General features: G+C 66.8%; 110 protein-coding genes, 2 tRNA genes and 8 pseudogenes (2 of these 120 running past the window's edge). 73 read left to right on the top strand and 47 right to left on the bottom strand.

Features of this window, described 5'->3' with window-relative positions; translation table 11 throughout:
• The 3 genes from G6N13_RS06185 to G6N13_RS06175 form a co-directional block, all read left to right on the top strand.
• On the top strand, window positions 1-174 hold the 3' portion of the coding sequence (locus G6N13_RS06185; protein ID WP_163701779.1) for a YbaB/EbfC family nucleoid-associated protein. 159 nt of this gene lie to the left of the window's left edge; only the last 174 of its 333 coding nucleotides appear in the window; its start codon lies off the left edge, out of view; it ends in the stop codon at window positions 172-174.
• A 5-nt stretch (window positions 175-179) separates the two neighbouring features.
• Window positions 180-791: a recombination mediator RecR gene (gene recR / locus G6N13_RS06180; protein WP_163695275.1), complete on the top strand. Its 612-nt coding sequence runs from the start codon at window positions 180-182 to the stop codon at window positions 789-791.
• 347 nt (window positions 792-1,138) lie between these two features.
• Window positions 1,139-1,990: a putative endonuclease domain-containing protein gene (locus G6N13_RS06175; protein WP_163695273.1), complete on the top strand. Its 852-nt coding sequence runs from the start codon at window positions 1,139-1,141 to the stop codon at window positions 1,988-1,990.
• A gap of 61 nt (window positions 1,991-2,051) precedes the next feature.
• Here G6N13_RS06175 and G6N13_RS06170 read toward each other — a convergent pair whose 3' ends face one another.
• The gene (locus tag G6N13_RS06170) at window positions 2,052-2,762 is read right to left on the bottom strand and encodes a type 1 glutamine amidotransferase (protein ID WP_407663878.1); all 711 of its coding nucleotides are present in this window, start codon (window positions 2,760-2,762) and stop codon (window positions 2,052-2,054) included.
• Entirely contained in the window at window positions 2,755-4,038 is a 1,284-nt protein-coding gene (locus G6N13_RS06165) for a Mur ligase family protein (RefSeq protein WP_179965091.1), read from the bottom strand. Before G6N13_RS06165 ends, G6N13_RS06170 begins: the two co-directional genes overlap by 8 nt.
• Window positions 4,039-4,127: 89 nt before the next feature.
• Between G6N13_RS06165 and G6N13_RS06160 the strand changes: the two genes are divergently transcribed.
• Window positions 4,128-5,117, top strand: coding sequence for a DEDDh family exonuclease (locus tag G6N13_RS06160; protein WP_163695269.1), 990 nt, complete (start codon window positions 4,128-4,130; stop codon window positions 5,115-5,117).
• A 12-nt stretch (window positions 5,118-5,129) separates the two neighbouring features.
• Here the strand turns inward: G6N13_RS06160 and G6N13_RS25835 are convergent, their stop codons facing one another.
• Window positions 5,130-5,336 carry a hypothetical protein gene (locus tag G6N13_RS25835; protein WP_163694275.1) on the bottom strand — a complete coding sequence of 69 codons (207 nt, stop codon included), beginning with the start codon at window positions 5,334-5,336 and terminating at the stop codon, window positions 5,130-5,132.
• Window positions 5,337-5,342: 6 nt separating this feature from the next.
• Between G6N13_RS25835 and G6N13_RS06150 the strand changes: the two are divergent.
• The 3 genes and pseudogenes from G6N13_RS06150 (at window position 5,343) to G6N13_RS06140 (ending at window position 6,479) form a co-directional block, all read left to right on the top strand.
• Window positions 5,343-5,864, top strand: a pseudogene (locus G6N13_RS06150) (EAL domain-containing protein).
• An 82-nt stretch (window positions 5,865-5,946) separates the two neighbouring features.
• Entirely contained in the window at window positions 5,947-6,168 is a 222-nt protein-coding gene (locus G6N13_RS06145) for a hypothetical protein (RefSeq protein WP_163695267.1), read from the top strand.
• 134 nt (window positions 6,169-6,302) lie between these two features.
• The gene (locus G6N13_RS06140) at window positions 6,303-6,479 is read left to right on the top strand and encodes a hypothetical protein (RefSeq protein ID WP_163695265.1); all 177 of its coding nucleotides are present in this window, start codon (window positions 6,303-6,305) and stop codon (window positions 6,477-6,479) included.
• A gap of 35 nt (window positions 6,480-6,514) precedes the next feature.
• Here the strand turns inward: G6N13_RS06140 and G6N13_RS06135 are convergent, their stop codons facing one another.
• Complete coding sequence (locus tag G6N13_RS06135; RefSeq protein WP_163695263.1) at window positions 6,515-6,901, bottom strand: SHOCT domain-containing protein; 387 nt, start codon at window positions 6,899-6,901, stop codon at window positions 6,515-6,517.
• 10 nt (window positions 6,902-6,911) lie between these two features.
• Window positions 6,912-8,747, bottom strand: coding sequence for a 2-isopropylmalate synthase (gene leuA / locus G6N13_RS06130; RefSeq protein WP_407663877.1), 1,836 nt, complete (start codon window positions 8,745-8,747; stop codon window positions 6,912-6,914).
• Between the two features lie 752 nt (window positions 8,748-9,499).
• Here leuA and G6N13_RS06125 point away from each other — a divergent pair.
• Together G6N13_RS06125 and G6N13_RS06120 are read left to right on the top strand one after the other, a co-directional pair.
• Window positions 9,500-10,238 (top strand): annotated as a pseudogene (locus G6N13_RS06125) (transposase).
• Window positions 10,239-10,539: 301 nt separating this feature from the next.
• The gene (locus tag G6N13_RS06120; RefSeq protein ID WP_163695261.1) at window positions 10,540-10,983 is read left to right on the top strand and encodes a hypothetical protein; all 444 of its coding nucleotides are present in this window, start codon (window positions 10,540-10,542) and stop codon (window positions 10,981-10,983) included.
• Here the strand turns inward: G6N13_RS06120 and G6N13_RS06115 are convergent.
• Window positions 10,927-11,571: a nitroreductase family protein gene (locus G6N13_RS06115; protein ID WP_163695259.1), complete on the bottom strand. Its 645-nt coding sequence runs from the start codon at window positions 11,569-11,571 to the stop codon at window positions 10,927-10,929. The two genes, G6N13_RS06120 and G6N13_RS06115, sit on opposite strands and share 57 nt — an antisense overlap.
• A gap of 89 nt (window positions 11,572-11,660) precedes the next feature.
• On the opposite strand from G6N13_RS06115, the gene G6N13_RS06110 reads away from it, so the two are divergent.
• Genes G6N13_RS06110 through G6N13_RS06100 form a run of 3 tightly spaced genes read left to right on the top strand, consistent with a single transcriptional unit; the run spans window position 11,661 to window position 15,142 of the window.
• Window positions 11,661-12,926 carry an aspartate kinase gene (locus tag G6N13_RS06110; RefSeq protein ID WP_163695257.1) on the top strand — a complete coding sequence of 422 codons (1,266 nt, stop codon included), beginning with the start codon at window positions 11,661-11,663 and terminating at the stop codon, window positions 12,924-12,926.
• A 2-nt stretch (window positions 12,927-12,928) separates the two neighbouring features.
• Window positions 12,929-13,975, top strand: coding sequence for an aspartate-semialdehyde dehydrogenase (locus tag G6N13_RS06105; protein WP_163695255.1), 1,047 nt, complete (start codon window positions 12,929-12,931; stop codon window positions 13,973-13,975).
• Between the two features lie 51 nt (window positions 13,976-14,026).
• Window positions 14,027-15,142, top strand: a complete 1,116-nt coding sequence (locus tag G6N13_RS06100; RefSeq protein WP_163695253.1) for a DUF4185 domain-containing protein — start codon at window positions 14,027-14,029, stop codon at window positions 15,140-15,142.
• Here the strand turns inward: G6N13_RS06100 and G6N13_RS06095 are convergent.
• The gene (locus tag G6N13_RS06095) at window positions 15,129-15,347 is read right to left on the bottom strand and encodes a hypothetical protein (protein ID WP_163695252.1); all 219 of its coding nucleotides are present in this window, start codon (window positions 15,345-15,347) and stop codon (window positions 15,129-15,131) included. The genes G6N13_RS06100 and G6N13_RS06095 overlap by 14 nt on opposite strands.
• Before the next feature lie 773 nt (window positions 15,348-16,120).
• On the opposite strand from G6N13_RS06095, the gene G6N13_RS06090 reads away from it, so the two are divergent.
• The 8 genes from G6N13_RS06090 to egtE all read left to right on the top strand — a co-directional run bounded on the left by G6N13_RS06090 (window position 16,121) and on the right by egtE (window position 23,903).
• Window positions 16,121-17,569, top strand: a complete 1,449-nt coding sequence (locus G6N13_RS06090; protein WP_163695251.1) for a catalase — start codon at window positions 16,121-16,123, stop codon at window positions 17,567-17,569.
• Between the two features lie 105 nt (window positions 17,570-17,674).
• Window positions 17,675-17,842: an OsmC family protein gene (locus G6N13_RS24900; protein WP_407663876.1), complete on the top strand. Its 168-nt coding sequence runs from the start codon at window positions 17,675-17,677 to the stop codon at window positions 17,840-17,842.
• 4 nt (window positions 17,843-17,846) lie between these two features.
• Complete coding sequence (locus G6N13_RS06080) at window positions 17,847-18,497, top strand: sensor domain-containing protein (protein WP_163695249.1); 651 nt, start codon at window positions 17,847-17,849, stop codon at window positions 18,495-18,497.
• Between the two features lie 67 nt (window positions 18,498-18,564).
• A complete protein-coding gene (gene egtA / locus G6N13_RS06075; RefSeq protein WP_179965090.1) occupies window positions 18,565-19,854 on the top strand; it encodes an ergothioneine biosynthesis glutamate--cysteine ligase EgtA in 1,290 nt (429 codons plus the stop codon).
• Window positions 19,851-21,137 (top strand): ergothioneine biosynthesis protein EgtB, encoded by a 1,287-nt coding sequence (gene egtB, locus G6N13_RS06070; RefSeq protein ID WP_163695248.1) that lies wholly within the window; start codon window positions 19,851-19,853, stop codon window positions 21,135-21,137. Before egtA ends, egtB begins: the two co-directional genes overlap by 4 nt.
• Window positions 21,137-21,829, top strand: a complete 693-nt coding sequence (egtC, locus tag G6N13_RS06065; RefSeq protein ID WP_163695247.1) for an ergothioneine biosynthesis protein EgtC — start codon at window positions 21,137-21,139, stop codon at window positions 21,827-21,829. The genes egtB and egtC overlap by 1 nt, the downstream gene beginning before the upstream one ends.
• Window positions 21,826-22,791: an L-histidine N(alpha)-methyltransferase gene (egtD, locus tag G6N13_RS06060; RefSeq protein WP_163695246.1), complete on the top strand. Its 966-nt coding sequence runs from the start codon at window positions 21,826-21,828 to the stop codon at window positions 22,789-22,791. The genes egtC and egtD overlap by 4 nt, the downstream gene beginning before the upstream one ends.
• Entirely contained in the window at window positions 22,788-23,903 is a 1,116-nt protein-coding gene (gene egtE / locus G6N13_RS06055) for an ergothioneine biosynthesis PLP-dependent enzyme EgtE (RefSeq protein ID WP_163695244.1), read from the top strand. Before egtD ends, egtE begins: the two co-directional genes overlap by 4 nt.
• Before the next feature lie 270 nt (window positions 23,904-24,173).
• On the opposite strand, the gene G6N13_RS06050 is transcribed toward egtE, so the two are convergent.
• The 6 genes and pseudogenes from G6N13_RS06050 to G6N13_RS06025 form a co-directional block, all read right to left on the bottom strand.
• Window positions 24,174-24,851 carry a class I SAM-dependent methyltransferase gene (locus G6N13_RS06050; RefSeq protein WP_163695242.1) on the bottom strand — a complete coding sequence of 226 codons (678 nt, stop codon included), beginning with the start codon at window positions 24,849-24,851 and terminating at the stop codon, window positions 24,174-24,176.
• 10 nt (window positions 24,852-24,861) lie between these two features.
• Window positions 24,862-25,258, bottom strand: a pseudogene (locus tag G6N13_RS06045) (glutamate--cysteine ligase); the annotation flags it as partial.
• Window position 25,259: 1 nt separating this feature from the next.
• Window positions 25,260-25,409: pseudogene (locus G6N13_RS06040) on the bottom strand (SAM-dependent methyltransferase); the annotation flags it as partial.
• Window positions 25,406-26,122 (bottom strand): hypothetical protein, encoded by a 717-nt coding sequence (locus G6N13_RS06035; protein ID WP_163695240.1) that lies wholly within the window; start codon window positions 26,120-26,122, stop codon window positions 25,406-25,408. The gene G6N13_RS06035 and the pseudogene G6N13_RS06040, both read right to left, overlap by 4 nt.
• A gap of 343 nt (window positions 26,123-26,465) precedes the next feature.
• On the bottom strand, window positions 26,466-28,610 hold the full coding sequence (locus G6N13_RS06030; protein ID WP_163695239.1) for a TPR repeat domain-containing protein: 2,145 nt from the start codon (window positions 28,608-28,610) through the stop codon (window positions 26,466-26,468).
• A 6-nt stretch (window positions 28,611-28,616) separates the two neighbouring features.
• The gene (locus tag G6N13_RS06025) at window positions 28,617-28,922 is read right to left on the bottom strand and encodes a WXG100 family type VII secretion target (protein WP_163695237.1); all 306 of its coding nucleotides are present in this window, start codon (window positions 28,920-28,922) and stop codon (window positions 28,617-28,619) included.
• Window positions 28,923-29,059: 137 nt separating this feature from the next.
• Here G6N13_RS06025 and glpK point away from each other — a divergent pair, with 137 nt between their 5' ends.
• Window positions 29,060-30,574 (top strand): glycerol kinase GlpK, encoded by a 1,515-nt coding sequence (glpK, locus tag G6N13_RS06020; RefSeq protein ID WP_163695236.1) that lies wholly within the window; start codon window positions 29,060-29,062, stop codon window positions 30,572-30,574.
• Between the two features lie 59 nt (window positions 30,575-30,633).
• On the opposite strand, the gene G6N13_RS06015 is transcribed toward glpK, so the two are convergent.
• Both G6N13_RS06015 and G6N13_RS06010 read right to left on the bottom strand, forming a co-directional pair.
• A complete protein-coding gene (locus G6N13_RS06015; RefSeq protein ID WP_163695235.1) occupies window positions 30,634-31,407 on the bottom strand; it encodes a PadR family transcriptional regulator in 774 nt (257 codons plus the stop codon).
• An 83-nt stretch (window positions 31,408-31,490) separates the two neighbouring features.
• Window positions 31,491-32,015, bottom strand: a complete 525-nt coding sequence (locus tag G6N13_RS06010; RefSeq protein WP_163695234.1) for a PadR family transcriptional regulator — start codon at window positions 32,013-32,015, stop codon at window positions 31,491-31,493.
• Between the two features lie 104 nt (window positions 32,016-32,119).
• On the opposite strand from G6N13_RS06010, the gene G6N13_RS06005 reads away from it, so the two are divergent.
• Genes G6N13_RS06005 through G6N13_RS05980 form a run of 6 tightly spaced genes read left to right on the top strand, consistent with a single transcriptional unit; the run spans window position 32,120 to window position 36,669 of the window.
• Complete coding sequence (locus G6N13_RS06005; RefSeq protein ID WP_163695233.1) at window positions 32,120-33,466, top strand: carotenoid oxygenase family protein; 1,347 nt, start codon at window positions 32,120-32,122, stop codon at window positions 33,464-33,466.
• Between the two features lie 48 nt (window positions 33,467-33,514).
• Entirely contained in the window at window positions 33,515-34,264 is a 750-nt protein-coding gene (locus G6N13_RS06000) for an SDR family oxidoreductase (RefSeq protein WP_407663875.1), read from the top strand.
• The gene (locus tag G6N13_RS05995; RefSeq protein WP_163695231.1) at window positions 34,245-34,754 is read left to right on the top strand and encodes a nuclear transport factor 2 family protein; all 510 of its coding nucleotides are present in this window, start codon (window positions 34,245-34,247) and stop codon (window positions 34,752-34,754) included. The genes G6N13_RS06000 and G6N13_RS05995 overlap by 20 nt, the downstream gene beginning before the upstream one ends.
• 25 nt (window positions 34,755-34,779) lie before the next feature.
• Window positions 34,780-35,157: a hypothetical protein gene (locus tag G6N13_RS05990; RefSeq protein ID WP_163695229.1), complete on the top strand. Its 378-nt coding sequence runs from the start codon at window positions 34,780-34,782 to the stop codon at window positions 35,155-35,157.
• Window positions 35,158-35,198: 41 nt separating this feature from the next.
• The gene (locus G6N13_RS05985) at window positions 35,199-36,299 is read left to right on the top strand and encodes a cation:proton antiporter (RefSeq protein ID WP_163701771.1); all 1,101 of its coding nucleotides are present in this window, start codon (window positions 35,199-35,201) and stop codon (window positions 36,297-36,299) included.
• 43 nt (window positions 36,300-36,342) lie between these two features.
• A complete protein-coding gene (locus G6N13_RS05980) occupies window positions 36,343-36,669 on the top strand; it encodes a hypothetical protein (RefSeq protein WP_170310439.1) in 327 nt (108 codons plus the stop codon).
• A 206-nt stretch (window positions 36,670-36,875) separates the two neighbouring features.
• Here the strand turns inward: G6N13_RS05980 and G6N13_RS05975 are convergent, their stop codons facing one another.
• Window positions 36,876-37,760 carry an RDD family protein gene (locus tag G6N13_RS05975; RefSeq protein WP_163695227.1) on the bottom strand — a complete coding sequence of 295 codons (885 nt, stop codon included), beginning with the start codon at window positions 37,758-37,760 and terminating at the stop codon, window positions 36,876-36,878.
• Between the two features lie 28 nt (window positions 37,761-37,788).
• Between G6N13_RS05975 and G6N13_RS05970 the strand changes: the two genes are divergently transcribed.
• Window positions 37,789-38,781: a stage II sporulation protein M gene (locus tag G6N13_RS05970; protein WP_163695225.1), complete on the top strand. Its 993-nt coding sequence runs from the start codon at window positions 37,789-37,791 to the stop codon at window positions 38,779-38,781.
• A 21-nt stretch (window positions 38,782-38,802) separates the two neighbouring features.
• On the opposite strand, the gene G6N13_RS05965 is transcribed toward G6N13_RS05970, so the two are convergent.
• Genes G6N13_RS05965 through G6N13_RS05945 form a run of 5 tightly spaced genes read right to left on the bottom strand, consistent with a single transcriptional unit; the run spans window position 38,803 to window position 44,079 of the window.
• Window positions 38,803-40,125, bottom strand: coding sequence for a DUF58 domain-containing protein (locus tag G6N13_RS05965; RefSeq protein ID WP_163695222.1), 1,323 nt, complete (start codon window positions 40,123-40,125; stop codon window positions 38,803-38,805).
• A complete protein-coding gene (locus tag G6N13_RS05960) occupies window positions 40,125-41,108 on the bottom strand; it encodes an AAA family ATPase (protein ID WP_163695220.1) in 984 nt (327 codons plus the stop codon). Before G6N13_RS05960 ends, G6N13_RS05965 begins: the two co-directional genes overlap by 1 nt.
• Window positions 41,105-42,229 (bottom strand): DUF4350 domain-containing protein, encoded by a 1,125-nt coding sequence (locus G6N13_RS05955; RefSeq protein ID WP_163695218.1) that lies wholly within the window; start codon window positions 42,227-42,229, stop codon window positions 41,105-41,107. Before G6N13_RS05955 ends, G6N13_RS05960 begins: the two co-directional genes overlap by 4 nt.
• Window positions 42,226-42,879, bottom strand: a complete 654-nt coding sequence (locus G6N13_RS05950; RefSeq protein WP_163695216.1) for a DUF4129 domain-containing protein — start codon at window positions 42,877-42,879, stop codon at window positions 42,226-42,228. The genes G6N13_RS05955 and G6N13_RS05950 overlap by 4 nt, the downstream gene beginning before the upstream one ends.
• 12 nt (window positions 42,880-42,891) lie before the next feature.
• A complete protein-coding gene (locus tag G6N13_RS05945) occupies window positions 42,892-44,079 on the bottom strand; it encodes a DUF7847 domain-containing protein (protein WP_170310438.1) in 1,188 nt (395 codons plus the stop codon).
• Between the two features lie 99 nt (window positions 44,080-44,178).
• On the opposite strand from G6N13_RS05945, the gene G6N13_RS05940 reads away from it, so the two are divergent.
• The 5 genes and pseudogenes from G6N13_RS05940 to G6N13_RS24285 all read left to right on the top strand — a co-directional run bounded on the left by G6N13_RS05940 (window position 44,179) and on the right by G6N13_RS24285 (window position 48,473).
• Window positions 44,179-44,643, top strand: a complete 465-nt coding sequence (locus G6N13_RS05940) for a GatB/YqeY domain-containing protein (protein WP_163695214.1) — start codon at window positions 44,179-44,181, stop codon at window positions 44,641-44,643.
• Window positions 44,644-44,694: 51 nt separating this feature from the next.
• A pseudogene (locus tag G6N13_RS05935) lies at window positions 44,695-44,995 on the top strand (LLM class F420-dependent oxidoreductase); the annotation flags it as partial.
• A 352-nt stretch (window positions 44,996-45,347) separates the two neighbouring features.
• Window positions 45,348-47,018, top strand: a complete 1,671-nt coding sequence (locus G6N13_RS05930) for an FAD-binding dehydrogenase (RefSeq protein WP_163701764.1) — start codon at window positions 45,348-45,350, stop codon at window positions 47,016-47,018.
• Between the two features lie 76 nt (window positions 47,019-47,094).
• Window positions 47,095-47,783: pseudogene (locus tag G6N13_RS05925) on the top strand (multicopper oxidase family protein); the annotation flags it as partial.
• Between the two features lie 84 nt (window positions 47,784-47,867).
• Window positions 47,868-48,473: a hypothetical protein gene (locus G6N13_RS24285; RefSeq protein WP_179965089.1), complete on the top strand. Its 606-nt coding sequence runs from the start codon at window positions 47,868-47,870 to the stop codon at window positions 48,471-48,473.
• A gap of 278 nt (window positions 48,474-48,751) precedes the next feature.
• On the opposite strand, the gene G6N13_RS05915 is transcribed toward G6N13_RS24285, so the two are convergent.
• From G6N13_RS05915 to ponA2, 4 genes are all read right to left on the bottom strand, one after another.
• Window positions 48,752-48,825, bottom strand: a tRNA-Pro gene (locus G6N13_RS05915).
• A 241-nt stretch (window positions 48,826-49,066) separates the two neighbouring features.
• Window positions 49,067-50,191 (bottom strand): L-cysteine desulfhydrase Cds1, encoded by a 1,125-nt coding sequence (cds1, locus tag G6N13_RS05910; RefSeq protein WP_163695212.1) that lies wholly within the window; start codon window positions 50,189-50,191, stop codon window positions 49,067-49,069.
• Between the two features lie 25 nt (window positions 50,192-50,216).
• Window positions 50,217-51,173 (bottom strand): metallophosphoesterase, encoded by a 957-nt coding sequence (locus G6N13_RS05905; RefSeq protein ID WP_163695210.1) that lies wholly within the window; start codon window positions 51,171-51,173, stop codon window positions 50,217-50,219.
• 64 nt (window positions 51,174-51,237) lie between these two features.
• Entirely contained in the window at window positions 51,238-53,676 is a 2,439-nt protein-coding gene (ponA2, locus tag G6N13_RS05900; RefSeq protein ID WP_163695208.1) for a transglycosylase/D,D-transpeptidase PonA2, read from the bottom strand.
• Window positions 53,677-53,967: 291 nt separating this feature from the next.
• Between ponA2 and G6N13_RS05895 the strand changes: the two genes are divergently transcribed.
• A complete protein-coding gene (locus G6N13_RS05895) occupies window positions 53,968-54,321 on the top strand; it encodes a WhiB family transcriptional regulator (RefSeq protein ID WP_163695206.1) in 354 nt (117 codons plus the stop codon).
• Between the two features lie 37 nt (window positions 54,322-54,358).
• Here the strand turns inward: G6N13_RS05895 and G6N13_RS05890 are convergent, their stop codons facing one another.
• Window positions 54,359-55,492 (bottom strand): ATPase BagB, encoded by a 1,134-nt coding sequence (locus tag G6N13_RS05890; protein WP_163695204.1) that lies wholly within the window; start codon window positions 55,490-55,492, stop codon window positions 54,359-54,361.
• Complete coding sequence (locus G6N13_RS05885) at window positions 55,493-56,515, bottom strand: ATPase BagA (protein WP_179965139.1); 1,023 nt, start codon at window positions 56,513-56,515, stop codon at window positions 55,493-55,495. It abuts the gene before it with no gap.
• A gap of 62 nt (window positions 56,516-56,577) precedes the next feature.
• Here G6N13_RS05885 and G6N13_RS05880 point away from each other — a divergent pair, with 62 nt between their 5' ends.
• Genes G6N13_RS05880 through G6N13_RS05870 form a run of 3 tightly spaced genes read left to right on the top strand, consistent with a single transcriptional unit; the run spans window position 56,578 to window position 57,961 of the window.
• A complete protein-coding gene (locus G6N13_RS05880; RefSeq protein WP_005138621.1) occupies window positions 56,578-56,739 on the top strand; it encodes a Sp36 family protein in 162 nt (53 codons plus the stop codon).
• Window positions 56,736-57,191, top strand: coding sequence for a RidA family protein (locus G6N13_RS05875; protein ID WP_163695199.1), 456 nt, complete (start codon window positions 56,736-56,738; stop codon window positions 57,189-57,191). The genes G6N13_RS05880 and G6N13_RS05875 overlap by 4 nt, the downstream gene beginning before the upstream one ends.
• On the top strand, window positions 57,188-57,961 hold the full coding sequence (locus G6N13_RS05870) for an MBL fold metallo-hydrolase (protein ID WP_163695198.1): 774 nt from the start codon (window positions 57,188-57,190) through the stop codon (window positions 57,959-57,961). Before G6N13_RS05875 ends, G6N13_RS05870 begins: the two co-directional genes overlap by 4 nt.
• Here G6N13_RS05870 and crp read toward each other — a convergent pair.
• Window positions 57,958-58,632 carry a cAMP-activated global transcriptional regulator CRP gene (gene crp / locus G6N13_RS05865; protein WP_005138643.1) on the bottom strand — a complete coding sequence of 225 codons (675 nt, stop codon included), beginning with the start codon at window positions 58,630-58,632 and terminating at the stop codon, window positions 57,958-57,960. The genes G6N13_RS05870 and crp overlap by 4 nt on opposite strands.
• A gap of 100 nt (window positions 58,633-58,732) precedes the next feature.
• Window positions 58,733-59,032, bottom strand: coding sequence for a hypothetical protein (locus tag G6N13_RS05860; RefSeq protein WP_163695197.1), 300 nt, complete (start codon window positions 59,030-59,032; stop codon window positions 58,733-58,735).
• A 157-nt stretch (window positions 59,033-59,189) separates the two neighbouring features.
• Between G6N13_RS05860 and nth the strand changes: the two genes are divergently transcribed.
• From nth to marP, 4 genes are read left to right on the top strand one after another with little or no spacing between them, the layout of a single operon-like run.
• Window positions 59,190-59,939 (top strand): endonuclease III, encoded by a 750-nt coding sequence (nth, locus tag G6N13_RS05855; RefSeq protein WP_163701762.1) that lies wholly within the window; start codon window positions 59,190-59,192, stop codon window positions 59,937-59,939.
• Window positions 59,940-59,961: 22 nt separating this feature from the next.
• Window positions 59,962-60,603, top strand: a complete 642-nt coding sequence (locus tag G6N13_RS05850) for a TlpA family protein disulfide reductase (protein ID WP_163695196.1) — start codon at window positions 59,962-59,964, stop codon at window positions 60,601-60,603.
• 35 nt (window positions 60,604-60,638) lie between these two features.
• Window positions 60,639-61,412 carry an NUDIX hydrolase gene (locus tag G6N13_RS05845; protein ID WP_163695195.1) on the top strand — a complete coding sequence of 258 codons (774 nt, stop codon included), beginning with the start codon at window positions 60,639-60,641 and terminating at the stop codon, window positions 61,410-61,412.
• The gene (gene marP, locus G6N13_RS05840; RefSeq protein ID WP_163695194.1) at window positions 61,409-62,596 is read left to right on the top strand and encodes an acid resistance serine protease MarP; all 1,188 of its coding nucleotides are present in this window, start codon (window positions 61,409-61,411) and stop codon (window positions 62,594-62,596) included. The genes G6N13_RS05845 and marP overlap by 4 nt, the downstream gene beginning before the upstream one ends.
• On the opposite strand, the gene G6N13_RS05835 is transcribed toward marP, so the two are convergent.
• Together G6N13_RS05835 and G6N13_RS05830 are read right to left on the bottom strand one after the other, a co-directional pair.
• Window positions 62,589-63,545 carry an alpha/beta fold hydrolase gene (locus tag G6N13_RS05835; protein WP_163695193.1) on the bottom strand — a complete coding sequence of 319 codons (957 nt, stop codon included), beginning with the start codon at window positions 63,543-63,545 and terminating at the stop codon, window positions 62,589-62,591. The two genes, marP and G6N13_RS05835, sit on opposite strands and share 8 nt — an antisense overlap.
• The gene (locus G6N13_RS05830; RefSeq protein ID WP_163695192.1) at window positions 63,545-64,057 is read right to left on the bottom strand and encodes a phage holin family protein; all 513 of its coding nucleotides are present in this window, start codon (window positions 64,055-64,057) and stop codon (window positions 63,545-63,547) included. The genes G6N13_RS05835 and G6N13_RS05830 overlap by 1 nt, the downstream gene beginning before the upstream one ends.
• Before the next feature lie 190 nt (window positions 64,058-64,247).
• Here G6N13_RS05830 and G6N13_RS05825 point away from each other — a divergent pair, with 190 nt between their 5' ends.
• Window positions 64,248-64,919 (top strand): S1 family peptidase, encoded by a 672-nt coding sequence (locus tag G6N13_RS05825; RefSeq protein WP_170310476.1) that lies wholly within the window; start codon window positions 64,248-64,250, stop codon window positions 64,917-64,919.
• On the opposite strand, the gene acs is transcribed toward G6N13_RS05825, so the two are convergent.
• A complete protein-coding gene (acs, locus tag G6N13_RS05820; RefSeq protein WP_407663874.1) occupies window positions 64,916-66,904 on the bottom strand; it encodes an acetate--CoA ligase in 1,989 nt (662 codons plus the stop codon). The two genes, G6N13_RS05825 and acs, sit on opposite strands and share 4 nt — an antisense overlap.
• A 108-nt stretch (window positions 66,905-67,012) precedes the next feature.
• Here acs and G6N13_RS05815 point away from each other — a divergent pair, with 108 nt between their 5' ends.
• Window positions 67,013-67,759 (top strand): Fic family protein, encoded by a 747-nt coding sequence (locus G6N13_RS05815; protein WP_235677945.1) that lies wholly within the window; start codon window positions 67,013-67,015, stop codon window positions 67,757-67,759.
• Window positions 67,760-68,131: 372 nt separating this feature from the next.
• Here G6N13_RS05815 and G6N13_RS05810 read toward each other — a convergent pair whose 3' ends face one another.
• Window positions 68,132-68,989, bottom strand: coding sequence for an HAD-IB family hydrolase (locus G6N13_RS05810; RefSeq protein ID WP_163695188.1), 858 nt, complete (start codon window positions 68,987-68,989; stop codon window positions 68,132-68,134).
• 434 nt (window positions 68,990-69,423) lie between these two features.
• On the opposite strand from G6N13_RS05810, the gene ssd reads away from it, so the two are divergent.
• From ssd to G6N13_RS05775, 7 genes are read left to right on the top strand one after another with little or no spacing between them, the layout of a single operon-like run.
• A complete protein-coding gene (gene ssd / locus G6N13_RS05805; RefSeq protein ID WP_163695187.1) occupies window positions 69,424-70,491 on the top strand; it encodes a septum site-determining protein Ssd in 1,068 nt (355 codons plus the stop codon).
• A complete protein-coding gene (locus G6N13_RS05800) occupies window positions 70,488-71,651 on the top strand; it encodes a TadA family conjugal transfer-associated ATPase (RefSeq protein ID WP_163695186.1) in 1,164 nt (387 codons plus the stop codon). Before ssd ends, G6N13_RS05800 begins: the two co-directional genes overlap by 4 nt.
• Window positions 71,648-72,427: a type II secretion system F family protein gene (locus G6N13_RS05795; protein ID WP_163695185.1), complete on the top strand. Its 780-nt coding sequence runs from the start codon at window positions 71,648-71,650 to the stop codon at window positions 72,425-72,427. The genes G6N13_RS05800 and G6N13_RS05795 overlap by 4 nt, the downstream gene beginning before the upstream one ends.
• Window positions 72,424-72,996: a type II secretion system F family protein gene (locus tag G6N13_RS05790; RefSeq protein ID WP_163695184.1), complete on the top strand. Its 573-nt coding sequence runs from the start codon at window positions 72,424-72,426 to the stop codon at window positions 72,994-72,996. Before G6N13_RS05795 ends, G6N13_RS05790 begins: the two co-directional genes overlap by 4 nt.
• Before the next feature lie 27 nt (window positions 72,997-73,023).
• Window positions 73,024-73,215 carry a DUF4244 domain-containing protein gene (locus G6N13_RS05785; protein ID WP_163695183.1) on the top strand — a complete coding sequence of 64 codons (192 nt, stop codon included), beginning with the start codon at window positions 73,024-73,026 and terminating at the stop codon, window positions 73,213-73,215.
• A gap of 35 nt (window positions 73,216-73,250) precedes the next feature.
• Window positions 73,251-73,541 carry a TadE family type IV pilus minor pilin gene (locus tag G6N13_RS05780; protein WP_179965138.1) on the top strand — a complete coding sequence of 97 codons (291 nt, stop codon included), beginning with the start codon at window positions 73,251-73,253 and terminating at the stop codon, window positions 73,539-73,541.
• Window positions 73,542-73,563: 22 nt separating this feature from the next.
• On the top strand, window positions 73,564-73,872 hold the full coding sequence (locus G6N13_RS05775) for an Rv3654c family TadE-like protein (protein WP_235677944.1): 309 nt from the start codon (window positions 73,564-73,566) through the stop codon (window positions 73,870-73,872).
• Here G6N13_RS05775 and G6N13_RS05770 read toward each other — a convergent pair.
• Window positions 73,869-74,876, bottom strand: coding sequence for a PAS domain-containing protein (locus G6N13_RS05770; protein ID WP_163695180.1), 1,008 nt, complete (start codon window positions 74,874-74,876; stop codon window positions 73,869-73,871). The two genes, G6N13_RS05775 and G6N13_RS05770, sit on opposite strands and share 4 nt — an antisense overlap.
• A gap of 229 nt (window positions 74,877-75,105) precedes the next feature.
• On the bottom strand, window positions 75,106-77,433 hold the full coding sequence (locus G6N13_RS05765; protein ID WP_163695179.1) for a DNA 3'-5' helicase SftH: 2,328 nt from the start codon (window positions 77,431-77,433) through the stop codon (window positions 75,106-75,108).
• A gap of 290 nt (window positions 77,434-77,723) precedes the next feature.
• Here G6N13_RS05765 and G6N13_RS05760 point away from each other — a divergent pair, with 290 nt between their 5' ends.
• From G6N13_RS05760 to topA, 3 genes are all read left to right on the top strand, one after another.
• Window positions 77,724-77,927, top strand: a complete 204-nt coding sequence (locus G6N13_RS05760) for a cold-shock protein (protein WP_005138711.1) — start codon at window positions 77,724-77,726, stop codon at window positions 77,925-77,927.
• Window positions 77,928-78,086: 159 nt separating this feature from the next.
• Window positions 78,087-78,665 (top strand): hypothetical protein, encoded by a 579-nt coding sequence (locus G6N13_RS05755; RefSeq protein ID WP_163695178.1) that lies wholly within the window; start codon window positions 78,087-78,089, stop codon window positions 78,663-78,665.
• 112 nt (window positions 78,666-78,777) lie between these two features.
• Window positions 78,778-81,576 carry a type I DNA topoisomerase gene (gene topA / locus G6N13_RS05750; RefSeq protein WP_163695177.1) on the top strand — a complete coding sequence of 933 codons (2,799 nt, stop codon included), beginning with the start codon at window positions 78,778-78,780 and terminating at the stop codon, window positions 81,574-81,576.
• A 1-nt stretch (window position 81,577) separates the two neighbouring features.
• Here the strand turns inward: topA and G6N13_RS05745 are convergent, their stop codons facing one another.
• Window positions 81,578-83,176: an adenylate/guanylate cyclase domain-containing protein gene (locus tag G6N13_RS05745; protein ID WP_163695176.1), complete on the bottom strand. Its 1,599-nt coding sequence runs from the start codon at window positions 83,174-83,176 to the stop codon at window positions 81,578-81,580.
• 94 nt (window positions 83,177-83,270) lie between these two features.
• Here G6N13_RS05745 and G6N13_RS05740 point away from each other — a divergent pair, with 94 nt between their 5' ends.
• Together G6N13_RS05740 and G6N13_RS05735 are read left to right on the top strand one after the other, a co-directional pair.
• Window positions 83,271-84,485 carry a DNA polymerase III subunit delta' gene (locus tag G6N13_RS05740; RefSeq protein ID WP_163695175.1) on the top strand — a complete coding sequence of 405 codons (1,215 nt, stop codon included), beginning with the start codon at window positions 83,271-83,273 and terminating at the stop codon, window positions 84,483-84,485.
• A gap of 26 nt (window positions 84,486-84,511) precedes the next feature.
• Window positions 84,512-84,584: transfer RNA gene (locus tag G6N13_RS05735), tRNA-Thr, on the top strand.
• Here G6N13_RS05735 and G6N13_RS05730 read toward each other — a convergent pair.
• Window positions 84,558-84,953 (bottom strand): carboxymuconolactone decarboxylase family protein, encoded by a 396-nt coding sequence (locus G6N13_RS05730; protein WP_163695174.1) that lies wholly within the window; start codon window positions 84,951-84,953, stop codon window positions 84,558-84,560. The genes G6N13_RS05735 and G6N13_RS05730 overlap by 27 nt on opposite strands.
• A gap of 75 nt (window positions 84,954-85,028) precedes the next feature.
• A complete protein-coding gene (locus G6N13_RS05725) occupies window positions 85,029-86,825 on the bottom strand; it encodes a hypothetical protein (RefSeq protein ID WP_163695173.1) in 1,797 nt (598 codons plus the stop codon).
• Window positions 86,826-86,862: 37 nt separating this feature from the next.
• Between G6N13_RS05725 and G6N13_RS05720 the strand changes: the two genes are divergently transcribed.
• Window positions 86,863-87,804, top strand: a complete 942-nt coding sequence (locus G6N13_RS05720; RefSeq protein ID WP_163695172.1) for an NAD-dependent epimerase/dehydratase family protein — start codon at window positions 86,863-86,865, stop codon at window positions 87,802-87,804.
• Here G6N13_RS05720 and G6N13_RS05715 read toward each other — a convergent pair.
• The 5 genes from G6N13_RS05715 to G6N13_RS05695 are packed head-to-tail and all read right to left on the bottom strand — an operon-like array spanning window position 87,801 to window position 95,424.
• On the bottom strand, window positions 87,801-88,139 hold the full coding sequence (locus G6N13_RS05715; protein WP_163695171.1) for a DUF2304 domain-containing protein: 339 nt from the start codon (window positions 88,137-88,139) through the stop codon (window positions 87,801-87,803). The two genes, G6N13_RS05720 and G6N13_RS05715, sit on opposite strands and share 4 nt — an antisense overlap.
• Window positions 88,136-88,837 (bottom strand): polyprenyl-phospho-N-acetylgalactosaminyl synthase PpgS, encoded by a 702-nt coding sequence (locus G6N13_RS05710; RefSeq protein WP_163701760.1) that lies wholly within the window; start codon window positions 88,835-88,837, stop codon window positions 88,136-88,138. The genes G6N13_RS05715 and G6N13_RS05710 overlap by 4 nt, the downstream gene beginning before the upstream one ends.
• Before the next feature lie 25 nt (window positions 88,838-88,862).
• A complete protein-coding gene (locus G6N13_RS05705) occupies window positions 88,863-90,149 on the bottom strand; it encodes a hypothetical protein (protein ID WP_179965088.1) in 1,287 nt (428 codons plus the stop codon).
• Entirely contained in the window at window positions 90,146-91,483 is a 1,338-nt protein-coding gene (locus G6N13_RS05700; RefSeq protein WP_163695170.1) for a M1 family metallopeptidase, read from the bottom strand. Before G6N13_RS05700 ends, G6N13_RS05705 begins: the two co-directional genes overlap by 4 nt.
• Complete coding sequence (locus G6N13_RS05695; RefSeq protein ID WP_407663873.1) at window positions 91,480-95,424, bottom strand: Pls/PosA family non-ribosomal peptide synthetase; 3,945 nt, start codon at window positions 95,422-95,424, stop codon at window positions 91,480-91,482. Before G6N13_RS05695 ends, G6N13_RS05700 begins: the two co-directional genes overlap by 4 nt.
• A 189-nt stretch (window positions 95,425-95,613) precedes the next feature.
• Between G6N13_RS05695 and G6N13_RS05690 the strand changes: the two genes are divergently transcribed.
• From G6N13_RS05690 to G6N13_RS05680, 3 genes and pseudogenes are all read left to right on the top strand, one after another.
• Complete coding sequence (locus G6N13_RS05690) at window positions 95,614-96,582, top strand: TerC family protein (RefSeq protein ID WP_163695168.1); 969 nt, start codon at window positions 95,614-95,616, stop codon at window positions 96,580-96,582.
• Between the two features lie 43 nt (window positions 96,583-96,625).
• Entirely contained in the window at window positions 96,626-96,988 is a 363-nt protein-coding gene (locus G6N13_RS05685) for a SpoIIAA family protein (RefSeq protein ID WP_163695167.1), read from the top strand.
• Between the two features lie 37 nt (window positions 96,989-97,025).
• Window positions 97,026-97,235 (top strand): annotated as a pseudogene (locus G6N13_RS05680) (GntR family transcriptional regulator); the annotation flags it as partial.
• Window positions 97,236-97,297: 62 nt separating this feature from the next.
• Here the strand turns inward: G6N13_RS05680 and G6N13_RS05675 are convergent.
• Together G6N13_RS05675 and G6N13_RS05670 are read right to left on the bottom strand one after the other, a co-directional pair.
• Window positions 97,298-97,834, bottom strand: coding sequence for a 2-oxo-4-hydroxy-4-carboxy-5-ureidoimidazoline decarboxylase (locus tag G6N13_RS05675; RefSeq protein ID WP_163695166.1), 537 nt, complete (start codon window positions 97,832-97,834; stop codon window positions 97,298-97,300).
• A gap of 85 nt (window positions 97,835-97,919) precedes the next feature.
• The gene (locus G6N13_RS05670; protein ID WP_163695165.1) at window positions 97,920-98,408 is read right to left on the bottom strand and encodes an inorganic diphosphatase; all 489 of its coding nucleotides are present in this window, start codon (window positions 98,406-98,408) and stop codon (window positions 97,920-97,922) included.
• Between the two features lie 163 nt (window positions 98,409-98,571).
• Between G6N13_RS05670 and dacB the strand changes: the two genes are divergently transcribed.
• Genes dacB through hpt form a run of 4 tightly spaced genes read left to right on the top strand, consistent with a single transcriptional unit; the run spans window position 98,572 to window position 102,531 of the window.
• Window positions 98,572-99,939 carry a D-alanyl-D-alanine carboxypeptidase/D-alanyl-D-alanine endopeptidase gene (dacB, locus tag G6N13_RS05665; protein WP_163695164.1) on the top strand — a complete coding sequence of 456 codons (1,368 nt, stop codon included), beginning with the start codon at window positions 98,572-98,574 and terminating at the stop codon, window positions 99,937-99,939.
• Window positions 99,936-100,988 (top strand): Rv3626c family coenzyme F420 biosynthesis-associated protein, encoded by a 1,053-nt coding sequence (locus tag G6N13_RS05660; RefSeq protein WP_235677943.1) that lies wholly within the window; start codon window positions 99,936-99,938, stop codon window positions 100,986-100,988. The genes dacB and G6N13_RS05660 overlap by 4 nt, the downstream gene beginning before the upstream one ends.
• A complete protein-coding gene (gene tilS / locus G6N13_RS05655; protein WP_163695162.1) occupies window positions 100,967-101,923 on the top strand; it encodes a tRNA lysidine(34) synthetase TilS in 957 nt (318 codons plus the stop codon). Before G6N13_RS05660 ends, tilS begins: the two co-directional genes overlap by 22 nt.
• Window positions 101,924-101,955: 32 nt before the next feature.
• On the top strand, window positions 101,956-102,531 hold the full coding sequence (hpt, locus tag G6N13_RS05650) for a hypoxanthine phosphoribosyltransferase (RefSeq protein WP_179965087.1): 576 nt from the start codon (window positions 101,956-101,958) through the stop codon (window positions 102,529-102,531).
• A 106-nt stretch (window positions 102,532-102,637) separates the two neighbouring features.
• On the opposite strand, the gene G6N13_RS05645 is transcribed toward hpt, so the two are convergent.
• Window positions 102,638-103,360 carry an SIMPL domain-containing protein gene (locus tag G6N13_RS05645; RefSeq protein WP_163695160.1) on the bottom strand — a complete coding sequence of 241 codons (723 nt, stop codon included), beginning with the start codon at window positions 103,358-103,360 and terminating at the stop codon, window positions 102,638-102,640.
• Between the two features lie 36 nt (window positions 103,361-103,396).
• On the opposite strand from G6N13_RS05645, the gene G6N13_RS05640 reads away from it, so the two are divergent.
• Window positions 103,397-103,576: a hypothetical protein gene (locus G6N13_RS05640; protein WP_163695159.1), complete on the top strand. Its 180-nt coding sequence runs from the start codon at window positions 103,397-103,399 to the stop codon at window positions 103,574-103,576.
• A 13-nt stretch (window positions 103,577-103,589) separates the two neighbouring features.
• A pseudogene (locus G6N13_RS05635) lies at window positions 103,590-103,968 on the top strand (IS1380 family transposase); the annotation flags it as partial.
• Between the two features lie 362 nt (window positions 103,969-104,330).
• On the opposite strand, the gene G6N13_RS05630 reads toward G6N13_RS05635, so the two are convergent.
• Window positions 104,331-105,242, bottom strand: coding sequence for an alpha/beta fold hydrolase (locus G6N13_RS05630; RefSeq protein ID WP_163701755.1), 912 nt, complete (start codon window positions 105,240-105,242; stop codon window positions 104,331-104,333).
• A 156-nt stretch (window positions 105,243-105,398) separates the two neighbouring features.
• Here G6N13_RS05630 and ftsH point away from each other — a divergent pair, with 156 nt between their 5' ends.
• The 8 genes from ftsH to G6N13_RS05590 form a co-directional block, all read left to right on the top strand.
• Window positions 105,399-107,714, top strand: coding sequence for an ATP-dependent zinc metalloprotease FtsH (gene ftsH, locus G6N13_RS05625; RefSeq protein WP_163695158.1), 2,316 nt, complete (start codon window positions 105,399-105,401; stop codon window positions 107,712-107,714).
• 54 nt (window positions 107,715-107,768) lie between these two features.
• Window positions 107,769-108,335: a GTP cyclohydrolase I FolE gene (gene folE / locus G6N13_RS05620; protein WP_179965137.1), complete on the top strand. Its 567-nt coding sequence runs from the start codon at window positions 107,769-107,771 to the stop codon at window positions 108,333-108,335.
• 20 nt (window positions 108,336-108,355) lie between these two features.
• The gene (gene folP, locus G6N13_RS05615; protein WP_163701754.1) at window positions 108,356-109,180 is read left to right on the top strand and encodes a dihydropteroate synthase; all 825 of its coding nucleotides are present in this window, start codon (window positions 108,356-108,358) and stop codon (window positions 109,178-109,180) included.
• Window positions 109,173-109,574 (top strand): dihydroneopterin aldolase, encoded by a 402-nt coding sequence (gene folB / locus G6N13_RS05610; RefSeq protein WP_163695156.1) that lies wholly within the window; start codon window positions 109,173-109,175, stop codon window positions 109,572-109,574. Before folP ends, folB begins: the two co-directional genes overlap by 8 nt.
• Entirely contained in the window at window positions 109,571-110,110 is a 540-nt protein-coding gene (folK, locus tag G6N13_RS05605) for a 2-amino-4-hydroxy-6-hydroxymethyldihydropteridine diphosphokinase (protein ID WP_163695155.1), read from the top strand. The genes folB and folK overlap by 4 nt, the downstream gene beginning before the upstream one ends.
• Window positions 110,110-110,583: a DUF3180 domain-containing protein gene (locus G6N13_RS05600; protein ID WP_163695154.1), complete on the top strand. Its 474-nt coding sequence runs from the start codon at window positions 110,110-110,112 to the stop codon at window positions 110,581-110,583. The genes folK and G6N13_RS05600 overlap by 1 nt, the downstream gene beginning before the upstream one ends.
• A 66-nt stretch (window positions 110,584-110,649) precedes the next feature.
• On the top strand, window positions 110,650-111,858 hold the full coding sequence (locus G6N13_RS05595; protein WP_163695153.1) for a DUF6779 domain-containing protein: 1,209 nt from the start codon (window positions 110,650-110,652) through the stop codon (window positions 111,856-111,858).
• 115 nt (window positions 111,859-111,973) lie between these two features.
• Window positions 111,974-112,709: the 5' portion of a Rossmann-like and DUF2520 domain-containing protein gene (locus G6N13_RS05590; protein WP_163695152.1), read on the top strand. 200 nt of this gene lie beyond the right edge of the window; the window shows 736 of its 936 coding nt (coding positions 1-736); the start codon lies at window positions 111,974-111,976; its stop codon lies off the right edge, out of view.

Genomic DNA, 112,709 nt, shown 5'->3' with positions numbered 1-112,709 from the left:
GTGTCCGGTGTTCGGATCGACCCGAAGGTCGTCGACCCGTCCGACGTCGAGACGCTGCAGGACCTGATCGTCGGCGCGATCGCCGACGCGGCGCGTCAGTTCGCCATCCTCGCGCAGACCCATCTCGGTCCGCTGGCCGGTGGCGCGGGTGCGCCGGGTCTGCCGGGGGCCTGACTTCTTTGTTTGAAGGCCCCGTCCAGGATTTGATCGATGAGCTCGGCAAGCTGCCGGGCGTCGGTCCCAAGAGCGCACAGCGGATCGCTTTCCACCTGCTGTCGGTGGAGCCGCCGGATATCGATCGGCTGACCGCGGCGCTGGGCAGGGTTCGCGACGGTGTGCAGTTCTGCGAAGTGTGCGGCAATGTGTCCGACGGCGAGCGTTGCCGAATCTGCGGTGACGCCCGCCGCGACGGGACGCAGGTATGTGTGGTCGAGGAACCCAAGGACGTACAGGCTGTCGAACGCACCCGGGAGTTCCGTGGGCGCTATCACGTGCTGGGCGGCGCGCTGGATCCGCTGTCTGGCATTGGGCCGGATCAGCTGCGAATTCGTCAGCTGCTCAACAGAATTGGTGAGCGCGTCGACGGTGTGGATATCACCGAGGTGATCATCGCGACCGATCCGAACACCGAGGGGGAGGCCACGGCCACCTATCTGGTGCGGATCCTGCGCGATATCCCCGGGCTCACGGTGTCGCGGATCGCGTCGGGCTTGCCGATGGGCGGTGACCTTGAGTTCGCCGACGAGCTGACGCTGGGCCGTGCCCTCACCGGCCGCCGTCAGATGGTCTAGCGGCCCACTGCGACCGCTCCAAGCGATTATGTTCGGCTGAACTGTGGGGCCTGTCTCGACGGCGCCGGTTCGGGCCTCGAGCTCTCCATGGCCTTCCAGCCGATCTTCGATACTGGTGCCAAGGAGATTCACGCACACGAAGCGCTGGTCCGAGGTGGAAGCGACGCAGGCGTACGGGTTTCCGATCGACCGCATAGTTTCGAGTTCAACGAGATCAACGTCCACCTTTTCCAGGGCGACCATGCACGTACACTCGCGAGATTGAACTCACGTAAGGGGTTACTCGCACTTTCTCTGCATCAGTTCAATCTGGGTGAATTGTCAGTGGCCACGCCGATGATGACCCGATGGGTGAGGCTTTCATTGGCAGCGAAGCACTGGCGAGCGGTGCCCTGACCCGACACGAGCTGGCGCGATTCCACGACAGGCTTCTGCCCGATGTTTACCGTGCTCGCGGAAAGCCTCTCTCGTTGCGCGAACGCACTGCCGCCGCTTGGTTGTGGTCGCGACGGCGAGCCGTCATTGCCGGTGCCGCTGCGGCGGCCTTGCACGGTTCACAATGGGTGGACGGTGACGAACCGGTTGAGTTGATTTGGAACAACGGGCGCTCACCGGCTGGGCTCATCGTTCGCAACGAGGCGCTCGATGATGACGAGGTCACTCGGGTGTCGGGCCTTCCCGTCACCACGGTCGCCCGGACGGCTTACGACCTCGGTCGGCACCTTCCCCGGGATAGGGCGATCCCTCGGCTGGACGCACTGTCTCGCGCGATCTGCTTTTCGCGTGAAGACGTATTGCTCATTGCCAAAAGGCATCTCAATGCGCGCGGGCTTCGCCGGCTCCGCGAAGCGCTGCCCTTGGTTGACCGCGGCGCGGCATCGCCGAAGGAAACGTGGCTGCGGTTGTTGCTCATCGACGCGGGCATTCCCGTCCCCACCACTCAGATACCGGTTCAAAACACGTGGGGCCTGATCGCGATGCTCGATATGGGCTGGGAGGAGTTCATGGTGGCGGCTGAATACGACGGCGATCTGCATCGGACTGACCGCGGCCGCTATGCCTGGGATCGAAAGCGGGCGCGCCTGGTCGCTGGGATGGGATGGAAGGTGGTGAGCGTCATCAAGGAAGACAACCCGGCGGATGTGATCGCCCGAGTGCGTGCTGCCCTGACTTCACGTGGATGGCGTGCGCGAGATTGAACTCACGCAGAGGGTCACTCGCACTTTCACTGCATGAGTTCAATGTCGGCGTAATGAAGGATTACGCGCGCCGGGGCGCGACGAGTCGTTCGCGACGCAGCCGTTCGACCTCGGTCAGCTCCAACGGCTCCAGCGGCCCGACCACACGCGCTAACAACAGGTCGGCCAGCTCGGGATTGCGTGCCAGGCACGGGCCGTGCAGGTAAGTCGCCACCACGCTGCCTTGGACAGCGCCGTCGTACCCGTCCCCCGCGCGATTACCCGCGCCCTTGACCACCGCCGCCAACGGCCGGGCGTCCGGGCCCAAAACCGTTCCACCGCGGTGATTTTCGAATCCAGTCAGCGGCGACGTCATACCGTCCAACAACGGCGTGGACACCACTTCGCCGATGGTTCGGCTGGCCTGTGGAGACGTCGTCACATCCAGCAGGCCGACCCCCTCGACCCGCTCGCCGGCCGACGTCTCATACCAGTGGCCCAGCACCTGGATCGCCGCGCAGATCGCCAGCACTGGAGCACCACGGGCGACGGCCCGCTGTAAGCCCTGATGTGTCAGAAGGTGTTTGGTGGCCAACCGCTGCGCGTAGTCCTCGGCGCCGCCGAGGGTGTAGAGGTCCAGCGAGTCGGGCACCGGGTCGGATAGCGTGATTTCGACAATATCGGCGTCAATCCCGCGCAGCCGCAGGCGCTGCCGCAACACGACGGCATTGCCGCCGTCACCGTAGGTCCCCATCACGTCGGGCAGCACCAGCCCAATCTGAATCTCAGCCATCGCCATTACCCCGAGTCGCTGCGCTCCACCCCGCCGGACCCATCCGCCCCAGCGTCCGCGTCAGCGCAAGGAACGCGGTGTAGTTCGCCACCACCTCGACATGTCCCTTCGGGCAGGACACAATCGCGTCAATGGTGTTGTGCACCAACGTGTGCGGCACACCTGCGTAGCCCAGCCGCACCGCCAGGTCGGTTCCCCGCTCGCCGGCAGCGACAACAGGGACACCGTCGAAATGCTCGAAGTTGACATCCCAGAGCCAGGACAGGTCTTCGCCGTCGGGCACCTGGCCGTTGACCGATATCACCACGCCCTGCGCGGTTATGTCGACCATCGAGAGCGCTTCCTGCCAACCGGCCGGGTTCTTGGCCAGCAGGATGCGGGCGGTGTGCTCACCCACCGGCACGGTCTGGTATCGGCCGGCGACCTCATCGACCCCGGAGACGGCGGCCACCGCGGCGGCAGCATCCGCCCCCAGGGCCACCGCGGCGGCCACTGCCTGAGTAGCGTTGCCCCGGTTGACCTTTCCCGGCAGTGACAGCCGCATCGGCAGCTCCAAGCCGTTCGGCCCATAGATGTTCGTGTCGTCGTACCACCACTGCGGGCTCGGCCGCTTGAAATCCGTACCCGTTGAGTACCAGTGCAAATGGTCGCGGACGATGATCTCGCCGCTGCGCGGGCAGCTGACCGAGTCGTTGGCCCAGCCACCGCCGGCAGCCACCCACACCACTCGAGGACTGTCGTAGGCCGCCGACGTCATCAGAACGTCGTCGCAGTTGGCGACGATGATCGCATCGGGGTGCCTGGCGAGCCCGGCGCGCAGGGTCCGCTCGATGTGGTTGATCTCACCCACCCGGTCGAGCTGATCACGTGACAGATTCAGCAGCACGATCACCGCGGGGTTCACCGCGTCGGCGACATGCGGGACGTGCATCTCGTCGACCTCGAGCGCGGCCAACGACGCCTGACGGGAGCCGGCCAGCGCGGCCACCAGCCCGGCGTCCATATTGGCCCCCTCGGCATTGGTGGCGACCGGACCGAGCGTGGCGAGGGCCGCGGCCGTCATGCGGGTGGTGGTGGACTTGCCGTTTGTGCCGGTCACGACGACAGTGCAACGCCCGCTGCCGAGCTGACCCAGGATCGAGCGATCCAGGGTCATCGCGACAAGGCCGCCGATCATGGCGCCCGCGCCGCGGCCAGTGGCCCGGGAAGCCCAGCGCGCGGCGGAACCGGCGGCCAAGGCGGCGCGCCCCCGCAGTGTCATCGTTGGCTTGGGCATTGGGACGGAGTTTATTCAAAGATGAGCAGCTCGGCCGACACGGATTCGATGTCCCGGGCACTGTCGGACCTGCGTGCCATCCTGACTGTGTGAGCTACACCTGGGGTCGACCTGCCCGCGAGCCGGCCGATGGGTGGGTCGTGGTCGACGTCGAGACCTCGGGTTTCCGGCCCGGCCACGCCCGGATCATCAGCCTGGCTGCCCTGGCGCTGGACCCCGAGGGCCGCGTCGAACACTCCGTCGTCAGCCTGCTCAACCCCGGCGTCGATCCCGGCCCCACTCATATCCACGGCCTCACTTCCGAGATGCTGGAAGACCAGCCGACCTTCGCCGATATCGCCCCCGATGTCATCGAACTGCTGCACGGTCGCACCTTGGTGGCCCACAACGTGGCCTTCGACTACGCATTCCTGTCCAGTGAGGCCGAGCTGGCCGAAACCGCACTGCCGGTCGACACCGTCATGTGCACCGTCGAGCTCGCCCGCCGTCTCGACCTGGGCTTGGAGAACTTGCGGTTGGAGACCCTGGCACGGCACTGGGGGGTGCCACAGACCCGCGCGCACGACGCTTTCGACGACGCGCTGGTGCTGTCCCAGGTGCTGGCCCCGGCGCTGCAGCGGGCCCGCGAACGGGAGGTGTGGTTGCCGGTGCGGCCCGCGACCCGGCGCCGCTGGCCCAACGGCCGGGTGACGCACGATGAGCTGCGGCCGCTGAAGATGATGGCCTCCCGGATGCCGTGCCCGTACCTGAACCCCGGGCCATACCGCCGGGGTGGCCCGCTGGTCCAGGGCATGCGCGTCGCGCTGTCGGCCGAGGTGGATCGCACCCACGAGGAACTCGTCGAGCGGATCATCCACGCCGGGCTCGCCTACGCCGACGCCGTCGACCCGCAGACCTCCCTAGTGATCTGCAACCAGCAGACACCCGAGCAGGGCAAGGGCTACCTGGCGCGAGAGCTCGGCGTGCCGGTGGTGTCCGACCGGCAGTTCATGGCCTCCGTCGCGACAGTGGCCAACGGCACCGGGATGGACGAGTTCGCGCCTTCGGTTGACCAGGGTCAACAGTTCGCGCTGTTCTGACAGTTCACTTCGTTAGCATCCCCCCTGGGTGGTGATGGCAGTGGAGGATCGCACGGTCATGGCGCGATCGACTTTGCCGACCTTGTCTTCAGCTATCTTCTTGCTCCGGCATTTACCTTCCGGTGGGGCGGCGACAACATCGTTGGGAAATGTTGCGGAGCCATCCGCGCCTGAAAGTGCTTCGGCCAGCGGCATTTTTTGCCCCGCATCCTGCGCCACGGGTTGATGCGTCCGGTGACCGATCTGGTTGTCAAGAAGGTGCTCGATGATGCAGCCCGGTGGATGGCGATGGGGCTGGATGTCCCTGTCGCAGTCAATCTGTTCGCACCGCTGCTCCGCGACCTCCAACTGCGCGAGGCGGTGAGTAGTGTTCTGCGGGAACGTGATCTCCCGGCCCGGATACTGACCATCGAGATCACCGAGGATCTGGTCTTCGACGAGGTGGGCCGGGCAACCGGGGTGCTGCAACAACTGCGCGACGACGGCGTCCGGATCGCCATCGATGACTTCGGCAGCGGCTATTCAGCTTTGAGTTAGCTGCGTGATCTGCCGATCGGCGACGTGAAATTCGACCGCCATTTCATCGCGTCGGTTGCCGCCGACGACCGGGCTGCCGCTGTGGTCAGCGCGGTCATCGAACTGAATCACAATCTCGGGATCACGGTGGTCGCCGAGACCGCGGCATGGCTCAGCAAGCGCCGCAACACCCTTAGTGTGCTCAATGCTGACCCTTTGAGCCTCCTGTAAGTGTCTGGCCAACACCCTGAGGTTTATGTGAAATCGAAATATGTTGGCGTAGCTTGATGTTGGGCCCACTGACAATATTTTGTTGACAGAAGGCAGTTGGGATATGAAAAAAGTACTTGCCGCGACCGTTGGGGCGGCGGCCATCGTTCTGCTCGCGATATTCGCCGTCACCGCCGCTGTCAGCGGTTCCACGTTGAACCGCACCTCTGCTGATTCCGGGCAGGAATCGAAATTCCCCACGCCCACCCCACCGTCGCCGGCCCTGGTGTCGGGCGCCGTGACCACGACGTCGGCGACCGGCTAGCACTCGCCGACGTCCTAACATCCGCTGCGGCCGTAGAGCCCATCCACGCCGGCCGTAGTGCGCTGGCGAGAGCTTAATGCCGCTGGAGGCTTCCGCCGTCGTATGTCGCACACACTGCACTGGAGCACGCCGCCATGAAAACGGGCGCAATGATCCTGGCCTCCGCCGGCGATACCCCACCTGAGCGGGTTGACCAACTCACTCGGCCGCTCAACGGGCTGGCGTTCAGCAACCTCAGCATCGGTCAGCCCGGCGGGAATGTCCCAGCCGGGCTGACCGATGGTGTGCTCGATTCGGTGTCGACGACCTAATTTTGCAGGTCGCTTCGCGTTCCTGACCGCCGGCCCTAGCTCAGGGCCTTGGCCTTCAGCGACTCGAACTCCTGCTGCGAGATCGTTCCCGCATCCAACAACTGCTTGGCATGCTCGATCTCCTGCGCGGGTGAACGCCCGGCAGCATCCCGGATGTACTCGTCGGTCTGCTGTTTGGCGGCCAGCGCGGCGTCGCGAGCGCGTTGGGTCATACCCTTACCGCGCGCGATCAGGTAGATCAACGCGGTCAGCCAGGGGAACGCGATCAGGAAAATCACCCATACGGCTTTGGCCCAGCCGGATGTGGTGTGATCACGCCAGAATAGGTCCACGAGGATCTGGAACAACACCAGCAAGTACGCGATCCAGGCGAAGATGATCAGGAAGTGCCAGAGGAAATCCCATGTCGAACCCCAGTCCATCGCCTGCTCCTTAAATCGTTGGGATAGCGCCGATTCGCGCGGCGCGGTTCACCGCTGAGACTACCGCCCGCAGTGATGCCGTTGTGATCGAAGTGGCGATGCCGACGCCCCATACCGTGCGCCCACCGATCGACGCCTCGACGTACGCCGCCGCAGCGGCCTCCTCGCCGGCCGACATGGCGTGTTCGGAGTAATCCAGCACGCTGATGTCGAATCCTACGGTGCCCAGCGCGTCGACGAACGCGGCCAGCGGTCCGTTGCCGTTGCCGTTGATCTCGGTCTCGACTCCGTCGATCTTCACGACAGCTTCGATGACGTCGGTGCCACCGTCGACTTCAGCGCCCACCACCTTCTGCCGGATGCGCTCCAAAGGCGTTATGGGCGAGAGGTATTCGTCGGCGAACGTGTCCCACATCTCCTTGGGCGACACCTCGCCTCCCTCACCATCGGTGATGGCTTGGATCGCCCGAGAGAACTCGATCTGCAGCCGACGCGGTAGCACCAGCCCGTGATCGGCCTTCATGATGTAGGCCACCCCGCCCTTGCCGGACTGTGAGTTCACCCGGATCACGGCTTCGTAGGTTCGGCCGACATCCTTGGGGTCGATCGGCAGATACGGCACCTGCCACGGGATGTCATCAACATCGGAGCCAACGCCGTCCGCAGCGACTTTCATCGCGTCCAGGCCCTTGTTGATCGCGTCCTGGTGGCTGCCTGAGAACGCGGTGTACACCAGATCGCCACCGTAGGGGTGACGTTCGTGCACGGGCAGCTGGTTGCAGTACTCGACGGTACGGCGGATCTCGTCGATGTTGGAGAAGTCGATCTGCGGATCCACCCCACGGGAGAACTGGTTCAGTCCCAGCGTCACCAGACACACGTTGCCGGTGCGCTCACCATTGCCGAAGAGGCAGCCCTCGATGCGGTCGGCGCCTGCCTGATAGCCCAATTCGGCTGCCGCAACAGCGGTTCCGCGGTCGTTGTGCGGATGCAGGCTCAGGATGATCGAGTCGCGTGGCGTCAGGTGCCGATGCATCCACTCGATCGAGTCGGCGTACACGTTGGGAGTGGCCATCTCCACGGTGGCGGGCAGGTTGACGATCAGAGGCACCTCGGGAGTGGGATTCACGATGGCGGCGACGGCGTTACACACCTCGACGGCGTAGTCCAGTTCGGTGCCGGTGTAGGACTCGGGGGAGTACTCGAAGCGCCACTGGGTGCCGGGATACTTCGCTGCCTCCGCGACGCACAGGCGGGCGCCGTCGGTGGCGATCTTCTTGACTTCCGCACGGCCGGCGCGGAATACGACCCGGCGCTGCAGGATCGACGTCGAGTTGTAGAAGTGCACGATCGCCCGCGGGGCCCCGGCGCAGGCCTCGAACGTGCGGGTGATCAATTCCGGGCGGCACTGGGTCAGTACCTGGATGGTGACATCGTCGGGGATGGCACCCTGCTCGATGATCTCGCGGACGAAGTCGTAGTCGGTCTGGCTCGCCGACGGGAAACCGACCTCAATCTCCTTGTAGCCCATGTTGACCAGCAGCTCGAACATGCGGCGCTTGCGGGCCGGGCTCATCGGGTCGATCAGCGCCTGGTTGCCGTCGCGCAGGTCGACCGCGCACCACAGGGGTGCGTGCTCGATGACTTTGTCTGGCCAGGTGCGATCCGGCAGGGTGACCGGCTCTACTTCCTGGGCGAACGATCGGTAGCGATCGACCGGCATCGAGGAGGCGCGCTGGGTGTTCCAGGACGGCTGGCCGTCACGGCGAGGGCCGGCTGGGGTCTTGATGGTGCGGGCAGATACGTAGGCATCCACAGATTCGATGGACGATTTCTGAGTGGTCACGATTGGGCTCCGGGGGTCTTGGGTTGGACTTCAGACCGGCGCATCGCGAAAACCCGCGACGGGAGGCCAGTCTGGATCAGACCCCGTCGCGGCGTCCGAGAAGGAGCACCCGCTGCACAGTGTCGTACTGTACTCCCGACCCGCCAGCTGGCCAAAAGTCGATGTGACGAATGTGCGAGTTCAAACAGCTGGACCCCGAGAGAATTCCGATAAGTGCACGCGGCATGTGGGTTGGGGTTCGTCGATCGGTGTCTGCGCTGGGTATCTGTGTCGCGTTGACAGCAGCGCGGCGGACGACCTGGAGGTGCCGCCGGACCGGATCGACCGGGCGATTCGGACCGCTGCGGTAGGCCCGCGATCAGCGCTCGGCAACGCCGCGACCGTTACCGCCATCGCGTTGCTCCGCCGCCACGGCGCAAGTCCCATCGACGCCGCTGTTCAGCCTGGCTTTCGGCCTGCTGAACCCCGGCCCCTCGGCTGATGCGTTCGGCCAGACCCGCCGGGTGAACGCGGACGCCAAGATTCAGAAAACTGATCGGGTTGCCAAACGGCCCAGTGCGGCGCGTAAACCGGCTGCGAGTAATCAGGACGCGACATCGTCACCGGGTAAGGGGCTCGGCGCCTGCGGCTAGCCCGGATTTTTCGTGGAATGTTGTGAGTTTTGGGGTGTAGATACGCGAAAGTGCCTGTCCTGCAGGGGATAATCGGACTTGTCTACGGTTCGATCAACCCATTGGGAAGGCACTTCGCAGGTGAAGAGTGTCGCGGTGGCATCACGGGTGGAAGTGTCGGCTGACGGCCAGGGTGTCGTGTCGCATGCTGGGATGGGCTTGCTGCGTGAGCTTGCCGATCTCACGGGCCTGTCCTTGCAGGTCACCGCGGTGACCGCCGATACCTACCGCGGCCGGTGGGTGTACGCCCCTGGTGAGGTGTTCGCCGATCTGGCGGCTGCGGTCGCCGACGGTGCGGACTGCATCGACGGTGTGGGACAGCTGTGTGGCGACCGTGAGCACGTGTTCGGCGCGAAGGCGTCGACCACCACGATGTGGCGATTGGTCGACGAGCGCATTGATGCCGCGCACCTGCCCGGGATCCGCACCGCCCGTGGTGTAGCCAGGGCAGCGGCGTGGGCCGCAGTCGCCGGCCTGGAACTACGGCACCGCCAACACGCCCGCGTCGCCGACCGCATCCGCGAACTCAAGAACACCGGCCTGCCTAACCTGCCGTGCCACGCCTTCGATGCCAACGCCGCCTGGTGTGGAAATCATCCTGACCGCCGCCGACCTGGTCACCTGGGCCCGACTGCTGGGCTTCACCACCCATCCCGAACTCGGCCGCGCCGAAATCAACACGTTCCGCTACCGGGTCCTGCACGTGGCCGCCCGCATCACCCACGGCGCACGACAACTGCGACTGCGCATCGATGCGACATGGCGCTGGGCAGCGATCATCGCCACCGCCTGGCAGACCATCCGCACAGCCTTCGACTGACACCGGATCAACCGATCCGTCGACCACGAAAGACCTACTGGCACTGGGAAAGCCCGCACCACCCGGCGACACGGGGCCATCAAACACGGCCCCACCACAAAACCCGGGTCCATCAACAAACCCCAGCCCCGACTCCCACCACCATCACCCTCGACGAAAAATCGAAGCTAGCCCGTCCGCTGACAAAGTCGACGCGATCGGCGGTTACGACGGTAGTCATTGAAGCGTGGTACCGCGTGCCGGTTGCTTGCGCGGGCCGGCCCGCGTTACACGTTCGCGCGCCCGGCTACGCTGGCTGACCATGCACCGACGACCGCGCTGGGTTCTCACGATCACGGTGGTGGTCATCGCGATTGGCGTCGCCATATGGTCGAAGTTCTTCGACGGGCCGCCGGAGAAGTGCAAGCCGGTGATCGACTTCTTGGACTACAGCCGGTCGCAAGCGCAAAAAATCGACTCCAAGGGTGGCGACGGGGTTCCGACGGTCGCCGAGGACACCGCGTACAAGGACTGGGCCGACGGCCTGGCCGAGCGGGCCCAGAAGGTGACCGATCCCGGCCTGGCGGCCCAGGCCACCGAGGTGGCCCAGCTGGCGAACCAGTTCGTCTCCGGGCTGCCGACGCTGCGGGCCCAAACCCGAGCGCGGGCGCCCGGCGCGCCGGCACCGCCCCAGGTCTACGAGATGTCGCTACTCAACGACAGGATCGTCGCCAAGCTCGGTGACTTGCGGAAAGAATGCTCCTGACCAGTTGAGCACGATCTGGTCCAGCGGCAGCCGCGCCCGCGGCCGGGCGTCGCGCTCGGTGATATCCGGGGCCACCTGCGCATAGTCACCCTGGGATCCGACCGCGACCACGGCCAGTGGGCGCGCATCGTCGGGCAGCTCGAACGCTTCGGCGGCACCGTCGGCGTCGAAGCCGGCCATCGGATGCGCGATCAGGCCGCGGGCCACCGCCTCGATCGACAGATTCGCGATCGCCGCACCCGCGTCCACCGCGGAATAGAGGGCGGTGCGATCGTCTTCGCCCTGATCGGCGCACACCAGGATCAGGGCGCCCGAAGCGCGGGCGTAGCTATTTCCCCGGCGGAGCAGGCCGGTGAGCGTGACGAACACCTCAGTGCCTCGCAGCCCGACCACGAACCGCACCGGCTGCCGATGTCCCCAGGTCGCGGCCCAGCGGGCCGCCTCCACAAGCGCGATTAGCTGCTCGGATGTGACCACCGCGTCGGGGTCGAAAGCGCGCGGGCTCCACCTGTCAGCGATCGGTGGGTGGATCGGCACCCGGGTCCGGGCGCGACGGTCGACGGGTTGGTCGGCGCGTTGGTCGGGCACGGCCGCGACGTTACCGCCGATCGGGGCGGGAAATGCAGGCGCTTGGACCCTTTATCCTTAGAGCCGACATTCGATCGAAAGGGACGACAGTGGCGCTCGTCGTGCAGAAGTACGGCGGATCCTCGGTGTCGGACGCCGACCGGATCCGGCGCGTCGCCGAGCGCATCGTCGAAACCAAGAAGGCCGGCAACGACGTCGTCGTCGTCGTCTCGGCGATGGGGGACACCACCGACGAACTGCTGGACCTCGCCAAACAGGTCTGCCCCGCGCCGCCCGCTCGTGAGCTGGACATGCTGCTGACCGCCGGCGAGCGAATCTCCAACGCGCTGGTCGCGATGGCCATCGAGTCATTGGGCGCCGAGGCCCGCAGCTTCACCGGATCGCAGGCCGGCGTCGTCACTACTGGCACCCACGGCAACGCCAAGATCATCGACGTCACCCCCACCCGGCTGCGGGCGGCGCTGGACGAGGGCAAGATCGTGCTGGTCGCCGGGTTCCAGGGCGTCAGCCAGGACACCAAGGACGTCACCACCCTGGGTCGCGGCGGCTCGGACACCACCGCCGTTGCGCTGGCCGCCGCCCTGCACGCCGACGTCTGCGAGATCTACACCGACGTCGACGGCATCTTCACCGCCGACCCGCGCATCGTGCCGAACGCGCACCGCCTGGACACCGTCAGCTTCGAGGAGATGCTCGAGATGGCGGCCTGCGGTGCCAAGGTGCTCATGCTTCGCTGCGTGGAATATGCCCGCCGCTACAACGTTCCGATTCATGTCCGGTCGTCGTATACCGACAAGCCCGGCACGATTGTCACTGGATCTATCGAGGACATTCCTATGGAAGACGCCATCCTGACCGGAGTTGCCCACGACCGCAGCGAGGCCAAGGTCACCGTTGTCGGTCTGCCGGACGTACCCGGTTATGCGGCCATGGTGTTCCGCGCGGTCGCCGATGCCGACGTCAACATCGACATGGTGCTGCAGAACATCTCCAAGGTTGAGGACGGTAAGACCGACATCACCTTCACCTGCCCGCGCGACATCGGCCCGACCGCGGTTGAGAAGCTCTCGGCGCTGCAGAACGAGATCGGCTTCACCAAGGTGCTCTACGACGACCACATCGGCAAGGTATCGCTGGTGGGCGCGGGCATGCGCAGCCACCCGGGTGTGACCGCGACGTTCTGTGAGACGCTGGCCAAGGTCGGGGTGAACATCGAGCTGATCTCGACCTCCGAGATCCGAATCTCGGTGCTGGTCAAGGATACTGAGCTGGACAAGGCGGTCGCCGCGCTGCACGAGGCGTTCGGTCTCGGCGGCGAGGAAGAGGCTGTCGTGTACGCCGGGACGGGGCGGTAGTTATGGTCAACATCGGTGTTGTGGGAGCCACCGGCCAGGTGGGCCAGGTGATGCGCACCCTGCTCGAAGAGCGCGACTTCCCGGTGACCAGTGTGCGGTTCTTCGCCTCGGCGCGCTCCGCGGGCAAAAAGCTACCGTTCCGCGGTCAGGAGATCGAGGTCGAGGACGCGGAGATCGCCGATCCTTCGGGCATCGACATCGCGCTGTTCTCGGCCGGCGCGACGATGTCGCGGGTGCAGGCGCCGCGGTTCGCCGCCGCCGGTGTGGTGGTCATCGACAACTCGTCGGCCTGGCGCAAAGACCCTGAGGTTCCGCTGGTGGTGTCGGAGGTCAATTTCGCGCGCGATGTCGGAAACCGCGCTCGGTCCCTGTCAAAAGGCATTATCGCCAACCCGAATTGCACCACCATGGCCGCCATGCCGGTGCTCAAGGTACTGCACGACGAGGCGCAGCTGGTGCGGATGATTGCCTCGACGTATCAGGCGGTCTCGGGCAGCGGCCTGGCCGGGGTCGACGAGCTGGCCACCCAGGCGCGCGCGGTGATCTCTCGCGCCGAGGAGCTGGTACACGACGGCTCCGCGCTGGACTACCCGGCGCCGGTGAAATATGTTGCGCCCATTGCGTTCAACGTGGTGCCGCTGGCCGGTTCGCTGGTCGACGACGGCTCCGGGGAGACCGACGAGGACCAGAAGCTGCGCAACGAAAGCCGCAAGATCCTCGGCATCCCCGATCTAGCGGTGTCCGGGACCTGCGTGCGAGTGCCGGTGTTCACCGGACACTCGCTGTCGATCAATGCTGAATTCGCCCAGCCGATTTCGCCTGCGCGCGCGGCTGAGCTGCTGGCCGGTGCGCCGGGGGTGACGCTGGTCGACGTGCCGACGCCGCTGGCCGCCGCCGGGGTGGACGACACCCTGGTCGGGCGGATCCGCCAAGATCCCGGCGTGCCCGACGAGCGAGGGCTGGCGTTGTTCCTCTCCGGGGACAACCTGCGAAAAGGCGCCGCACTCAACACCATTCAGATCGCTGAACTGCTGGCCGCCGAGCTCTGAAGCTGATTCCCCTTGCGCCGACACCGACGTTTGGGCGCGAAACTGCTAGTGGTGTGCGCCATTTCGTCGATCTGTTTGCTGGCGCTGGCGTTGGCTCCGGGCGCGGTCGCTGACCCACCTAACCCGGCGCCCGATCCGATTCTGGCGCCGCTGGCACCGGGTCAGGTGGTGCGCATCGGGCCGATCGCGGGCACCGGAACCCCGACCCGCGACTACGGCATCGGCGCCACCGACCTGTGCGAATTCATGGAATTCCCCACCGAATTGCTGCAGATCTGCGGTGACAGCTTCGCCGGGCAGGGCGTCGGATTCGGCGGCTGGTTCTCGCCGGTTGCCCTTCACGTGTCGGGCGACTCGGTCGCCGATCCAGACGGGGTGCGCTACACCGGGGTCACCGGCGTGGACAAGCCGTTGCTGGCCGACCCGACGCCAGCAGGATCCTCGCAGCTGCCGGCCGGCGTGGTGTCGATCAACCGGCAGAACTACCTGCTGGTGACCACCACCACGGATCTGGTGCCGCAGACCTCGCGGCTGGTGAAAGCTCAAGCCGGACAGGGTGGTTGGCAGACCATCGCCGGCTCGCAGCGCCCCGCGTCCTACGCCGGTGGGCGTCAGACGCAGATCAGCGGCTACTACAGCCCGATTCCCGCCCCGGATTCGCAGAGCGGCTGGGTGTACATCGTGGCCAACAATTTCGATCGGTCCTCTCCGGCGGTGCTGTACCGCGCCACCCCGGAGACCTTCACCGATCGCTCCCGATGGCAGGGCTGGGCGGCCGGTCCCGGTGGCGGCTGGAACACGACACCGACGCCGTTGTGGCCGGACAAGGTCGGCGAGATGAGTCTGCGTGAGGTCGACGGTAAGCCGGTGCTGTCCTATTTCAACGCCAGCACCGGCAACATGGAGATGCGGGTGGCCTACGATCCGACCGGTCTGGGCAGCGCGCCGGTGACGACGGTGGTGCAGGCCGACGGTTGGCCGGACCCGCCTGCGAGCCTGCCCGCGGCCGATGACAATCGACTCGCGCAGCCCTACGGGGGCTATATCTCGCCGGGTTCGACGCTCGAGGAGGTGCGGGTGTTCATCAGCCAGTGGAACACCGGGCCGCGCGACCAAGCGCCGTACCGGGTTCTGCAATTCGCGGTGAACCCTTTCAAGCCCTGGTGACAGGCTGCAGGAGCTTCGCCGTAACACGAACAAGTTGAATTTGAGCAACTCCGACCAGTACCACCGGCCACAACAATCCGGACGCCACTATGAGAGGGATGCGCATCCGGTCGTGCACGGAATCACCTGATTGAAGTGCCTCGGAGAATGCCCATGCCAGGAATGTGAACACCAGCATGCCGGTGAGATGGACCCAGACCAGCATCGCGCGTTCTCCTTCGAGGCAACCTAGGCAATATCGTCGCAAAGTTGGCTGATGCTGTCTAGGGCCACTACTGGCCCTGGCGGCATGACTACCTGCCCGGGCGGGGGTGCCTTTCATAGCCAACTCAAAGGCCGGACCTAGCCCGCACTAGGTGGCCGCCTCGGATGATGAAGTCATGACCGAAACACCCGAGCAGGCCGACGAGCCCGCAACCAGCCCTGTCGCGACCTTGCCGCAGCCACCGGAGTACGTGGTGCCTGTCCCCGTCGCCACTCGACCCAACCGGCTCTATCAGGCCGCCGCGTGGGTCGCCATCGTCGCCGGAACGATCTTTATCGTTGGCGCTGTGTTCTTCACCGGATTCGCCCTCGGACGCCACAGCGGACACGGCGGCGGCTGCCACCACCACAACAGGGGCGACGGTGACTCGCAGCAGTGGCAACACCGCGGCGGACCTGGTGGCCCCAGTGGCCCCAGTGGCCCCAGTGGCCCCGGTGGGCCCGGTGGGCCCGGTGGCCCCGTTGGCCCCGGTGGGCCTGGTGGCCCCGTTGGCCCCAGTGGGCCCGGTGGACCTGGCGCAGGTCCTGGATTCGCGCCGGCCGGCCCGGGTGGCACTGGCCCCGGTGCCACGCCAACTCCTCGTCCCTGACCTCTGCCCCGAGCTGCCCAGCGCCCTTCCCCCGGAGGGCGCTGGGCTTTCGGTGGTGATGGGACAGCGGTTGGCGGGTACTCGCTCCTCGGTCGGCCCACAGCCACAGAGAGGGGCGCAAAAAATGACAGAGAAATTCCTGACTACCGATGCCGGTGCGCCGGCCCCGAGTTTCGAACACTCCCTGACCGTCGGATCGGACGGCCCGATCCTGCTACAGGATCACTACTTGATCGAGCAGATGGCGAACTTCAACCGGGAGCGCATCCCGGAGCGTCAACCGCACGCCAAGGGCGGCGGAGCGTTCGGGGCCTTCGAGGTGACCCGGGACGTCAGCCAATTCACTCGAGCCGCGTTCCTGCAACCCGGTGCCAAGACCGAGATGGTGGCCAGGTTCTCCACGGTGGCCGGTGAGCGCGGCAGCCCAGACACCTGGCGGGACCCGCGGGGTTTCGCGCTGAAGTTCTACACCAGCGAGGGCAACTTCGACATGGTCGGCAACAACACTCCGGTGTTCTTCGTGCGCGATCCGATGAAATTCCAGAACTTCATTCGCAGCCAGAAGCGCATGGCCGCGAATAATCTTCGCGACCACAACATGCAGTGGGACTTCTGGACGTTATGTCCGGAGTCGGCACACCAGGTTGCCTACTTGATGGGTGATCGGGGCATCCCGAAGACGTGGCGCAACATGAATGGGTATTCCAGCCACACCTACAGCTGGCTCAACGCCGCCGGCGAATTGTTCTGGGTGAAGTACCACTTCAAGACCGACCAGGGCATCGACTACCTCAGCCAGGAGGATGCCGACCGGCTGGCAGGCGAAGACGGCGACTATCACCAGCGCGACCTCTTCAACTCGATTGAGGACGGCGACTTCCCGAGCTGGACGCTGCACGTCCAGATCATGCCGTTCGAGGACGCCAAGACCTACCGATTCAACCCGTTCGACCTGACCAAGGTGTGGCCGCACAGCGACTACCCCCTGCATGAGGTCGGCCGAATGACGTTGAACCGCAACGTCGTCGACTACCACGCCCAGATGGAGCAGGCCGCTTTCGAGCCGAACAACATCGTGTCAGGGACCGGCTTGAGCCCGGACAAGATGCTGCTGGCGCGCGGATTCTCGTACTCCGACGCGCATCGTCACCGGCTCGGCGTGAACTACCGGCAGATCCCGGTCAACGAGCCGCACGTCGAAGTGAACGCCTATTCCAAGGACGGTGCGATGCGCATCCGCAATGCCCCCGACCCGGTGTATGCACCGAACTCGATGGGCGGTCCGGAAGCCGATCCCGCGCGGGCTGCAGAGGTGCACTGGGTCTGTGATGGCGACATGGTCCGTAGCGCGTATGCGCTTCGCCCAGATGACGACGATTGGGGCCAAGCCGGCACCTTGGTCCGGGAGGTTCTCGACGATGCCGCTCGAGATCGTCTCGTGCACAACATCATCGGGCATGTGTCCGACGGTGTGAAGGAGCCGGTGTTGTCCCGCGTGTTCGAGTACTGGCGCAACGTCGACGCCGATCTCGGTGAAAAAGTCGAAGAAGGAGTGCGCGGCAAGGCCGAATAGCGGCCACCGAAATCGACGTGCGGGTTGTGATTGCTGATGTTTCACGACCCTCATGTCGATCTCGCGACCGAATCACCCCGCGCATCGGCTGGCATGATCGATTCCATGAAGATCGAGGTCATCTACACCGCGGAGTCCACGGCCAGCGGCGGGGGACGCGACGGTGTGGAGCAGGCGCAGGCCGAGGAGCTGATGGACAAAGCACACCGGGTGTGTCCGTACTCCAAAGCCACCCGGGGCACTATCGACGTCACGCTGACTGCCAAGGTCTGAGGCGATGCGCAGCACTGTTGCGGCGGCGGTCGCGTTGGCCGCCGGTGTCACCGGTTTCGGCACGGCCGTTCCGGCTCAGGCCCGTCCGTCGGATCCGGGTGTGGTGTCCTACGCAGTGCTGAGCAAGGGGTCCGTCGGCAATATCGTCGGCGCCCCGATGACCTGGGAAGCGGTGAACACCGATCCGGTCCAGGCGTACTGGGTGGACCTGCCCGTCTGCAATAACTGGGCCGATGTCGGGCTGCCTGAGGTGTACCTCGATCCCGACCTCGCGTCATTCAACAGTGCGGTGACCCAGACCTCGGCGACCGACCAGAACCACCTGGTCAAGCAGGCCATCGGGGTGTTCGCCACCGCCGACGCCGCCACCCGGGCCTTCCACCGCATCACCGACCGCACCATCGGGTGCGCAGGTCAGACCACGGCCATGCACCTCGATGACGGCACCACGCAGGTGTGGTCGTTCGGTGGTGTCGCACCCACCGCCACCGACGCGGTGTGGGTCAAACAAGAAGCGGGTACTGATCGCCGGTGCTTCACCCAGACCCGGCTGCGGGAAAACGTGCTGCTGCAGGCCAAGGTCTGCCAGGCCGGGAATGGCGGGCCCGCGGTCAATGTTCTGGCCGGCGCCATGCAGAACACCCTGGGTCAATAGTCAGGTCACCAATGCGTAAGCAGGGGATCGAAGGAATTTGTCGGTGTGGTCGCCGAAGATGGATCGCATGACGTTCGTCGTCACGTCCGAGCCGGGCCGGGCATCGAGCGGCCCGGCCGTCGGCGAGCGCGTTTTGACCAGCTCATCCTCGGCCGCGCTGTACATCGCCGGCGCATCTCTGGAGCACGGCCCGATCGGCCGGGTGGGTCTGGAACTCGAAGCGCACTGCTTCGATCTGCATGACCCCCGCCGGCGGCCGGATTGGGTGCAGCTGAACAACGTGATCGCCACTGTGGGACCACTGCCCGGCGGCAGCGCCGTCACTGTGGAGCCCGGCGGTGCCGTCGAACTGTCCGGGCCACCGGCAGATGGGCCGGTAGCCGCGATCGCCGCGTTGAGCGCCGACCGCAAAGCCTTGCAATCGGCGTTCGCCGAGGCGGGTCTGGGCCTCGCGCTGCTGGGTGCAGACCCGCTGCGCCGTCCACACCGGATCAACCCGGGTGACCGCTATCAGGCCATGGAACGGTTCTTCACCGCCTCGGGCACGGGACGTGCGGGCACGGCGATGATGACGTCGACCGCCTCGATTCAGGTGAATCTCGACGCCGGCCCGCGCGACGGGTGGGCAGCCCGGGTCCGGCTGGCCCACTCGCTCGGCCCGACGATGATTGCGATCGCCGCCAATTCGCCGCTGCTCGCCGGTCGCTTCACCGGCTGGGCCTCCAGCCGTCAGCGGGTGTGGAGCCAGCTGGATTCGGCGCGCTGCGGACCGATCCTCGGTGCCAGCGGTGACGATCCGGGCACCGACTGGTCCCGCTACGCGCTCAAAGCTCCGGTGATGCTGGTGCACACCCCGGATGCGGTGGCGGTCACCGAGCATGTCCCGTTCGCCGATTGGGCCGACGGGCTCGTGCTCCTGGGTGATCGCCGGCCCACCACCGCCGACCTTGATTACCACCTGACCACGTTGTTCCCGCCGGTGCGCCCGCGGCGCTGGCTGGAGATCCGCTACCTCGACAGCGTGCCCGACGAACTGTTGCCGGCGGTGGTGTTCCTGATGGTGACGCTGCTCGATGACCCGGTGGCTGCCGAGTTGGCCGCCGAAGCCGTCGAACCGGTCGCGACAGCGTGGGATCTGGCGGCTCGGATCGGCCTCAAGGACGACCGGCTTTACGAGGCGGCCAACCGCTGTGTCGCGGTGGCCGCCGAACGCGCACCCGCGGAGTTATCCGAGTCGATGCAGCGGTTGGTGCAGAGCGTGGAGAACGGCCGCAGTCCCGCCGACGATTTCGCCGACCAAGCCATCAGCAGTGGCATCGAGGGCGCACTGCTGCAGATGGCCAGGTCGACAGCATGATCGGGCGCGACACCTTGGCCCGCGATCTCGATCGGGCCCGGCAGCGCACTCTGGCCCTCACCGACTTCGACGATGCCGAGTTACATCGCCAGTACAACCCGCTGATGAGTCCGCTGGTATGGGACCTTGCGCACATCGGGCAACAGGAGGAGCTGTGGCTGTTGCGCGACGGTGACCCGCACCGGCCGGGGATGTTGCCTGCCAATATCGAAGGCCTCTACGACGCTTTCGTGCACTCTCGGGCCAGCCGCGTCGACCTGCCGCTGCTGTCGCCCGCGCAATCACGCGCCTACTGCAACAGCGTCCGGGCCGCCGCGCTCGACATCTTGGACACCCTGCCCGAACGCGATGACGACGCCGAGGTCGCATTCCGCTTCGGCCTGGTGATCAGCCATGAGAATCAGCACGACGAAACCATGCTCCAGGCGTTGAACCTGCGCAGTGGCGCGCCGATTCTGGCGCAGCGGAATGCCCTGCCTGACGGGCGACCCGGCCTGGCGGGCACCTCGGTGCTGGTCGCCGGCGGTGCGTTCGTACTCGGTGTCGACGGGCGAGACGAGCCGTTGTCGCTCGACAACGAGCGGCCTGCGCATTTGGTCGACGTACCGGCCTTCCGGATCGGGCGGGTGCCGGTGACCAACTCCGAGTGGCGCGAGTTCGTCGACGGCGGCGGATACGTCCAGCAGCGGTGGTGGTCACCACGCGGCTGGGAGCACCGAGTGCAGGCCGGTCTGAGCGCGCCGGAATTCTGGAATCGTGAGGGCACCCGAACCCGGTTCGGCCATGTCGAGGCGATCCCCGGCGACGAACCCGTGCAGCATGTCAGCTTCTTCGAAGCCGAGGCCTACGCGGCGTGGGCGGGTGCCCGCCTGCCCACCGAAATCGAATGGGAGAAGGCCGCGGCCTGGGATCCCGGTGCCGGCACCCGCCGCCGCTATCCCTGGGGTTCCGACGAACCCAGTGGGCGCTTGGCCAACCTCAGCGGTACGGCGCTGCGGCCTGCACCCGTCGGCGCCTATCCCGCCGGGGCCTCGGCCTACGGGGCCGAGCAGATGCTCGGCGACGTGTGGGAGTGGACCACCTCGCCCTTGCGGCCGTGGCCCGGATTCACCCCGATGATCTACCAACGCTATTCGGAACCATTCTTCGACGGGGATTACAAGGTGTTGCGCGGCGGTTCCTGGGCGGTGGCCGCCGACACGTTGCGGCCAAGCTTCCGCAACTGGGATCACCCGATCCGCCGGCAGATCTTCTCCGGTGTGCGCCTGGTCTGGGACGTCTGATGTGCCGACATCTCGGGTGGCTGGGTGAGCCGGTGTCGATCGCCTCGCTGATGCTGGATCCGCCCTCCGGCCTGCAGGTGCAGTCCTACGCTCCGCGCCGGCAGAAGCACGGGCTGATGAACGCCGACGGGTGGGGCGTGGGGTTCTTCGATCATGGACACGCTCGCCGGTGGCGCAGCGCGTCACCGCTGTGGGGTGATGTGTCCTTCGCGTCGGTGGCACCCGCGCTGCACAGCCGATGTGTAGTCGCCGCGGTGCGTTCGGCGACGGTGGGCATGCCCATCGAGGCCAGCGCTTCGGCGCCATTCAGCGACGGCAGCTGGCTGCTGTCACACAACGGAGTCGTCGACCGCGGGGTACTGCCCGTCAGCCGCGCCGCCGAATCAACGGTCGACAGCGCGATGCTTGCCGCGCTGATCTTCGACCGTGGCCTGGACAACCTCGCCGACACCATCCTCGACGTCGGCACCGCAGACCCTTCAGCGCGACTGAACATCATGGCGGCCAACGGATCCCGGCTAGTGGCCACCACCTGGGGCGATACTCTGTCGGTCCTGCGCCGCGACGATGGTGTGGTGCTGGCCAGCGAGCCCTATGACGACCATCCCGATTGGCAGGACATTCCCGAACGGCACCTGGTCGACGTGACTGGGGGACAGGTGTCGCTGACGCCGCTGGAAGGATCTTCGTGACGTTCACGCTGTCGCACTACCTAGCCGCCGACTCCGCTGCCCAGGCATTGCGCGCCGACGTCCGGAACGGGCTGGCGCAGAATCCGAAATCGTTGCCGCCCAAGTGGTTCTACGACTCTGTGGGCAGCGAGCTTTTCGACCAGATCACCCGGTTGCCGGAGTACTACCCGACCCGGGCCGAGGCGCAGATCCTGCGTGCCCAGTCGCCGGCGATCGTGGCGGCAAGTGGTGCCGACACGCTGGTCGAGCTCGGCAGCGGCACCTCGGAGAAGACCAGGCAGCTCCTGACGGCGCTGCGCGACACCGGATCGCTGCGGCGCTTCGTGCCCTTCGACGTCGACTCGAGTGTGCTGGAGTCGGCCGGCGCCGCATTGGCTAGCGAGTATCCCGGTCTCGAGATCGACGCTGTGTGTGGTGATTTCGAGGAACACCTAGCCAGAGTTCCTGCCGGCGGTCGGCGGCTGTTCGTCTTTCTCGGCTCGACCATCGGCAATCTGACGCCAGGTCCTCGCAAGCAGTTCCTGGCCGCGCTGGCCGATGTGCTCGATCCCGGGGACAGCCTGTTGCTGGGTACTGATCTGGTCAAAGACACCGGCCGGCTGGTCCGTGCCTACGACGACGGCGCCGGCGTCACCGCGCGGTTCAACCTCAACGTGCTGGCGGTGGTCAACCGCGAGCTGGACGCGAACTTCGATCTCGGTGCCTTCCAGCACGTCGCTCGCTGGAATCCAGACGAGGAGCGGATCGAAATGTGGCTGCGGGCAACAGCTCCGCAGCGGGTGGTTATCGGCAGCCTCGGGATGCAGGTCGATTTCGCCGCAGGGGAGGAGATGCTCACCGAGGTGTCGTGCAAGTTCCGGCCGGAGACGGTCGCGCAGGAACTCGCCGAGGCGGGGTTGCGACGCACTCACTGGTGGACCGACCCGGCAGGCGACTTCGGCCTGTCGCTGGCAGTGAAGTGAGCGGACCAGAGGCCCTGGCACAGAGTTGGCGCGCTGCTCGGCTGCCTGCCGCAGGTGTGCATCTGGACAGTGCCGCGTGTTCGCGCCAGAGTGTGGCGGCGATCGATGCCGCGGCCGCGCATGCCCGCCACGAATCCGAGGTCGGCGGCTATGTCGCGGCACAGGCGGCAGCATCGGTGCTCGACGCCGGCCGCGCGGGTGTCGCTGCGCTGACCGGAATGTCGGCCGCCGACGTGGTTTTCACCACCGGTTCGGGAAACGCCCTGCAACTGCTGCTCGGTGTGTGGCCGATGGAGCGCACGGTCGCGTGCCTACCCGGCGAGTACGGTCCAAACCTCGCGGGGTTCGCCGCCAACGGATTCAGCCGCCGGTCATTGCCAGTCGATAGCCTCGGCCGGGTCGATCCCGATGCTGCACGCACGGCGTTGGCCGATGATCCGCCGGCGATGGTGCACCTGACCGCGGTCGCCAGCCATCGCGGCGTCGTGCAACCGGTGGCCGCCGTTGCAGAGATATGCCGGGAGATCGGGGTGCCGTTGATCGTCGATGCTGCCCAGGCCCTGGCGCACATCGACTGCGTGGCCGATGCTGATGCCGTCTACTCCTCGTCGCGCAAGTGGCTGGCCGGCCCGCGCGGGGTTGGTGTGCTCGCCGTGCGTCCGGCGCTGGCCGACCTGCTGCAGACTCCGGAGTGGGCCGGCTCGCTGTCGGCGCTGCAATGCTTGGAATTCGGTGAGGCCAATATTGCTACCCGGGTTGCTTTTTCGGTGGCCGTGGGGTTGCATCTCGCGGCTGGCCCGGACGCGGTGCGGCAACGCTTGGGGGAGCTGGGACGGCAGGTGCGCACGCTGCTCGCCGACGTTCCCGGCTGGCGGGTCGTCGAACCTGTCGACGAGCCAACTGCCATTACCACGCTGGCGCCGACCGAGGGCACCGACCCGGCGCAGGTGCGGGCCCGACTGATCGCCGAGTATGGCATCGTGACGACCGCGGCCGGCATTGAGCGGGCACCCCTGGAGATGACGACGCCGGTGCTGCGAGTCTCGCCGCATGTTGACGCCTCCATCGAGGACCTCGAGGCGTTCGTGACGGCGCTGCGCGCTCTAACCTGAAGCGGCCCAGACTGGCTCATCCGTGTGGCGCGATAGGCATCGATGGCCCCGGAATGCGCTGGGATGAAGCTCGTTTGGACCGTCGACGGCGTTTCGAGGTGTTGGATTCCGCAGATACAGCGTGGCACCGGACGCGCTGTAGCGCTGGCCAGGGTCGCCACCACGGCGCTGGCCAAATCAGCGGCGGTGGCCTGACGGCAGAGCAGGAGACTGGCCACTCCGATCGAGCGGATGCCCGCGGGCACATAGTTGCCTGTCGGAATAACAGATTCAGCCCTCGTTGTGGGCGCTGAGCAGGAATGCCGGCAGCTTCGTTCGGCCCTTCTCATCCAGATCGAAAGGCGTTGCGGTGGGCGGTATGCCGGGGATCTCAGGCTGGTAGGCGTGGATAAACGCCGGACGGATCTCGTCGATCACGAAGTGCTTCGACACCGCTGCCCGCAGCTCGTCCTCATCGACCTCATTGGGCTTAGTCTCCAGATGCGGTGGGAAGGCGCCCTTCGCGAACACCAGCACGTACAGCTTGGCACCCGGCGCGGCGGCGCGGTGAATGGACTGCAGGTAGGAATCGCGACGATCGACCGGAAGCGAGTGGAACAGGGTGCTGTCGACGATCGTGTCGAAGCGGCCGTCGTAGCCAGTGAATGAGGTGATGTCAGCGCACACATACGTCGTATTGCCCAGACCGCGTTTCTCGGCGGCTTTGGTCGCCGCGGCAATGGCCGTCGGTGACAGGTCGATGCCGACGACGGTGCTGCCGGCCGCGGCGAGCGTCAACGACAACTCGGCATGCCCGCACCCGGCGTCGAGCACGTCACCGGTGAGTTGGCCGTCCCGGATCAAGGCAGCCAGCTCGGGTTGCGGTTCCCCGATACTCCATGGTGGCGGGCCGTCGAAACCGTCTTCTCCCCGGTAGACGCTGTCCCAGTCCATCACCTCAGAATCCATGGCCCCCAACCTACTCCGCGGCGCCGTCCGCCCAGGTGTGGACGGGTTCGTTGCTGTGCATCAGATCGCAGTACCGGCGCAGCATCTCGGCGAGCGCCTGCGGGCGGGCCATGCCGCCGCGCTGCAACGCCTCCACCGTGGCGACCTGCCACGCCGACCCGTTGCGGCTGGTCTTGGCCCGGCCTTCGATCACCCCGAGGTAGCGGTCGCGCACTTCGGCGGCCACGCCCCAGCGGCGCAAGCCTTCGTCGGCCATCGGCAGCAGGGTCCGTAGCACCAGCTCATCAGGGGGTGATCTCACCCAATCCGGGCCAGTACAGCCGGGCGTCCATCCCGTGCCGCGCGGCCTCGATGAAATTGTCTTGTGCCGCAGTGAAACTCATCTTTTTCCACAGCGGCCGGTCGGAACATCGTGCCGAACCGGTCCAGCGCTGCCACGATGTCGCGTTTGACGTCATCGCCGATGTCGTCGCGGTCAAGGTACTCCTGACCGTTGGTCTGCAGCAGCCGATCCAGGCACGAGGCATCCGGGCCGCCGCGGGGCATATCGGCGATCATTCGGGTAGCGCCGGCCAGCCGGGCACTGGAGCAGGTGCGGGTGGGGGATTCTCGAAGGTGGGGCCTGGCAGTTGCAGGCCGGGGGTCTGCATGCTGGTTGTGCACTGCTGCTCAAGGGCATCAGTTTCAGGATCTTTGCCGGACTTGCCATCTGGAGTGAACCACTCCGGCAATGGCCGTCCTGCAGTTGCAACCCACGGCCCGAACACGTCTTCGGCAGGAGCGGGCAGAGGTCCCCGTTGGGGAGCGGTAGGGCTTGCGGGTGCCGGTGGACCAGTTGTGGGTGTCTGGTCGCTGAAATCGACGCGCATGACCCATGGTTTCAGCTCGCTACCGCTGAACATCGGCCGGTACTTCTTTTCGGGCGTAACGAGGTACAAGCCCTGTTCGGCGACGCATACCCGCGTAGAAAAGCCGTCGGGAATCGGCGTGATCCGCAGGATGTGTAGATAATCCACGCCATACAGAGGTTTATCCAGGTAGGGGCCGATCACGGAAGTGGATTGGTCGATGCGCGGAGCCGGATTGTTGATGCGCTTGATATTGAAGACCCCGTCGGGCGGATACGGAACCGCGCGTTTAAAACCCGGGTATCCCGCATCGGGATTCGCAAGGAGATTGATGAGGAAAAACGATTCCAAATAGGCGCGAATGGGTACGGCTGGCCCTTTATACAAGTCGATGCCAGGGTCCGCGCTCCAATGGAAACGCATGTTCGCCGCTAGCGGTGTAAGGTTCGGAAATTCAGCGGCAGGGGGAGTCGGCGATTCATGGGCCGAGTCGTGGCGTGAATTGCAGCTGCTAATCGTGAATGCAACAAGCGCAATAATCAAAGCGGCGCACGCACTGGTGCTACTTGAGCGCATTATTGTGCCCCTCTGTGTAATTTGCCCAGATCTGTGAATTGGGTATCCCCAGGGTATTTAGGTAATCTTGTATAGCATTCCTGAATGCGCCTCCGTCGGCCTTCGAAGCTTGAGATTGATAGTCCTGCAATGCCGAACCGTCGGGCAGCGCATACTCTGCTAGCCCGCTCGTATTGCCGACCCCGGCGGTCTACAGCTCCGCCGCTAGCGCGTATTGCGCCGGTGTCGACGCTCTGATGTTGGCCTCGCCTAGGGGTGAGGGTGTTGGCGCGTCACCGAGGAACATTTGGTTTAGCACATAGGCAGCCGTGCTGGCGTACTGGCCAGCAATCGGCACTGAGGATCCGACGCCGTCGAGGCCGTCGATCCACGCTTTGCGCCTGTCGTAAGCCGCCTGGGCCGCGAGATTGTGATCGGTGATTCTGTCGTTGGCTTCGACGAGGTTGGCGTGATCACGTATTCCGTACATTTCACCGATGGTGGTCGCGTCGGCGTAGTCAATCGTGCTGGAGTCACCCGTTGTCAAGGACTTTGCGATCGACTGGGCTAGCTCGTGGTGCCAAAGAACGGTATAGCCTTCCGCCGCCTTGTTGATGTACCGCGAGGCTGCGTCATCGCTGTCGAGCACTGCGAAAACGCCCTGTGCAAGCGGTGCGTGTCCTTCTCCGACGCCGAGTGCGCCGTCGAGCAATCCGAATCCGCGGGTGTCCTCCAAGCGGTTGTTCATCATGTCCGGAATGTCGTGCGACAGAGCATGCGAAAGACTCTGTGCAAGTTCAGGATTCATCTGTCCCAGGCTGTCGCCTGCACCGTTGAGATTCAGCAGGTGCTGCCACTTGTCGCCGAGCTGGAAGGCCGCAGCGTGGGCGGTTTGACCCGCCCGCTCGGCGAGTGCGACCTCGGTGGCGTTGCCGGGATCATGCACCACCGCTTGGCCTTCGATGTTGTGGAACAGACTGCCAACAGACTTTCCGCCGTCGGCGTAGTCGTGGTTGAACATGTCCGCCAGGAACTGTTGGCCCCGGCCAGAATCCGCTGACAGGCCGTCCACCGCCGCGCCGGTCACCGCATCGTGGATCACTAACGAATCTGCGTGGACGACGTCGAGCATTCGCTGCAGGGTGGGGTCAATGCTGTTCTTGGACCGGATCGTTCGATCCATCTCGGCGCCGGCGGGCCCCATCGGCAGAGCCTGGTCGTTCGACGCGGTGACCAGTGCGTGCGCTTTGTCCAGCACCAGGACATCCAGCCCAGAGCCCATCTTCACCCCAGGATCGCCCTTGGCGGCGATGTTGGCCAGAGCCATGAGTTGCTGATTGGCCATCGGCGGTGCGAGCGGCTTGGGCATACCGCCGCCGGGCTGCCCCGGCGTGCCGGGCCGGGGATAGAACTCTTGCATCACCGGCGCGTTGGCCAACCCCTGCGGAAGCGCGAACTTGCCGCCCCGGTCGGGGACGTACCCCACGGTTCCCGGCTTGCCCTGGCCGGGCACTCCGCTGCTGATGTAGGGATTGGACGCCACATGAAGCGCCGAAGCGAGCTTGTCACCGTCAGGCCCCAGCTTGCCTATCAAGTCGGACACCTGTTGCGGGGTCTTGTCGCCGAGAGCTTGTGACACGCCGATCAGATAACCCAATTGGTCGGGCGGTAACACCAGATCGCCGCGTTGGAGTGCTTCGAGCTGACTCGGCGACAAGGTCGTGGCCTCGGTAAGGCGCTGCCGCTGTCGATCGGTGAGCTGGCCGCTCTGCAGGGCCAGACCGTCGCCTGCGCCCAACCCGTTGTCCATCGGCGTGTGCGGGCCATCGTGCAGTTCACGGGCGACGTCGGCAGCCGACATGGTCCCGTTCGCGCCGTCGATCGCGGCTGCGAGGTCGCGGTCAGCGTTGTTCGCTCGATCAAGCAACTCGACAATTTCGTCATGGATGATGCCCATCCGGCGCTCGAGCTCGGCGATGTCATCGGGATCGGTGGGCTGCGGATTCGGCGGCAGGATCTCGTTGGTCTCGATATCGATGGTGATTCCCCAGCGGTCGGCCATCCGGCAGATCTTCTGCCAGTCCGACTTGATTCCCCGGACCTCGGTCTCGGCGGTGCTCGCCGCGTTAGCGACGGCATCGAGTTGGTCGGCGTGCAGATCGAGATCCCGTTGAATGCCGGAGCTCGCCCGCATGGCCGCATCGTGTGCCGCGCCTTCCAAGGGCACCGACGCCATCACCTGGCCGAGGCTTTGCGATGTTTGTCGGGTCGCCTCGGAGTGGCCGGTCACCGCGGAGAAGACCTCATGGATGGCGTTGGGGTCCCACCGGTCCAGGTCGGCCAGGGACATGCTCATCGTGCATTATCCCCGGTAGACGTCAGCCAGTTTGTCGGCGCGTCGCTCTTCGGTGACGGCGAAGGTGCGGGCCGTGGTGTGTAAGTGCTGGCCGTGGTCATCCACGTTGGTTACCAGCGCTTCCGCGCGCTTGCCCAGCGTCGCGGCCCAGGCACCCAACGATTGCGCCGATTGGCCGGCCCAGCCGCCGTGCGCTGCCCAGATGCGCGTTGCAGCGGCACTGTGGCCGGCAGCGAAGTCATCGCCGTGGCCCTGCACCTGCGTCGCGGACGCATCTACTCCTTCGACATTGACAGACAACTTGTCCGGCATCGTCGTCCCCCTTCGTCACCTGGACCAATTGTGTCGAATTGCCGCTCCGAGTCACTTCACCTGGCGTTTTTACTGCCTGCGTCCGAGAAGCTGGCATGCTGGCCACATCGGCTACCGTCGACCTTTGAGGAGCACCGTTGGCTGACTTCGTCGCCTCGATTGACCAAGGCACCACCAGCACCCGCTGCATGATCTTCGATCACAAGGGCACTGAGGTCGGCCGGCACCAGCTCGAGCACGAGCAGATCCTGCCGCAGTCCGGATGGGTCGAACACAACCCGGTCGAGATCTGGGAACGCACCCAAACAGTCGTGAAGTCGGCGCTCAACACCACGAAGCTGGCCGCCGGTGACCTCGCCGCGGTGGGCATCACCAACCAGCGCGAGACCACGCTGGTGTGGAACCGCAAGACGGGCCGGCCGTATTACAACGCGATCGTCTGGCAAGACACCCGCACCGACAAGATCGCGGCCGCGCTGGATCGCGACGGCCGCGGCGACATCATCCGGCGCAAGGCCGGTCTGCCCCCGGCCACCTACTTCTCCGGCGGCAAGCTGCAGTGGATCCTGGAAAATGTCGACGGCGTGCGCGCCGACGCCGAACGCGGTGACGCCCTGTTCGGCACCCCCGACACCTGGGTGCTGTGGAACCTCACCGGCGGAACAAAAGGTGGCGCGCACATCACCGATGTGACCAACGCCAGCCGCACCATGCTGATGAACCTGGAGACCCTCGACTGGGACGAGGAACTGTTGGGGCTCTTCGGTATTCCACGCGCAATGCTGCCCGAGATCCGGCCGTCGTCGTCACCGGACCCCTACGGGACGACGCTGGCCGGTGGCTCCGTCGGCGGCGAGGTACCGCTGACCGCGAGCCTCGGCGATCAGCAGGCCGCGATGGTCGGGCAGGTGTGCCTGGCACCCGGGGAGGCCAAGAACACCTACGGCACCGGTAACTTCCTGCTGCTCAACACCGGCGAGAAGATCGTGCGCAGCGAAAACGGGCTGCTGACCACCGTGTGCTACCAGTTCGGGGACGCCAAACCCGTTTACGCCCTTGAGGGTTCGATCGCCGTCACCGGCTCGGCGGTGCAGTGGTTGCGCGATCAGCTGGGCATCATCAGCGGCGCTTCGCAGAGCGAGACGCTGGCCGCGCAGGTGCAGGACAACGGCGGGGTGTACTTCGTGCCGGCGTTCTCGGGACTGTTCGCCCCGTATTGGCGCTCGGACGCGCGCGGCGCGATCGTCGGGCTGTCCCGCTACAACTCGAATGCGCACGTGGCCCGCGCGACGTTGGAGGCGATCTGCTACCAGAGCCGCGACGTGGTCGATGCGATGGAAGCCGATTCCGGTGTGCACCTTGAGGTTCTGAAGGTCGACGGCGGTGTCACCCAGAACGAGTTGTGCATGCAGATTCAGGCCGATGTGCTCGGCGTGGACGTGGTGCGTCCGGTGGTCGCCGAGACGACGGCGCTGGGGGCGGCCTACGCCGCCGGGCTGGCGGTCGGATTCTGGTCGGATCCCGACGACCTGCGGGCCAATTGGCAGGAGGACCGTCGGTGGTCGCCGGCGTGGAACTCCGAGCAGCGCGAGGCCGGCTATGCCGGGTGGCGCAAAGCCGTCCAGCGCACGCTGGACTGGGTCGAGGTCTAGACACAGGTTGGGCGCGGTTTCATGCGCTGTGCGCACGAAAGCGCGCCCAAGTCTGCGTATTACTCGGATTCGCCGAGGATCTGGTAGATCTCGCGACGCGCATTGTTGACGATGTCGATGATGCGCTGCTGCTGCTCGGAGTTGGCAGCGAAAGCCGCCTGCCGTACGGCGCCGAACAACTGGCCGACTGCGGCGCGGATGTTCACCTGGCCGGGGTCGGCACCTTCGGTGATCTCGTCCCACGGTGCGGTCTCGATCTTCTCGACGGCCACGCGGCCCTCGTCGGTCAGCTCGAAAAGCTTCTTGCTGCCCTCGGATTCGGTGGCCACCAGCAGACCTTCGTCGACCAGCAGCTGCAGGGTCGGGTAGACCGAGCCGGGACTGGGCTTCCATAGATCCTGGGTGCGCTCGGCGATCTCCTGGATCATTTCGTAGCCGTGCATCGGCCGTTCGGCCAGCAGCTTGAGGATTGCGGCGCGCACGTCGCCGCGCTTGCCGCGGCTACGGCCGTGTCCGCGGCGACCGCCGCGTCCACCGGCACCGAAGCCACCGGGGCCGAAACCTGGACCGAAGCCACCGGGGCCGAAACCTGGACCGAAGCCCGGACCGAATCCGCCGCGCGGGCCGAAGGCCGGACCGTCGTGGACATCGCCGTGCTCGCGGAATTGATCGCGGAGCTGCGCACTTGATTGGTCGCGATGCTCGCGACGGCCGTGGCGTTCGCCGCGGCGACCGCGACCCGCTGGGGCAAAGCCGAAGCCGGGACCGAAGCCCGGGCCGAAGCCGGGGCGACCCATGTCAGGGCCGCCGAACTGGGGAAATGGGGTGTTCATGAAAGTTCTCGTTTCTGGTCAGGAAACGCCGAATGCGTTTCCGATACGGTGACGATATATCGGAAACTATCGTGATGCAACGGTTAATCTGATGTCTTGTCGATTTCCCTGATCAGCCAGCGCGCCCAGTCGGTCTCCATCGCTTGGGCGCGCAATCCGAATTCCAGGGCTGCCCGCCCGTAGAAACCGGCGGGGTTGTCATCCCAGTCGATGGCGTCGCGCAGCTGCTCGTAGCGGGCCAATTCGGCTTCGGAATGCTCGGCCACGGCGGTGACGTAGGCTCTGGCCTGCTCATGCGTCATCTCGCTGAGCAGGAACACGCGCAGCAGTTCGGCGCTGCGATACGGCGGGTCGTCCTGGGGATTGGTCATCCAGCGCAGCAGGTCCACACGGCCGGCGTCGGTGACGCGGTACTCCTTGCGGCCGCGCGGACCGATATCGCTGACCTCGATCAGGCCGGCGCTGGCCAGCTTGTTGAGCTCGCCGTAGAGCTGGCTCTGGGTGGCCGGCCAGACGTTGGCCATCGAGATTTCGAACCGCTTGAGCAGGTCGTACCCGCTGCCGGGCTGCTGTGCCAGAAGGCCGAGCGCCGCGTACCGAAGACTCACGGCCCTATCGTAGGTGCGATATGTCAGTTGTGGAATGTCACGCGCCGCCAATCTGTGACATTTCATTATTGACAGGTCATCTGTGGACTGTCAGAGTATTCGGTATGACGGACATCACCACCGATTCAGCCAACTTGCCCACCCAGGGTCAGTTCTTTCAGCGTGGCAACTACGCGCCGGTGCCGGACGAACTGACCGAATACACGCTTCCTGTCGAGGGCGCCATCCCACCCGAGCTCGACGGCTGGTATCTGCGCAACGGGCCGAACCCGCGTGCGGCCACCGGCCACTGGTTCACCGGCGACGGCATGCTCCACGGCGTGCGCCTCGAGGGCGGTGCGGCCAAGTGGTATCGCAACCGCTGGGTGCGCACCGACAGCTTCCTCGATCCGTTCCCGCTCTACCGCGAGGACGGAACACGCGACCTGCGAGCCGCGGTCGCCAACACTCACGTCGTCAATCACGCCGGTAAGACGCTGGCGCTGGTCGAGTCGTCACTGCCGTACGAGGTCACCAATGATCTGGAAACGGTCGGCTGCTATGACTTCGGCGGCAAGCTGGTCGACTCGATGACCGCGCACCCCAAGATCTGCCCGACCACCGGGGAACTGCATTTCTTCGGCTACGGCAGCATTTTCGCGCCGCACGTCACCTACCACCGCGCCGATGCCAATGGAGAGTTGACCATCAACCGTCCGGTCGACGTGAAGGCGCTGACGATGATGCACGACTTCGCGCTGACCGCGCAGCACGTCATCTTCATGGACTTGCCGATCGTGTTCAACCTCGACATCGCGCTCAAGGGTGAGGGCGATATGCCCTACCGCTGGGACGACGCCTACGGCGCCCGGCTGGGTGTGTTGCGCCGCGACGACCCGTTCGGCGAGATCCGCTGGTTCGAGATCGACCCCTGTTACGTGTTCCACGTCGCCAACGCCCACGAGACGCCCGACGGTAAATCGCTTGTCCTGCAGGCGGTTCGGTATGCCGAATTGTGGCGTGACAACGGTGGATTCGACGCTAACGCGGTGCTGTGGAGCTGGACCATCGACCTGCAGAGCGGCACCGTCAGCGAGCGTCAGCTCGACGACCGGGCAGTGGAATTTCCGCGGATCGACGATCGGCTGGCCGGGCTGCCGGCCCGCTACTGCGTCTCGGTCGGCGACGCCAGCCTGGTGCGGCACGACCTGGTCACCGGCAGTGCCGTCGAACATCGTTTCGCCACCGGATTGGCGCCGGGTGGTCCGGGCGAGGCGGTCTTCGTACCGTCGGCGTCGGGCCCGACCGACGAGAGCAACGGCTGGTACATGGCGTACGTGTACGACGCCGCGCGTGACGGCAGCGATCTGGTGATCTTGGACGCCTCCGATTTCGCCGGCGAGCCGGTCGCCAAGATTCAGCTGCCGCGCCGCGTCCCCTACGGTTTCCACGGCAACTGGATTCCTGCCTAGCGGTACCGCGGCGCCAGCCTGGCCGCGGCGGTTGGGACGATGGAGCGCGTGGGTGACTTCAATGCGCTGCCGGGCACCGCGATCGTCGTCGGTGGCACCGGCGGCATCGGGTCGGCGATCGTCGCGATGCTGGCCGCGCGCGGATCGCGGGTGGGTTTCACGTACTACGGCAACGCGACCAAGGCTGCCGCACTCGCCACTGCGGAGATCACCGGCGAACAGCTCGACATCACCGATGCCGCAGCGGTGCGGCACGTCATCGACACGTTCGCCGAGCAGGGTGGTGTGCACACCGTGGTCCACGCCGCTGGTGCCCACGTCCCGATGCGCCACCTCAGCACTGTCGACCCGGAACGCTTCGATCAGCAGCTCGGTACCGATACCGGTGGGTTCTTCAACGTCATCGCCGCGGCCCTCCCACACCTGCGGAGCGCGCGCGGCAGTCTGGTGGCGGTGACGACAGCGGCGACGCGTCGCTTCGCCGTCCGCGACGGACTGTCGGTAGCCCCCAAGGCCGCCATCGAGGCGTTGATCCGGGGGATCGCGGCCGAGGAAGGCCGCTTTGGTGTGCGTGCCAACTGTGTCGGGCCCGGCATGCTGGTCGACGGCAACGCCGAACGCCTGATCGCCGACGGTGACCTCGACGAGAAGGCGCTCGACGCCGCTCGCCGCAACACCCCGTTGGGACGTTTCGGTGTCGCCGCCGACATCGCCGAAGCGGTCTGCTTTCTCGCCTCCCCGCGAGCGGGGTTCATCACCGGCCAAAAGCTCGATGTAGATGGAGGTTACGGTGTCTGACCGATTGGCTGACATTCATGCGATCCGCGATGTGGTCGCGCTCTACTGCCGCGGTGTGGACCGGCTCGACCTGGACCTGGTGCGTCAGGCCTACCATCCCGACGGCATCGACCACCACATCGGTTTCGACGGCACCGTCGACGAGTTCGTACCGTGGCTCGGCAGAGGCCTCGAGTTCCTGGCAGGGACAATGCATTTCATAGGTAACCATCACGTCGACTTCGTCGGCGACGATATCGCGATCAGCGAGACGTATTTGACGGCAACGCATTGGGGCAAGCCTGACCAGGGAAAGGCCAACTTCACCACCGGTGCGCGCTACGTCGACCATATGGAGCGCCGGGACGGCAGATGGGCGATCGCCGAACGCTGGGCCGTGCGCGAATGGACCCGTCCGGACGTGTTCGTCGCCCCCGAACGCCCCGGCCCCCGCGGCACCCGCGACGCTGACGATCCGCTGTCCGTCCTTGTGAAACGGTTCGGCGTGTAGGTGCTACGAGTACCCTCACCACATCATGGCGGTGAAATGGTTCGATGAGCCTGAAGAACACGACTACGAGGCGGCGGCGGATTACCTGGGCATGCTCGCCGAGGATGCCACGGTGGCGGCCACCGTTAACGCTCTCAAATCAGCGAAGCTGGTGTACCGCAAGGCCAAAGACATCCTGCGCGCGGCCCGCCTGAGCCTGTTGCCTCCCGACAACCCGCATGTGCGCTCGGACGTGGAGAAGATCGGCCACGGCAAGAAGTTGTCACCGATTCTGCTGGTGCGCGGCACCCCCGCCGATGCCCTGCAGATCGCCGACGGGTATCACCGGGTGTGCGCCAGCTACCTCACCGATGAGGACACCCCGATTCCGTGCCGTCTCGTATCGTGGGCGCCCACGACGTGAGTTTCGGCTTCTCCGCGCTGGCACTCGTGGCGGTCGTCGGTATGGCCGGTCCGCTGCTCGCGTCGGTGCCACGGCTGCGTATCCCGGTCGTCATTGGCGAGCTCGCGGTGGGATTACTCATCGGCAGAACCGGATTCGGCCTCGTCGACGCCGGCGACCCCACCTTCAGTCTGCTGGCCGATATCGGATTCGCGTTGGTGATGTTCGTGGTGGGCACCCACGTCCCGATCCGCGATGCCACGCTGCGGTCCTCGATCCCGGGCGCGGTCGTGCGGGCCATCCTTGTCGGTGCGGTGGCGACCGTGTTCGCGGTCGGACTGGCCAGCGTCTTCCACACCGGGCATGCCGCGGTGTACGCGGTGTTGATGGCGTCGTCATCGGCGGCGCTGGCATTACCGGTGATTCAGTCGCTTGGTATCGATGGCCCCTCCGTGCAGGGCGTCACGGCCCAGATCGCGATCGCCGACGCGACGTCGATCGTCCTGCTGCCCTTGGTGATCAACCCGGAGCGCGCGTTGACCGCGGCCATCGGTGCGGTGCTGATCGCGCTGGCCGCGGTAGTGCTGTTCGTCGTGTTGCGGTGGTTTGACCGCCGGGGATTGCGCAAGCGCCTGCACCGCTACTCGCAGCGCCATGGGTTCGCGCTGGAGTTACGGATCAACCTCATCGTTCTGTTTGCGCTCGCCGCGCTCGCGGTTTCCACGCATGTGTCGATCATGTTGGCCGGCTTCGCGCTCGGTCTGGTGGTCAAGGCCGCGGGGGAGCCACGGCGGCTCACACGCCAGCTGTTCGGCATCACCGAGGGCCTGTTCGGCCCGTTGTTCTTCGTCTGGCTCGGCGCCTCGCTACAAGTGCGCGAACTCGGCGACCATCCCGCCTACATCTTGCTGGGCGTCGGACTGGGGGTGGGTGCGGTGCTGGCGCACTGTGCAGGCCGGCTGACCGGTCAACCCCTGGCGCTGTCGGCACTGGCCGCCGCTCAACTCGGGGTTCCGGTGGCCGCGGCCACCCTGGGCACCCAGAACCACCTGCTCTCGTCCGGTGAACCGTCGGCGCTGATGCTGGGTGCGCTGCTGACGATCGTGGTCACCTCCGTGGCCAGCGTGATCGCCGCGCACCGGCAGCGCGAGCAGCCGGCTTAGCTCAACAACGTGTGCCGGGTGCCCGCCGCGGTGGCCGATCACTATGACCGCATCGAACGCCACCGGCACCCACCCCGATCAGGCACCCCGAGCCCGAATGTGGGTCAACTGGCTGCTGGCGCTGTCCACCATCCTGGGTGCGGGCGTCGTCCAACTGTTCGCCATGGGCGCGGTGATGAGCACCTCGTCGTGCAGCGCCGCCGACTGTCCCAAGCCCAGCGGGTTCGTCTACGGCCTGCTCACCTACGGCGCCCCGGTGGTGGCAGTGGTCGCGATCGGGTTGTCGTTCTCTACTGCCCGCCTTCGGCACGGGTTCCTGGTGCCGCTGGTGGCGTGGCGATGCAGGAAAGCCGCTTGGACCGGCCCGTAGTACGGCCACGTTCGGTAACACATTCAGCAGCCGTTCACCGCCGGCGCTGCGGCCCTCATAGGCGCCGATGAGGGGCGCTGGTCGCTCTCGTGGCGTGGTGCCGTTGCCGGACTACTTCCGCACCTGGACTGGACCCTCTGGAACCACGTGTGCACCGTCGCAGCGATACTCGGCTCGGTACTGATGATGATCGGTGTGCGGATGCGTTAGCTCGGTGGCACGAATCCGTCGGTGGGCGACGCGGTCGGGGCCACGATCGGTGGCGCCGCGGCCGGGTAGAAGGGTGGCGCCGCGGCCGGATAAGACGGCGGTGGGAGCGAATAGGTCGGCGGTGCGGGAGGGCCGGACGGTCGCAACCGGGCCAGCTCGCGGCGGTGCCGCTCGGCGAGCACGGCCGCCAGAACGTAGTGCGGCGGCACTCCGGGAGGCGGCGGTGGCGAGACCCTACTGGCGATATCGGCGGCGATACGATACGCCATATCGTTACGCACCTCGGGTGTCAATTGCGTTGCCCGAGAGAGGAATTGACGGGCCAGCTCGGCCTGTTCCGGGGTCAGTGCGGACAGCTCCAGCGACGACGCCCACCAGCTCAAGCTCGGTGGCATCACCGGCGGAGGTGGCAGCTTCGGGCCCCGCTCGCTGATCACGACGGTGCCGGCAAACACGTCGCCGATGCGTTTACCGCGCGGTGAGATCAGGCTGCAGATCACCGCCGGGCCGCCGGTCAGAGTCCAGATCTCCACGAACCCAGCCAAAGCGCGAAACAGGGCCTGCCGGAAGCGTTCCGGGCCGCCGTCATCAGACACGACTCGAAGACCCATCGCCATCTTGCCCAGCGTTCTTCCGCGGGTGGCGGTTTCGAATACAACGGGGTAGCCGACGATCGTCAACACCGTGAAGAGAATCAGCACCGCGGCCGACAGCGCCTCGTCGAACTGGGTGATCGTGGTTGCCCACAGGATCACGCCGATGATGTAGCCGATCATGACGACGGCGATGTCGATCAGCGCGCTCACGGCCCGCACCGGCAGCTGCGCGATCTGTACGTCGAGGACGACCGCGTCCCCTGTCACCACGGTCTCGGGCACCATGCCGACCAACGCTACTAGCATCGGCCGGATGGACGTCGACGCATTCGTGCTGGCTCACCAGGACACCTGGAAGCGGCTCGAGGAGTTGGTGAAGCGACGCCGCCGGCTGTCCGGTGCCGAGGTGGACGAGCTCGTCGAGCTCTACCAGCGGGTCTCCACCCATCTGTCGATGGTGCGCTCCGCGTCGTCGGACTCCGTTCTAGTGGGGCGACTGTCGAGCCTGGTGGCTCGTGCCCGCGCCGCCGTGACCGGTGCGCACGCCCCGATGTGGCACGAGTTCGCGCGGTTCTGGACGGTCTCCTTCCCGGTGGTCGCGTACCGGGCGTGGCGGTGGTGGCTGGCCACGGCCGTTGTGTTCTTCGCGGTGGTGGTGATCATCGGGATCTGGGTCGCCGGCAGCCATGAAGTGCAGTCGGCGCTCAGCACGCCCGAGGAGATCGAGCATCTGGTCAACCACGACTTCGCCTCGTATTACAGCGATAACCCGGCCGGGTCGTTCGCCTTGCGGGTGTGGGTGAACAACTCGTGGGTGGCCGCACAGTGCATCGCCTACTCGATTCTGCTCGGCATCCCGATCCCGTGGGTGCTGTTCCAGAACGCCGCCAACCTCGGCGTCACCGGCGGCCTGATGGTCGACGCCGGCAAGGCCGATGTGCTGTTCGGGCTGCTCATCCCGCATGGGCTGCTGGAGCTGACGGCGGTGTTCCTGGCCGGAGCGGTCGGCATGCGGCTGGGCTGGACGGTGATTTCCCCGGGTGACCGGCCCCGCGGCCAGGTGCTGGCCGAGCAAGGGCGGGCGGTGATCGCGGCGGCCGTCGGGCTGGCCGGCGTGCTGCTGGTGTCGGGGTTGCTCGAGGCGTTGGTGACGCCATCGCCGCTGCCGACGTTCCTTCGCATCGGTGTCGGGGTGGCCGCCGAGGTCGCGTTCCTGTCCTACGTCGTCCATTTCGGCCGCAAGGCCATCCGTGCGGGCGAAACCGGGGACACCGAAGACGCCCCCGACGTCGTTCCAACCGGCTAGTTCTCGGCCGGAGAAAGGTCCCTATAGGCGGCCGGTGGCTTTCATCCCCAGATAGCGATCGGCCAGGGCCGGCGCCAGATCCTCGGGCAGTGCGTCCACCACCTCGACACCCTTGTGGCGCAGCCGGCTGGCGATGCTCCGGCGGTCATTGCGCGCCCGCTCGGCGGCCGCCGCATCATAGACCTGAGCGGCATCCGCGCGGCCGGCCGCGAGTTCGTCGACCCGCGGATCGGATACCGCCGCCACGATCACCTTGTGTTTGGCCGACAGCAGCGACAGCACCGGCAGCAAGCCTTCGTCGAGGGCCGAGGCATTGAGGTCGGTCAGCAGCACCACCAGCGCGGTGCGGCGCACCCGGCGCTGCACGGCGGCCACCATGGCCGTCGCGTCCGATTCGATCAACGCCGGCTCCAGCGGCGCCATCGCCTCGACCAGCTGAGCGAGCAGCTCAGTCCGTGAGGCACCGAACACCGCTGCGCGGGTGAGTCGATCGTGAGCCAGGAAGTCGACATGATCACCGGCCCGAGCGGCCAGCGCAGCTAGCAGCAGCGCGGCATCCATCGACCAGTCCAGCCGCGGCCAGCCACCCGGATCGCGTGCGGTGGGGTCCACGCCGACCCGGCCCGCCGACGTGCGGCCGGTATCGAGCACGATCACCACCCGCCGGTCGCGTTCGGGCCGCCAGGTCCGGACCACCACGTCGTTGCGGCGTGCGGTCGCCCGCCAGTCGATCGAGCGGACGTCATCGCCCACGACATATTCACGCAGCGAATCGAATTCGGTGCCCTGACCACGGATCAGCACCGGTAGCAGACCGTCGATCTCCCGTAACCGGGCCAGCCGGGACGGCAGATGCTTGCGTGACAGGAAGGGCGGCAAGATGCGTACCTGACCCGCGACAGGATGCGACCGTTGCCGGCCGGCCAGGCCGAGCGGCCCGATGGAGCGGACGGTCACACCCTCAGAGCGTAGGTCACCGCGGCGTACCGGTCGCAATTGTGTTGTGACCGTGATGGTTTCCGCCGCTTGGGCCGCGATCGGTTGGGCCCGCGGCACCGCGCAGGCGCTTGGCGGCCAGGCATCGCGCAGAGCGCCACGGAACCGGCGGGACCCGGCATTGTGGACATGCAGCACGGCATCGACGGGCTGACCCAGCCGCGCGGAGTTGTTCCCGGCCCGCGTCAACCGCAGCGCGCGCGGGCTGCCTGCCAGCGCCACGTCGATCGCCACGAGCACCAGCAGTGCCAATAGCACTACGCCGAACGTCGTGTCGGGCCAGGGAGACAGCGCAATGGGCAGCACGCCTAACAGGGCGATGAGTCCGGTGCGCCCGGTGAGGACCACTAGCGTGGTACCGGCACCGAGGCCAGGATGCCGTCGAGCACGCCGTCGGGAGTGGCTCCTTCGAGTTCGGCTTCCGGGCGCAGCCCGATCCGGTGGCGCAGTGTCGGCCGGGCCATGGCTTTGACATCGTCCGGGGTGACGTAGCCGCGACCCGACAGCCACGCCCACGACCGTGCCGTGCCCAGCAGTGCGGTCGCGCCCCGTGGTGACACCCCGAGCTGCAAGGACGGCGAATTCCTGGTCGCACCAACGATATCGACGATGTAGCCGAGCACCTCCGCGGCGACCAGCACCTGCTTGACCGCGGCACGGCCGGCGGCCAGCTCGGCCGGACCGGCCACCGGGCGGATGGCGCTCAGATCGCGCGGATCAAACCCGCCGGCATGCCGGGACAAGATCGCAATCTCCTGATCACGCGGTGGTAGCGGCACATTCAGCTTCAGCAGGAACCGGTCGAGCTGCGCCTCGGGCAGTTGGTAGGTGCCCTCGTATTCGATGGGGTTCTGGGTGGCCGCCACGATGAACGGATCGGGCAGCAGTCTCGGCTCGCCGTCGACGCTCACCTGGCGTTCTTCCATCGCTTCGAGCAGGGCTGCTTGGGTTTTCGCCGGCGTGCGGTTGATCTCGTCAGCCAGCATGAGGTTGGTGAACACCGGGCCCTCCCGGAAGGCGAACGCCGCGGTCTTGGCGTCGTACACCAGGGATCCGGTGACATCGCCGGGCATCAGGTCGGGGGTGAACTGCACCCGCTTGAACTCCAGCTGTAGCGCGGCGGCCAAGGCCCGCACTAGCAGTGTCTTGGCCACACCCGGAACACCTTCCAGCAGAACGTGCCCGCGGCACAGCAGGGCAATCACCAGCCCGCTGACCACGGCGTCCTGGCCGACGACGGCTTTACCGATTTCACTGCGCAGAGCGATCAGCGCCGCGCGGGCCGCATCGCTCTCGGCGCCGGCGGGGGGAGGTAGGGCGACGTGCGTCACGACTTCGTGACCTGCCTTTCGATATCGTCAAGTGCCTGGGCCAAATGGAGCAGGTCGGAATCAGAGGATGGTGATGGACCGAAAAGTACGTGCTGGACGGTCATTGCGTCGCCGGCGTAGCGCATCGCGACGGCGTCCAGCACCGCCGTGGGAGAAGCGTTGGGGCCCAGACCCAGTCGTGGTGCCAGCCGCTGCAGGGTTGCGGTGCGCAGTGCCTCGGCCGCCTGGCCGCGCGCCCGGCGGGACCGGTAGAGCCGGGCGCGTCCCTCGACTGTCTCCGAGGCCCGCACCACGACGGGCAGCTTCTCGGCGACCAGCGGACCCAACCGGCGACCCTGCCACACTGCCAGCAGCAGGACGGTCACGCACAGCTGCCAGACGATCCAGGTCACCGCGTCGGGCATCAGGTCGGTGAGTGAGGTTCCCTCCGCGCCGATTTCGCCTTCGCTCTGCTGCGGTGCGTACCAGATGAGTCGTGGCCGGCCGCCGGCAAGGTTCATCGCCAGTGCGGCATTGCCCTCCTGAAGCAGCCCGCCGTTGGTCATGAAGTCCGCGCTGCCGACGACGGTGACCGTGCGGCCGTCGGCTTGGTAGCGCACCAACGCCCCGCCGTAGCACCGCGTCAGGTCGGCGTCACCGGCCTTCTCGTAGGTATCGGTGGAACCCAGCTGCACCGTCCCGGCCCGCTTGGCTTCCGGCAGATCACAATCGGGCTTCATGGTGAGTATGCTGGCGCCGCTGAGCCGGATGTCGGGGGCCAGTGCCTGCCGTGCGCGCGAGGTGGGTTCGAGCAAGAGCCGGTCGCCGGGGACATCGGCCAGCCGGCCCAGAAGATCCGTACCCCGGGTGTAGTAGGTCTCGGCAGCCAACAGCAAGGTGTCCGGCCGGGCCGCCTGCTCGACATCTGCCACGGTGGTCGCGACGACGACCTCAACGCCCCGGTCTCGAAGCAGGGTGACCAGCGCACGGGCGCCGTCAGAACTGGTCGACTCCGGATCCATTCGCCCACCGGGGCGTGGCGCGGTGAAGAAGGCTCCGGCCGCGGTGACTGCTGTGATCGCGATCAGTGCCACGGCAATCCAGCGTCCGGTGCGCCAACGCTGGCCGATGGTGGTGCTCACCGCAACGGTGTCCAGGTGTCGGGGACAGCAGGCGCGCTCGCGTCGACCCCGCTCGGTGTGGCGTGCCGGCGCAACGCTTCGTCGAGCTCGGCGACCGTCCGGTAGTGAGGCTCGGTGCCCGGTTGCTCGCCGTAGGTGACGTCGTTGAACACCGTTGCCGCCTGGCGTAACTCGCCGGTGAATGCAGGCAGAAGCTCGCCGGCGTCGCGAGCGAGCTCGTTGGCGGTGCGGCCCGGAACCGGGCTGAGCATGCCGGTTTCCTCGAGCTGGCGGCCTACGGCTCGGAGTCGGTGACGGATCCCTGCAGCCCAATTGCCTTGGGCCGCATAGGCTTCTGCAGTTGCGCGATGCTCGGCCGCGCTGAGTTCATGGTTGCCGAACAAGCCGGCATCGCCGCCGCGATTGGTCCGCATCGTGCGTCGGGCGATCCGCACGGCGACGATGAACGTGACCAATACCACGATCGCCAGAACCGTGATGGTCAGCCAACCGCCGGGGATCGTTGAACCCTTGAGGATCAGCCGGTAGAGCAGGTCCTGGATCCGGTCATCGAGCCGGTCCATCAACGATGCCTTGGGGTAGATCGGCTTGGCCAGCTCGTGCTGAGCCGCGTCGTGGGCCGTTTCCCGGTCAATATCGATGGTGGACATGCTGATCCGACGCTACCGTGCCGGCGGGAGCCACAGGTTGTCGGCGGTCACGATGTCGTCCGGCGCGGTGTTGGCTCCGATTCTCAGCACCAGATCGAATGCCTCAGCGCGAATGCGCGTATCGGTGTAGAGCAGCACCGCCACCCCGGCGGTGAACGGCGCGGTCACGATCTGGCCGATCGCGCCGCCGATGGCGATCAGCGTGGTTGCCACAATGATGGGCCCCGAGGATGTCTCACCCATCAGCATCACCTGTCCGGCGATGCTGAACGGTACCGAGACCGCACCGGCGATCACCCCGGCGACCAGGCCGGCAAGCAAACGTATCCCGATCACTCGCCAAAAGTGGTTGCGCACCAAGTCGAATGAGCGACGGACCGACGCCATGATGGGCTTTCGCTCCAGCACGATAGCCACCGGCGTGAACGACAGGACGGTGTACAGATACGTCAGCGCGGCGATCAAGCCGAGCACGAGCGGGATGCCGATGATCGCGGCCAGGGTGCCGTTACCAGCCACCGCGATTCCGATGATCACGCCAACGACCACACCGACCAACATCAGCCCGGCAAGAATCTCCAGCAGACTGAAGCCGAGCAGTGCCAGCAGCCGGCCACGTACCCGCTGCCAGGCTTCGCCGACCGTAATCTTGGAGCCGAACACCGCCCGTGCGACCACGACGGTCAGCATCCCGGACAGCAGGATTCCACCGAGGAAGGTGGCCACCCCAGTGGTGAGGCCGGACAGCGCGGATCCGATGAGCACGGGGGCGGACAGTTCCTCGCCGGTTTGGCCGCCGACCTCGCCGCCCATCGCGACCATGGGACCGAGCTGCAGGACCAGCGCCAGGATCTGGGTGATCACCACGACGACGGTGGTCAGGCCGAGTGAAGCCTTCGGGTTGGCCCGGATGTACCCGACGGCGCCGTTGAAGATCTCGCTGAGTGACAGCGGCCGCAGTGGGATGATTCCCGGCTTGGGGGCAATGGGTACCGGGGCGCCGTAGCCCGGTGGGGGATAGCCGGGCGGGCCGTAGCCCGGTGGGGGATAGCCGGGCGGGCCGTAGCCCGGTGGCGGATACCCCGGCGGTGGGTACCCGGGTGGCGGATAGCCGGCAGCTGGGTCAGCCGGCGGATATCCGGGCCGCGGGAAGGACGGTTGACCAGGCCATCCAGGCGGCGGTCCAGGTGGTGTGGTCACAGGTCAACGCCCCCGGCGTCGTTGCTCATGTGCCCATCCTGTCGACAGGCCGGGTATTTCTCAACGTGCCGCCCATCTCGGTCGCGTAGCGTTTGCGCCATGGCGGAGCTCAAGAACCGGCTGAGATCAGACCTCACCGAAGCGATGAAGGCCCAGGACAAGTTGCGCACCGCGACGCTGCGGCTGCTGCTCGCGGCGGTCCAGACCGAGGAGGTCTCGGGCAAGCAGGCGCGCGATCTCTCCGACGACGAGGTACTCAAGGTGCTTGCCAGAGAGTCCAAGAAGCGCAGCGAGTCTGCGGAGATCTACACGCAGAACGGTCGCGGTGAGCTCGCCGCTGAGGAGCACGCCGAAGCCCGGATCATCGACGAGTACCTGCCGACCCCGCTGACCGACGCCGAGGTGGCCGACGTCGCCGACACCGCGATCGCCCAGGTGGCCGAGCAACTCGGGGGACGTCCTTCGGTGAAGAACATGGGCTTGGTCATGAAGGCCGCCACCGCGATCGCGGAGGGCAAGGCCGATGGGTCGCGGTTGTCGGCCGCGGTCAAGGCGCGTTTGTAGCGCTACTCCGTTTCACCGGGTGGGGCTGGGGTGGTCCGCAGGGCGACGTAGCAAGCGTTGGCCGACGGCAGATTCGTCCTTGGCCTTGGCTCCGGTGAGAACCTCGACGAACACGTCGTCGGCAAGGGCTGGCCTACCGTTCGGTGTTGCGGTGTCCGGGCAGCGTTCGCTGGACGCGTTCGCCACCGCGGCCGACCACATGATTGCTGTGGAACCCGACAGCAAGCTGGTCGACGGCTGGCACTCCGCCCGGCAGGCCACCGGACTGTCCGCGGGCAGTCGCGTGATCGGGCAGATCCCGATCTGCTTCGTCGACTGCGCGGCGGCGGTTTGCACGCTGAAGTGGTTCTCAGCCAGCTCATTCCGTTCGGTCCCGTGCTGAGGGCGCGGGCTCTGTGGATGGAGACCATCGGCATACTGCCCGTCGGCAGGCGAGCGGAAGAGATCGTGGTCATCCGCGCGGATAAGCGGTGAGCGACGATCTTGGCCTGGACCGGCGGATCGATCGTCAGCTCGACGACGCCCTTCGAGGAACCATTCACCAGCCAGCGGCCGCGGAACCCGTGCACGCCCAATCCCAGGAACGGCCCCTTGGCCACCCAGTTGGACGACGATCAAGCGACGAGGAACGAGCCGCGATGAGGAGTCCGACAATCCGGCTCAGTTGTACCGTGGGCAATCTCGACACCGAAGGGCGCGTAGCAATGGACGCAGATGTCATCGTGGTCGGGGCCGGTCTGGCCGGTCTCGTCGCTACCCACGAACTGACCAGCCGCGGCAAGAGGGTCGTGCTGATCGACCAGGAGAATGAGGCGAACCTCGGCGGGCAGGCGTTCTGGTCGTTCGGTGGGCTGTTCCTGGTCGACAGCCCTGAACAGCGGCGCTTGGGGGTCAAAGACAGCGTCGAGCTGGCGTGGAATGACTGGTCGGGCAGCGCCCAGTTCGACCGGATCGACGATGAGGACAGCTGGGCAGTGCGCTGGGCCCGGGCCTACGTTGAATTCGCCGCGGGGGAGAAGCGCTCATGGCTGCTCAGCCACGGCATCACATTCCTGCCCACCGTCGGCTGGGCCGAGCGCGGCGACCTGCGCGCCGATGGACACGGCAACTCGGTGCCGCGCTTCCACGTCGCCTGGGGCACTGGTACCGGGGTGGTGGAGCCGTTCGTGGCGTCGGCATTGACCGCCGCTGACCGCGGCTTGGTGACGTTCCGCCACCGGCACAGAGTCGACGAGCTGGTGATCACCGACGGCGCCGTTACCGGCGTACGGGGTGTGGTGCTCGCGCCCGACGACGCCCCGCGTGGTGTGACGTCCAACCGGGATGCCGTGGGCGAGTTCGAATTATCCTCTCAGACAGTCATTCTCACCACCGGTGGCATAGGCGGCAACCATGACGTCGTGCGACGGTACTGGCCGCAGCGGATGGGCACCCCGCCGCGGGAGATGATCACCGGGGTGCCCGCCTACGTCGATGGCAGGATGCTCGACATCGCCGCCAACTCGGGGGTGCGCACGGTAAATCGGGACCGGATGTGGCATTACACCGAGGGGGTGCAGAACTGGGATCCGATCTGGCCGGCCCACGCCATTCGTATCCTGCCGGGGCCGTCGTCGATGTGGTTCGACGCACTGGGCCGGCGGTTGCCCGAGCCCTACCTGCCCGGCTACGACACCCTGGGAACCCTGCGCTACCTGCGCACCAGCCCGGAGATCGCCGGCTACGACCACAGTTGGTTCATCCTCACGCAGAAGATCATCGAGCGGGAGTTCGCCCTATCGGGATCCGAACAGAATCCTGACATCACCAATAAGGACCGCACCGGATTCCTCAAGGAGCGATTGCTGAGCAAGGGCGCGCCGGCGCCGGTAGAGGCCTTCAAGCGTCACGGCGCCGATTTCGTGGTCGCGGGGGGTCTCGACGAGCTGGTGGCGAAGATGAATGCACTGACCGACGAACCGTTGCTCGACACCGGGCGCATCCGGGCGCAGATCGAGGCCCGCGATTTGCAGATGGCCAACCCGTACGCCAAAGATGCTCAGGTACAAGGGATCCGCAATTCCCGGCGGTACATCGGCGACCGGATCGGCCGGACAGCGGCACCGCACCGCATCCTCGACCCGGCGGCCGGGCCGCTGATCGGGGTGAAGTTGCACATTCTGACCCGCAAGACCCTCGGTGGCATACAGACTGACCTGTCGTCGCGGGCGATCGGTCTGGACGGTCGTCCGATCGTCGGACTGTATGCCGCGGGCGAGGTGGCCGGATTCGGTGGCGGCGGCGTGCACGGCTACAACGCCTTGGAAGGAACGTTCCTTGGAGGCTGCCTGTTCTCGGGCCGCGTCGCGGGTAGAGCAGCCGCTGGGGCACTGTGATGGCGAGGCGCCACCAATGGGCGGATCTGGTTCTCGGCGTCGGCAATAGAGCCGACGAGCGTTCCAGGCGTCCAGTGTGACAGCCGGAGCGGGGGTAGCCCTGTCGGCGTGCGGGCACAGCAGCGCTCCGGCACCGCCGCCGCAGATTCAACCCACAGCTGTGCCCACGGATCTGAGCGCCGCGATCGAGGCCGCCGAGGCGGCTCGCCCGCACACCGGTAAGACCGTCACCGTCGTCCTGGGCAGGCGGTTGGTCAACACGCGCGGCTACGCCGACATCGTCCCCGGTCTGCTGATCCGGGCCAACGTCGGTGACGAGATCGTCGCCACCGTGACCAACAAGCTGCCTTCACCTACAGATTCTCGGTTCCCGACGCGGGCGCCTACTGGGCACACCCTGCACCGGGGTCAACGCGCCGCAGCAAGCTCCTCGGTGGTGATCCCGGCGGTGTGGTCTATCCCTACTATCTGGTCAACGGCAGAATCCCCTATGCTCCAAGCGCTTTCACCGCCAAACCCGGGGCGTATCCGCCTTCGGATCATCGACGCCGGAGCGGACACCGCGTTCCGTGTCGCGCTGGCGGGGCATCGGATGACCGTCACGCACACCGACGGCTTCCCGGTCGAGCCCGTCGGGGTCGACGCCCTGCTAATAGGGATGGCTGAGCGCTACGACGTCATCGTCGCCGCCGGCGACGGCGTGTTTCCGTTGGCCCCCTGGCCGAGGGGAAGAATGCGCTGGCCCGCGCTGCGCTGACCACCGGGCCGGCTCGGTGCCGACGCCAACATGACGGGATGTCTATCTGGGCTGTGGCCCGATAGTATGGCTCCATCAGGAAGGGGGCCGACATGAGCCTTCGACACACATCGCTACGAGTGATGGCGACCGTGTCGCTATCACTTGGCGCGTTGTTTGCGCCGGGTGGTACGGCATCGGCCGCACCTCAGCCGGCAGACCAAGGGGCGGATCTGCAGACGTATCTCGACAGCTTGACGGGTGCGTACGACAAGACCATCGGTCGTTCGGTGGACGAGGCTCGTCAAACCGCCCAGGACCAGGCGGCACAGAACATCGGGCTGGCGATCGGGGTACCCATCGCCAATGGCGCGATCGGCGGCACCACCGCCGTGGCCGGCAGCGTGGGCTCGGCGCTGGTGTTCTCGGCGTTCCAGGGCGGCAAAAACCCGTTCGCGGGCCTCACCGCTGCCTCGGTCCCGTCGGCCCTTTCGGCGGCCGCAGTGCCGGCCGCGCCGGCGTTGCCTCCGCCACCAGCGGTTGGCCCGCCGCCGGCCCTTGGCCCGCTGCCTCCGCCGCCCATGATCGGGCCGCCGCCGCTTCCGGGGCCGCCGGCATTGCCGCCGCCGCCGTGGATTCCGTTCCTGCCGGGCTCTCCGCCACTGCCAGGTCCGCCTCCGCTTCCGCCGCCGCCGGCGCTACCGCCGCCGCCGTTCTGACGCGGTAACTACTTCACCCCCGGGCTGCTTAGACCGGGGGTGACTTAGCAGGCATCATCGCCCCTCGGTTGCCCAGTAATTCGGTTCGTCCGTCTCCGACCACCAACTCCCCCGCCGAAGCAACTTCGCCACCTGCGAAGAAGCTCGAATGGTGGAAGATCCACACCGAAGAATCACGAACGCTGGACACGGGCTAACTGCGGGCCACCGGCCGATCTGCCCAGAAATGAGAGAAGGCCCTGACCAGGGAATCCCTAGTCAGGGCCTTACTTTCATTGTCGGGGTGGCGGGATTTGAACCCACGACCTCTTCGTCCCGAACGAAGCGCGCTACCAAGCTGCGCCACACCCCGCGTGAAGCCACGACAGCGTATCGCACGTGCCCAGTCGGAAGCCAAACGGCTTGTCGGCCAGGTGGCCGAGTTTCGCGACGCGTTGCGGGATGGATCCGAGTTGTCGATGGCGTTATGCGCACAGACGGCGAGACAGACACGTCGAGCAGCGAAAGGTGGAGCCGATGATGACCGCTTTGGGGGCCGTGGTGTACGGGGGATTTTTCCTGCTCGCAGCACTCTGGCTGGTCGTGACCGGCGACTATGACGCCGTCGATGACCCGGACCAGGCCCAGCCACAGGATCGTTCGAACTCGCCGAGCGCACCTGCGTACACGCTCGGGTCGAGGTTGTGAGCCGCTAGCCAGTCGGCGTTGTAACAGGTGTCGGCGTAGCGGTCACCGCTATCGGCGATCAGGGTGACCACCGAGCCGCCGACGCCGGCAGCGACCATTTCGGCGAGCAGACCGAATGCACCCCACACGTTGGTTCCCGTTGATGGGCCGACTCGGCGCCCCAACACCCGCGATACGTGATGGGCGGCCGCGATCGACGCCGCGTCGGGCACGCTGACCATCCGGTCTACGATCTCGGGCAGGAACGACGGTTCCACCCGTGGCCGGCCGATGCCCTCGATCCGCGACGGCGCCCCCGTCACGATGTCGCCGCGGCCTTGCGCGTAGGACGGGAAGAACGCCGAGTTCTCCGGGTCGACCACGCAGAGCTGGGTTGCGTGGCGCTGATATCGGATGTAGCGCCCGATCGTGGCGCTTGTGCCGCCGGTACCCGCGCCCGCCACGATCCAGTCGGGGATCGGATGGCGTTCGTGACTCATCTGCTGATAGATCGACTCGGCGATGTTGTTGTTGCCCCGCCAATCGGTGGCCCGCTCGGCGTTGGTGAACTGATCCAGGTAATGGCCGCCGGTCTCGTCGGCGATCCGCTGCGCCTCGGTGTACACCTCACCAGGCCGATCAACGAAATGACACCGCCCGCCTTGGGCCTCGATGAGTTTGATCTTCGAGGGGCTGGTTGAGGCCGTCATGACCGCGACGAACGGCAGGCCCAGCAGCGCGGCGAAATACGCCTCCGACACCGCCGTTGACCCCGACGACGCTTCGACGATCGTGGTCTGCTCATCGATCTTGCCGTTGCACAGCCCGTAGAGGAACAGTGAGCGTGCCAGCCGGTGTTTGAGACTGCCGGTGATATGCGTTGATTCGTCTTTGAGATAGAGCGCGATATCCGCAGTCGCGCACCACGACGCAGGAAGCGGGTAGCGCAACAGGTGAGTGTCGGCGCTGCGGCGGCTGTCAGCCTCGATCAGCCGAATGGCGTTGTCCAACCAGCCGCGGGGGTGGGTATGGGCGGCGACGACCGTGGTCATCGCTGGCGATTACCGCGGGCGGGGTTCACCGCACGGAGGCGGTAGGGCTGGACCGCACCACGTTTCGCGTCTCGTCATGTCCGCCGGTCGGTGCACCCACCAGGGTCAGCAGGGTGGCCTCGGGGCGGCAGCAGAACCGGAACGGGGCGAACGGTCCGGTGCCGATGCCCGCCGACACGTGCAGCGAGGTGTCCTTACCCCAGCGCGACGCCCCCTTGGCGCGGGAACGGTCCAGGTCGCAGTTGGTGACGAGGGCACCGTAGAACGGCAGGCACAGCTGTCCGCCGTGGGTATGCCCGGCCATAACGAGCTGATAGCCGTCGGCGGCGAACCGGTCCAGCACGCGGGTGTAGGGGGCGTGGGCCACACCGAGGGAGAGGTTCGCCGTCGGATTGGGTGGGCCGGCGATGGTCTCGTAGCGGTCTCGACCCAGATGCGGGTCGTCGACGCCAGCGGCGGCGATGGTCAGCCCGGCCACCTCGAGATCGCGCCGGTTGTGGGTCAGGTCCAGCCAGCCGCGTTCGGTAAACGCCGCGCGCAGATCCTGCCACGGCAGCGCGTTGCCGTGGATGCGACCGTTGCTGTCGTACAGGTACCGTGCCGGGTTCTTGAACTTCGGGGCGAAGTAGTCATTACTGCCGAACACGAAGACGCCAGGGACCGACAACAGATCACCGACCGCCTGCACCACCGCGGGCACAGCCTTGGGGTGCGACAGGTTGTCGCCGGTGTTGACCACCAGGTCGGGCTCCCAGCGAGCCAACTCGCGCAACCAGGCTTGTTTGTGCAGCTGCGCGGGCCGCATGTGGATATCGCTGAGGTGCAGCACCCGCAGGGGCGTGGAGCCCGGGGACAGCACCGGCATGGTCACTTCGCGGACCACGAACGCGTTGCGTTCGATCACCGTGGCGTAGCCGAGCGCAAGCGCGGCCGAGCCGGCAGCGACGAGGGCGGACGACTTCACTGCGGACGGCACAGCCATACCGGCCAGAATACTGCCCCTCGCCGCGGTTCATCGGGGCGAGCGACGTGTGAAGATTCCCGCGCTATGGCGGAGGCGGTGGCGGGGCCAGCAATGGGACCGTGATCGGCGGCAATCCGGGGATCTGGACGACGGTCTGTCCGAACGGGGCGCCGTCCAGACCGGGTATGGGCAGCCCGCCCGGCGGCGGTGGCGGCGGCGCCGGTGCCGGCGGAATGCCGTTGCTGACCTGGATCGTGACGATCGATCCGGGTACGGTCTGGCCGCTGGGCGATGTGCCGACGACCTCCCCGGCAGGCGCCACACTGTTGACCGGGTTGGCCTGATCGGCGACCTGGAACCCCGCGTCCTTCAGCCGGTCTCGCGCCGAACCCTGCGGCAGGCCGGACACGCTCGGCACCCGCGAGCCCGGGGCCCCGTCGACATAGCGCGGATCGGTGGGCGGTAGCGCGATATCGCCGAAGCTCTGGGCCAGCGGCTTCATCGCGGTGAACCAGGTCTTGGCAGGTTCGTTGCCGCCGTAGAGGTTGCCGTCACCGCACTGCCGCAACGGCCACGAACACAGGTCCGACGGGGTGGGCGAATCGTCATAAATGTAGGCGGCGGCCGCGTAGTGGTTGGTGTAGCCGAGGAAGCCCGAGGATCGGTGCGCCTCGGTGGTACCGGTCTTGCCCGACATCGGCAGGTTCCAGCCCGTCGAGCTGGCCGAGCCGGCCGCCGTGCCGCTGACGTCATCCTTGCTCAGCGCATTGGACAGGGTGTTGGCCAGCCCCTCGGGGACCACCTGGTCGCAGGTGTCGGTGGTCACCGACACCTCATTGCCGTTGCGGTCGAAGAGTTTGTCGACCGGGTCCGGCGGGCACCACGTCCCGCCGGACGCCAGCGTCGAGGCCACATTGGACAGTTCGAGCGCGTTTACCTCGATCGGGCCCAACGTGAACGATCCGAGGTTCTGGCGCTTGATGAAATCGGCGAGGCTCTCGTTGCTGTCCGGGTCGTACGGGCGCGCGGTGCCCGGCTCGGCGTATGACCGCAGCCCCAGCTTGACCGCCATATCGACCGTGCGCTGCACGCCGACCTGGGAGATGAGTTTGGCGAAGGCGGTGTTGGGCGAGGTGGCCAGTGCGTCGGTCACGCTCATCGAGCCGCGGTAGTTGCCCGCGTTCTGCACACACCAGGTGTCCTTCGGGCAGCCCTTCGCGCCGCCGCTGCCCAAGCCCTTGGCTTCGAACCGCACCGGGGCGTCGAGGTTCGCGTTGATGCCCATCCCCATATCGAGGGCGGCGGCCGTGGTGAAGATCTTGAAGATCGACCCGGCGCCGTCGCCGGCAAGCGAAAACGGTTGCGGCTGCATGGTTTCCCCGACAGCCGAGTTCAGCCCGTAGGTCCGGTTGCTGACCATCGCGACCACTGGGTGGGCGGTCTTACCCGGTAGCACAACGCTCATCACGCTCGCGATGCCCTGGATATCGGGGGCTGCGATCGAGTCGACAGCCGATTTGACCGAGTTCTGGACATCGGGGTCCAGAGTGGTCTTGATCAGGTAGCCGCCGCGGGACAGCTGATCCTTGCTGATACCTGCTCGGGCCAGATACTCCTGCACGTAATCACAGAAGAAGGCTCGGTCGCCGGCGGCGATGCAGCCCCGGGGCAACTCGTTGGGCTGCGGCAGGATGCCGAGCGGCTGCTGCTTGGCGGCGCGCAGTTCGTCGGCGTACTTGGGCTCGTTGTCGATCAAGGTGTCGAGCACCAGGTTGCGGCGGGCCAGCGCACCGTCGGGGTTGGTGTACGGGTTCAGGGTGCTCGTCGACTGGACCATCCCGGCCAGCAGTGCGGCCTGCTGCCAGTTCAGCTGGGAGGCGTCGACACCGAAGTAGGTCTGCGCGGCGTCCTGGATGCCGAAGGCGCCGTTGCCGAAGCTGACCAGATTCAGATAGCGGGTCAGGATCTCGGCCTTGGTGAACGTCTTGTCGAGCGTCAGAGCCATCCGGATCTCGCGCAGCTTACGAGCGGGCGTGGTTTCCACCGCTGCGCGCTTCTCCGCGTCGGTCTGCGCGATCACCAGCAGCTGGTAGTTCTTCACGTACTGCTGTTCGATCGTCGACCCGCCGCGAGTGTCGAGATCGCCGGAGGCGTAGCCCGCCAAGCCGGTCAGCGTGCCTTTCCAGTCGACACCGTTGTGTTCGGCAAACCGCTTGTCCTCAATCGAAACGATTGCCAGTTTCATCGTGTCGGCGATCTTGTCGCTGGGGACCTCGAAGCGACGCTGCGAATAGAGCCATGCGATGGGGTTGCCCTTGGCGTCCACCATCGTCGTCACCGCGGGCACTTCACCCTCGACGAGTTGAGCCGAGCCGTTGGCGACTACATCGGAAGCGCGGTTGGACATCAGCCCCACGCCGCCGACCACGGGAAACAGGAGCGCCGCAAGTAACACGCTGGCCAATAGGCAGCACCAGGCCAGCTTGATGATTGTCGCGCCGGCCGGAGGGCGTTCCGACATGTGTAACAGAGTAACGAGGACCCGTGGGGTCTTGCGGAGCGTCCCCTGCCGGACAGATCCCATTAACATGCATTTACGAGGGGGTCAGAAAACGCCAGTTCATGATCGGTCTGGACGGTCGTCCCAAAAAACGTGAGATCTAACTGTTGCGTAAAAGATACCTGACCACCTAACTTAAACAGGCAGTGCGATTCAGGTAACACTCTGAGGCGCTATGTGGCGTAGATCGCATACGCGGCCTACACCAGAAGATTGTCAGCCGCGGTTGCGGCCGGACGAAGGGGATCGTCGGTGTCAGGTATTCGGACTGCTGCCCGCAAACAAAGCGCAGCACTGTTGAACGGTTCCGTCCAAGGCGTTGAGGCGGAAGCTCGGATCGTATGGGTGTCGCGGGCTTTGTGCCGGTCAACCGATCCTGACGAGCTGTTTGTCCGCGGTGCGGCGCAGCGCAAGGCCGCCGTGATCTGTCGGCACTGCCCGGTCATGGCCGAGTGCGGTGCCGATGCGTTGGACAACCGAGTGGAATTCGGTGTGTGGGGTGGCATGACTGAGCGTCAGCGCCGCGCATTGCTCAAGCAGCACCCTGAAGTGGTGTCTTGGTCGGAATTCTTCGCCGCGCAGCGCAAGCACCGCAGCGTCAGCTAACTTGCCAGCCGAGCCTGGTGCTCGTCGACCGCCGTCATTATGTTGCGCCGGTGATCTGATCGGCAATCGCCTGTAGGGCGTCCAGATCGGACACGTCAAACGGCAACGACGGGACGCCGACCACCGCGACATGTGGGTTGGCTCCAGTGAATCTCGACAGCAACCGGATTTCCCGCTTCGCGGTCTGCGCGCGATCGGCGTGAATCCGCAGTACCGCCGCCGCCAGCTGGTCACCGTCGGTGGCACAACCGTTGGCCTCCAGCTCGGCGACCCCATCGATAGCCCGCTCGACCGTCAGCGCGCACAGCGTCGGGTGGGTCCGGTTGAGGATCAGCCCGGCCAGCGGCATACCTTCGGCGGACAGCCTGTCGACGAAGAACGACGCCTCCCGAAGCGCGTCGGGCTCGGCCGCCGAGACCACCACGAATTGCGTCCCGCGTCGCTTGAGCAGCTCGTAGGTGCGATCGGCCTTCTCCCGGAATCCGCCGAACGTCGAATCCAGTGACTGCACGAACGCCGACGCGTCCGCCAGCATTTGCGACCCCAGGATCGTCGACATGGCCTTCATCGCCAGGCCGACCACGCCGGTCACCAGGCGCCCGAAGCCCCGGCCCGGCGCCAACAACAGCCGCCAGAGCCGGCCGTCCATAAAACTCCCCAGCCGTTTGGGGGCGTCGAGAAAGTCCAGTGCGTTGCGCGACGGCGGCGTGTCCACGACCACGAGGTCCCAGCGGTCCTGCGCGAGCAGCTGGCCGAGCTTCTCCATCGCCATGTATTCCTGCGTGCCGGCCAACGACGTGGCTACCGTCTGATAGAACTGGTTGTCCAGAATCGCTTGTGCGCGTTCAGATCCCGAGTATTCGACGACCATCTCGTCGAACGTGCGGCGCATATCGAGCATCATCGCGTGCAACTCACCGGGCACCTCGGGAGCCAGTGGCACCCGCTGCGGGGTATTGCCGAGTTCCTTGATTCCCAGCGCCTGCGCGAGTCGCTTGGCGGGGTCGATCGTGAGTACCACGACGGCTCGGCCGTACTCGGCGGCCCGCAGTGCCATCGCCGCGGCGGTGGTGGTCTTGCCGACTCCACCCGCGCCGCAGCACACCACGACCCGATTGGACTTGTCTTCCAGGATCGACCTCATGTCGAGTGCTGGCGGTGTGCCGCTCATTTACCTGACCCCCTGCTCTGCAAGCGTTTCCGCCAATTCGTACAAGCTTCCAAGGTCAACGCCGTCAGGAATCGTCGGCAGCTCGAGTCGCGCCACGTTCAACCGGTCGAGTTGCTCCGCACTCTCGGCGCGCGCCTTGATGCGGCTGGCGTGCTCGATCGACTCGGTCAGCAGCCCGGCGAAGTCGGCGTCCGGCAGCGTGATTCCCACCCGCTGGAGACCCGCCCGCACCGCGTCGGCGTCGATATCGCCCTCGGCGGCCTTGGCCAGGTCGGCGGCGGGCAAGAACGGCAGGATGTTGCGGTTGACGATCACGCTGCCGATCGGCAGACCCAACTCCTTGAGCTCATCGATGGCCTCGATGGTCTCCTGGATGGGCAGCGCCTCGAGAAGGGTGACCAGGTGGATCGCGGTCTGATCGGAGTGCAGCAGCTTCACCACGCCGTCAGCCTGGGAGTGCACCGGACCGCCTTTGGCCAGATCCGAGACGGCCTTGGTGACATCGAGGAACCGGGCGATGCGCCCGGTCGGGGGAGAGTCGACGACGATCGCGTCGTAAGCCGGCTTCTTCTTGTTGTCCAGGCGCACCACCGACTCTTTGATCTTGCCGGTGAGCAGCACGTCCCGCAGGCCGGGAGCGATTGTCGTCGCGAACTCGATCGCGCCGATACGTCGCATTGCCCGGCCGGCCAGCCCCAGGTTGTAGAACATGTCGAGGTACTCCATGAACGCCGCCTCGATGTCGACGGCCAGCGCGTTCACGTGACCGCCACCATCGGCGGTGGCGATCTTCAGTTCCTCGTAGGGCAGCGGCGGAACGTCGAACAGCTGCGCAATGCCTTGGCGCCCTTCCACTTCCACGAGCAGGACTCGGCGCCCGCCGGCGGCCAACGTCAGCGCCAGTGCCGCGGCCACCGTGGTCTTGCCGGTACCGCCCTTGCCAGTCACAAAATGCAAGCGGGCCTTGGTCAGCCGGGAAGGCCAAGCTAGAGAGCTGCCATCGCTCGGTGTGGTCGCCATCAGAGCATGCTAGCCAAGGCCCTGCGGGTCCTAGTGTCTTTGGTGCCGAGCGATAAGCTTCGGCCATGAGCCAACCGACGACATGGGAATACGCCACGGTCCCGCTGCTGACCCACGCGACCAAGCAAATCCTCGACCAGTGGGGTGCCGACGGCTGGGAGCTCGTCGCGGTCCTGCCGGGTCCCACCGGGGAGCAGCATGTCGCCTATTTGAAGCGGCCCAAGTGAGCGCTTCCCAGCGTCTTGCAGACTTGGGGCTGACGCTGCCGACCCCTGCGAAACCGCTGGCCGCCTACGTGCCGGCGGTGCGTACCGGCAATCTCGTCTACACCGCCGGACAGCTGCCCATCGAGGCCGGCAGCCTGATCCACACCGGTAAGGTCGACGCCGACGTCACCCCCGCACAAGCCAAGGACGCCGCCCGGCTGTGCGCGCTGAACGCCCTGGCCGCCATCGACGCCCTGGTGGGCCTCGACACCGTGACCAAGGTGGTCAAGGTCGTCGGTTTCGTCGCGTCGGCGTCCGGCTTCACGGGCCAGCCCGGCGTCATCAACGGAGCCTCGGAGCTCCTCGCTGAGGTGTTCGGCGAGGCGGGCGCGCATGCCCGTTCGGCAGTCGGGGTGTCGGAGTTGCCCCTGAACGCGCCGGTGGAGGTTGAGCTCATCGTCGAGGTGGTGTGAGCGAACACCCCGCCTACGGCGTGCTGAGGCCGGTGACCGCAACGGCCTCCGTCCTACTGTGCGACAACCCGAACATCATGACGTTGGACGGCACCAACACCTGGGTGCTCAGGGGCCACGGCAGTGCCGAGATGGTGATTGTCGACCCCGGTCCCGACGACGACGAACACATCGGCCGGCTGGCCGAACTCGGCAAGATTCCGCTGGTGCTGCTGAGCCACAAGCATGAAGACCACACGGGTGGCATCGACACGATCGTTGAATTGACCGGCGCGGTCGTCCGGTCGGTGGGTAGCGGCTTTCTCCGCGGACTCGGCGGCCCGCTGACCGACGGCGAGGTGATCGACGCCGCGGGGCTGCGAATCACGGTGATGGCTACCCCAGGTCACACGGCGGATTCGCTCTCGTTCCTGGTCGACGACGCGGTACTGACCGCTGACACCGTGCTCGGCCGCGGCACCACCGTCATCGACGACGAGGACGGCAGCCTGACCCAATACCTGGACTCCCTGCGGCGACTGCACGGGCTGGGACGGCGGACGGTATTACCCGGCCACGGGCCCGATCTCGACGATTTGGAAGCGGTGACCGCCCTGTACCTGGCGCACCGTGAGGAACGGCTAGAGCAGGTGCGCCAAGCCGTGCGGGCGTTGGGCGATGACGCCACCGCGCGCCAAGTGGTCGAGCACGTCTATACCGACGTCGACGAGAAACTATGGGACGCCGCCGAGAAATCGGTGCGCGCCCAGTTGGACTACCTGCGGAGCTAGCGCGCTCTGCGAGCCAGTCTTTCGCTGTCGCTGATCAGCACGCTCTTGCCCTCCAGGCGAATCCATCCGCGATGGGCGAAGTCGGCCAGTGCCTTGTTAACTGTTTCACGCGACGCTCCGACCAGCTGAGCGATCTCCTCTTGGGTGAGGTCGTGCGTGACGCGAAGCGCGCCACCCTCCTGGGTGCCGAACCGCTGAGCCAGCTGCAGGAGCTGCTTGGCGACCCGTCCCGGGACGTCGGTGAAGATCAGGTCGGCGAGATTGTTGTTGGTGCGGCGCAGCCGGCGGGCCAGCACACGCAGCAACTGCTCGGCGATCTCGGGGCGATCGGCGATCCACGCCCGCAGCGCGTCACGGTCCATCGAGACCGCGCGCACCTCGGTGATGGTGGTGGCGCTGGAAGTCCGCGGGCCCGGGTCGAAGATCGACAGTTCGCCGAACATGTCCGACGGGCCCATGATCGTCAGCAGATTTTCCCGCCCGTCCGGGGAACGGCGGCCGATCTTCACCTTGCCGGAGATGATGATGTACAGCCGGTCGCCGGGCTCGCCTTCGGCGAAGACTGTGTGTCCACGCGGGAAGTCCACCGGCTGCAGCTGTTTCGTCAGCGCGGAGACCGCGCTGGGTTCAACTCCCTGGAAGATTCCGGCCCTCGCCAGGATCTCGTCCACGTCGCCCCTCTTAAACTCTTCGATGATGTGAAATGCGCAGGCCAACTGTAGTGCTGGGCAGTATCAGTCTAGTAGCAGCCGGTCTTGCAACGTGCCAACGCTACACACGATTGGCGTACTGAGTCCGGTGAAACTGCGGATTCGGCTGCACATGGGCGAACGGATGCGTAGGCAAACCGGGCTCATCGACGCTCAGGCGGGAATGCACTTCGACCCGCCGAGGCTGGGTTTCGGCCCTGGGCGGCGCCGGCGGCAGTGCCTTTGTGGCGGCCTGCTCCAGATACGTGGTCACGTCGTCGGCGGCGGCGCGTTCGGGTTGCAACGCCTCTTCGAGGTGCTGCAACCCGAACGTGCACAGCATCAAAAGCCCGGGGACACACACCGCGAGCAACCAGGTCACGGGGGAAAGTAAACACGGGCAAGGTCTCAGCGGGATTACAAATTGTCACCGGTCAGTCCGCTGCTTGACGCACCGGAGTCAGTACCCTGGCAGCGTGACCACGGACAGCCCGCCGACCAGGCGTAAAACCGCCCGCGGCGCGGCGAAGACACCGGCGCTGACCACGACTGAGGCCAAGAAGTGGGATTCGGAGACTCATCTGGGCCTGGTGCGGCGCGCCCGCCGGATGAATCGGAGGCTGGCCACGGCTTTCCCGCATGTGTACTGCGAGCTCGACTTCACCAATCCGCTGGAGCTCACGGTCGCGACCATCCTGTCGGCGCAGTCCACCGACAAGCGGGTCAACCTCACCACCCCGGCACTGTTCACGCGGTACCGAACCGCCCGGGAGTACGCCCAGGCCGACCGGACCGAGCTCGAGGAACTGATCCGCCCCACCGGCTTCTACCGCAATAAAGCCAATTCGCTGATCCGGCTGGGTCAGGAGCTCGAGGCACGGTTCGACGGCGAGGTACCCAAGACGCTGGATGAGTTGGTGACGCTGCCCGGCATCGGGCGCAAGACCGCCAACGTGGTGCTGGGCAATGCGTTCGACATACCCGGCATCACCGTGGACACCCACTTCGGCCGGCTCGTGCGCCGCTGGCGGTGGACTGCCGAGGAAGACCCGGTGAAAGTCGAGCACATCGTCGGCGACTTGATCGAGCGCAGCGAGTGGACGCTAGTGAGTCACCGGGTGATCTTCCACGGCCGCCGTGTCTGCCACGCCCGCAAGCCCGCGTGCGGCGTCTGTGTGCTGGCGAAGGACTGCCCGTCATTCGGCCTTGGACCTACTGACCCGCTGCTCGCCGCACCGCTGGTTAAGGGACCCGAAACCGAGCATCTGCTGGCGCTGGCCGGGCTCTGACCGTTCGGCCGGCGCTGCACATATGACGACATCAACTCGCTGGACGCTGCTGGTGCTCGCCGTGGCGGCCGCGATCGTCACGGCGCTGGCGCTCTCGCTCGGTCACACCCCGCCGGGAACCGGCAGCGCGCCCGGTGCGCAGGCGGCCCGCACCCACCGTGAGGCCGACACGCCCGAGGCGCTGGCCGAGCCGCGGCAGCGGGCCGACCTACCACCGTGCCCGGCGGTGGCCGACAATCCCGGTCCACAGGAATTGCGCGGCATCGTCGTCGAGTGCGCCGCCGACGGTGCGGATGTGGACGTCGCCCGTGCCTTGGCCGGTCGCCCGGTGGTGGTGAACCTGTGGGCCTATTGGTGCGGGCCGTGTGCCGAGGAATTGCCGGCGATGGCGGACTACCAGCGCCGAGTAGGTCCCGATGTCACCGTGGTGACGGTTCATCAGGACGAGAACGAGACGGCGGCGTTGCTGCGGCTGGCCGAGCTGGGTGTGCGGCTGCCCACGCTGCAGGACGGTCAGCGCCGGATCGCCGCGGCGCTGAACGTACCCAACGTGATGCCCGCGACAGTGGTACTGCGCGCGGACGGTAGCGTTGCCAAAATCCTGCCGCAAGCGTTCACCAGTGCCGACGAGATCGCCGCCGCGGTGAAGAATGCAGTGCAGTGACAAGTGCAGTGACAACAGATGAGAGAGACGGGCCGGTGACGCAGGGTTCCTCCCGCTCGGCGGGATCCTTCGCGCTCACCCCGGAGTATCGGCCGCCGTGGCTGGCACCGCTGGTCGACAACGTCGACCTGGTACCGCAGGCATATCGCCGTGAGGTGCCGCCCGACTTCCTGGCCGCGGTCACCAAGGCTCGGGATGCCGGCGGCGGGCGCGACGCAGCTGTTCTCGTGCTGTTCTCCGGGCCGAGTTCCGGCATGTCGGGCGAGCAGCTGCCTGATGATGCCGACCTGCTGCTGACCGTGCGGGCCGGCACCCTGCGGCACCACGCCGGACAGGCCGCATTCCCTGGTGGGGCGGCAGACGCGCAAGATTCCGGACCGGTAGTCACGGCTCTGCGAGAAGCCCAGGAAGAGACCGGAATTGATCCGCGCCGCTTGCACACCTTGGCCCTGCTGGAGCGAATGTTCATCCCGCCCTCTGGTTTTCACGTCGTGCCGGTGTTGGCCTACTCACCGGATCCGGGGCCGGTGGCCGTGGTCGATCAGGCCGAGACCGCGATCGTCGCGCGGGTTCCAGTGCGTGCCTTCGTGAATCCCGAGAACCGGCTGATGGTGTACCGGACGGGGACGGGTCCCGGTTTCGCGGGGCCAGCATTTCTGCTCAACCAGATGCTGGTGTGGGGATTCACCGGCCACGTAATCTCTGCGATGCTCGACGTGGCCGGCTGGTCACAACCGTGGAACACCGAAGATGTTCGAGAGCTGGACGAGGCGATGGCGCTCGTGGGTAGCAGTGAGGAGCCTCTGTGACGAGTTCGCAATGGCTGGACATCGCCGTACTGGCTGTGGCGTTCGTCGCGGCCATCTCGGGCTGGCGGTCCGGCGCGTTGGGCTCATTGATGTCGTTCGTGGGCGTGGTGCTCGGTGCCATCGCGGGCGTGATGCTTGCCCCCCATATCGTCAGCCACATCAGTTCGCCGCGCGGCAAGTTGTTTGCCGCGCTCTTCCTGATCCTGGCTCTGGTGGTGGTCGGTGAGGTCGCCGGTGTGGTGCTGGGCCGCGCGGTGCGCGGCGCGATCCGCAATCGCGCGGTGCGCACCGTCGATTCGGTGATCGGTGTGGCGCTGCAGCTGGTGGTGGTGATGGTCGCGGCGTGGCTGCTGGCCAGCCCGCTGACGTCGTCGGATCAACCGAATTTGGCCGCCGCCACTCGCGGCTCGAAAGTGCTTGCCGAGGTGGACAAGTACGCGCCCGAATGGCTCAAGGCGGTGCCCAAGCGGATGTCCGCACTGCTGCGTACCTCCGGGCTGCCTGATGTTCTGCAGCCGTTCGGCCGCACTCCCATTCAGGCGGTCGACGCCCCGGACGCGTCGTTGGCCGACGGCCTGGTCGTCGCCAATGCCAGGCCCAGCGTGGTGAAGATCCGAGGTGTCGCGCCGGGATGCCAAAAGGTCTTGGAGGGCACCGGCTTTGTGATCGCGCCGAACCGGGTGATGTCCAATGCCCACGTTGTCGCCGGCTCCGACACCGTCACCGTGGAGGCCGAGGGCCAGACGTACGACGCGACCGTCGTCTCCTATGACCCCAACGAGGACATCTCGATCCTCGACGTGCCGAACCTGCCGCAGCGTCCGCTGGTGTTCGCCGACCAGCCGGCGAAGTCCGGCACCGACGCGGTGGTGCTGGGCTACCCCGGCGGCGGTGAGTTCGCCGCCACTCCCGCGCGGGTCCGCGAGACCATCGAGCTCAACGGCCCGGACATCTATCGCACCACCACGGTCAACCGTGAGGTTTACACCATCAGAGGCACTGTGCGCCAGGGTAATTCCGGCGGTCCGATGATAAACCGCGCCGGTCAGGTACTCGGCGTGGTATTCGGTGCGGCGGTGGACGATAACGACACCGGGTTCGTCCTGACCGCCAACGAGGTATCGCGTCAGCTGGCCAAGATCGGCAACACCGCGAAGGTGCCCACCGGGGCCTGCGTCACCTAGCCGGGCCGTACACCTGGTGCAGGAATCGGCGCAGGTGTTCGTTGACCTCGTCGGCGGCTTCCTCGTGGGCGTAGTGCCCTACGCCGGCCACCGAGACGAACCGTCCCCGCGGCGCGTAGTGCTGGGTGCGATCGACCGGGTCGGCGAGCACGTACGGGTCGGCGTCGCCGCGCAGATGCAGCAGCGGAACATCGAGCTGGCGGTCCATCGATTTCATGAATCGCCAACCCTCACTGCGTAATTGGCTGCGCACGGCCCATCGCTGGTATTCGAGAGCGGAATGCGCCGCGGACGGAATCTGAATCGCCTGCCGCAGATGCGAGATGGCTTCCGAAAAGTCCTCGGAGGCAAGCCACTTTCCGGAGGCGCGGCTGCGCACCAGGTCTTCGAGCGCCGCTGCGTTATGCCGGGTGAGCGCTCGCTCGGGAAACACCGGCAGCTGGTAGCGCAGCAGCGTCGGCAGTAGCGCCCGGCCCTGGTCTCGGCGGGTCAGCGCCGACGCCCGCAGCGCGGACGGATGCGGTGAGCTCACCAGCGCGATGGCTCGCACCGCGCGCGAGTGCAGAACCGATGTCGCCCAGCACACCAGTCCACCGTCGGCGTGGCCGATGAGGGTCGCCGAGCTGTGGCCGAGCGCGCGGATCAGCCCGGCGGTGTCGCCGGCCAGCGTCCAGCCGTCGTAGCCGCGGGGGGGTTTGTCGCTGCCGCCGTAGCCTCGCAGGTCGACGGCCACCACCCGGACCCCGGTCAGGCCGCGCAGTTGATGACGCCACGACCACCAGAACGAACCGAAGCCGTGCAGCAGGACCACCAGCGGCAGCGACGTGCCCGCCGTTGTTTCAGCGCCGTCCTGCGCTTCGACGCAATGGAACCGAATTCCGTTGGCGTGGACGTCGCAATGGCGCCACGGACCCGCGATGCGGGTGACCGACGGATCCGGTTGTGCCATCACCAGCCCGACGGGTCCTTGGGCGGCGTGCTGCTGGTGGTGGCGACCTGGCCGGCCGGCTTGTCGTGGCCGGGTGCCAGCGCATCGCGGAGCTCACCCACCGATTCGATGGTCTGTTGCGGCCCGCGGATCCGGCGCACTTTGAGATAGCCCAGTAGGGCGAACACCGCGGTGGTGACCACCATCAGGAGGAAGACGATGAGGAAGGCCACCCAGCGCCACAGCCAGGTGTCGAGCAGCTCGGCGAGGAAGAAGAACAGGAAGAACGTCGAGTAGAACAGCACGACCAGCGCGAGGATGAAGAAGACGCTGCCGGTCAGGCCCTTTTTCACATCGCGGGTGATCTCCGCCTTGGCCAGCTCGACCTCCGCGCGCACGAGGGTCGAGACCTGGGCGGTGGCGTCTTTCACCAAGTCGCCGATGGAGGGATTGGCGGGTACCGCGTTCGGGTCCACCAGCGGAATCGAGGTAACGGTGGCGGGTACCCCGTTCGTGCGATCGCCATTGCTCACGGCTGTCCTCCAACTGTTCGCTGTCGTCGCGGTTCATGTTGCCATGCCGGACTCGCAGCCGGATACCCACTGAGCTGTTACGCAAGCTACGGGTGTGACCACGCTAGACTCGCTGTGTTGGGGCGGACTGTGATGGAGGTTGCCAGTGACGAGGGCGCAGCCTGTTCGGCGCAAGGCGGGGGCTGTTGCCCTGGCACTCGGCACGCTGATTCTCATCCCTGCACCGGCCGCCGTGGCCGATGGCAAGGTGCCGATCGGCGGCGGGGCCGGCATCGTCGTCAACGGCGACACCTACTGCACGCTGACCTCCATCGGTACCGACAACACCGGCGCGCTCATCGGGTTCACCTCTGCGCACTGTGGTGGCCCGGGTGCCCAGGTGGGCTCCGAGGACCGGCCGGATGACGGGGTGATCGGCACGATGGTCGCCGGTAACGACAACCTCGACTATGCGGTGATCCGTTTCGATCCCGCCAAGGTGCAGCCGGTCTCGAACTACAAGGGCTTCGTGATCGACGGCATCGGGCCCGACCCGACCTTCGGGGAGATCGCTTGCAAGCTGGGCCGGACCACCGGTTACTCGTGCGGTGTCACCTGGGGCCCGGGCCAGAATCCGGGCACGATCGTCAACCAGGTGTGCGGCCAGCCGGGTGACTCCGGTGCACCGGTGACGGTCAACAACAAGCTGGTCGGCATGATCCACGGCGCGTTCAGCGAAGACCTGCCAACCTGCGTCGTCAAGTTCATCCCGCTGCACACACCGGCGGTGACGATGTCGATCAACGCGATCCTCGGTGACATCGCCGGCAAGAACCGCCCCGGCACCGGGTTCGTCCCGACCACAGACGCGTTGCCTTCTTAGTTCTTGCTGGCCCGGATAGCTTCGAACACCGTCGGATCCAACAGCGTCGAGGTGTCTCCGAGCTCGCGGCCCTCGGCGACGTCACGTAGCAGCCGGCGCATGATCTTCCCACTGCGGGTCTTGGGAAGTTCTGGCACCACGTGGATTTCGCGCGGCTTGGCGATGGGGGAGATCTCGCGGGCCACCTCGGCGCGCAGCTCGTTGACCATCTGCTCGTTCGACATCTCGGCATGATGCGCCTTCAGGATCACGAACGCACAGATCGCCTGACCGGTGGTGTCGTCGGTGGCCCCGACGACGGCGGCCTCGGCCACACCGGCGTGCCCGACGAGCGCGGACTCCACCTCGGCAGTCGAAATCCGGTGTCCGGAAATGTTCATGACGTCATCGATACGGCCGAGCACCCACACCTCGCCGTCGCTGCCATAGCGGGCCCCGTCGCCGGCGAAGTACCAACCCCGCTCGGCGAAGCGGGCCCAGTAGGTTTCGCGGAATCGTTCCGGATCGCCCCAGATTCCGCGCAGCATCGATGGCCACGGCTTGTCCAGCACGAGATAGCCGGTGACGGGTTCACCGTCGGCGGTGCTGTGCTGCAACTCATTTCCGTCGTCGTCGACGATCTTGGCTGAGATACCCGGGAGTGCTCGCATGGCCGAGCCCGGCTTGCAGTCCGTCACGCCCGGCAGCGGCGAGATCATGATGGCGCCGGTCTCGGTCTGCCACCAGGTGTCCACGATCGGTGTCTTGTCCGCGCCGAACACCAGGCGGTACCAGCGCCAGGCCTCCGGGTTGATCGGCTCGCCGACCGAACCCAGCAGGCGAAGGCTGGACAGGTCGTGAGCGAACGCGATCTCGCGGCCCCACTTCATGAACGTCCGGATCAGGGTCGGTGCGGTGTAGTAGATTGTGACACGGTACTTTTCGATGACTTGGAAGTGTCGGTGCTCGTCAGGGGAGGCCGGGGTGCCTTCGTACACCACCTGGGTCACGCCGTTGGACAGCGGCCCGTACACGATGTAGGTGTGCCCGGTAACCCAGCCGATATCGGCTGTGCACCAATAGATATCGGTCTCCGGCTTGATGTCGAAGACATTGCTATGGGTGTAGGACGCCTGGGTCAGATAGCCGCCCGAGGTATGGATGATGCCCTTGGGCTTGCCGGTCGTGCCGGAGGTGTACAACAGGAACAGCGGCTGTTCGGCATCGAATGCCTCGGGGGTGTGCTCGGTGGACGCCGGGTCCACCGTTTCGTGCCACCACAAGTCGCGGCCTTCGGTCCAGTCGATGTCGATACCGGTGCGGCGCACCACCAGAACGTGCTCGACGCACTCTTGTCCTTTGACAGCCTCGTCGACAGCTTCCTTGAGCGAAACCGCGTTGCCGCGCCGGTATTGGCCGTCGGTGGTGATCACCAGTTTGGCCTCGGCATCCTCGACGCGGGCGCGGAGTGCGGCGGCCGAGAAACCCGCGAAGACGACACTGTGCATCACGCCCAGCCGCGCGCACGCGAGCATCGCCACGATGGCCTCGGGAACCATCGGCAGGTAGATGGCCACCCGGTCGCCGGCGGTCAGGCCCAGCTCGATGAGCGCGTTGGCGGCTTTACAGACCTCGTCTTTGAGCTGGGCGTAGGTGAGCACCCGCGAATCGCCGAGTGGTTCACCCTCCCAGTGGATTGCGACCCGATCGCCGTTGCCCGCCTCGACATGCCGGTCCACACAGTTGTAGGCGACATTCAGCTTGCCGCCGACAAACCACTTCGCGAATGGGGCATCAGACCAGTCGAGCACCTCGGTGAAAGGCGTGTCCCACGCCAGCCGGTCGGCCTGTTTGGCCCAGAACGCCAAACGGTCGGCCTCGGCCTCGTCATACAAAGCGACGGTGGCGTTGGCGGCCGCGGCGAAATCCGCCGACGGCGGGAAGGACGTCGGAACTTCGGTGTGCGCCTCTGTCATGCCTGTGAGCGTAGTCACCGAGCGTCGCATCGGCGTTGGCACGTCACATTGATCGGCGGGCGGTTCCTGTCGCGCGCCGAACGGCACGCGAAGACCCGGTTAATGGTGGCCGTGTTGCCGCCGATAGCGTCTGTGAACGTGAGTGATCTCTTGGCTCCGCTGCTGGATCTGCCCGGGGTGGCGGGTGCTGCCGAGGCGGCCCGGGATGCCTTGGCCAAGGCGCACCGGCACCGCACCAATTTGCGTAATTGGCCCGTCACTGCCGCCGAGTCGGCGGTGCGTGGAGCGCGGTCGTCGTCAGCCATCGATGGTGGCGCGGTGCAACTGGATGGTTCCCGCGTCGAGCCGAACGATCCGGTCTTGGCGGGGGCGCTGCGGGTCGGTCAAGCGCTGGAGGGGGGAACCACCAATCTCCTCGGCGTCTGGCAGCGCGCGCCCTTACAGGCCCTGGCCCGCTTGCACGCCCTGGCCGCGGCCGATCTGGTCGACGAGGATCTGCTGGGCCGGCCGCGACAGGATCCGGAGGTGGCCGCGCGGCTAGATTTGGTCACCCGGTTGGTGACCGGTGGAAGTAACGCTCCGGCCCCGGTGCTGGCCGCCGTCGCGCACGGTGAACTACTGACCCTGGCACCGTTCGGTGCCGGCGACGGTGTTGTGGCGCGCGCGGTGTCGCGGCTCGTGACAATGGCGACCGGCCTGGACCCGCATGGGTTGGGAGTGCCCGAGGTGTTCTGGATGCGCCGTGCCGATGAATACGCGTCGTGCGCTAGCGCGTTCGCGACGGGCGCACCCGCGGCCGTCGGCGCCTGGGTGCTGATGAGCTGTCAGGCCTTGGAAGATGGTGCGCGCGAGGCGATGTCGATCGCAGAAGCCGCATCGAAGTGATGGCTGCGCAGCGAAGCGGGCGGCGATCCGAATTGCTTCAGCTCGCCGCCCGCTAACACGGTTTCCTGGTTACCAAGCGTGCCAGGTGGGCTGCGTGGGTTGGCCTCGGCGGTCTCGCGATGCGCTTCGGTGACATCCCCACCCAAGGGGACGTTATGTCTGTTCGCTTTTCGCAATTACGCAGGCCCGCAACACTTCTGCTATTATCGCGGCATGCTCCGCGTGGGTGCCGGGAACCGTGCTGGAACGCTTGAGTCGGGAGATAGTGCCTTCTCTTCCGACGCTATCTTGGCCTTCCCAGACGTCCGTGCCTCCTTTGTACTCCGTGACCCCCATCACAGCAAGGGGTAGCAAGGCAACGGTTTGGTCGCGTTAGAAAGACAACCGCCGCAACACCGAATACGTCAACGCTCCGGCGGCCAACGCGCTGACACCCAACGCCGCGGTGGTGGCCACGGCAGCCCCTGACGGCGCTGGAATGCGGTCTCGCAGAGGCACCGGCCGCAGGAACGTCAGAACCGGCCAGTCCTGGGCCGTGGCCTCCTTGCGTAACGCGCGGTCGGGATTGACGACGGCCGGGTGACCGACCGCGTGCAACATCGAGAGGTCGGTGATGGAGTCGGAGTAGGCGTAGCAGTGTTCGAGCGAGTAGCCCTCCAACGCGGCGAGTTCGCGGATGGCCGCACCCTTGGCCTCGCCGTAGCAATAGAAAGCAACCTCGCCGGTGTACTTCCCGTTCTCGGTGACCATCCGGGTGCCCATCGCGTGGGTGGCACCCAATGCACGGGCGATCGGGGCGACGATCTCTTCCCCCGATGCGGACACGATCACCACGTCACGACCACAGAGTCGATGGTCGGCGATCAGTTCGGCAGCTTCGGCGAAGACCAAGGGGTCGACGATGTCGTGCAGCGTCTCGGTGACGATTGCTCTGACCTGTTCGGCGTCCCAGCCGGCGCACATCGCGGTGACATAGGACCGCATCCGGTCCATCTGATCGTGGTCGGCACCGGACATCAGGAAGAGGAACTGGGCGTAGCTGGACTTCAGCACGGCCCGTCGATTGAGCAGCCCTTGATTGAAGAAGGGTTTGCTGAAAGCGAGCGTGCTTGACTTGGCAATGACGGTCTTGTCCAGATCGAAAAAGGCAGCGGTGCGAGACGGGCTGCCGGCCACCGGCCCGAGTCGAGGATCGATTAGCTGGTCTGCGTCCGAGACGGGGTCGGTCACGTCACTCAGGATAGGCCGGTATGACTCAGGTCCGAGGCCGGGCCCAAAGTGGCAGGCCAAGCCACGTGTCGCACCCTGCATTTTCTCAGCGAATACATGGTTTCGAAGTGGTGGCAACACTTGCGCGACTCCACATCGCCGTGTGTATAGTAGGGCATATTCGGCTTATGCCGAGTGTGTATCAGCCCGACCCCCCGGGGCTGATACACGACGACCCTCGCCTCCTCCCCCCTGGCGAGGGTCGTCTCTTTTCTCCAGTAAAAATCTGTAGATCCCGGCAAACTCAAGAAACCTTGCCGGGATCACTTTGTGGCTACCCGTTTCCTCCGCCGCGCCACCCATCGGGTGACGCCTGTCATCCCCAGATCCGCGTTCATCCCCAATCGCGCCCCGGCTCTCTGGCGCGCTGTGCTCGGACATCCGACGCTGCATGAGTGAGCACCAATCCGGACGTCGTCGTGATCCTCCTCGCCGAACCCGAACTCCGTGAGCAGGCTGACCGGGTCGCCGCCGCCGCTGGACTGCGACCAGTGGCGGCCTCCGCACCTCTCACCCGTAAGGCGTGGTCGGCCGCGGTCGCGATCCTGCTCGACGAAGAAACGGCCCGGCAGTGCGAACACGACGGCCTGCCCCGGCGCGACGGGGTGATTCTGATCGCATCGACCGAGCCGGAGGGGCCGACGTGGGCGGCCGCGATGGCCGTTGGCGCGCAGCACGTTTGTGCACTTCCGGCCCAGGACGGCGATCTGGTTCGGCATCTCGTCGATGCTGCCGAGACAGCGCGGGAGGCGCCGCGTGCCGGCCGGGTGATCGCCGTGACCGGCGGTCGTGGCGGCGCGGGCGCGTCGACCTTCGCTACCGCGCTCGCCCAGGTTGCGTCGGCATCGCTGCTCGTCGACCTCGACCCCTGGGGTGGCGGGATCGATCTGCTCCTGGGCAGTGAATTGGTGCCGGGCCTGCGCTGGCCCGACCTGAGCCTGCGCGGGGGTCGGCTGGCCTGGGCTGCGGTCCGCGACGCACTACCCAACCATCACGGAGTGAGCGTGCTGTCGGGCGCGCGGCACGGCTACGAGGTGGATGCCGGGGCGGCCGACGCGGTGGTCGACGCGGGCCGAAGGGGAGGAATGCTCGTGATCTGCGATCTGCCGCGGAGAATGACTTCGGCTGTTGCCGGCACCCTCGACCGCGCAGACCTGGTCGTCGTGATCACCACCTGCGATGTGCGGGGTGTCGCGGCCGCCTCCACGGTGGCGCCGGTGCTGTGTGAAATCAACCCGAACGTCGGCCTGGTGGTTCGTGGGCCGACTCCGGGTGGACTGCGGGCGGTCGAGGCGGCCCAGGTCGCGGGGCTGCCACTGTTGGCGGCGATGCGTCCTGAACCCAGGCTCGCCGAACGCCTGGAGCGCGGTGGTCTACGCCTACGGCGGCGGTCCCCGCTAGGCACAGCCGCCCGTGCGGTCCTCGAGGTATTGCCGGTCGGCACCCAGGTGCGGGCGGCATGAGCGCTTCACTGGTCGAGCGGGTCCGCGAGCGGTTGGCCACCGAGTCGTCGTCGTTGCGGCCCGCGGCCGTTGCCGCCGCGATCCGGGCCGAGTCCGGAGGAGTGCTCGGGGACACCGAGGTGCTGTCCAATCTGCGGATGCTGCAGACCGAGCTGACCGGTGCCGGCCTGTTGGAGCCGTTGCTGCGTGCACCGGGAACGACAGATGTCCTGGTCACCGCCCCTCACGCGGTATGGGTCGACGACGGTCAGGGGCTGCGGACCACGACGGTGCGATTCGCCGACGAAGCCGCGGTCCGCCGGCTGGCTCAACGCCTGGCGGTCGCCGCGGGCCGGCGACTGGATGACGCTCAGCCGTGGGTGGACGGACAACTGAGCGGGTTGGGCACCGGCGAGTTCTCGGTCCGCTTGCATGCCGTGCTGCCGCCGGTCGCCGCAGCCGGAACCTGTCTGTCGCTGCGGGTGCTGCGGCCGGCCACCCAGGACCTCGCCGCCCTGATCGAGGCCGGCGCGATCGGGCCCGAAGCCGCAGAGCTGCTCACCGGCATCATTGAGGCGCGGCTGGCGTTCCTTATCTCTGGCGGCACCGGCGCCGGCAAGACCACGCTGCTGGCGGCGGCGCTCGGCGCGGTCTCATCCTCGGAGCGGATCGTGTGCGTGGAAGACGCTCCCGAACTCGCGCCGCCGCATCCACATCTCGTGCGGTTGGTAGCCCGCGCTGCCAACGTGGAAGGGGCCGGTGAAGTCACCGTGCGGCAGTTGGTCCGCCAGGCCCTGCGAATGCGGCCGGACCGGATTGTCGTGGGCGAGGTACGCGGAGCCGAGGTCGTCGATCTGCTGACCGCGCTGAATACCGGCCACGACGGCGGGGCCGGGACAGTGCATGCCAACAGCCCCGCCGAGGTGCCGGCACGGCTGGAGGCGCTCGCTGCCCTCGGCGGGCTCGACCGCGCCGCGCTGCACAGCCAACTGGCGGCCGCGGTTCAGGTCGTGGTCCATGTGGGCCGTGGCCGTAACGGGTCGCGCCGACTGCTTGAGGTCGCGGTGCTGTGTCGAGCGGACACCGGTGCGGTGCATGCGGTGACCGCCTGGCATGCCGACCGCGGTTGGCAGCGCGGTCACGAGCAATTGGCAACGCTGATCGAAACGCGACGGTCATGACCGGCATACCGGTGGCGGCCGTGCTCTTGGCGATCGCCGTACTGGCCGCACCCCCGCCGCCGCGCTGGCGGTTGGGTTTGGCGACGCCACGGATCGGGGTGCGGGGCCCTGCGCTGATCGCCGGCGCCGTTGTCATCGTGGCGGTGCTGCCGCCTACCGTCCTGCTCGCCTCGGCAGTGCTGGGGGCCACGCTGCTCGCTCGCGGCCGTCGGCGCCGTCGGGATCAAGACCGTGCCCGAGCGGGCCAGACGTTGGCGGGCGCGATGGAGACTTTGGTCGGCGAGTTGAGGGTCGGAGCACATCCGGTGCGCGCTTTCGCCATTGCCGCCCGTGAGTCTGACGGCACGATCGGTAGCGCATTACGGGCGGTTGCCGCTCGAGCCGGACTGGGTGCCGACGTCGGAGCGGGGCTGCGGGCGGTTGCCGGCGCGACATCGGTTCCCGCGCAGTGGGATCGGCTCGCGGTGTGTTGGCAGTTGGCCGCCGACCACGGTCTGGCGATGGCCGCGCTGATCCGTGCTGCCCAACGAGACATCATCGAACGGCAACGGTTCACAGCCCGGGTCGAGGCCGGGCTGGCCGGCGCGCGAGCCACCGCAGCGATCCTGGCGGGCTTACCGCTACTCGGTGTTCTGCTGGGGGAGTTGATCGGTGCGCATCCTGTCCGGTTTCTGGTCGGTGGCGGGGTCGGCGGCGGGCTGCTCATCGCAGGCACTGTCCTGGTCTGCGCGGGCCTGGCGTGGGCTGACCGCATTACCGATCGGCTTCTGATATGAGTTCTGCCGCAATACTATTGGCCGCCGCGATACTGCTAGCACCGGGTCCGGTTGCGGTGCGCCGCCTGGTCGGAGTGGAGCCGGTTCGCGCCGTGCAGGTTCGGCATCGGCGCACCGCTGATCCACTGGCCACCGCGTCCGCACTCGATGTTTTCGCGGTGTGCCTGGCCGCCGGGATGTCGGTGGCCGCGGCTGCCACGGCGACGGCACCGTCAGCCCCGAAACTGCTGGGCGCGGTGTTGCGCCGGGCCGCCGACCTGCTGGCGTTGGGGGCAGACCCGGACACCGCCTGGTCTCGTCCGGCAGAAGCGGCCGACGGTGGCGAGGCGCTGGCCCGCCTCGCGCGCAGGTCGGCCTCATCGGGCAGTGCGCTGGCGCAGGGAGTGGCCGAACTGGCCGAGCAGTCCCGCCAGGATGCCGGCCACGCTGCCTCGGCGGCTGCCGAGCGGGCATCGGTGCTGATCGCCGGGCCGCTGGGGCTGTGCTTCCTGCCCGCATTCATCTGCCTGGGCATTGTGCCAGTGGTCGCCGGCTTGGCCGGGGACGTGTTCTCGTCGGGAATTCTGTGATAGAGAGGAAAAGTATTGTTCGCCAACATGATTCGACAGTTGAAGGCTCGAATCGCGATAGCGGTGGTCGACGACGCAGGGATGTCCACCGTCGAGTACGCGATCGGCACGATCGCCGCCGCAGCGTTCGGCGCCATCCTGTACAGCGTGGTCACCGGCGACTCGATCGTCGGCGCCCTGACCAACATCATCAACCGCGCGCTCAACACGAACGTCTAAGCGGTGACGCCGGTTTCGCCACAGTCGAGGCTGCGCTGGCCATCGCCACGCTGGTGGTGGTGCTCGTCGTCTGCGCAGGCGGCCTCACTGCGGTGGCGATGCAGGTGCGCTGCATCGACGCGGCGCGGGAAGCGGCGCGCCTGGCGGCCCGCGGCGATGAGACCGGTGCGGGCGCCGCGGCCCGGGGGGTCGGGCCCGCCGGGGCGACGCTGCAGCTGCGCCGCGATGGGGAGTTCGTCGTCGCGACTGTCAGCGGCTACTCCCGGCTGCTGCCTGGCGTCACCATCAGGGCCGACGCCATCGCGGCCGCCGAACCCGGTCGGTGACGACACCGGTGCCGCGACGGTATTGGCCGCGATCCTGATCGCCGCGCTGGTCGCCATCGCGCTGGCCGGGGTGCAGATCGGCAGTGCCGTCGTGGCGCGCCATCGGGCGCAGGCCGGTGCGGACATGGCTGCGCTCGCCGCGGCGATGTGGCTCCCGCGCGGTGCCGACAGCGCGTGCCGGCAGGCAGCCGTGGTGAGCGGGGCCATGGGCGCGACGCTGCGCGGCTGCGATATCGACGAACTCGACGTCATGGTGGCCGTCGACGTTGCGACCGGCCGGCTGCTCGGCGGCCGCGCCCACGCCACCGCGCGGGCCGGGCCCGTCTCCTAGGCGTTCGGCAGCTTGGCCTCTGCTAGTTCGGTATCGGTGGGTAATCGCAGGCTGATCAAGCCAGCGAAGCTGCCGTTGTCGACCTCCAGGCGGTTGACGGTGACATGCATCGGCACCCACCCACTGCCGACGCCGGGCAGCCGTAGGATCCGGCTGGTGCTGCCGGTCTCGAACTCCTCAGCCATCGGGATCAGCTGATCGCGGTCGTCGGGATGGAACTGGATGCTGTGACGCCAGTCGTAATGCGGGCAGGGGTCGTCCAGCCACTTAAGCAGATGCCAGTTGCTGAGGTCCACGAGTGCGCGGTGCACACCGGTCTGCGAGAGGCCGTCGAGAATCCGTTGCGCCACCTGGTCAGCAGGCAGGGCGTCCTCGTCCACATCGCAGCGTAGGTTCATCGCGCGGGCGATCAGATGCTCGGCACCGTCCTCGACTTCCTCAATCGCTGTCCGTGCCACGAATCCGGTCCGAACTATGTTGCCGTTGTCGGTGAAAGTCCAAGTGGTGCAATATGTCCGGCCCGGGTCCTCGTCCTTGGCCAAGGACAACACGTTGGCCTCGTCACTGTTGAAACTACGGTCAGGAAGGTGCTCGGCGAAGGCGATATCGTGAGTCGAGGCCTGAGTGGGGTCCCGGCCCGCGTTGACCAGCGATTCGACGGTGTCGGTGGCGATACCAACGGTGATGTCCCACTTCAACGGCCCGGGTATCGGCCGTTGCGGCGGCTGCGCGCCGGCAGCTCCGATCCACATATGCACACCGTGCATCCGGCCGTCGGGCATCTGCACCGGTTCGGTCCGGATCACTCGATCGCTTTTCGGGGTGATGCTGGCCAGGCTGTTGCCGGTCGCCACGGTTTCGGCAATAGCGGTTTGGATCGCCGCCAGGTATGGGCTGCGGCGTAAGTAGATCGCCAGCGGGACCAGGTTCTTCATCTGCCGACCCTGGGCTACCACGACGGGTTCGGAACCGAGTGTCTCCACGAGCAGCCAATCGTGGGTCATGCTCTGAAGTTTAACGGTGTCACCTGCCGGTTACCTTAGGATGCCCACCTCGGTATTGCGCAGGTGAGAACGGGAAATTCGATCCGGCAAACCGCTGGGGTGTCGATTTCCTTGCGCCAGCCGTGGCGGTTGGGTATTTGCGTCACGCCTCTAGTAGGGCGGGGCACCTGCCGGCGGGAGTGTTCGATCAGGGGAGTTGACCGTTCGAGGGGTCCGGTCGGCACAACGATCAGGCATCCGCGCCGGCGAGCTGCGCCAGGACGAGTTTGAGGACTCGGACCGCGCCAGCCTTGTCCAGGGGGTCGTTGCCGTTGCCGCACTTGGGCGACTGCACGCATGACGGGCAGCCCTGCGGGCATTCGCACGCGTCGATCGCGGCTGCGGTGGCACCCAGCCAGGTGCTAGCCAGCCGGTAGCCGCGTTCGGCGAAACCGGCCCCTCCAGGGTGTCCGTCGTAGACGAAGACGGTGGGCAATCCGTCAGCGCCGTCAGCGGTGGACAGGCCACCGATATCGCCCCGGTCGCAACTGGCCACCAGCGGCAACAAGCCGATCGCGGCGTGCTCGGCCGCATGCAACGATCCGGGTAATCGTAGCGGGTCAATTCCGATGTCCAACAATGCTTCCGGGGTGATCGTGTACATCACCGCGGTGGTCGGCAGACAGTGCTCGGGCATATCGAGCTCGACGAAATCGATGACTTCCCCGGACAATCGGCGGCGCAAGTAGCCGATCACCCGGTGCGTCACCGACACCGGGGCCAGGCTCAGCGTCACTGCGTCGTAGGGCACGCGCTCGCCGGTTCCGGTAATCGCGATATCGGTGATCTCCCGCGCAAAGGTGGTGTAACCGGGGTCCTCGGCGTGCACGAACGCCACCCCGTCTGCGAAGCTCAATGAGTCGACGACATAGCTCTCACCCTGGTGCAGATAAACCGCACCGGGGTGAACGGTAGCCGGGGCCTGCCCCGCCCCGGTGCTGCCCAGCATCCGGCCGGTTCCGGCCTCGACGATCGCGATCTGGCCGCCGGCCGAGCCCCGGATATCCACCGCCGGATGCGGATCCAGCCCCGCGGCGGGGAAGTACTTGCCGCCGCGGCGGCGCAGCAACCCGTCATCGACCAATTCGGTTGCCACCGGCTCGGCCTCCCATCGGCGCACCTCCGCCTCGTCCAGTGGCAGCTCGGTTGCCGCGCAGAGCAGTTGCGGTCCCAGAACGTACGGATTGGCCGGATCGATGACGACGCGCTCGACTGGTTTGTCGAGAAGCGCATCGGGATGGTGAACCAGGTAGGTGTCCAGCGGGTCGTCACGGGCGACGAGGACCACCAGCGCCCCCTGACCGCGCCGGCCGGAGCGACCCGCCTGCTGCCAGAACGATGCCACCGTCCCCGGGAACCCCGCCAGCAGCACCGCATCCAACCCCGCGATGTCGATCCCCAATTCGAGCGCGTTCGTCGTCGCCACCCCGCGTAGTCGTCCGTCGGACAGCGCGCGTTCCAGCTCGCGCCGATCCTCGGCGAGATAGCCCGCCCGGTAGGAGGCGACCGTGTTCTGCAGGTGCGGCGCGATGTCCTCGAGGCGGGCCCGTGCGGCCATCGCCGTGAGCTCCGCGCCCCGCCGGGACCGCACGAAAGTCAACGTCCGTGCACCTTCAGCAACCAAATCGGCCATCATGCGCGCGGCTTCGGAACCCGCCGAATGTCGCACCGGCGCGCCGTTCTCGCCCAGCAGGTCGGTGCGCAATTCGGGTTCCCACAGCGCCACGGTTCGTGCACCGTGCGGCGACCCGTCCTCGGTCACCGCCCCCACGGTGTGACCGATCAATTCCGCGGCGGTCTCGCCGGGCGCGGCGGTGGTGGCGCTGGCGAAGATGACGGTGGGCCCAGGTGCCGATGCCGGCGCATAGCGTTCACACAGCCGGAGCAGCCTGCGCAGCACCATCGCCACGTTGGAGCCGAAAATTCCACGGTAGTAATGGCATTCGTCGATCACGATATAGCGCAGCCCGCGCAGGAACACGGCCCAGCGGGCGTGGTCGCGCAGCAGCGACAAGTGGATCATGTCGGGGTTGGAGAACAGCCACCGCGAGCGTTCGCGAGCGAACCGGCGGACCTCGGCCGGTGTGTCACCGTCGTAGGAAGTCGGCGCGACATCGGCTAGTGCAGCCACTGTCGCGGTCAATGAATGGGCGGTGCGCAATTGGTCATGGCCGAGCGCTTTCGTGGGAGACAGATAAAGCGCCCTGGCGCGTGGATCGCGTGCCAGCACATCCATGATCGGCAATTGGAAGGCCAGTGACTTTCCCGATGCAGTGCCGGTGCTTATCACGACATGACGTCCAGAGTGCGCGAGGTCGGCGGCGCGGACCTGATGTGACCACGGGCGAGCGATTCCGTGATCATGGAACGCGCGGAGCACGGCTGGATCAGCCCAGGCAGGCCAGTCCGCGCCCTGGGCTTCGCGGGCCGGCAGCTCGGCGACGTGGCGCAGCGCCTCAGGCGACGATTCGGCACCGGCGATGGCCGCGTTAAGCAGCTCGCTGCCGAAACTCACCATTTCACATCAACCCTTTCGAAAAAATGTCTACAGCCCTGTATCGAATTGTTCATCAGTTAGTAGCACCGAGACTGTCGCAAGAGCCTCGGACGTGATTGGATAAGTGCGGTCGCAGCTTCTGTGTTCGTGTGTCAGCACTCGCAGGATCGACGTTGCGATCGCGGTTCCTGCGAGGGTCTGTAGGTCGGGTGAGTTCCGACGACTCCACGAAGGATGGCGGTCGGAACGGGCCCGGTCTGCCGAAAACTCGGTCGGCCGCTCCCGGTTGGAAGAGAAGGAAAGTACGAAAGATGCCACAGGGAACTGTGAAGTGGTTCAACGCCGAGAAGGGTTTCGGGTTCATCGCACCCGAGGACGGCTCTGCCGACGTGTTCGTCCACTACACGGAAATTCAGGGGTCGGGCTTCCGCACCCTTGAGGAGAATCAACGGGTCGAGTTCGAGGTCGGTCAGAGCCCCAAGGGACCGCAAGCCACAGGCGTGCGCGCAGTCTAATCAACAACGACATCGCGAAACACCCCCGAGCGTCCGGGTGACGGGCATCGGGGGTGCTTTCGTTAGGGGGTGTCCCGCGGGAGATTTTCTTCTGGGGAACTCGCCACGCCCGTTGAGAGCTGGGCGGCCGCTACCCGCCGACTGCCTTACTGTCGAATAGTGAGCCAGCTGTCCTTCTTCTCGGCGGAGTCGGTGCCCCCTGCGGTCGCCGACCTCACCGGGTTGCTTGCGGCAGCCGGACAGGTCGTGATGGTCGGCGGCGGGGCACGCCTGTCGGTGGTGGTCGACGAGCGCTGGCGGGCGCAAGCCCTTGCCGACATGATCACCGACGCCGGGCTGGAAGCCGACATCACCCGCACCGATGAGGACAACCCCCTGGTGCGCACTGCCGTCGACGTGCGCTTGGTGGGGATCGCCACCGACTGGACCAGGGGAGCGGTCAAGACGGTGCCGCCCCAATGGCTGCCGGGAGCCCGCGAGCTGCGGGCCTGGACGCTGGCCGCAGGCGTCCCGGACGCCGACCGATATCTGCTCGGATTGGATCCGCACGCACCCGATACCCATTCGCCGCTAGCATCGGCATTGATGCGGGTGGGAATCGCACCGACTCTTATTGGCACGCGGGGCGCTCGTCCGGCCCTCAGAATTAGTGGTCGTCGGCGGCTATCACGCCTGGTAGAAACCGTGGGGGAGCCGCCTGATCTGATCGAGGCGTTGTCGGCGTGGCCCCGAATCTGAGAGATTGCGCTGCAGGGGTCGGTTTGCGTTGACCGGTCCAGAGTGCGAAATTGTCAGTTGCCCGCGGGTCGGGGGTGCCTGCGGGCAAGACAGAAGTGGAGCGTAAGCGCAGTTGGCTGACGACGGAAACCGCGGAAGCGGCGGGGATGCCCGAAGTAGTGATGGCAACGTCCGGCGGCTCGTCATCGTCGAGTCGCCCACCAAGGCGCGCAAAATCGCCGGGTACCTCGGCGCCAATTACATCGTGGAGTCGTCCCGCGGCCACATTCGTGACCTGCCGCGCAACGCCGCCGACGTGCCGGCCAAGTACAAATCCGAGTCGTGGGCGCGCCTCGGCGTCAATGTCGAGGACAACTTCGAACCGCTCTACATCATCAGCCCCGACAAGAAGAGCACTGTCACCGAGCTGAAGGGTCTGCTGAAGGACGTCGACGAGCTCTACCTGGCCACAGACGGTGACCGCGAAGGTGAGGCCATCGCCTGGCACCTGCTGGAGACGCTCAAGCCTCGCGTCCCGGTCAAGCGCATGGTCTTCCACGAGATCACCGAACCGGCCATCCGCGCGGCTGCCGAAAATCCTCGCGACCTGGACAACGATCTGGTCGATGCGCAGGAGACCCGACGCATCCTCGACCGGTTGTATGGCTACGAGGTCAGCCCCGTTTTGTGGAAGAAAGTCGCCCCGAAGCTGTCGGCCGGCCGGGTGCAGTCGGTGGCCACCCGGATCATCGTCCAGCGCGAACGCGACCGGATGGCCTTCCGCAGCGCCTCCTACTGGGACGTGATCGCCGAGCTCGACGCGAGCGTCTCGGACCCCAATGCCGCCCCGCCGCGCTTCACCGCCCGGCTGGTCAACGTCGACAACAAGCGGGTGGCGACCGGCCGCGACTTCGACTCGCTGGGCATTCTGCGTAAGCCCGACGAGGTCGTGGTGCTCGATGAGGCTGCGGCGGTCTCGCTGGCCACCGGTTTGCGGGCCGCTAGCCTCGCCGTGGCCTCGGTTGAGGAGAAGCCCTATACCCGTAAGCCGTATCCGCCGTTCATGACCTCCACGTTGCAGCAGGAGGCCGGCCGCAAGCTGCGGTTCTCCGCCGAACGCACGATGAGCATCGCGCAGCGGCTGTATGAGAACGGCTACATCACCTATATGCGCACCGACTCGACGACGCTGTCGCAGTCGGCCATTGATGCCGCGCGTAATCAGGCTCGGCAGCTCTACGGCGACGAGTACGTGCATCCCTCGCCGCGGCAGTACACCCGCAAGGTCAAGAACGCGCAGGAGGCGCACGAGGCGATCCGGCCTGCCGGTGACACCTTCGCCACCCCCGGTGCGCTGCACCGCGAACTCGACACCGACGAGTTCCGGCTTTACGAGCTGATCTGGCAACGCACCGTGGCCTCGCAGATGGCCGATGCTCGCGGGACGACGCTGAGCCTGCGCATCAACGGCACATCCACCGATGGCCGCGAGGTGGTTTTCGCCGCCAGCGGCCGCACCATAACCTTCTCCGGCTTCCTGAAGGCCTACGTCGAGACCGTCGATGAGCAGGCCGGCGGTGAGGCCGACGACGCCGAGAGCCGGCTGCCGCAGCTGCGTCAGGGCCAGCGCGTGGATGCCACCCGGCTCAACGCCGACGGGCACACCACCAATCCGCCGGCTCGCTACACCGAGGCGTCGCTGATCAAAGCGCTCGAAGAACTCGGAATCGGCCGTCCCTCAACGTATTCCTCGATCATCAAGACGATCCAGGACCGCGGTTACGTTCACAAGAAGGGCAGCGCGCTGGTGCCGTCCTGGGTGGCGTTCGCGGTCACTGGTCTTCTCGAGCAGCACTTCGGCCGCCTGGTGGACTACGACTTCACCGCCGCGATGGAGGACGAGCTTGACGAGATCGCTTCCGGACAGGAACGGCGCACCAACTGGCTGTCCAACTTCTACTTCGGCGGCGAGCACGGCGTTGCGGATTCGATCGCTCGGGCCGGCGGCCTGAAGAAGTTGGTCGGCGTCAATCTCGAGGGCATCGACGCTCGAGAAGTCAACTCCATCAAGCTCTTTGACGACGAAGAGGGCCGCGCAATCGTGGTTCGCGTCGGCAAGAACGGTCCGTACCTGGAGCGGATGATCCTCGGCGAGGATGGGGAGCCCAAACCGCAGCGGGCCAACCTCAACGATGAGATCACCCCCGACGAGCTGACCCTCGAATTGGCCGAAACCCTTTTTGCGACACCACAAGAGGGCCGCGTGCTTGGCGTCGATCCGGAGTCCGGGCACGAGATCGTGGCCAGGGACGGGCGCTACGGGCCCTATGTCACCGAGGTGCTGCCCCCGCCGCCCGACGACGACCCCGGCGTCACTGCCAAGAAGGGTAAGAAGCCGACCGGCCCGAAGCCACGTACCGGCTCGCTGCTGCGGTCGATGGATCTGCAGACCGTCACGCTCGAGGATGCCCTCAAACTGATCTCGCTCCCGCGCGTTGTCGGCGTGGACCCGGCCAACAACGAGGAGATCACCGCGCAGAATGGCCGCTACGGTCCGTACCTCAAGCGCGGCACCGACTCTCGCTCACTGGCCACCGAGAACCAGATCTTCGATATCACCCTCGAAGAGGCGCTGAAGATTTACGCCGAGCCCAAACGTCGTGGGCGCCAGGGTGCTGCCACGCCGCCGCTGCGTGAACTGGGTGTCGACGCGGCATCGGGCCAGCCGATGGTGATCAAGGACGGCCGGTTCGGTCCGTATGTCACCGACGGCGAGACCAACGCCAGCCTGCGTAAGGGCGACGATGTCCTGAGCATCACCGACGAGCGAGCGTCCGAGCTGCTCGCCGACCGGCGCGCTCGGGGCCCGGTCAAGAAGAAGGCTCCCGCCAAGAAGGCGGCGCGCAAGAAGGCACCCGCCAAAAAGGCCTGAGCTAGACGCTTTCGCTCTCGCTGAACTGGCTGGCTTCGCTGGGCAGCACCAGGTTCATCGGGCGGGCCAGCTGTGTGGGTGCGCGGCGGCCGCGCAGTTCGACGATCTCCCCGACGTTCCAGCACAACGCCTCGGCGTCCAGTGCCCCGCTGACTGCGATCGCCGACGCCAGCACGTGGCCGCCCTCGATCTTGGCCAACTCGGTCAGCCGGGCGGCTTCGTTGACCGGGTCGCCGATCACGGTGTACTCGAATCGGGCCTGGGCGCCGATATGCCCGGCGATCGCGCGCCCGGCCGACACTCCGATCCCGAATTCTGTTTGGCCCAGGACACTGACCAGTTCGTCGTGCAGTTCCCGGGAGGCGGCCAGCGCCGCACCGGAGGCGTCAGGGTGCTCGATCGGCGCCCCGAAGATGCATAGCGCCGCATCACCCTGGAACTTGTTGACGAAGCCGCCGTGTTTCTTGACGGTCTCGACCACCACCCGGAAGAACTCGTTGAGCATGCTCACGACCTCGCTCGGCGGTCGCGACGCGGCCAGCTGGGTCGATCCGACCAGGTCGACGAACAGCACCGCGACATCGCGTTCCTGGCCGCCGAGTTCGGTGCCGCGTTCCAGAGCGCGGCGGGCGACATCCTCGCCGACGTAGCGGCCGAACAGGTCGCGCAGCCGCTGCCGCTCGCTGAGGTCTCGCACCATGTCGTTGAAGCCGGCCTGCAGCAGTCCCAGCTCGCTGGCGTCGTAGATCTGCATGTGGGCGTTGTAGTTACCGCGCTGCACCTCCCCGAGCGCCCAGCGCAGCTGGCGCAGCGGGTCGGCGATCGACATGGCCGCCAGCACGTTTCCGGTGAGTCCGACCACCAGTGCCGCGACGGCCATCAGCAGGATCGGCGTGAAGAGTGCGTCCGTGGAGGCGTAGAGCAGCGAGAACTTGCTGGCCACGATCGACAGCACGATCGCCAGCAGCGGCACCCCGGTGGACAGCAGCCAGGTCAGCACCAGCCGTTGGATGACGCCGGGGCGGTGGAACTTCTCCGGTACGCCGCCGCGCAGCGCGGCGACCGCGACCGGTCGCAGCACCCGCTCGGATTGCAGGTAGCCGATGATCGTGGTGGCCGTGGCGCCGAGCAGCGTCGACACCGCGAGCACGGGTGCGGTGTGGCTGGCCACCGGCCAGCTGGCTGCGATGAACACCACCGCCCCCAGCACCCAGTTGGTCATGCTGATCACCGACCGGTAGACGGGCATCCGCAGCGCCCGCAACCGGGCTTGTTCGGTACCGGCTGGGTCGTCTGCGGCCAACAACGCGTCGCGGCGTTGCCAGCGGAATACCGGAACGAGCAGCTTGAGGTTGACGAACGCGCCGACAGCGAACGAGATGAACAGATAGCTCAGGAAGATAACCAGATTCAGCGTCGGCAGATCCTGCAGCATGACCCGATCGGACGGCGGCAGACCGAACCGCAGGAAGCCCAGCACCAGCAGGGCGCCGATGATGTCTGCCTGCAACATGCCCAGGGTGAACACCGGCCACGGGGTGCGCGCAACCCACCGCACGAATCCATTGATTCGCCCCGGGCTGAGCTGCGCGGTGGTCACTAGCCCACCGTATCGGTACAGGGCGACCGATCTGCATCTTCTCAGGCCCGGTGGACAGCGGTTGTGTCGTTGCTGAGCACTAGTGTTTGAGGCGATGTCTGGAGTTTTCACACGGCTGGTGGGCCAAAGCGCGGTGGAAGCGGAGCTCGTGGGCGCTGCCCGGGCGGCCCGCGGTGATTCCGCTCACGATGTGGCGGCAACCGGGACCATGACACATGCCTGGTTGATCACCGGACCGCCCGGGTCTGGGCGCTCGGTGGCAGCCCAGTGTTTTGCGGCCGCCCTGCAGTGCAGCGCGGAGGGCACACCGGGGTGTGGGCAGTGCCGGGCCTGTTCGACGACGATGGCGGGCACCCACGGTGACGTGCGGCGCATCGTCCCCGAGGGGCTCTCTATCGGCGTCGACGAGATGCGCACTATCGTCCAGATCGCCTCGCGTCGGCCCAGCACCGGCCGATGGCAGATTGTGGTCGTCGAGGATGCCGATCGACTGACCGAAGGCGCGGCCAACGCGCTGCTCAAGGTGGTGGAGGAGCCGCCGCCATCGACGGTCTTCTTGCTGTGTGCGCCGTCGGTGGATCCCGAAGACATCGCCATCACCCTGCGGTCGCGGTGCCGACATGTGGCATTGGTGACACCGCCGACAACGGCGATCGCGCAGGTGCTGGTCGATAACGACGGGCTGTCTGCCGAGATCGCGCAGTGGGCGGCCTCAGTCAGCGGCGGTCACGTCGGACGGGCCCGGCGGCTGGCCACCGATCCGGATGCCCGGGATCGGCGTACCCGGGCGTTAGGGCTGGCGCGTGATGCCGCGACCCCGTCGCGGGCGTATGCGGCCGCAGAGGAGCTGGTGGCCACCGCCGAGGCTGAGGCGAAAGCGCTCAATGTCGGCCGGGACGAGGTCGAGTCGGACGAGCTGCGTACCGCGCTGGGGGCGGGCGGCACCGGAAAAGGCACGGCGGGTGCTCTGCGCGGTGCCACCGGGGCGATCAGGGACCTCGAGAAGCGCCAGAAATCCCGCCAGACCCGGGCCTCGCGCGACGCTCTGGACCGCGCGCTGATCGACCTGGCGACGTACTTCCGGGATGCGCTCTTGGTGGCCAACGGCGCCGGCGCCGTGGTGCCGAATCATCCGGATATGGCCGAGAAGGTGGCGGCGTTGGCCGCGCATGCGGCCCCGGACCGACTGCTGCGCTGTATCGAGGCGGTGCTCGAGTGCCGCGAGGCGCTGGCGACCAACGTCAAGCCCAAATTCGCCGTCGATGCGCTGGTGGCGACTGTGGGTCAGGCACTGCGTTCGGACCTGTAGACTCACTGCGGCTCTCAAGGGCCACCGCCGCCCTAGCTCAGTCGGTAGAGCATCTCACTCGTAATGAGAAGGTCAGGGGTTCGATTCCCCTGGGCGGCTCTCTTTCGTCTTGCCGAGTTCCTCGGCGGCGATATTGCGAGCGGTGGCGGCCGCCGGGAAGCCGGCGTAGCCGCTGGAGTGGTAGATGACCTCGGCGATCTCATCCTCGGTCAGCCCGTTCTGCCTGGCGATCCGGAAGTGCGCCTTCATCTCGTCGCCGGCCCGCAGCGCAATCAAGATGCCGAGTGTCACCAGGCTCCGATCGCGGCGGCTGAGCCCGTCGCGGGTCCACAGCTTGCCGAAAACGCTCTCGACGCCGATGTCCATCAGCTCAGGGGCGAAGCCGCCGAATTCAACGTCGCCGTCGGGCAGTGTCCCGGGCAGCATCTCCCGGAAAACGCGCAAACCATCCTCACGTAAGTTAGACATGCAAACTACTTTGGCACACTGCGGGACGGCGAGCGTGACGGCAGGGTGAAAAACAGCCTATGCACCGCCGTGGCGTCACTGTCGCGGTGCCAGATATCCGACTGGCCCGGAGGCCAGGCACAACGACAGCGCCGCGGTGGTGGCCCGCACCGTGATCGCGTCGCCCGCCCCAGGCAGCCGGACGAAGACGCGGTTCAGCCCGGGGTGCACCGGCACCTTCGTTTCGGGTCCCTCGTTCAGCGACATCTGCATCGAGCCCTCGCTGTTGGCCAGATAGTTGATTTCCGCCGTCCAGTCCGCCGGCAGCAGCGGCCCGTCCAGTGGCATCCGCACGTCGGCGTCCGGTTGAACCAGATAGCCGCAACCCGGCACCGGGCCTATCACGATGGTGCGGGTCCAGGTGACGTTGGCGTCCACCAGGTGACCGCTGGCGTTGAGCATGCGCAATTGTGTTGTGTACTGGGCGAACTCGGGCCGGTCCCGGATCAGGGCGAACATATGGCTGGCCAGATTCTCCGGGTGGGCGACCCGCTGCAGCACCAGTGGGTCGACCTCCTGGTCCAGTAGCGGTGCCGCCGATGACGAACGAGCCTGCGCCAGAGAGCGAATCGCGTTCTGCAGGTAGGGCTGCGCGGGGTTGTCCCGCCAGCTGGTCAGAAACGTCGACGTCGAGTACAGGCTGCTGGCCGTGAACGCCACCGCCGCGCCTGTGACCGCCGCGGTCCGGGTAGGCGAAGCGTTCAACCAACCTGCACTAGCGCGGTTGGGTGCACAGAATCCCACCGCGGCAAGCAATGTCAGCACGATCACCAGATCCGGAAAGTACCGCAGGGTCTGGGCCAGCTCGAGCGCGGTGAACTTCGATGAGCGCAGCAGATAGATCGGGATCTGGCAGGCCAGCGCATATCCCGCGGCCACCAGCCAGACCAGCCCAAGGCGCTGCTTGCGCAACAGTGACACCGCCAAGACGGTGGCCAAGGCCAGCCAGCCCAGAATCATCACCGAAGCCGGTGGCACCCCCCAGGGTGACGCCGGCGCCCAGCGCTGCCATTCCCACGGGCCGCCTGCCAACCCCGGCACGATCCCGTAGGTAACCGAGCGGCGCAACAGATCCCATGTCATCGCCAGATCCGAGCTCCACCGCCGATGGTCGACAACGATCAGATACAGCGCCACCCACGCGGCCGTCACCGCGAGTGCAGGCGCCCACAACTGCACACCTCGGCGCCAGACCGTGCCGACGGCAGTGTTGTCGCCCCGAACGTGGCGCAGCAGTGCCACCACTGCGAACGCGACGAACGGTATGACCGCGGATTTCTCGAAGAACAGCAGCCCGCCCAGATACACCAGCACCCCGCTGACTGCGTAGCGCCGATTGCCGGTGCGTACCAACATGACTGCGTCAGCGCACACCCAGGCCATCGCGGCCAGCATCGGCAGCGAGTTCAGAGCGGCTGCCCACCAAGCGAATCCGGGCACGCCCAGCGGGGTGAACAGGGCAAAGCAGAGCGGAATCACCAGTACCGGCCGCCAGCCGAGGATCACGTACAGGGCTCGCAGTACTGACAGCGATACCAACAGCTGCAGGACCACCAGGCTGACGGCGGGCCAGGCCCAGACCAGCGGGGCCAGCCGGGTGATGATGCCTGCCACCAGAAACGCCCCGGGCATGACGTGCCCGTCATGGTCGTGGAACAGATACGACGGCGACAACAGATTCTGGGTCCCGGCCCGCCCCACCAGGATCAGGTCATCCCAGTAGAAGTAGCCGCCGAATGCCAGGGCCGCGCGGACCACCAGCTGGATTGCGATGAGGAGGCCGGCCGCCACCGCGACCGGTGGCATGCGCGCCACCCGGGTCGGAGCTGCCATCGGCTCGACTGTACGTGCCGACGGTAGGGTGGCAGCCATGCAGGTAATGGTCACGGGGGCGGCCGGCTTCATCGGCTCGACGCTGGTTGATCGCTTGCTCGCCGACGGTCATACCGTGATCGGGCTCGACGATCTGAGCCGGGGCCGCACCGAGAACCTGGCCGGAGCCCACACCAACGACGGCTTCGAGTTCGTCGAGGCCGATATCGCCAGCGCCGATCTGATCGGCCTGCTCGGCAAGCACAAACCCGAAGTCGTCCATCACCTGGCCGCGCAGATCGACGTGCGCCGATCGGTGGAAGAACCCGAGTTCGACGCCGAGATAAACATCATCGGCACGGTCCGGCTGGCCGAGGCGGCCCGGCGGGCCGGCGTCCGCAAGATCGTGCACACCTCCTCGGGCGGGTCGATCTACGGCGTGCCCAAGGACTATCCGACCAACGAGACCGCCCCGGTCGATCCCGCCTCGCCCTATGCGGCCAGCAAGGTCGCCGGGGAGATCTACCTCAACACCTTCCGCCACCTCTACGACTTGGACTGCTCGTTCATCGCACCGTCCAACGTCTACGGCCCGCGCCAAGACCCGCACGGCGAGGCCGGGGTGGTCGCGATCTTCGCCAACGCGATGCTGGCCGGCCGGCCCACCAAGGTCTACGGCGACGGGTCGAACACCCGCGATTACGTCTTCGTCGACGATGTCGTGGACGTCTTCGTCCGGGCCACCGGCGCGGGCGGCCGTGGCCAGCGGTTCAACGTCGGCACCGGGGTGGAGACCAGCGACCGGGAGTTGCACGCCGTGGTCGCCAAGGTGGTCGGAGCGCCCGACGAACCGGAGAACGCCCCGGCGCGCCTCGGTGATGTGAAGCGGTCCTGCCTTGATGTCCGCAAGGCCGAGATGGTGCTGGGCTGGCGTCCGAAGGTGCGTCTTGAAGAGGGCATTAACCGCACCGTCGACTACTTCCGCACGCGCCCGGCTTAGCTCTCCGGAACCCGGGCACCCTCCAACGCCACGGCGCGCGCCAGCCGGGCGTACTTCAGTTCGAGTTCCTTGAACCGCAGATAGGTGCTCATCGTGGTGAACACGAACGCGATGATCAGCGTATAGGTGATGAGGTCGGCGCCGCGTCGCACGCCGAGCCAATTGGCCAGCACGGTGGTGTCATCGGGCCGCAGGATGGCGTAGATCGCGAGGATCACGAACAGCACGTAGCCGACCTTGACCCACGCCTTGGCCTTGGCGTTGGTGCGCGAACGCAGCAAGTACACCAGCAGTGCGACGACCGCCACGATCAGCAGCAGCTGGATCCAGTTCATCGGCGCATCCTTCCTCGCAGGAACCCATCGAAGACGATGTTCACCCCGTTCAGCAGCGGCTGGCCCTTGGACATCGAGTACTCGGTGTAGAGGATCTCGACGGGCTCTTCGGCCACCCGCCAATGGTTTTCGACGATCAGCGTGATGAATTCGGTCGCGTGGCTCATCCCGTTCATCGTCAGGCTGAGGTTGTCGGCCACCGTCTTGTTGAACACCCGCAGCCCGTTATGGGCGTCGGTCAGGTGCAGTCGTTGACTGCTCGGGCTCAGCATGGCCGCGGTACGCAGGATCAACCGCTTCAGCGGCGGGGTGTGGCTCACGGTGCTACGGGCGAAGCGGGTGCCGATGACGATGTCGACATCGCCCTTAGCCAGCCGCTCGATCATGATGAGCACATCCTTGACGCGGTGCTGTCCGTCGGCGTCGAACGTGACGAACACCTCGGCGCCGGGTTGGGCCCGGGCGTATTCGACACCGGTCTGGATGGCCGCGCCCTGCCCGAGATTCACCGGATGGCGCACCACGTGGGCGCCGGCGCGCAGCGCGATATCGGCGGTGTCGTCGCGGCTGCCGTCGTCGACGCACACCACGTGGTCGAAAACTTGGCGCAGGTCGGCGATGACGTCGGCGATGACCTGCGCCTCGTTGAACGCTGGCACGATGATCCAGGCGTCTGGGTAGGGCGTGTCGATGTCCACAAAGTACACGCCGGTGACCGTTGGTTCAGCGTGCGGCGCGGGCCAGGGCGGCGAGGTGGACGACGATCCCGACCAGAGGACCGCACAACAGGGCGACCACGGTTCGGTCGGTCAGGGGTATTGGCAGGGTCAGCAACGCCGTCGAGACCACAGTGGCTCCGACCCAGCCGATCGAGTACGCGCGGTGCAGGGCCGCCGCCACGGTCGCGGCACCGGTGACGGTCAGCAGCGCGATCGCCACCGCGCCCGCGGTCAGCCAGGCCAGCAGGGCCCCGCCGGGGCCGTACTCGTCGCCGAATGCCTCCCGGATCAGCCACGGTCCGAGCAGCCCGGCCGCCAGCACACCGACCGCACCCAGCGCGACCACCACGGCCGCGGGCGCGAGCAGCGCCTTCAGCCGGTGCCCGCGGTGGTCGACGAAGTGCGCGATCAGATTGCCCTGCATCGCGGTCAGCGGCACCAGCAGTGGAGCCCGCGTCAACGTCACCGCCAGGATCACCACCCCACCCGCCGCGCCGAGGTCACTGCCCGACGTCGCTTTGAGCAACACCGGAAAGCCCATGACGAGGACAGCACTGGCGCCGGCGGCGGCGATGGAGTGTCCGGCCCCACGCAGGAATGTCGCAGTACCCCCGGGCGTGCGCACCCGGGCTGCTGTGCGGGCACTCGGTGAGACCGCCAGCAGTACCAGCCAGCCCACCGCGCCGGCCACCGTCGCCCACAGGAAACCATCGAGGCCCCAGCCCGCCGCGAACGCCGCCACTGCAACCATCACACGCATGACGGCGTCGATCACCATGAGCACGCCGTACCCCCCCCAGCCACCGGTGCCGGCAAGGAGGCCCAAAAGTGTTGCGTGGAGACAGAATCCGGCCAGGCCGACACTGAGCAGGCCCACCGATAGTGGACGGGATTGGCTGAATACGTGCGGTGCCCAGAGCGGAGCGGCGCCCGCCATGGCGACGGCGGCCAGCAGGCCGACGCCGGTGGCCACCCGCATGGGGTGCGTCCGGGGTCCGTCGGCGATCTCGACATAGCCGGCGGCGCGCACTTCGCGGGTGGCCTCCTGCAGCAGCCCGTAGGCCGCGCCGTTGACCAATCCGAACGCACCCCAGAACACCCCGAATACCGAGAAACCGGCCGGGTTCAGTGCGCGCGCGGCCAGGTACAGCACGGCATAACCGCACAGCGCCGAAATCGCGGTGGCCACCCCGACGCGGGCCACGCTGCCACGGGTGATCGCCCCGGACCCGGCGGCCGGGTGGGCGCCAGTGGCGCTTAGCGCCTCGAAGGAGGCGCCCGCGTCGGTCACAGCTTCGGTACCTCGGTCGAGTACAGCCAGGCGTCCCACAGCGAACGCAGTGACTCCTCGGCGTAGTTGGCGGCAAGGCCTTTGAAGTCGTCGGTCACCACGGTGCTGTGCTTGTAGCGGTTGGTCCAATCTTGCAGCAGTGCGAAGAATTTCGCGTCACCGATGGTCTTGCGCAGCACGTGCAGGGTGAGCGCACCGCGTTTGTAGACCCGATCGTCGAACATATCCCGTGGCCCGGGATCGGCGAGCAGGAAATTCTGTGGCGAATGGGCCAGCTTCGAGTGGTAGTGGCGCGCCCAGTGGTCGGCGCTCTGCCCGCCGGAGTTCTCCGACCACAACCATTCGGCGTAACAGGCGAATCCCTCGTGCAGCCAGATATCGCGCCAGCGCCGCACGGTGACGCTGTTACCGAACCATTGGTGTGCCAGCTCGTGCGCGATCAGCCGCTCGGAGCTGCGCTTACCGTCGCAGTGGTTGGCGCCGAATATCGACATGCCCTGGGCTTCCAGCGGTATATCGAGATCGTCGTCGGTCACCACCACGGTGTAGCCGTTGCTCAGGGGATAGGGCCCGAACAGTTTGGTGAACAGCTTCATCATCTGGGGCTGGCGGCCGAAGTCGTGGGCGAAGTTGGTGCGCAACCGATCCGGCAACACCGCCTGCATTGGCACCTGGGCTTTGGGCATCTTGTTGGCGCCGTACATGCCGATCTGCAACGTCACCAGGTATGTCGACGTCGGCTCGGGCTGCTCATAAGTCCACACCGTGTGCGCGGCGCGGACCCGGCGCGATACCAGCTCGCCGTTGGCCACCGCGCGATACGGGCTGTCCGTGCCGATCTGAATGCGATAGCTGGCTTTGGCGCTGGGATGGTCATCGCAGGGAAACCACGATGCCGCCCCATTCGGCTGTCCGGCAACCAGCGCACCGTTCGACAGCTCTTCGAAACCGACTTCACCCCAATGACTTCGGATCGGTCGGGGCGACCCGCCGTAGCGCACCTGGATTGACATGGCCGCCCCGGCGGGCAGCGGCGCGGCCAGTGCTATGTGCAGCTTGCCGTTCGAGCTGCTGAAATTGGCCGGTCTACGGCCGTTGACCGTCACCTTCGTCACCGCCAGCGCGTCGGACAGATCCAGGGTGAACGTTTTCAGCGAGGCCAGCGTGGCGGCGGTGATGGTGGCCGCACCGGTGAGCCGGTTGATCGCGACCTTGTATTCCAGCTCCAACTCGTAGCGCGACACCCGGTATCCGAAGTTGCCGTTGTTCGGCAGGTACGGGTCGATGACGGGAAGGCCGCCTTTCTTGGCGGCCTTCTTGGCGGGACGTTTCACGCGGCACTGTCCCCGGATTCGCGCGCCGGTTTCTCGTCTCGTGATTTCTTACGTGAAATCGACCAGGGCGCAATGGGGTTACCCTGCCAGCGAGTCGACTTCGGCACCTCGTCACCGCGCATCACCAGCGATGCCGGACCGACGGTGGCGCCCGCGCCGAGCTTGGCGGCGGGCAACGCGACGCAGTGCGGTCCCAGGGTGGCACCCTCGCCGAGCACGACGGTGTCCATCCGCATGATCCGATCATGGAACAGGTGCGTCTGGACCACGCAACCCCGGTTGACAGTACTGGCCCGCTGTAGTGTCACCAGATCGGCTTCGGGCAGCCAGTACGTCTCGCACCACACGCCGCGGCCGATTTTGGCGCCCATCCCGCGTAGCCAGAGATTCATCACCGGGGTGCCGCTGGCCGCGCGGGCGAACCACGGGCCGGCCACCGTTTCGACGAACGTGTCGGATACCTCGTTGCGCCACACGAACGACGACCACAGTGGCTGTTCGCCGGCGCGAATTCGGCCCACTACAAGCCATTTGGCGCCCACCGCGATACCGCCGGCCACTGCGCCAGCGGTCAGTAGCACGATGCCGCCGCCCAGCGCGGCCGAGCCGTAGCCGAACTCGACGGCCAGCGCCTGCAGAGCGGCCAGTACCGCCACCCCGATGGCGAAGGTGACGACAACCGGGATCAGCCGGCACGTTTCGACGGTCGCGCGCATGATCTTCAGCCGCAGCGGCGGGCTGTACGTCAGTGCCGCGTCGGCCTCGTCGGCGTTGCGGCGCAACCGGATTGGTGGGCTGCCCAGCCACGAAGAACCGGCCTTGGCCTTGTGCGGCGCGGCCGAGAGCACCGCCACCAGACCGTCGTCAGGCACCCGCCGGCCGGGCTGGGTGATACCGGAGTTGCCCAGGAACGCCCGCTTGCCGACCGTGGCCTTGGCCACATGGATCCAGCCGCCGCCGAGCTCGTAGGAGGCGACCATGGTGTCGTCGGCCAGGAATGCACCGTCTTCGACGACAGTGAACTTTGGGGTCAGCAGTGCGGTCGAGATCTCGGTGTTGCGACCGATTTTCGCGCCGAGGAGCCGCAACCACCACGGGGTGAGCAGGCTGGCATACAGCGGGAACAGGTAGTTGCGGGCGGCGTCCATCAGTCGTTCGGTGGTCCACAACTGCCAGCCCACTCGGCTGCGCACCGGGTGGTAGCCCTCGTTGAGACCGATCGCCAGGATCCGCACCCCGAGCACGGTGGCGGCGGCGTAGACGACGAGTGACGCCAACGCGGCCACCGGAATCCACGGCGCGGCCGCACCGAGAGCAGCGGTCAGCGTGGCGCTGTGCCGCGCCGGCCGCACCAGAATCGCCAGGCCGACACCCAGCGCTATCAGCGGCACCGCGCCCAGAAGCACCGACGTCACTGCGTACATGGCCACCCAATGCGCGGCCCGGGCGGGCCGGTGCTCAGGCCAGGGGTGACGGGCCTTGCCCGATTTCACTGCCGGGGAACCCTTCCAGTACTGCCCGTTCTTGACCTTGCCGACGACACCGGAACCCGGTGCCACATCGGCGTTCTTGCCGATTACCGCGCCGGGAAACAGGGTCGTGCGAGCCCCGATGGACGCGTCGTTGCCGACAGTGATCGGGCCGACGTGGAAGAGGTCGCCGTCAATCCAATGCCCGGTCAGGTCGACCTCTGGCTCGATGGAAACCCGGTGGCCCAGCTCCAACATGCCGGTCACCGGTGGCGCAGAATGCAGATCCACGCCTTTGCCGACCTTGTTACCCAGCGCCCGTGCGTAATGCACCAGCCACGGCGCACCGGCGAGGTTCTCCGCGCCGCTAGCGTCGGCCAGTCGCTCTGCCAGCCACACCCGCAGATGCTCGGAGCCGCCGCGGCGGTAGGTGCCCTGCTCCAGTCCGGACAACAACGTCCGCGCGCCAAGCACGGCGATAGCCATCCGGCCGAACGGGGTGATGAACACGACGAAAGCCACCGCCACCAACCACCAGTTGACGCTGACCAGCCATGGCAGTGGATGCGCGGCGGCGGCGATGTTGTTGAACAGCGCCAGCCAGGTCACCCATTGCAGGCCCGTCAGAGTGGCCAGCGGCACCGATAGCAGAACCTGTGCGGCTTGGGTCGTGACCGGGGTGGGTGTGACATCGCGCGGGGTGACCACCGGTGGTGGGGCGAGCTCTTCGAGGAACTCGGCCAGAGATCCCAGCCGGGGATGGTCGTAGAGCTGGGCGACGGTCAGCTGCGGGTAGCGCTCGCGGAGCGCGGCAACCAGCTGCGCCGCCGAGAGCGAGCCGCCGCCGAGGGCGAAGAAGTCGGCCTCGGGACCGTCGACCACCGCGCCGAGAACATCGCGCCACAGTCCGGCCAGCCAGCCCATCGTGCCGCCCAGATCGGGTTCGGAGTCCTGATAGCCCGGTGGCGGCCACGGCAGCGCGTTGCGGTCGACCTTGCCGGAGGTCCTCGTCGGCAGCTCGTCGAGCAGCACCAGTCGCGGCACCAGGGCGGCGGGCAAGCTCGCCGCGAGTTGGGTGCGGGCGGCGGCGAGGTCGAAATTCGACTCCGCGCTGGCGATATAGCCGACCAGCATCGGGGTGCCGCTGGTCGTGCGCCGGACCGCCGCGGCCCCGCCACTGACGCCGGGCAGGTTCACCAGCGCGGAGTCGACCTCGCCGAGTTCGATGCGCCGGCCGCCGACCTTGACCTGATCGTCGGCGCGGCCCTGGAAATACAGTCCGTCGTTCTCCAGCCGGACCAGGTCGCCGCTGCGGTAGGCGCGAGCCCACTGCAGGGACGGCATCGGCGCGTACTTCTCGGCGTCCTTCTCCGGATCCAGGTAGCGGGCCAGCCCGACCCCGCCGATCACCAGCTCGCCGACCTCGCCGAGGGCGACGGGCGCGCCCTGCTTGTCGACTACGGCCAGGTCCCAGCCGGGCAGTGGGCGGCCGATGCTAACCGCGCTGCGGCCATCCAGGCGCGCGGCGCTGGCCACCACGGTCGCCTCGGTCGGTCCGTAGGTGTTCCACACCTCGCGGCCCTCGACCGCCAGCCGCTCTGCGAGCTCGGGTGGGCAGGCTTCGCCGCCAAAGATCAACAGCCGCACCGCCTCCAGCGCCTCAGCCGGCCACAGCGATGCCAGCGTCGGCACCGTCGACACCACGGTGATGTCGCGCTGCACCAGCCACGGCCCGAGGTCCATACCGCTGCGCACCAGGGCGCGGGGGGCGGGCACGAGGCACGCTCCGTAGCGCCAGGCCAGCCACATCTCCTCGCACGACGCGTCGAACGCCACCGACAGGCCGGCCAGCACTCGATCACCCGGGCCGATTGGATTGCGCTGCAGGAACATTCGTGCTTCGGCGTCGACGAACGCCGCGGCGTTGCGGTGCGTCACCGCCACCCCTTTGGGGGTGCCCGTCGAGCCGGACGTGAAAATGATCCAGGCGTCGTCGCGGCCCAGCGGGGCGGTGGCACGCCAGCCGCGGGAGGAACCCGGACCGCGGGTCAGGCCCGCCTCGGTGATGATGCCCACCACGCCGGCTTCGCCGAACACCAGCTCGGCCCGCTCGTCGGGATCGTCGGCGTCCACCGGGACGTAGGCCGCACCGGCGGCCAGCGTCGACAGGATCGCGACGTACAAGGCATAGCTACCCGAGGGCATCCGGATGCCGATCCGATCGCCGCGGCCGATGCCTCTGGCTGCCAGCCAGTCGACGCTTTCCTCGATGTCGGAGATCAGCTCGGCATAGGTGAGCTGCACCGTTCCGTCGTCGATCGCCGCCGCATCGGGGTAGCGATTGGCGGTGTCGTAGAGGATGTCGATCAGGGTGCGCGGGGACGGCGCCTGCTCGGACAACAGGTATTGAGGGGGAATTTCCGTCGTCGCCACGACACTGGATCCTAGGCCGATTGGTTGACATTGCGGCACCGGACGCGGCCCCTTGTCGGCTCGGTTTGCTGGACGCTGCGTCCACCTGACAGACTGCTCGTGAAGAGGGGAGTATTCCTTCGTCGCGGTGTCGTCACCACGGCGGCCAACGTTGGCCGTCCGGTACCGCGGGCCGTTTCGGCGGCGGAAGAGACCTCGGCCGCTTTTCGGCGCCCGGAGGTCTTGTCAGTGAATGTTTCTTCGCTCGAGTGGCTGATCACCATCGGTGTGACAGTGGCGGTGCTGCTGTTCGACATCGTCTTCATCGCCCGCCGCCCGCATGAACCCACGATGCGTGAGTGCGGCATCTATCTGTCGTTCTATGTCGGCTTGGCGTTGGCGTTCGGCCTGTGGGTGTGGAATTTCCACGGCGCGCAGTTCGGCCTCGAGTTCTATGCCGGCTGGCTCACCGAATACAGCCTGTCGGTGGACAACCTGTTCATCTTCATCATCATCATGACCAGCTTCAAAGTGCCGAAGGTCTATCAGCAGCAGGCGCTGCTCGTCGGCATCGTGCTGGCGTTGATCTTCCGCGGCATCTTCATCGCGCTGGGTGCCGTTGCCATTGAGCAGTTTTCGTGGATCTTCTATGTCTTCGGCGCCTTCCTGGTGTACACCGCGATCAGGTTGGTGCGCGATACCGATCACGACGACGACGCCGAGAACACCGTGGTGCGGCTGGCTAGGAAGTACGTCCCGACCACCGACAAATGGGATGGGCTGAAGCTCTATATCAAGGAGAACGGCCGGCGGCTGATGACCCCGATGTTCCTGGTCATCGTTGCCCTGGGCACCACTGACCTGTTGTTCGCGCTGGACTCCATCCCGGCGATCTACGGTCTGACCCGTGAGCCCTACATCGTGTTCACCGCAAACCTGTTCGCGCTCATGGGGTTGCGCCAGTTGTACTTCCTACTCGGTGACCTGCTCACCCGTCTGGTCTACCTGTCGCAGGGCCTGGCCGTCATCCTGTTCTTCATCGGGGTCAAGCTGGTGCTACACGCCCTGCACGAGAACGAGCTGCCGTTCGTCAACGGTGGTGAGGGCGTCCACGTCCCGCAGATTCCGACGCTGCTGAGCCTGGCCGTCATCGTGCTGACGCTGTTCCTGACGATGGTTGCCAGCTTGATCAAGACCCGAGTGGTCGACAAACGCTGAGCATTGACGATTCCATCCCGTTCGCGTCCACCTGAATGGAACCATGGCCGTTCCTGGTGCCTTTAGCGTGGCCGGTATTGCGGTATCGGGTCGGATGAGTGGTGCGGACCTGTTGGCCTTCAAGCCGACGATGGACGAGCTGCTCGCCTCTGGCGAGGACATCAGAATCGTCGAGGTCATCAGCTCCGATTACGAGGGATTCGGCCCCGGCGGTCTGGTCGAAGATCTCAAACTCGGCCTCGGCACCTTGTTCACCCGTCACGCCGCCTTCAAGCGAGTCGCGGTGGTCAGCGATAAGGAGTGGGTGGTGCACACCGTCCATCTGGTGGGCTGGCTGGTGCCCGGTGAGCTCGCGATGTTCGGCCTCGACGAGCTCGAAGCCGCCAAACAGTGGGCGGCCGGCTAGCAATACCGCCGAAACACACGGCGCCCACCGTGACCGGATGCTGCGACGACGTTCAGCGCTGGTCGCCAGGCTGGTGGTCGACCAGCCGGGCCGCCGGCAGCAGGCGATCCTCGACGAACTGCGCCGAGTGATCCTTGACGGCACCACTTCGCCGGGCACGCCGATCCCACTGGCTGAGGTGGCAGATCTGTTCGGGGTCAGCCAGATCCCGGCGCGGGAATCGCTGAAAACCCTGATCGGGGAGGGGGGTAACGCCTGCCGACCCTGGGCGCTGGGGTCCGCGCCGACGGGGCGAATCAGCCCGGGTCGTCAGGCCCAGTTGTCGTAGCCGCCCTCGGGGCCGAGCATCCGCTCGAGACGGCTCCGGTTGATCCGGGCCAGCTCGTTGCAGACGACCTTTCGTTCGGTCTCCGGGTCATGATGCATGCGGTCGCGGACCGCCGCGATCACCGATGTCGCGCAGACCTCACGGGCCAAACCGCCGATGTGCATGACGAAGGTGAAACCAAAGAGATCGGCGTATTCCTTTACAGCCGTGGCGAGTTCGGCCATCACCTCGGGGCAGTCATCCCATACCGAGCACTGCTCGGCCTGCGAGCGGGTGCTGCGCGGCCGGCGTCCGACATGCGGGTAGGCCTGCAGGATGTCGTCGATCGAGGATTCCGACAGGGCGAACAGCAGCGCGTCGGCCCGGCGGTATAGGGCAGTGTGGTCGGCGTACGGGCGGCCGCGCGACAGGTCGCGCGCCAGCGTCACGCTGTTGCAGCACTCGTAGAGTGCATGGACAGCTTTGCGGTCCGGCAGCTCGTTGAAGGCTTCGAGACCGATACCCTGGTGCATTAACACTCGCTCATCATCGAAAAGCCAAACCACAACCGCGTTACCGATTGTTACGGCCAGGCTAATTTCCGCGAGAGCAGCGGATACCCCGCTAGTGACCTTCGGCCGCGAACCGCTCCCGGGAGCGCTCGACCTCGGCCTCGGCCTCGGCACGGCCGACCCAATCGGACCCCTTCACGAACTTGCCGGGCTCGAGGTCCTTGTAATGGGTGAAGAAGTGCTGGATGGAATCGAGTTCGTCCCTGGGCACATCGCCGAGGTCCTGGATGTGATCCCAGCGCTTATCCCCGGCGGGCACGCACAGCACCTTGTCGTCGCCGCCGGCCTCGTCGACCATCTTGAACATGCCGACCGGGCGCACCTCGATCAATACACCGGGGAACACCGACAGCGGCAGCAGGACCAGCGCGTCCAGCGGGTCGCCATCCTCGCCCAGGGTGTCCTCGATGAAGCCGTAATCGGCGGGGTAGGCCATCGGGGTATAGAGGTAGCGATCCAGGCGAACGCGTCCGGTTTCGTGGTCGACCTCGTATTTGTTGCGTTGACCCTTGGGGATCTCGATGGTGACGTCGAACTGCACCGTGCGAACTCCTTCTCGCTTCGCTCCTGCCCGCAGAATTGATCCCCGGGTCGCTTCGCTGGCCCGCCGGACCCCCGGCGACGCGGGCTAACCCTAACGCCAGCGATAGCCTGCGCATCAGGGTGGTTCGGCACAATGAGACGAAACGGAAGTCAGGACAGCGATGAAGCGCTCCACGCACGTGGTCCTCGCCGCGGCGGTGATCGCGCTGGTCGCCGCCGTCGTGGCGGTGGCCGCTGTCCTGACCCACGCAGACACCGGCAGCGCGCAGGCGCTGCCTGGGCATCCGCTTGTCACCGCCGATCCCGGTGTCGTCCCGGTGTCGGACTCGGCAGGCATGCCCACCGCGGCGGGTATGGCTGCGGCGCTGGCGGTTCCCGTCGCAGACCCGAATCTGGGCAACGTGTCCGGCCGAGTCACCGATGCCAAGACCGGCAAGCAGATCTGGGAGTACCGCTCTACTGTGCCGCTGCTGCCGGCGTCGACCAACAAGACGCTGACCACCGGGGCCGCACTGTTGGCGCTCAACCGTGACGAACGGGTCACCACGACCGTCGTCGCGGCCGACCAGACCAGCCAGCCAGGCGTCGTCGTGCTCGTCGGCGGCGGCGATCCGATCCTGTCGGCCGCGCCGGCCGGCCAGCAGACCTGGTACCGCGGGGCGGCTCGAATCAACGATCTCGCCGACCAGATCCGCAAAAGCGGTATCACCGCCACCGCAGTGCAGGTCGACGACTCCCTCTACAGCGGACCCGATTTCGCGCCCGGCTGGGATCCCGCCGATATCGACGGCGGTGACATCGCGCCCATGCAGTCGGTGATGATCGACGCCGGACGCATCCAGCCGACGACGGCGGAATCGGCCCGGTCCAGGACGCCCGCCCTAGACGCCGGCCGCGCGCTGGCCAGTGCGCTGGGGCTGGATCCGGCCAAGGTGGCCATGGCCCCCAACCCTCCGACGGGCCGGCAGCTGGCCGCGGTGCAATCGGCACCCCTGATCGAGCGGCTGCGGCAGATGATGAACGCCTCCGACAATGTGATGGCCGAATCGATCGGCCGGGAGGTGGCCAAGGCGACCGGCCGGCCGGTGAGCTTCGCCGGCGCCGTCGACGCGGTGACCAACAAACTCTCGGCAGCCGGTGTCGATATGACCGGCGCCGCCCTGTTCGACTCCAGCGGGTTGTCGGTGCTGGACCGGCTGACCGCCACGACGCTCGACGAGGTGGTCCAGGCCGCGGCCGGGCCCGACCAGCCGGCGATGCGTCCGCTGCTCGACGTCGTTCCGATCGCCGGGGGCAGCGGGACCCTGTCGGATCGCTTCGTCGGCGGTGATCCGAAGGCCTCGTCGGCCGGCTGGTTGCGCGCCAAGACCGGATCGCTGACCGCCATCAACTCACTGGCCGGAATCGTCACCGACAACAGCGGCCGCGTCTTGACGTTCGCGTTCATTTCCAACGACGCCGGCCCGATGGGCCGAGTGGCCCTCGACAACCTGGCGGGTGTCTTGCGTACATGTGGGTGCGGCTCATGAGTGACGGGTCGCGATTGACCGTGGGGCGAGCGGTCGACTGGTCGTTCGCCGGGACCGTGGGCGCCTGGTTGACCCGGCCTGGCCCGGCGTCCACCGACTACACCCGTATCCAGGCCATCGACGAACTGGCTGTCGCCGCCCGCAAGGCCGAAGGCCCGGTTCGTGAGGTCACCCGGATGGGCGGCGACGCCCCGGTGGCCGAGGCGCGCATCGTCGACCGTCCGGGCTGGATCAGGGCCGCCTCGGATTCCATGCGGGTGATGACCGGCGGCGCCGACACGCCCGCCAATGCCATCACCGGCCGGGTCACCGGAGCTCAGACCGGGGCCGTGCTGGCGTTCATCTCCTCGGGCATCCTCGGCCAGTACGACCCGTTCGCCGAAGGCGATGACGGCGGCTTGCTGTTGCTCGTGTACCCCAACGTCATCGCCGTCGAGCGCCAGCTACGGGTTTCGCCGAGCGACTTCCGGCTGTGGGTGTGTCTGCACGAGGTCACCCACCGGGTGCAGTTCACCGCCAATCCCTGGCTGGCACAACATATGTCGCAGGCGCTCGGAGTGCTGACCTCCGATGGGGCCGACGATGTGACGCAGGTGGTGGCGCGGCTTGCGGACTTCGTGAAGAAGAGGCGTGCGGGTGGAATGCAGGGGCCCAGTGATTCCGGCATCCTTGGGTTCATGCGCGCGGTGCAATCCGAGCCGCAGCAGGCCGCCCTCGATCAGCTGCTGGTGCTGGGCACGCTGCTCGAAGGCCATGCCGACCACGTCATGGACGCGGTCGGCCCGGCCGTGGTGCCGTCGGTGCAGACCATCCGCAACCGGTTCGACCAACGCCGCCAGCGCAAGCAGCCGCCGCTGCAGCGGCTGCTGCGGGCGCTGCTCGGCGTGGACGCCAAGCTCAGCCAGTACACCCGCGGCAAGAAGTTCGTCGACCACGTCGTCGAACGGGTCGGGATGGACCGGTTCAACGCCGTGTGGACGAGTGCGGACACTCTGCCGTTGCCCCACGAGATCGAAGATCCGCAGCGGTGGATCGACCGGGTGCTCTAGCCGCCCTGCGGGCCGCGGTGGCCGGCTTCGCGACGGACTGCCTGCCCGGGGCCACGTCGTGGTGTGTGGCGCTGTCCGGTGGTCCGGATTCCCTGGCGCTGACCGCCGCCGCGGCCACGGCCCTGCCCACCACCGCGCTGATCGTCGATCACGGACTGCAGGCCGGCTCCGCAGCTATCGCCGAGACCGCCCGCCGACAGGCGCACGACCTCGGCTGTGTCGATGCCCAGGTGCTGGCCGTGTCGGTCGGCACCGGCGGCGGCCCGGAGGCCGCCGCCCGCACCGCCCGCTACGCCGCCCTGGACGCCGCCCGCGGCCAGGCACCCGTGCTGCTGGCACACACCCTCGACGACCAGGCCGAGACCGTGCTGCTCGGGCTGGGGCGCGGGTCGGGGGCCCGCTCGATTGCCGGGATGCGGGCAGCCGATCCGCCCTGGTATCGCCCGCTGCTGGGCGTGCGCCGGGCCGTCACTCACGACGCGTGCGCCGAGCTGGGGCTGCCTGCGTGGGACGACCCGCACAACCGCGACCCCCGCTTCACCCGGGTCCGGCTGCGCACCGAGGTGCTGCCCTTGCTCGAGGAGGTGCTCGGTGGCGGCGTGGCCCAGGCGCTGGCGCGCACGGCCGCCGCGCTGCGCGAGGACACCGATGCGCTCGATGGGTTCGCCGAGGACGCGATCGACGACGACGGCGAGACGGTCGCCGTCGCCGCCCTGACCGAGCTGCCCACCGCGGTACGGCGCCGGGTGATCCGCCGTTGGCTGCTGCGCGGTGGGGCGGTCAACCTGACCGACAAGCAGATCCGCGCGGTGGACGCGCTGGTCACCGCTTGGCACGGCCAGGGCGGAGTGGCGGTCGGTTCGGATCTGAGGCAGCAAAGACTGTTCGCGGCCCGTCGTGACGGCAGGCTCATGCTGTATAGCCAGCCGGTGTGAGATTGGTTGTTGGGCCCCGGTCGTGGCACAGTGTGGGCGTGTCGGCGCACGAGCTGTACCCCGGGGACATCAAATCGGTTTTGTTGTCACAAGAGCAGATTCGGGTCCGCACCGCTGAACTGGCCGAGCTCGTTGCGAAGGACTACGGCGACAACCTCAACGGTCAGGATCTCCTCTTGGTGACCGTGCTCAAGGGTGCGGTGATGTTCGTCACCGATCTGGCTCGGGCGCTGCCGGTGCCCACGCAGCTGGAGTTCATGGCGGTCAGCTCGTATGGATCGTCGACGTCGTCGTCGGGGGTGGTCCGCATCCTCAAGGACCTCGACCGCGACATCCATGACCGTGACGTGCTGATCGTCGAGGACATCGTGGACTCCGGGCTGACGCTGTCGTGGCTGCTGCGTAACCTCGCCACCCGGCACCCCCGGTCATTGAAGGTCTGCACGTTGCTGCGCAAGCCGGACGCCGTGCGCGCAGACGTCGACATCGCCTACGTCGGCTTCGATATCCCGAATGAGTTCGTCGTCGGCTACGGCCTGGATTACGCCGAGCGCTACCGCGACCTGCCCTACATCGGCACGCTGGACCCGAAGGTTTACCAGATCTAACGCGCATACTGACGGCCATGCCCGTGCGTGCCCCGGATGACCTGCTGCGTGCTTGAACCGCCCCGGAGGACTTCGAGGGCTTCGCCGAATGCAAGGCGGCCAGTGACTAGCCGAGCTCCCAGATTGCCGTCACCGAGAAGCCGACCGCCTGCTGGCCGGGGCGTAACGGAACGGAACTGGCCATCGCGTCGCGCGGCATCGGCATCGGCGGGGGCGGCGGCGCGGAGCCGCCCGGCGCCTCCGAGATCGAGATGATCTTTCCCAATGGCAGCCCGGACAGTTCGGCGTATTGCTGAGCGCGTTGTTTGGCGTCGTTGAACGCCCGCGCTCTGGCGTCGCTGACGAGCTTGGAATCGTCCTCGATGGAATAACTCACCGAGTTGATCCTGGTGGCGTCGCCGCCGGCGCTGACGACGTTGGCCAGCACCTGCGAGGCGGTGTCGAGCTTGCGGATCTTGATCTGGACCGAGTTGCTCGCCCGGTAGCCGGTGATCACCGAGTTGTCGCCGTACTGCGGTTGCAGGCTCACCTGGGTGGTGGCGATGTCCTTGGCGTCGATCCCGCTGGCGTTCAGCGCGTTGAGCACCGAATTCTGGCGGTCGTTGGCCCGGTTCATCGCCGTGGTGACATCGGCGGCGCTGGCCTCGACGCTGACGTCGGCGGTCAGCGTGTCGGGCACACCCTTCACCTCGCCGGACCCGACGACAGTGACCTGGCGTGGGTTGGTGCCGACGGGGCCCGCGGGCGCGGAATCGCAGCCCGTGAGCACGGCCGCGGCCATCCCCGTCGCAGCCAGTGCAGTGACGACACGACGTCCGGCGATGAGCATGCCTGACACCGTAGCGTGCGGCACTAAGTTTTTGGCATGGCGAAGATCGCCCTCACCCACCTCGGCGGGCCCTCCGCCCTGATCGACATCGACGGGTGGCGAATCCTGGCTCTGCCGAACTCGCGCGGGCCTGGCGGACTGGGAGTCGACGACGCTGACCGGATTTTCGCGGAATGTCGATGTAGCTGGGTTTTGATAGGCGAAAGTCTCGGCTGACGGGCACGGTGTCGTGTCGCATGCCGGGATGGGCCTACTGCGTGAACTCGCCGATCGGACCGGCCTATCGGCGCTGGTCACCGCGGCGTTGGCGGCGGCGGTCGCTGATGGGGCGGACTGCATCGACGGGGTCGGCCAGTTGTGCGGGGATCGTGAGCACGTGTTCGGGGCGAAGGCGTCGACGATGACGATGTGGCGGCTGGTCGATGAGCGCATCGATGCCGCGCCCCCAACGGGTGCGCCGCTGTACATCGACATCGACGCCACGCTGGTCATCGACCAACACAGCCGGGGCTGGCCCGACGTGGAAGAAGTCCTTCGGCCACCACCCGTTGCCGGCGTTCCTGGACCGCCCGGAGATCGCCGGCGGGGAAACGTTGGCCGGGCTGCTGCTGGAGATCACTACCGAGTCCTGCACATTGCGGCCCGCATCACCGGCGGCGCCCGCCAACTACACCTGCGCATCGACGCCACCTGGCGCTGGGCCACCGCCACCGCCACCGCCTGGCAACGCATCCGCGCCGCCTTGCCCTCACAACGGCAAACCCACCCCAAACCCAAAACCACTACCGCGCAGCGATCTCCAACGATCGCTGGCTCAGGCCGGGGGAGCTTACCGAGGTCTAGTAACTGGCAATTGCCAATGTGGCGGATGTGACTTTCGAAGTGCCTTGCCCACAGCGAGATTGAAGCCACGAAGAGAAAGTTCGAGTGGCGGCCTTCAAGAGTTCAATCTCGGCGTTGCGCGCCAAAATCACGAAGACTCCACGTCGCGCAGGAACTCCAACAGGATCCGGTTCACGTCGTCGGGACGCTCCTGCTGCACCCAATGCCCGGCGCCCTCGATCCAGATCTCGGTGTACGGGCCGGCGACCACCTCGCGGGCGCGCGCCGGGTTCATCGTCGACCCGATCGGGTCGGCGGTACCCCCGACGAACAACGCGGGCACCACGATGCGGGTGTCGGCCAACGCAGGGGTGGACTCCCAGTTGCGGTCGTAATTGCGGTACCAGTTCAGCGCTCCGGTGAATCCCGTCCTGCTGAACTCGGTCACGTAGTGGTCGAACTCGTCCTCGCGGAGCCAGCCCGGTGGGGCGTCCGGTCCGGTCAGATTGTGGAACGTCCCGCGCATGGTGCTGGCTACGTCGGCGGCCATCTCGGCGTCGGCTTTGCCCGGCTCCTGGAAGCGCAGCATGTAGAAGTCCTCGCCGAACTTCTCCTGCCACCGCTGCGTGGGGCGGCTCCGCGCCCGGGGGATCGGCGGAACACTGAGGCCCGCCACCGCCCGCACCCGGTCGGGGTGCAACAGCGCGGTGTGCCACACCACCAGGGCGCCCCAGTCGTGGCCGATGAAGATGGCCTGCTGTGCGCCGACGTGATCGAGCAGACCGACCAGGTCCCCGGTGAGCGCATGGATGTCGTAGGCCTCCACCGCCTCGGGGGCCGACGATCCGCCGTAGCCGCGCTGGTCGGGCGCAAGCACGTGGTAGCCGGCCTGCGCCAGCACCGGGATCTGGTGCCGCCAGGAGTAGGCCAGCTCGGGGAAGCCGTGCGCCAGGATCACCACGGGGGCATCGCGATCGCCGGCTTCCAGCACCCGTAGCCGAACCCCGTCGCGGTCGACGAACCGTTCGGTCGGAGCCAGCACGGTGCCAGCCAAGCACAGCTTCGCACCGCCGGAAAGAGCCGATTGCGCGCACAGCGAACGCCTCTTTGCGGCGGGCGGAAACCCCGGGGGGATCTGCTGACGTTGGTCTAGCGGTAGCCTGAACTATCCCAGCTGCGCATATCGGAAGGACCGGGCCGTACAGGCCGATGCTTGATGAACCGCAAAAACGTGATCCGCACACTTACGGTGATCGCCGTCGTGCTGCTGCTCGGCTGGTCGTTCTTCTACTTCAGTGACGACACCCGGGGCTTCAAACCCGTAGATACGTCGGTGGCGATGGCGCAGATCAACAGCGACAACGTCAAGACCGCGCAGATCGACGACCGGGAACAACAGCTTCGCCTCGAGCTCAAGAACGGCAACGGCGACACCGAGAACTCCAACAAGGTCATCACCAAGTACCCGACGGGGTACGCCGTCGACCTGTTCAACGCGCTGAGCGCCAAGAACATCAAGACCAACACCACCGTCAACCAGGGCAGCATCCTGGGCTCATTGCTGGTCTACATGCTGCCGCTGCTGCTGCTCGTCGGGTTGTTCGTGCTGTTCTCCCGCATGCAGACCGGCGGCCGGATGGGCTTCGGATTCGGCAAGTCGAAAGCCAAGCAGCTCGGCAAGGACATGCCCAAGACCACGTTCGCCGATGTCGCTGGCGTCGACGAAGCGGTCGAAGAGCTTTACGAAATCAAGGACTTCCTGCAGAACCCGTCGCGGTATCAGGCCTTGGGTGCCAAGATCCCCAAGGGCGTGCTGCTCTATGGCCCGCCCGGTACCGGCAAGACCCTGCTGGCCCGCGCCGTCGCCGGTGAAGCCGGAGTTCCGTTCTTCACGATTTCTGGTTCTGACTTCGTCGAGATGTTCGTCGGCGTCGGGGCCTCGCGGGTGCGCGACATGTTCGAACAGGCCAAGCAGAACAGCCCCTGCATCATCTTCGTCGACGAGATCGACGCTGTCGGCCGCCAGCGCGGCGCCGGCATGGGCGGCGGTCACGACGAACGTGAGCAGACCCTCAACCAATTGCTCGTCGAGATGGACGGCTTCGGTGACCGGCAGGGCGTCATCCTGATCGCGGCCACCAATCGGCCCGACATCCTCGATCCCGCGCTGCTGCGGCCGGGCCGTTTCGACCGCCAGATCCCGGTGTCCAGCCCGGACCTGGCCGGCCGCAAGGCTGTCCTGCGGGTGCACTCGGCGGGCAAGCCGATGTCACCCGACGCCGACCTTGACGGTCTTGCCAAGCGGACCGTCGGCATGTCCGGCGCCGATCTGGCCAATGTCATCAACGAGGCCGCACTGCTCACCGCCCGCGAGAACGGGACCATCATCACCGCCGCCGCGCTCGAAGAGGCGGTAGACCGGGTGATCGGCGGCCCGCGCCGCAAGGGCCGCGTGATCAGTGAGCTGGAGAAGAAGATCACTGCCTATCACGAGGGTGGGCACACCCTGGCGGCCTGGGCGATGCCCGATATCGAGCCGATCTACAAGGTGACGATCCTGGCTCGCGGGCGCACCGGCGGTCACGCCGTGTCGGTGCCAGAGGATGACAAGGGCCTGATGACCCGCTCGGAGATGATCGCCCGGCTGGTGTTCGCGATGGGTGGGCGTGCCGCCGAGGAACTGGTGTTCCGCGAGCCGACCACCGGCGCGGTGTCCGATATCGATCAAGCCACCAAAATCGCCCGCGCGATGGTCACCGAGTACGGCATGAGCTCCAAGCTGGGTGCGGTCAAGTACGGCACCGAGCATGGCGACCCGTTCCTGGGCCGCACCATGGGCACACAGTCCGATTACAGCCACGAGGTCGCCCGCGATATCGACGACGAGGTCCGCAAGCTCATCGAGGCCGCGCACACCGAGGCGTGGGCGATCCTGACCGAGTATCGCGACGTCCTCGACACCCTGGCCGGTGAACTGCTGGAGAAGGAAACCCTGCACCGTAAGGAGCTGGAAGCCATCTTCGGCGATGTGAAGAAGCGGCCCCGCCTGACGGTGTTCGACGACTTCGGCGGGCGCATCCCCTCGGACAAGCCGCCGATCAAGACACCGGGCGAGCTGGCGATCGAACGCGGTGAGCCGTGGCCCAAGCCGATGCCTGAGCCGGCCTTCAAGAAGGCCATCGCCCAAGCCAGTGCCGTGGCCCAAGCCCAGCAGCCCCGTTCCGGTAACGGCGGCAACGGCAATGGTGCGCACACCAGCCCCCAGCCCGAGGGCCAGCCCGGCTCCACCCAGCCCGACTACGGTGCACCGGCCGGCTGGCATGCCCCGGGCTGGCCGCCAGCAGGACCGCCGCCGCAGGGCGGCTACTGGTACCCGCCGCCGCAGGGCTGGGCGCCGCCCGGTCCGCCGCAGGGCCAGCCGTATCCGCCCTATCAGCCGCAACCCGCGCCGCGTCATGCCGGCCCCAACAATGGGCCGCGACAAGATCCGGGTGATGACGGTGGACGGTCGAAAGCACCGGACAACGGTTAGATGACGAACGGAGCTTCGATGCAGCAGCCGAATTCGGTCACGTTTGACCCGCCGGTGTTCGATCAACCGCGGGCCGAGGCGGCCGTTCGTGAATTACTGCTTGCGGTAGGGGAGGACCCCGACCGACAAGGTCTGCTGGACACCCCGGCGCGCGTCGCGCGGGCGTTCCAGGAGATTTTCGCCGGTCTGTACACCGACCCAGATGCGGTGTTGGAGACCACCTTTGATGAGCACCACGACGAGCTGGTGCTGGTCAAGCAGATCCCCATGTACTCGACGTGCGAGCACCATCTGGTGGCGTTCCACGGCATGGCACACGTCGGCTACATCCCCGGCGAGGACGGCCGGATCACCGGGCTGTCGAAGCTGGCCAGGGTGGTGGACCTGTATGCCAAGCGCCCGCAGGTGCAGGAGCGGCTGACCGGTCAGATCGCCGATGCGATCATGCGCAAGCTCAACCCACGCGGGGTCATCGTCGTCGTCGAGGCCGAGCATCTCTGCATGGCAATGCGTGGGGTGCGCAAACCGGGGGCCGTCACCACGACGTCGGCGGTACGCGGACAGTTCAAGACGGACAACGCATCCCGAGCCGAGGCGCTGGAACTCATACTGCGCAAGTGAAAGCCACCGGTGTGCAGGTGATGGGAGTCGTCAACGTCACCGATGACTCCTTCTCGGACGGCGGCCGTTACCTCGATACGCACACCGCGGTGACGCACGGGCTTCAGTTGTTGGCCGACGGGGCGACGGTCGTCGATGTCGGCGGTGAGTCGACCCGGCCCGGCGCGGTGCGAATCGACCCGGCGCTGGAAATCGCGCGCGTAGTGCCAGTCATTAAAGAGCTTGCCGGTCAAGGGATTACCGTCAGTATCGACACCATGCACGCCGACGTGGCTCGAGCCGGGCTGGAGAACGGCGCCGCCATCGTCAACGATGTCTCCGGCGGGCGGGCCGATCCGGCGATGGCGCCACTGGTGGCCGAAGCCGGGGTGCCCTGGGTGTTGATGCACTGGCACGCTGTCGATGCCGCCGACCCGCACCGGATCCCGCCGTATCGCGACGTGTTCGCCGCCGTGTACGACGACCTGATGTATTCGGTCGAGGACGCGGTCACCGCGGGCGTCGACGCCACCAAGCTGATCATTGACCCCGGTTTGGGTTTCGCCAAGACTGCGCAACACAATTGGGCCCTGCTGGCAGCTTTGCCGGCCTTCGTCGACACCGGTATCCCGGTGTTGATCGGGGCGTCGCGCAAGCGGTTTCTCGGTGCGCTGCTGGCCGATCACGCTGGCACCGTCCGGCCGCCCGACGGCCGTGAAGTCGCGACCGCGGTGATCACTGCACTCGCCGCGCAGGCCGGCGTGTGGGGGGTGCGGGTCCATGACGTGCGCGCCTCTGCGGACGCACTCGCCGTCGTACGTGAGTGGTCGCGCGGGGAACTGGCACCGGGGTGTGCCGGTGGCTGATCGAATCGAGCTGCGCGGCTTGACCGTTCGTGGTAGACACGGTGTTTTCGACCACGAGCGCCGCGACGGGCAGGACTTCGTCATCGACATCACCGTCTGGATCGACCTGGCCGCAGCCGCCGCCAGTGATGAACTCGCCGATACCTACGACTACGGCACGCTCGCGCAGCGGGCCGCCGCCATCGTCGGCGGGCCGGCGCGCAACCTGATCGAGACGGTCGCAGCCGAGATCGCCGAAGACGTGATGAACGACCAGCGGGTCCATGCGGTCGAGGTGGTGGTGCACAAACCCGATGCGCCAATCCCGTTGTCCTTTAGGGATGTTGCCGTCGTCGCACGCCGATCCCGGCGTGGTGGACGAGGGCAGGTCGTGCCGGTCGGAGGTGAGGTGTGACGCGGGTGGTCCTATCCATCGGCTCCAATCTCGGCGACCGGATGGCGCGGTTACAGGCCGCCGTCGACGGACTCGGCGTCTCGGTGCGCGCGCTGTCGCCGGTCTACGAGACCGACGCCTGGGGTGGTGTTGAACAGGGCGCGTTCCTCAACGCGATCGTGATCGCCGATGACCCCGGCGCGGACGAACACGAATGGCTGCGGCTCGCGCAGGCGCTCGAAGACGCCAACGAGCGGGTCCGCGAACAGAAGTGGGGACCGCGCACGCTGGATGTCGACCTCGTCACGTGCTACGACGGTGCCGCCGAGGTGTCATCCCGCGATGAGCGTTTGACATTGCCGCATCCGCTGGCCCACCTGCGGGCGTTCGTGATGGTGCCATGGCTGGCCGTCGACCCTGACGCCGAACTGACGGTGGCCGGTGAGTCCCAGCGCGTCGACCGTCTGCTTTCCGAGCTCGAGGCGGTCGATCGTGACGGCGTGCGGTTGACCGGGTTGGTGCTGAGGTTGGGTACCACCGTGGAGCCCGAAGCCTGATGGGGCCGACCCGCAGACGTGACCTGGCCGCGGCTGTCGTCGGCGCCGCGATCCTGACCTGGCTGCTGATGCGCGTCCTGTATCACTACTTCCCCCCGATCACGATGTGGACCGGCCTGTCGCTGCTGGCCGTCGCCACGATCGAGGCCGGTTGGGCGGTGTCGGTGCGGGCCAAGATCGGTGACGGACGGATCGGCGTCGGTGCCGGCCGGCTGCACCCGCTGACGGTGGCGCGCAGCGTGGTCGTGGCCAAGGCCTCGGCGTGGGTCGGGGCGTTGATGCTCGGCTGGTGGTTGGGCGTGGGCGTTTACCTGTTGTTCCGGCGCTCCGAGAAGGTGGCGGCGAGCTTCATCCCAGGCGCGGCGGTGGCCGCCTTGAGTGCCCTGGCCCTGGTTGTCGCGGCGATGTGGCTGCAGCACTGCTGCAAGTCGCCCGGCGATCCGACTGACGATCCCGACGGTGCTCCGGAGTAGTCCGAGACGGCGAATCGCCGCAGCTCGAAGACACGCGGGCGGACATCCCGCGGGTACAGTCACCCCATGACCGTTCTGTCCCGCGGTGCCAAGAATCGGCGCGGCGGCCGCAGGCCGGGTTGGCTGCTCTTGACGGTGTTGCTGGTCCTCGCCATTGCGGCCAGTTGTGCATTGGTGTTCACCAACCGTCCTGAGCTGCTCAAGCTGGCGGTCATTCTGTCTGTTTGGGCTGCCGTGATCGGGGCGTTCGTCTCGGTCATGTACCGCAGGCAAAGCGATATCGACGCCGCCCGTGCCCGCGACCTCAAACTGGTCTACGACCTGCAGCTCGATCGCGAGATCTCGGCTCGGCGCGAGTACGAGCTCAGCGTCGAATCCCATCTGCGCCGCGAGCTGGCATCCGAGCTGCGGGCGCAGGCCACCGACGAGGTGGCTGCGTTGCGCACGGAGTTGGCTGCCCTGCGCGCCAACCTGGAGATCCTGTTCGACGCCGACCTGGGCGACCGGCCGGCCCTGGAAGGTGACCGGGCCGGCGACTGGACCCGTGATACGCCGACCTTGCCGCCGGTCCCCGGGCGCGTCGAGAGCAGCCGGATCACCCCCGTGCGCCCCGAGGACACCGGCAGCCGCCCCGTGACCGCCGAGAACCCGATCATCGACGTCCCCGAGGAACCGCTGGTCCCGGCGCAGCCGTATGCCCCGCCGCCTTCGCCGTCCCGGCCGCGCCGCCGCCGCCGCCGCGCCGAGCCAGAACCCGCGTTCGGCGGATCGCATCGAAGGCCGTCGGAGAACGGTGAGCAGCCTGCTGAACGGCCAATCACGCCGCCTCATCCGGAACCACAATCCGATGTCGCGGCCGCCGCCGCAGCGTTGGCGGTAGAGAAACCCCCCGCCCGCGAGGGGTTTGAATGGCCGCCGGTGGGCACCTCGGCTGCTGCTGAGGAATCGGCGGGGGCTGCGGCCGAGGAAACGGCGCGCGGCAGGCACTGGATCCCGCCGCAGGAGGCACCCGTGGCCGAGTTGCAGCCCCAACCCGAGCCGGTCGGCCCGCGGTCCCGCCATTCGGTGGAGCGTCCCGGGTATGGCCAGCCGGAGACGGAGGCGCCGCAACCGCCCGCCCGCCACCGCGGTGCGGCCGAGGAGCAGGAGCCGCCGCGGCGTCGGGCCCGCGAGAACGAGCAGACCGGTGGCCGGTCGGTCGCTGACCTGCTGGCCCGGCTGCAAGCCAACGGCAACGCCGAGGGCGGCGGCCGCAGACGCCGGCGTGAGGACTGACGCCGGCGAGCGTGGTCAGCCAGCCGGATAGGCCAGGTTAGAGTTGTCAGACCGGCCGGTACCCGACACAGGACCGGAACGAACACAACTCATTGACGTCAGCGAGGTCGTCTAAGTGGGGACCCCCAGCGGCTTGCGGCCGGCCCGGCTCAAGGTCGGTATCGTCTCGTCCGGCCGTGTCGGCACTGCACTCGGCGTGGCTCTGGAACGCGCTGAGCATGTGGTGGTCGCGTGCAGCGCCATTTCGACAACATCGCGTGGGCTCGCCGAACGACGGCTACCCGACACCGAAATCCTGTCTATCCCCGATGTCGCCGACCGCGCCGAACTCCTGCTGCTGACCGTGCCGGACTCCGAGCTCCGGGGGTTGATCAACGGCCTGGCCACGACCGGCGCGGTGCGCCGGGGAACCATCGTCGTCCATACCTCCGGCGCCAACGGGGTCGCGATTCTGGCCCCGCTGGCCGAGCAGGGCTGTGTGCCCCTGGCCATCCATCCCGCGATGACGTTCACCGGTGGCGACGAGGACATCGCCCGGCTGGCCGATAGCTGCTTCGGAGTCACCGCAGCCGACGAGATCGGCTACGCCATCGCCCAGTCCCTCGTACTGGAGATCGGCGGTGAGCCGTTCGGGGTCCGCGAAGATGCCCGCGCGCTGTATCACGCGGCACTGGCTCATGCGAGCAACCACATCGTCACGGTGCTCGCCGACGCGCTGGATGCGCTGCGCGCCTCCTTGGCCGGCCAAGAGCTTCTCGGCCAAGAACTCGTCGGTGACGCCCCGGGCGGTCTGGCCGAACGGATTGTCGGCCCGCTGGCTCGGGCCGCGCTGGAGAACACCCTGCAGCGCG

The organism is Mycolicibacterium sarraceniae (assembly GCF_010731875.1).
Classification (GTDB): domain Bacteria; phylum Actinomycetota; class Actinomycetes; order Mycobacteriales; family Mycobacteriaceae; genus Mycobacterium; species Mycobacterium sarraceniae.
Note: the sequence above shows the minus strand (reverse complement) of the source record. Positions and strands in the feature narration are given on the sequence as shown.

Coding starts and splice junctions, on each gene's coding strand:
- G6N13_RS06030 (WP_163695239.1), bottom strand. CDS start 28,610: ATGAGCATGTCCCTGGCCGACCTGGACCGGTGGGACCCCAACGCCATC.
- G6N13_RS05930 (WP_163701764.1), top strand. CDS start 45,348: ATGGACGCAGATGTCATCGTGGTCGGGGCCGGTCTGGCCGGTCTCGTC.
- G6N13_RS05850 (WP_163695196.1), top strand. CDS start 59,962: ATGACGACATCAACTCGCTGGACGCTGCTGGTGCTCGCCGTGGCGGCC.
- G6N13_RS05685 (WP_163695167.1), top strand. CDS start 96,626: ATGGCCGTTCCTGGTGCCTTTAGCGTGGCCGGTATTGCGGTATCGGGT.
- G6N13_RS05970 (WP_163695225.1), top strand. CDS start 37,789: ATGGACGTCGACGCATTCGTGCTGGCTCACCAGGACACCTGGAAGCGG.
- G6N13_RS05730 (WP_163695174.1), bottom strand. CDS start 84,953: ATGTCTAACTTACGTGAGGATGGTTTGCGCGTTTTCCGGGAGATGCTG.
- G6N13_RS06175 (WP_163695273.1), top strand. CDS start 1,139: ATGGGTGAGGCTTTCATTGGCAGCGAAGCACTGGCGAGCGGTGCCCTG.
- G6N13_RS05905 (WP_163695210.1), bottom strand. CDS start 51,173: ATGGCTGTGCCGTCCGCAGTGAAGTCGTCCGCCCTCGTCGCTGCCGGC.
- G6N13_RS05660 (WP_235677943.1), top strand. CDS start 99,936: ATGAGTGACGGGTCGCGATTGACCGTGGGGCGAGCGGTCGACTGGTCG.
- G6N13_RS06025 (WP_163695237.1), bottom strand. CDS start 28,922: ATGCCGGACAAGTTGTCTGTCAATGTCGAAGGAGTAGATGCGTCCGCG.
- dacB (WP_163695164.1), top strand. CDS start 98,572: ATGAAGCGCTCCACGCACGTGGTCCTCGCCGCGGCGGTGATCGCGCTG.
- acs (WP_407663874.1), bottom strand. CDS start 66,904: ATGCGACGCTCGGTGACTACGCTCACAGGCATGACAGAGGCGCACACC.
- folP (WP_163701754.1), top strand. CDS start 108,356: ATGGGAGTCGTCAACGTCACCGATGACTCCTTCTCGGACGGCGGCCGT.
- G6N13_RS05600 (WP_163695154.1), top strand. CDS start 110,110: ATGGGGCCGACCCGCAGACGTGACCTGGCCGCGGCTGTCGTCGGCGCC.
- G6N13_RS06105 (WP_163695255.1), top strand. CDS start 12,929: ATGGTCAACATCGGTGTTGTGGGAGCCACCGGCCAGGTGGGCCAGGTG.
- cds1 (WP_163695212.1), bottom strand. CDS start 50,191: ATGACCACGGTCGTCGCCGCCCATACCCACCCCCGCGGCTGGTTGGAC.
- G6N13_RS05785 (WP_163695183.1), top strand. CDS start 73,024: ATGATTCGACAGTTGAAGGCTCGAATCGCGATAGCGGTGGTCGACGAC.
- G6N13_RS05795 (WP_163695185.1), top strand. CDS start 71,648: ATGACCGGCATACCGGTGGCGGCCGTGCTCTTGGCGATCGCCGTACTG.
- G6N13_RS06035 (WP_163695240.1), bottom strand. CDS start 26,122: ATGCGTTTCCATTGGAGCGCGGACCCTGGCATCGACTTGTATAAAGGG.
- G6N13_RS05985 (WP_163701771.1), top strand. CDS start 35,199: ATGGCCGGTCCGCTGCTCGCGTCGGTGCCACGGCTGCGTATCCCGGTC.
- G6N13_RS05880 (WP_005138621.1), top strand. CDS start 56,578: ATGAGCCAACCGACGACATGGGAATACGCCACGGTCCCGCTGCTGACC.
- egtB (WP_163695248.1), top strand. CDS start 19,851: ATGATCGGGCGCGACACCTTGGCCCGCGATCTCGATCGGGCCCGGCAG.
- egtC (WP_163695247.1), top strand. CDS start 21,137: ATGTGCCGACATCTCGGGTGGCTGGGTGAGCCGGTGTCGATCGCCTCG.
- G6N13_RS06095 (WP_163695252.1), bottom strand. CDS start 15,347: ATGCTGGTCTGGGTCCATCTCACCGGCATGCTGGTGTTCACATTCCTG.
- G6N13_RS05990 (WP_163695229.1), top strand. CDS start 34,780: ATGGCGGTGAAATGGTTCGATGAGCCTGAAGAACACGACTACGAGGCG.
- ponA2 (WP_163695208.1), bottom strand. CDS start 53,676: ATGTCGGAACGCCCTCCGGCCGGCGCGACAATCATCAAGCTGGCCTGG.
- G6N13_RS05765 (WP_163695179.1), bottom strand. CDS start 77,433: ATGGTGAGTTTCGGCAGCGAGCTGCTTAACGCGGCCATCGCCGGTGCC.
- G6N13_RS06090 (WP_163695251.1), top strand. CDS start 16,121: ATGACAGAGAAATTCCTGACTACCGATGCCGGTGCGCCGGCCCCGAGT.
- G6N13_RS05760 (WP_005138711.1), top strand. CDS start 77,724: ATGCCACAGGGAACTGTGAAGTGGTTCAACGCCGAGAAGGGTTTCGGG.
- G6N13_RS05975 (WP_163695227.1), bottom strand. CDS start 37,760: ATGGTGCCCGAGACCGTGGTGACAGGGGACGCGGTCGTCCTCGACGTA.
- G6N13_RS05950 (WP_163695216.1), bottom strand. CDS start 42,879: ATGTCCACCATCGATATTGACCGGGAAACGGCCCACGACGCGGCTCAG.
- G6N13_RS05980 (WP_170310439.1), top strand. CDS start 36,343: ATGACCGCATCGAACGCCACCGGCACCCACCCCGATCAGGCACCCCGA.
- G6N13_RS06120 (WP_163695261.1), top strand. CDS start 10,540: ATGCACCGACGACCGCGCTGGGTTCTCACGATCACGGTGGTGGTCATC.
- G6N13_RS05995 (WP_163695231.1), top strand. CDS start 34,245: ATGGAGGTTACGGTGTCTGACCGATTGGCTGACATTCATGCGATCCGC.
- G6N13_RS05720 (WP_163695172.1), top strand. CDS start 86,863: ATGCAGGTAATGGTCACGGGGGCGGCCGGCTTCATCGGCTCGACGCTG.
- G6N13_RS05790 (WP_163695184.1), top strand. CDS start 72,424: ATGAGTTCTGCCGCAATACTATTGGCCGCCGCGATACTGCTAGCACCG.
- G6N13_RS05940 (WP_163695214.1), top strand. CDS start 44,179: ATGGCGGAGCTCAAGAACCGGCTGAGATCAGACCTCACCGAAGCGATG.
- egtA (WP_179965090.1), top strand. CDS start 18,565: ATGACGTTCGTCGTCACGTCCGAGCCGGGCCGGGCATCGAGCGGCCCG.
- G6N13_RS24285 (WP_179965089.1), top strand. CDS start 47,868: ATGAGCCTTCGACACACATCGCTACGAGTGATGGCGACCGTGTCGCTA.
- G6N13_RS05640 (WP_163695159.1), top strand. CDS start 103,397: ATGGCGAAGATCGCCCTCACCCACCTCGGCGGGCCCTCCGCCCTGATC.
- ftsH (WP_163695158.1), top strand. CDS start 105,399: ATGAACCGCAAAAACGTGATCCGCACACTTACGGTGATCGCCGTCGTG.
- G6N13_RS06015 (WP_163695235.1), bottom strand. CDS start 31,407: ATGAACACCCCATTTCCCCAGTTCGGCGGCCCTGACATGGGTCGCCCC.
- G6N13_RS06050 (WP_163695242.1), bottom strand. CDS start 24,851: ATGGATTCTGAGGTGATGGACTGGGACAGCGTCTACCGGGGAGAAGAC.
- G6N13_RS05835 (WP_163695193.1), bottom strand. CDS start 63,545: ATGGCACAACCGGATCCGTCGGTCACCCGCATCGCGGGTCCGTGGCGC.
- G6N13_RS05725 (WP_163695173.1), bottom strand. CDS start 86,825: ATGGCAGCTCCGACCCGGGTGGCGCGCATGCCACCGGTCGCGGTGGCG.
- G6N13_RS05800 (WP_163695186.1), top strand. CDS start 70,488: ATGAGCGCTTCACTGGTCGAGCGGGTCCGCGAGCGGTTGGCCACCGAG.
- G6N13_RS06165 (WP_179965091.1), bottom strand. CDS start 4,038: ATGCCCAAGCCAACGATGACACTGCGGGGGCGCGCCGCCTTGGCCGCC.
- G6N13_RS06080 (WP_163695249.1), top strand. CDS start 17,847: ATGCGCAGCACTGTTGCGGCGGCGGTCGCGTTGGCCGCCGGTGTCACC.
- G6N13_RS05890 (WP_163695204.1), bottom strand. CDS start 55,492: ATGAGCGGCACACCGCCAGCACTCGACATGAGGTCGATCCTGGAAGAC.
- G6N13_RS06135 (WP_163695263.1), bottom strand. CDS start 6,901: ATGGACTGGGGTTCGACATGGGATTTCCTCTGGCACTTCCTGATCATC.
- G6N13_RS05645 (WP_163695160.1), bottom strand. CDS start 103,360: ATGCTCATCGCCGGACGTCGTGTCGTCACTGCACTGGCTGCGACGGGG.
- G6N13_RS24900 (WP_407663876.1), top strand. CDS start 17,675: ATGAAGATCGAGGTCATCTACACCGCGGAGTCCACGGCCAGCGGCGGG.
- G6N13_RS05740 (WP_163695175.1), top strand. CDS start 83,271: ATGTCTGGAGTTTTCACACGGCTGGTGGGCCAAAGCGCGGTGGAAGCG.
- G6N13_RS05595 (WP_163695153.1), top strand. CDS start 110,650: ATGACCGTTCTGTCCCGCGGTGCCAAGAATCGGCGCGGCGGCCGCAGG.
- G6N13_RS05770 (WP_163695180.1), bottom strand. CDS start 74,876: ATGACCCACGATTGGCTGCTCGTGGAGACACTCGGTTCCGAACCCGTC.
- G6N13_RS05715 (WP_163695171.1), bottom strand. CDS start 88,139: ATGAACTGGATCCAGCTGCTGCTGATCGTGGCGGTCGTCGCACTGCTG.
- G6N13_RS06005 (WP_163695233.1), top strand. CDS start 32,120: ATGACGGACATCACCACCGATTCAGCCAACTTGCCCACCCAGGGTCAG.
- G6N13_RS06170 (WP_407663878.1), bottom strand. CDS start 2,762: ATGGCTGAGATTCAGATTGGGCTGGTGCTGCCCGACGTGATGGGGACC.
- G6N13_RS06140 (WP_163695265.1), top strand. CDS start 6,303: ATGAAAACGGGCGCAATGATCCTGGCCTCCGCCGGCGATACCCCACCT.